At 66.2% G+C, this 113,835-nt stretch carries 107 protein-coding genes and 2 tRNA genes (1 of these 109 only partly in view); 32 read left to right on the top strand and 77 right to left on the bottom strand.

Translation table 11 applies throughout. From position 1 onward, the window contains the following. The 24 genes from ABIC51_RS04120 to ABIC51_RS04005 form a co-directional block, all read right to left on the bottom strand. Positions 1-219 carry the beginning of a phage tail sheath subtilisin-like domain-containing protein gene (locus ABIC51_RS04120; protein ID WP_174414478.1) on the bottom strand. It extends 951 nt beyond the left edge of the window, so only the first 219 of its 1,170 coding nucleotides appear in the window; its start codon is at positions 217-219; its stop codon lies beyond the left edge, outside the window. Positions 220-302: 83 nt separating this feature from the next. Then, on the bottom strand, positions 303-1,082 hold the full coding sequence (locus tag ABIC51_RS04115) for a tail fiber assembly protein (protein WP_354006374.1): 780 nt from the start codon (positions 1,080-1,082) through the stop codon (positions 303-305). Positions 1,083-1,097: 15 nt separating this feature from the next. Then, positions 1,098-3,095, bottom strand: coding sequence for a phage tail protein (locus ABIC51_RS04110; protein WP_354006373.1), 1,998 nt, complete (start codon positions 3,093-3,095; stop codon positions 1,098-1,100). Next, the gene (locus ABIC51_RS04105; RefSeq protein ID WP_034195755.1) at positions 3,083-3,661 is read right to left on the bottom strand and encodes a phage tail protein I; all 579 of its coding nucleotides are present in this window, start codon (positions 3,659-3,661) and stop codon (positions 3,083-3,085) included. Before ABIC51_RS04105 ends, ABIC51_RS04110 begins: the two co-directional genes overlap by 13 nt. Beyond that, positions 3,651-4,547 (bottom strand): baseplate assembly protein, encoded by an 897-nt coding sequence (locus ABIC51_RS04100; RefSeq protein ID WP_354006372.1) that lies wholly within the window; start codon positions 4,545-4,547, stop codon positions 3,651-3,653. Before ABIC51_RS04100 ends, ABIC51_RS04105 begins: the two co-directional genes overlap by 11 nt. Then, on the bottom strand, positions 4,544-4,879 hold the full coding sequence (locus ABIC51_RS04095) for a GPW/gp25 family protein (protein WP_354006371.1): 336 nt from the start codon (positions 4,877-4,879) through the stop codon (positions 4,544-4,546). The genes ABIC51_RS04100 and ABIC51_RS04095 overlap by 4 nt, the downstream gene beginning before the upstream one ends. Then, complete coding sequence (locus ABIC51_RS04090) at positions 4,879-5,109, bottom strand: hypothetical protein (protein ID WP_354006370.1); 231 nt, start codon at positions 5,107-5,109, stop codon at positions 4,879-4,881. The genes ABIC51_RS04095 and ABIC51_RS04090 overlap by 1 nt, the downstream gene beginning before the upstream one ends. Before the next feature lie 29 nt (positions 5,110-5,138). After that, complete coding sequence (locus ABIC51_RS04085; RefSeq protein WP_354006369.1) at positions 5,139-5,819, bottom strand: phage baseplate assembly protein V; 681 nt, start codon at positions 5,817-5,819, stop codon at positions 5,139-5,141. A gap of 3 nt (positions 5,820-5,822) precedes the next feature. Then, positions 5,823-6,347, bottom strand: a complete 525-nt coding sequence (locus ABIC51_RS04080; protein WP_354006368.1) for a hypothetical protein — start codon at positions 6,345-6,347, stop codon at positions 5,823-5,825. Continuing rightward, a complete protein-coding gene (locus ABIC51_RS04075; protein ID WP_175855162.1) occupies positions 6,337-6,867 on the bottom strand; it encodes a phage tail protein in 531 nt (176 codons plus the stop codon). Before ABIC51_RS04075 ends, ABIC51_RS04080 begins: the two co-directional genes overlap by 11 nt. Positions 6,868-6,869: 2 nt before the next feature. Then, complete coding sequence (locus tag ABIC51_RS04070) at positions 6,870-7,157, bottom strand: head-tail joining protein (RefSeq protein WP_034188730.1); 288 nt, start codon at positions 7,155-7,157, stop codon at positions 6,870-6,872. A 1-nt stretch (position 7,158) separates the two neighbouring features. Beyond that, entirely contained in the window at positions 7,159-8,154 is a 996-nt protein-coding gene (locus tag ABIC51_RS04065) for a major capsid protein (protein WP_060223079.1), read from the bottom strand. A 73-nt stretch (positions 8,155-8,227) separates the two neighbouring features. After that, positions 8,228-8,572, bottom strand: coding sequence for a head decoration protein (locus tag ABIC51_RS04060; RefSeq protein WP_049098395.1), 345 nt, complete (start codon positions 8,570-8,572; stop codon positions 8,228-8,230). A 30-nt stretch (positions 8,573-8,602) separates the two neighbouring features. Continuing rightward, on the bottom strand, positions 8,603-9,667 hold the full coding sequence (locus ABIC51_RS04055) for a head maturation protease, ClpP-related (protein ID WP_301760330.1): 1,065 nt from the start codon (positions 9,665-9,667) through the stop codon (positions 8,603-8,605). Next, positions 9,664-11,157, bottom strand: a complete 1,494-nt coding sequence (locus ABIC51_RS04050) for a phage portal protein (RefSeq protein WP_301760332.1) — start codon at positions 11,155-11,157, stop codon at positions 9,664-9,666. Before ABIC51_RS04050 ends, ABIC51_RS04055 begins: the two co-directional genes overlap by 4 nt. After that, positions 11,154-11,360 carry a phage head-tail joining protein gene (locus tag ABIC51_RS04045; protein ID WP_006497114.1) on the bottom strand — a complete coding sequence of 69 codons (207 nt, stop codon included), beginning with the start codon at positions 11,358-11,360 and terminating at the stop codon, positions 11,154-11,156. Before ABIC51_RS04045 ends, ABIC51_RS04050 begins: the two co-directional genes overlap by 4 nt. 13 nt (positions 11,361-11,373) lie before the next feature. Further along, on the bottom strand, positions 11,374-13,416 hold the full coding sequence (locus tag ABIC51_RS04040) for a phage terminase large subunit family protein (protein WP_354006367.1): 2,043 nt from the start codon (positions 13,414-13,416) through the stop codon (positions 11,374-11,376). Then, on the bottom strand, positions 13,361-13,891 hold the full coding sequence (locus tag ABIC51_RS04035; RefSeq protein WP_175926061.1) for a MarR family transcriptional regulator: 531 nt from the start codon (positions 13,889-13,891) through the stop codon (positions 13,361-13,363). The genes ABIC51_RS04040 and ABIC51_RS04035 overlap by 56 nt, the downstream gene beginning before the upstream one ends. Positions 13,892-13,981: 90 nt before the next feature. Further along, positions 13,982-14,176: a hypothetical protein gene (locus ABIC51_RS04030; RefSeq protein ID WP_059554247.1), complete on the bottom strand. Its 195-nt coding sequence runs from the start codon at positions 14,174-14,176 to the stop codon at positions 13,982-13,984. Positions 14,177-14,422: 246 nt separating this feature from the next. Then, a complete protein-coding gene (locus ABIC51_RS04025) occupies positions 14,423-15,196 on the bottom strand; it encodes a hypothetical protein (protein WP_301760337.1) in 774 nt (257 codons plus the stop codon). Between the two features lie 220 nt (positions 15,197-15,416). Beyond that, positions 15,417-17,924, bottom strand: a complete 2,508-nt coding sequence (locus ABIC51_RS04020) for a virulence-associated E family protein (protein WP_301760338.1) — start codon at positions 17,922-17,924, stop codon at positions 15,417-15,419. 269 nt (positions 17,925-18,193) lie between these two features. Continuing rightward, positions 18,194-18,577: a hypothetical protein gene (locus ABIC51_RS04015; RefSeq protein ID WP_301760339.1), complete on the bottom strand. Its 384-nt coding sequence runs from the start codon at positions 18,575-18,577 to the stop codon at positions 18,194-18,196. Further along, entirely contained in the window at positions 18,564-19,106 is a 543-nt protein-coding gene (locus tag ABIC51_RS04010) for a phage regulatory CII family protein (RefSeq protein ID WP_155633990.1), read from the bottom strand. The genes ABIC51_RS04015 and ABIC51_RS04010 overlap by 14 nt, the downstream gene beginning before the upstream one ends. Positions 19,107-19,214: 108 nt before the next feature. Further along, positions 19,215-19,424, bottom strand: a complete 210-nt coding sequence (locus tag ABIC51_RS04005) for a hypothetical protein (RefSeq protein WP_059815662.1) — start codon at positions 19,422-19,424, stop codon at positions 19,215-19,217. Between the two features lie 70 nt (positions 19,425-19,494). Here ABIC51_RS04005 and ABIC51_RS04000 point away from each other — a divergent pair, with 70 nt between their 5' ends. The 6 genes from ABIC51_RS04000 (at position 19,495) to ABIC51_RS03975 (ending at position 23,310) form a co-directional block, all read left to right on the top strand. Further along, entirely contained in the window at positions 19,495-19,923 is a 429-nt protein-coding gene (locus ABIC51_RS04000; RefSeq protein ID WP_301760341.1) for a transcriptional regulator, read from the top strand. 456 nt (positions 19,924-20,379) lie between these two features. Next, a complete protein-coding gene (locus ABIC51_RS03995) occupies positions 20,380-20,598 on the top strand; it encodes a hypothetical protein (RefSeq protein ID WP_059815655.1) in 219 nt (72 codons plus the stop codon). Positions 20,599-20,646: 48 nt separating this feature from the next. After that, the gene (locus tag ABIC51_RS03990) at positions 20,647-21,009 is read left to right on the top strand and encodes a beta-hexosaminidase (protein WP_354006366.1); all 363 of its coding nucleotides are present in this window, start codon (positions 20,647-20,649) and stop codon (positions 21,007-21,009) included. Then, entirely contained in the window at positions 21,009-22,586 is a 1,578-nt protein-coding gene (locus tag ABIC51_RS03985) for a ParB/RepB/Spo0J family partition protein (protein WP_354006365.1), read from the top strand. Before ABIC51_RS03990 ends, ABIC51_RS03985 begins: the two co-directional genes overlap by 1 nt. Further along, a complete protein-coding gene (locus ABIC51_RS03980; RefSeq protein ID WP_301760345.1) occupies positions 22,583-23,059 on the top strand; it encodes a hypothetical protein in 477 nt (158 codons plus the stop codon). Before ABIC51_RS03985 ends, ABIC51_RS03980 begins: the two co-directional genes overlap by 4 nt. Next, positions 23,056-23,310: a helix-turn-helix transcriptional regulator gene (locus ABIC51_RS03975; protein WP_226129555.1), complete on the top strand. Its 255-nt coding sequence runs from the start codon at positions 23,056-23,058 to the stop codon at positions 23,308-23,310. Before ABIC51_RS03980 ends, ABIC51_RS03975 begins: the two co-directional genes overlap by 4 nt. Here ABIC51_RS03975 and ABIC51_RS03970 read toward each other — a convergent pair. Continuing rightward, positions 23,288-24,562, bottom strand: coding sequence for a tyrosine-type recombinase/integrase (locus ABIC51_RS03970; RefSeq protein WP_059233744.1), 1,275 nt, complete (start codon positions 24,560-24,562; stop codon positions 23,288-23,290). The two genes, ABIC51_RS03975 and ABIC51_RS03970, sit on opposite strands and share 23 nt — an antisense overlap. A 159-nt stretch (positions 24,563-24,721) precedes the next feature. Here ABIC51_RS03970 and mutS point away from each other — a divergent pair, with 159 nt between their 5' ends. Both mutS and ABIC51_RS03960 read left to right on the top strand, forming a co-directional pair. Then, positions 24,722-27,412, top strand: coding sequence for a DNA mismatch repair protein MutS (gene mutS, locus ABIC51_RS03965; protein WP_481192999.1), 2,691 nt, complete (start codon positions 24,722-24,724; stop codon positions 27,410-27,412). Next, positions 27,393-28,664: a hypothetical protein gene (locus ABIC51_RS03960; protein ID WP_146252881.1), complete on the top strand. Its 1,272-nt coding sequence runs from the start codon at positions 27,393-27,395 to the stop codon at positions 28,662-28,664. Before mutS ends, ABIC51_RS03960 begins: the two co-directional genes overlap by 20 nt. Here ABIC51_RS03960 and ABIC51_RS03955 read toward each other — a convergent pair. Then, on the bottom strand, positions 28,644-29,186 hold the full coding sequence (locus ABIC51_RS03955; RefSeq protein ID WP_027786990.1) for an FKBP-type peptidyl-prolyl cis-trans isomerase: 543 nt from the start codon (positions 29,184-29,186) through the stop codon (positions 28,644-28,646). The genes ABIC51_RS03960 and ABIC51_RS03955 overlap by 21 nt on opposite strands. Before the next feature lie 32 nt (positions 29,187-29,218). On the opposite strand from ABIC51_RS03955, the gene ABIC51_RS03950 reads away from it, so the two are divergent. From ABIC51_RS03950 to ABIC51_RS03940, 3 genes are read left to right on the top strand one after another with little or no spacing between them, the layout of a single operon-like run. Continuing rightward, positions 29,219-30,439 carry a cupin domain-containing protein gene (locus ABIC51_RS03950; protein WP_175861540.1) on the top strand — a complete coding sequence of 407 codons (1,221 nt, stop codon included), beginning with the start codon at positions 29,219-29,221 and terminating at the stop codon, positions 30,437-30,439. 56 nt (positions 30,440-30,495) lie between these two features. Beyond that, complete coding sequence (locus ABIC51_RS03945; protein WP_075122947.1) at positions 30,496-30,741, top strand: hypothetical protein; 246 nt, start codon at positions 30,496-30,498, stop codon at positions 30,739-30,741. Continuing rightward, a complete protein-coding gene (locus ABIC51_RS03940; protein WP_354006384.1) occupies positions 30,671-30,934 on the top strand; it encodes a hypothetical protein in 264 nt (87 codons plus the stop codon). Before ABIC51_RS03945 ends, ABIC51_RS03940 begins: the two co-directional genes overlap by 71 nt. 113 nt (positions 30,935-31,047) lie before the next feature. On the opposite strand, the gene ABIC51_RS03935 is transcribed toward ABIC51_RS03940, so the two are convergent. The 10 genes from ABIC51_RS03935 to ABIC51_RS03890 form a co-directional block, all read right to left on the bottom strand. Beyond that, positions 31,048-31,824, bottom strand: coding sequence for an MBL fold metallo-hydrolase (locus tag ABIC51_RS03935; protein WP_027786988.1), 777 nt, complete (start codon positions 31,822-31,824; stop codon positions 31,048-31,050). 4 nt (positions 31,825-31,828) lie between these two features. Then, the gene (gene bamC, locus ABIC51_RS03930) at positions 31,829-32,974 is read right to left on the bottom strand and encodes an NlpB/DapX family lipoprotein (protein ID WP_027786987.1); all 1,146 of its coding nucleotides are present in this window, start codon (positions 32,972-32,974) and stop codon (positions 31,829-31,831) included. A 111-nt stretch (positions 32,975-33,085) separates the two neighbouring features. After that, complete coding sequence (dapA, locus tag ABIC51_RS03925; RefSeq protein ID WP_021162674.1) at positions 33,086-33,991, bottom strand: 4-hydroxy-tetrahydrodipicolinate synthase; 906 nt, start codon at positions 33,989-33,991, stop codon at positions 33,086-33,088. A gap of 48 nt (positions 33,992-34,039) precedes the next feature. Next, positions 34,040-34,642, bottom strand: coding sequence for a class I SAM-dependent methyltransferase (locus tag ABIC51_RS03920; protein ID WP_059554211.1), 603 nt, complete (start codon positions 34,640-34,642; stop codon positions 34,040-34,042). 8 nt (positions 34,643-34,650) lie between these two features. After that, complete coding sequence (locus ABIC51_RS03915) at positions 34,651-35,853, bottom strand: tryptophan--tRNA ligase (protein WP_011352534.1); 1,203 nt, start codon at positions 35,851-35,853, stop codon at positions 34,651-34,653. A gap of 8 nt (positions 35,854-35,861) precedes the next feature. After that, on the bottom strand, positions 35,862-36,524 hold the full coding sequence (locus ABIC51_RS03910) for a site-2 protease family protein (protein ID WP_027786984.1): 663 nt from the start codon (positions 36,522-36,524) through the stop codon (positions 35,862-35,864). Between the two features lie 49 nt (positions 36,525-36,573). Then, positions 36,574-37,206, bottom strand: a complete 633-nt coding sequence (locus ABIC51_RS03905; protein WP_021157697.1) for an L-threonylcarbamoyladenylate synthase — start codon at positions 37,204-37,206, stop codon at positions 36,574-36,576. An 82-nt stretch (positions 37,207-37,288) separates the two neighbouring features. After that, positions 37,289-38,119: a 3',5'-nucleoside bisphosphate phosphatase gene (locus tag ABIC51_RS03900; protein ID WP_059688910.1), complete on the bottom strand. Its 831-nt coding sequence runs from the start codon at positions 38,117-38,119 to the stop codon at positions 37,289-37,291. An 82-nt stretch (positions 38,120-38,201) separates the two neighbouring features. Beyond that, a complete protein-coding gene (locus ABIC51_RS03895; RefSeq protein ID WP_027786982.1) occupies positions 38,202-39,092 on the bottom strand; it encodes an alpha/beta fold hydrolase in 891 nt (296 codons plus the stop codon). A gap of 176 nt (positions 39,093-39,268) precedes the next feature. Further along, on the bottom strand, positions 39,269-40,126 hold the full coding sequence (locus ABIC51_RS03890) for a ferritin-like domain-containing protein (protein WP_354006364.1): 858 nt from the start codon (positions 40,124-40,126) through the stop codon (positions 39,269-39,271). A 149-nt stretch (positions 40,127-40,275) separates the two neighbouring features. On the opposite strand from ABIC51_RS03890, the gene ABIC51_RS03885 reads away from it, so the two are divergent. The 3 genes from ABIC51_RS03885 to ABIC51_RS03875 all read left to right on the top strand — a co-directional run bounded on the left by ABIC51_RS03885 (position 40,276) and on the right by ABIC51_RS03875 (position 42,273). After that, on the top strand, positions 40,276-40,800 hold the full coding sequence (locus ABIC51_RS03885; RefSeq protein WP_021157692.1) for a gamma carbonic anhydrase family protein: 525 nt from the start codon (positions 40,276-40,278) through the stop codon (positions 40,798-40,800). 25 nt (positions 40,801-40,825) lie between these two features. Further along, on the top strand, positions 40,826-41,776 hold the full coding sequence (gene hslO, locus ABIC51_RS03880; RefSeq protein WP_027786980.1) for an Hsp33 family molecular chaperone HslO: 951 nt from the start codon (positions 40,826-40,828) through the stop codon (positions 41,774-41,776). Positions 41,777-41,910: 134 nt separating this feature from the next. Further along, positions 41,911-42,273 carry a hypothetical protein gene (locus ABIC51_RS03875; RefSeq protein WP_027786979.1) on the top strand — a complete coding sequence of 121 codons (363 nt, stop codon included), beginning with the start codon at positions 41,911-41,913 and terminating at the stop codon, positions 42,271-42,273. An 89-nt stretch (positions 42,274-42,362) separates the two neighbouring features. Here ABIC51_RS03875 and ftsB read toward each other — a convergent pair whose 3' ends face one another. The 9 genes from ftsB to ABIC51_RS03830 all read right to left on the bottom strand — a co-directional run bounded on the left by ftsB (position 42,363) and on the right by ABIC51_RS03830 (position 53,253). Next, a complete protein-coding gene (gene ftsB, locus ABIC51_RS03870; protein ID WP_027786978.1) occupies positions 42,363-42,788 on the bottom strand; it encodes a cell division protein FtsB in 426 nt (141 codons plus the stop codon). An 81-nt stretch (positions 42,789-42,869) separates the two neighbouring features. Continuing rightward, the gene (gene eno / locus ABIC51_RS03865) at positions 42,870-44,153 is read right to left on the bottom strand and encodes a phosphopyruvate hydratase (RefSeq protein WP_011352544.1); all 1,284 of its coding nucleotides are present in this window, start codon (positions 44,151-44,153) and stop codon (positions 42,870-42,872) included. Between the two features lie 106 nt (positions 44,154-44,259). Continuing rightward, positions 44,260-45,114: a 3-deoxy-8-phosphooctulonate synthase gene (kdsA, locus tag ABIC51_RS03860; protein ID WP_060084351.1), complete on the bottom strand. Its 855-nt coding sequence runs from the start codon at positions 45,112-45,114 to the stop codon at positions 44,260-44,262. Next, on the bottom strand, positions 45,111-46,769 hold the full coding sequence (gene pyrG / locus ABIC51_RS03855) for a CTP synthase (RefSeq protein ID WP_021157687.1): 1,659 nt from the start codon (positions 46,767-46,769) through the stop codon (positions 45,111-45,113). The genes kdsA and pyrG overlap by 4 nt, the downstream gene beginning before the upstream one ends. Positions 46,770-46,950: 181 nt before the next feature. Continuing rightward, positions 46,951-47,796 (bottom strand): alpha/beta fold hydrolase, encoded by an 846-nt coding sequence (locus ABIC51_RS03850; protein WP_124673582.1) that lies wholly within the window; start codon positions 47,794-47,796, stop codon positions 46,951-46,953. A gap of 49 nt (positions 47,797-47,845) precedes the next feature. Then, complete coding sequence (locus ABIC51_RS03845; RefSeq protein WP_354006363.1) at positions 47,846-50,338, bottom strand: DNA internalization-related competence protein ComEC/Rec2; 2,493 nt, start codon at positions 50,336-50,338, stop codon at positions 47,846-47,848. Between the two features lie 57 nt (positions 50,339-50,395). Next, positions 50,396-51,184, bottom strand: coding sequence for a TatD family hydrolase (locus ABIC51_RS03840; RefSeq protein ID WP_124919479.1), 789 nt, complete (start codon positions 51,182-51,184; stop codon positions 50,396-50,398). A gap of 64 nt (positions 51,185-51,248) precedes the next feature. Then, complete coding sequence (gene lolD, locus ABIC51_RS03835) at positions 51,249-52,007, bottom strand: lipoprotein-releasing ABC transporter ATP-binding protein LolD (RefSeq protein ID WP_027786974.1); 759 nt, start codon at positions 52,005-52,007, stop codon at positions 51,249-51,251. Beyond that, entirely contained in the window at positions 52,000-53,253 is a 1,254-nt protein-coding gene (locus ABIC51_RS03830; RefSeq protein ID WP_021157682.1) for a lipoprotein-releasing ABC transporter permease subunit, read from the bottom strand. Before ABIC51_RS03830 ends, lolD begins: the two co-directional genes overlap by 8 nt. A gap of 162 nt (positions 53,254-53,415) precedes the next feature. Here ABIC51_RS03830 and ABIC51_RS03825 point away from each other — a divergent pair, with 162 nt between their 5' ends. The 5 genes from ABIC51_RS03825 to ABIC51_RS03805 all read left to right on the top strand — a co-directional run bounded on the left by ABIC51_RS03825 (position 53,416) and on the right by ABIC51_RS03805 (position 60,128). Further along, positions 53,416-54,480 (top strand): hypothetical protein, encoded by a 1,065-nt coding sequence (locus ABIC51_RS03825; protein WP_027786973.1) that lies wholly within the window; start codon positions 53,416-53,418, stop codon positions 54,478-54,480. A gap of 14 nt (positions 54,481-54,494) precedes the next feature. After that, positions 54,495-56,192, top strand: a complete 1,698-nt coding sequence (recJ, locus tag ABIC51_RS03820) for a single-stranded-DNA-specific exonuclease RecJ (protein WP_021157680.1) — start codon at positions 54,495-54,497, stop codon at positions 56,190-56,192. Positions 56,193-56,323: 131 nt separating this feature from the next. Continuing rightward, a protein-coding gene (prfB, locus tag ABIC51_RS03815; RefSeq protein WP_099318679.1) for a peptide chain release factor 2 occupies positions 56,324-57,428 on the top strand; the annotation gives its coding sequence in 2 pieces (ribosomal slippage) (positions 56,324-56,404 and positions 56,406-57,428; 1,104 coding nt in all). Positions 57,429-57,510: 82 nt separating this feature from the next. Further along, positions 57,511-59,037: a lysine--tRNA ligase gene (lysS, locus tag ABIC51_RS03810; RefSeq protein ID WP_021157678.1), complete on the top strand. Its 1,527-nt coding sequence runs from the start codon at positions 57,511-57,513 to the stop codon at positions 59,035-59,037. A gap of 347 nt (positions 59,038-59,384) precedes the next feature. After that, complete coding sequence (locus ABIC51_RS03805) at positions 59,385-60,128, top strand: glycine zipper 2TM domain-containing protein (protein ID WP_021157677.1); 744 nt, start codon at positions 59,385-59,387, stop codon at positions 60,126-60,128. 139 nt (positions 60,129-60,267) lie between these two features. Here the strand turns inward: ABIC51_RS03805 and iscX are convergent, their stop codons facing one another. The 12 genes from iscX to ABIC51_RS03745 all read right to left on the bottom strand — a co-directional run bounded on the left by iscX (position 60,268) and on the right by ABIC51_RS03745 (position 69,387). Continuing rightward, complete coding sequence (gene iscX / locus ABIC51_RS03800) at positions 60,268-60,477, bottom strand: Fe-S cluster assembly protein IscX (RefSeq protein ID WP_021157676.1); 210 nt, start codon at positions 60,475-60,477, stop codon at positions 60,268-60,270. 19 nt (positions 60,478-60,496) lie between these two features. Beyond that, a complete protein-coding gene (fdx, locus tag ABIC51_RS03795; RefSeq protein WP_011352558.1) occupies positions 60,497-60,838 on the bottom strand; it encodes an ISC system 2Fe-2S type ferredoxin in 342 nt (113 codons plus the stop codon). Positions 60,839-60,926: 88 nt separating this feature from the next. Then, the gene (gene hscA, locus ABIC51_RS03790; RefSeq protein ID WP_059699114.1) at positions 60,927-62,795 is read right to left on the bottom strand and encodes a Fe-S protein assembly chaperone HscA; all 1,869 of its coding nucleotides are present in this window, start codon (positions 62,793-62,795) and stop codon (positions 60,927-60,929) included. A gap of 54 nt (positions 62,796-62,849) precedes the next feature. Beyond that, positions 62,850-63,377: a Fe-S protein assembly co-chaperone HscB gene (hscB, locus tag ABIC51_RS03785; RefSeq protein ID WP_027786969.1), complete on the bottom strand. Its 528-nt coding sequence runs from the start codon at positions 63,375-63,377 to the stop codon at positions 62,850-62,852. A 94-nt stretch (positions 63,378-63,471) separates the two neighbouring features. After that, entirely contained in the window at positions 63,472-63,795 is a 324-nt protein-coding gene (iscA, locus tag ABIC51_RS03780) for an iron-sulfur cluster assembly protein IscA (RefSeq protein ID WP_012492710.1), read from the bottom strand. A 65-nt stretch (positions 63,796-63,860) separates the two neighbouring features. Then, positions 63,861-64,268, bottom strand: a complete 408-nt coding sequence (gene iscU / locus ABIC51_RS03775) for a Fe-S cluster assembly scaffold IscU (protein ID WP_006481982.1) — start codon at positions 64,266-64,268, stop codon at positions 63,861-63,863. A gap of 68 nt (positions 64,269-64,336) precedes the next feature. Then, entirely contained in the window at positions 64,337-65,560 is a 1,224-nt protein-coding gene (locus tag ABIC51_RS03770) for an IscS subfamily cysteine desulfurase (protein ID WP_021157672.1), read from the bottom strand. Between the two features lie 65 nt (positions 65,561-65,625). Next, positions 65,626-66,165, bottom strand: a complete 540-nt coding sequence (iscR, locus tag ABIC51_RS03765) for a Fe-S cluster assembly transcriptional regulator IscR (RefSeq protein ID WP_009691731.1) — start codon at positions 66,163-66,165, stop codon at positions 65,626-65,628. Positions 66,166-66,279: 114 nt separating this feature from the next. Then, positions 66,280-66,762, bottom strand: a complete 483-nt coding sequence (locus tag ABIC51_RS03760) for a low molecular weight protein-tyrosine-phosphatase (protein ID WP_175898729.1) — start codon at positions 66,760-66,762, stop codon at positions 66,280-66,282. Positions 66,763-66,863: 101 nt separating this feature from the next. Then, positions 66,864-67,091 carry a hypothetical protein gene (locus ABIC51_RS03755; RefSeq protein ID WP_060169975.1) on the bottom strand — a complete coding sequence of 76 codons (228 nt, stop codon included), beginning with the start codon at positions 67,089-67,091 and terminating at the stop codon, positions 66,864-66,866. Positions 67,092-67,220: 129 nt separating this feature from the next. Beyond that, positions 67,221-68,630, bottom strand: coding sequence for a lactate utilization protein B (locus ABIC51_RS03750; RefSeq protein WP_060197099.1), 1,410 nt, complete (start codon positions 68,628-68,630; stop codon positions 67,221-67,223). Positions 68,631-68,664: 34 nt separating this feature from the next. Continuing rightward, the gene (locus ABIC51_RS03745; RefSeq protein WP_021157667.1) at positions 68,665-69,387 is read right to left on the bottom strand and encodes a (Fe-S)-binding protein; all 723 of its coding nucleotides are present in this window, start codon (positions 69,385-69,387) and stop codon (positions 68,665-68,667) included. Positions 69,388-69,570: 183 nt separating this feature from the next. On the opposite strand from ABIC51_RS03745, the gene ABIC51_RS03740 reads away from it, so the two are divergent. Then, positions 69,571-70,380, top strand: coding sequence for an IclR family transcriptional regulator (locus tag ABIC51_RS03740; protein ID WP_027786965.1), 810 nt, complete (start codon positions 69,571-69,573; stop codon positions 70,378-70,380). Positions 70,381-70,474: 94 nt separating this feature from the next. On the opposite strand, the gene pbpG is transcribed toward ABIC51_RS03740, so the two are convergent. Further along, entirely contained in the window at positions 70,475-71,644 is a 1,170-nt protein-coding gene (gene pbpG, locus ABIC51_RS03735) for a D-alanyl-D-alanine endopeptidase (protein WP_059688894.1), read from the bottom strand. A gap of 652 nt (positions 71,645-72,296) precedes the next feature. Between pbpG and ABIC51_RS03730 the strand changes: the two genes are divergently transcribed. Then, positions 72,297-72,863 carry a phasin family protein gene (locus ABIC51_RS03730; protein WP_006481973.1) on the top strand — a complete coding sequence of 189 codons (567 nt, stop codon included), beginning with the start codon at positions 72,297-72,299 and terminating at the stop codon, positions 72,861-72,863. A 198-nt stretch (positions 72,864-73,061) separates the two neighbouring features. Here ABIC51_RS03730 and lpdA read toward each other — a convergent pair whose 3' ends face one another. The 3 genes from lpdA to aceE form a co-directional block, all read right to left on the bottom strand. Next, positions 73,062-74,822: a dihydrolipoyl dehydrogenase gene (gene lpdA / locus ABIC51_RS03725; protein ID WP_146252888.1), complete on the bottom strand. Its 1,761-nt coding sequence runs from the start codon at positions 74,820-74,822 to the stop codon at positions 73,062-73,064. A 286-nt stretch (positions 74,823-75,108) separates the two neighbouring features. After that, positions 75,109-76,752 carry a dihydrolipoyllysine-residue acetyltransferase gene (gene aceF, locus ABIC51_RS03720; protein WP_060311935.1) on the bottom strand — a complete coding sequence of 548 codons (1,644 nt, stop codon included), beginning with the start codon at positions 76,750-76,752 and terminating at the stop codon, positions 75,109-75,111. Between the two features lie 68 nt (positions 76,753-76,820). Beyond that, positions 76,821-79,517, bottom strand: coding sequence for a pyruvate dehydrogenase (acetyl-transferring), homodimeric type (aceE, locus tag ABIC51_RS03715; protein WP_059688897.1), 2,697 nt, complete (start codon positions 79,515-79,517; stop codon positions 76,821-76,823). Positions 79,518-79,790: 273 nt separating this feature from the next. On the opposite strand from aceE, the gene fixL reads away from it, so the two are divergent. Both fixL and fixJ read left to right on the top strand, forming a co-directional pair. Continuing rightward, positions 79,791-82,307 (top strand): oxygen sensor histidine kinase FixL, encoded by a 2,517-nt coding sequence (gene fixL, locus ABIC51_RS03710; protein WP_027786960.1) that lies wholly within the window; start codon positions 79,791-79,793, stop codon positions 82,305-82,307. Further along, positions 82,304-82,942 carry an oxygen response regulator transcription factor FixJ gene (fixJ, locus tag ABIC51_RS03705; RefSeq protein WP_006493245.1) on the top strand — a complete coding sequence of 213 codons (639 nt, stop codon included), beginning with the start codon at positions 82,304-82,306 and terminating at the stop codon, positions 82,940-82,942. The genes fixL and fixJ overlap by 4 nt, the downstream gene beginning before the upstream one ends. Before the next feature lie 52 nt (positions 82,943-82,994). Here fixJ and ABIC51_RS03700 read toward each other — a convergent pair whose 3' ends face one another. Continuing rightward, the gene (locus ABIC51_RS03700) at positions 82,995-83,189 is read right to left on the bottom strand and encodes a hypothetical protein (protein WP_059699120.1); all 195 of its coding nucleotides are present in this window, start codon (positions 83,187-83,189) and stop codon (positions 82,995-82,997) included. Between ABIC51_RS03700 and folD the strand changes: the two genes are divergently transcribed. Together folD and ABIC51_RS03690 are read left to right on the top strand one after the other, a co-directional pair. Next, positions 83,188-84,048 carry a bifunctional methylenetetrahydrofolate dehydrogenase/methenyltetrahydrofolate cyclohydrolase FolD gene (folD, locus tag ABIC51_RS03695; protein WP_048024084.1) on the top strand — a complete coding sequence of 287 codons (861 nt, stop codon included), beginning with the start codon at positions 83,188-83,190 and terminating at the stop codon, positions 84,046-84,048. The two genes, ABIC51_RS03700 and folD, sit on opposite strands and share 2 nt — an antisense overlap. A 237-nt stretch (positions 84,049-84,285) precedes the next feature. Then, complete coding sequence (locus ABIC51_RS03690; protein WP_060373147.1) at positions 84,286-86,373, top strand: M3 family metallopeptidase; 2,088 nt, start codon at positions 84,286-84,288, stop codon at positions 86,371-86,373. Between the two features lie 61 nt (positions 86,374-86,434). On the opposite strand, the gene dinB is transcribed toward ABIC51_RS03690, so the two are convergent. Continuing rightward, on the bottom strand, positions 86,435-87,628 hold the full coding sequence (dinB, locus tag ABIC51_RS03685; protein ID WP_059699122.1) for a DNA polymerase IV: 1,194 nt from the start codon (positions 87,626-87,628) through the stop codon (positions 86,435-86,437). Between the two features lie 136 nt (positions 87,629-87,764). On the opposite strand from dinB, the gene ABIC51_RS03680 reads away from it, so the two are divergent. Beyond that, entirely contained in the window at positions 87,765-88,457 is a 693-nt protein-coding gene (locus ABIC51_RS03680) for an aspartate/glutamate racemase family protein (RefSeq protein WP_146252890.1), read from the top strand. A gap of 99 nt (positions 88,458-88,556) precedes the next feature. Here the strand turns inward: ABIC51_RS03680 and ABIC51_RS03675 are convergent. Next, a tRNA-Met gene (locus ABIC51_RS03675) sits at positions 88,557-88,633 on the bottom strand. A 184-nt stretch (positions 88,634-88,817) separates the two neighbouring features. On the opposite strand from ABIC51_RS03675, the gene xth reads away from it, so the two are divergent. After that, positions 88,818-89,594 (top strand): exodeoxyribonuclease III, encoded by a 777-nt coding sequence (xth, locus tag ABIC51_RS03670; protein ID WP_048024087.1) that lies wholly within the window; start codon positions 88,818-88,820, stop codon positions 89,592-89,594. 19 nt (positions 89,595-89,613) lie between these two features. On the opposite strand, the gene ABIC51_RS03665 is transcribed toward xth, so the two are convergent. The 4 genes from ABIC51_RS03665 to glnA form a co-directional block, all read right to left on the bottom strand. Further along, positions 89,614-91,722, bottom strand: coding sequence for a prolyl oligopeptidase family serine peptidase (locus ABIC51_RS03665; RefSeq protein ID WP_175898724.1), 2,109 nt, complete (start codon positions 91,720-91,722; stop codon positions 89,614-89,616). Between the two features lie 89 nt (positions 91,723-91,811). Next, positions 91,812-93,329: a nitrogen regulation protein NR(I) gene (gene ntrC, locus ABIC51_RS03660; protein ID WP_021157654.1), complete on the bottom strand. Its 1,518-nt coding sequence runs from the start codon at positions 93,327-93,329 to the stop codon at positions 91,812-91,814. Positions 93,330-93,375: 46 nt separating this feature from the next. After that, a complete protein-coding gene (glnL, locus tag ABIC51_RS03655) occupies positions 93,376-94,518 on the bottom strand; it encodes a nitrogen regulation protein NR(II) (protein ID WP_021157653.1) in 1,143 nt (380 codons plus the stop codon). 160 nt (positions 94,519-94,678) lie between these two features. After that, a complete protein-coding gene (gene glnA, locus ABIC51_RS03650) occupies positions 94,679-96,094 on the bottom strand; it encodes a type I glutamate--ammonia ligase (protein ID WP_017331833.1) in 1,416 nt (471 codons plus the stop codon). 407 nt (positions 96,095-96,501) lie between these two features. Between glnA and ABIC51_RS03645 the strand changes: the two genes are divergently transcribed. Continuing rightward, on the top strand, positions 96,502-96,966 hold the full coding sequence (locus ABIC51_RS03645; protein ID WP_027786952.1) for a rhodanese-like domain-containing protein: 465 nt from the start codon (positions 96,502-96,504) through the stop codon (positions 96,964-96,966). A gap of 115 nt (positions 96,967-97,081) precedes the next feature. Here the strand turns inward: ABIC51_RS03645 and ABIC51_RS03640 are convergent, their stop codons facing one another. The 5 genes from ABIC51_RS03640 to hrpA form a co-directional block, all read right to left on the bottom strand. Continuing rightward, entirely contained in the window at positions 97,082-97,897 is an 816-nt protein-coding gene (locus ABIC51_RS03640; RefSeq protein ID WP_027786951.1) for a competence/damage-inducible protein A, read from the bottom strand. After that, positions 97,894-98,721, bottom strand: a complete 828-nt coding sequence (locus ABIC51_RS03635; RefSeq protein ID WP_059699126.1) for an EI24 domain-containing protein — start codon at positions 98,719-98,721, stop codon at positions 97,894-97,896. The genes ABIC51_RS03640 and ABIC51_RS03635 overlap by 4 nt, the downstream gene beginning before the upstream one ends. Before the next feature lie 111 nt (positions 98,722-98,832). Then, entirely contained in the window at positions 98,833-99,807 is a 975-nt protein-coding gene (locus ABIC51_RS03630) for a sterol desaturase family protein (protein WP_021157648.1), read from the bottom strand. 16 nt (positions 99,808-99,823) lie between these two features. Continuing rightward, a complete protein-coding gene (locus tag ABIC51_RS03625; RefSeq protein WP_027786950.1) occupies positions 99,824-100,813 on the bottom strand; it encodes a YVTN family beta-propeller repeat protein in 990 nt (329 codons plus the stop codon). Between the two features lie 182 nt (positions 100,814-100,995). Continuing rightward, a complete protein-coding gene (gene hrpA / locus ABIC51_RS03620; RefSeq protein WP_175898721.1) occupies positions 100,996-105,204 on the bottom strand; it encodes an ATP-dependent RNA helicase HrpA in 4,209 nt (1,402 codons plus the stop codon). Positions 105,205-105,227: 23 nt separating this feature from the next. Between hrpA and argA the strand changes: the two genes are divergently transcribed. After that, positions 105,228-106,607 (top strand): amino-acid N-acetyltransferase, encoded by a 1,380-nt coding sequence (gene argA, locus ABIC51_RS03615; RefSeq protein WP_027786948.1) that lies wholly within the window; start codon positions 105,228-105,230, stop codon positions 106,605-106,607. A 50-nt stretch (positions 106,608-106,657) separates the two neighbouring features. Further along, entirely contained in the window at positions 106,658-106,933 is a 276-nt protein-coding gene (locus ABIC51_RS03610) for an oxidative damage protection protein (RefSeq protein ID WP_006478357.1), read from the top strand. A 139-nt stretch (positions 106,934-107,072) separates the two neighbouring features. Here the strand turns inward: ABIC51_RS03610 and ABIC51_RS03605 are convergent, their stop codons facing one another. The 3 genes from ABIC51_RS03605 to ABIC51_RS03595 all read right to left on the bottom strand — a co-directional run bounded on the left by ABIC51_RS03605 (position 107,073) and on the right by ABIC51_RS03595 (position 111,522). Beyond that, positions 107,073-108,488, bottom strand: a complete 1,416-nt coding sequence (locus tag ABIC51_RS03605; RefSeq protein ID WP_175898719.1) for an MFS transporter — start codon at positions 108,486-108,488, stop codon at positions 107,073-107,075. A gap of 89 nt (positions 108,489-108,577) precedes the next feature. After that, complete coding sequence (locus tag ABIC51_RS03600) at positions 108,578-109,774, bottom strand: CaiB/BaiF CoA transferase family protein (RefSeq protein ID WP_175861528.1); 1,197 nt, start codon at positions 109,772-109,774, stop codon at positions 108,578-108,580. Beyond that, a complete protein-coding gene (locus ABIC51_RS03595; RefSeq protein ID WP_175898717.1) occupies positions 109,771-111,522 on the bottom strand; it encodes an acyl-CoA dehydrogenase family protein in 1,752 nt (583 codons plus the stop codon). Before ABIC51_RS03595 ends, ABIC51_RS03600 begins: the two co-directional genes overlap by 4 nt. A 175-nt stretch (positions 111,523-111,697) precedes the next feature. On the opposite strand from ABIC51_RS03595, the gene ABIC51_RS03590 reads away from it, so the two are divergent. Further along, entirely contained in the window at positions 111,698-112,600 is a 903-nt protein-coding gene (locus ABIC51_RS03590; RefSeq protein WP_175898715.1) for a LysR family transcriptional regulator, read from the top strand. Between the two features lie 98 nt (positions 112,601-112,698). Beyond that, positions 112,699-112,773 (top strand) — tRNA-Val (locus ABIC51_RS03585). Positions 112,774-112,892: 119 nt separating this feature from the next. On the opposite strand, the gene ABIC51_RS03580 is transcribed toward ABIC51_RS03585, so the two are convergent. After that, positions 112,893-113,835: aminotransferase (locus ABIC51_RS03580; RefSeq protein ID WP_354006362.1), on the bottom strand; the 943-nt coding region annotated here is incomplete at its 5' end.

Raw genomic sequence — 113,835 nt, 5'->3', positions numbered from 1 at the left:
CGCGCGAGCTGCCCGCGCGATCGCGCTGTTCTCGCCGAACGCACGCACCGCCTCGCCGTAGCTCGTCAGTTGCACCGGGACGTTCGGCTGCGCCAGATCGGGGCCGGGCGTGTACGTGTCGGTCATACCGACCACCGACGACGACGGCACCGCAATCGTGCGCGGACCGCTATCGACGATCGTCGTCGTGATGCCGTGAAAAAAGGAAGTCGCTGCCATGCGGATCTCCGGAAATAAAAAAGCCGCTCATCGGAGCGGCTTGAAACGAAACGACGCCGGCAACACATGCGGCGTCGGAAAAGTTACTTTTTGACGGACGTATCGGATGCCTTCGGTTGCTCCGACTCGGGCGCGATGTCGGTCGTTGCCGCCTCCTCCGCTCGACGCTGCATTTCCGCCTCGGCCGCAGCGCGATCCTCTTCGGCCTGCTTCTCCGCAGCCGCACGCTGCGCGGCCTCCTCCGCTTCGCGTTTCGCTTTCGCTGCACGCTCGGCCTCAACCTTCGCGAGAATCGCGGCCGGATCAGGTTCGGCAGGCCACGCAATCCGCGCCGGGAACGTCGGCGACTCGACAACATTCACCAGCGCGACCTGATAATCGGCCCATGCATCGAACGTCGCCTCTTCGAGATCCGACAGTCGCCCCGTCATCCGAGCGTCCGCCTTGCCGCGATTCTGCTGACGGGCCTTTTCCAGCCGCGAGAAGAAGTCATTCATCGCTGACTCGCGCGCCCGGTCCGCGACGATCTTCTCGTCGACAACCCACGCCCCGTCCCGCCACACGTGCGTGTCGGATGGACGCGGCTCTTCAGTCAGGCCAGCGTCGTCCGGCGTCACACCTGCCACGGTAATTTCCGCCGCGAGACCGGACTCGGTTCGATAGAGACGCACGCCGCGATAGTCGGGCAGCATCTCCCATTTGTCTGCTCGCCAGAACGGCCAGGTACGTGGTCCACGCTCGGGCAGCGGCTCGAGCGTGCAGAATGCGGGAACCAGATAGCGGCTGGAATTCATCGGATCGACATCGGCAAGAAAGCTCACGATGTACTGCCCGGTCAAACTGTCGTATTGATTGCAAAGCATGTTCTACCTCACGAATTAATATGCGCGGATCATGGCAAGCACTGCGATGTTGCGCATGCGTGCTTCGGTGCCCCCGTCAGCGGCAACGCTGATTGCATGCGAGTGACCACCAACACCGCCGATACCGACTGCGTGCGTATGCTGTCCATTTCCGTCGATGCCGATAGGGATCGTTGCACCATCCGTTCCCAAGTTGTTCGCACGGCCGTTGTCCATGCCGTACCCGCGCCCGGTGCTCGTCGAATACGCACCGTTCGACCCCAGACCAAACCCGTGCGAGTGAGGCTGCTGCGTAATGTTGTGTCCGTGCCAGCCGGCCGCATCAGTCCAAGCGGTATGTGTGTGATCTCCAGCGGCACCTGACGAGGCGCCGTGCGAGTGGGAACGGTTTTGGCTGTCCTGCCACGAGCCGACACCGCGACCAGAATCCACGCCACGTCCGCCATCAGCACACCGGACGCCTTCGCCGCGAAACTCGGGGATGCGGAACGTCGTCTCCCCGTCGCCGATCGAGAAGCACCCCCACCAACCAGCGGCCCAGTCCTTCTCCGTTGCGAGCGCACCGCTTGACTGAGCGTACGCCCAGAGCTGCGGATAATCGGCTCGCTTGAGTAGCGCTCCGTCCAGCTTCAGGCAGCCTGCCCGCACACTGTTTCGCACCTCGAAAATGATCTGGCCGATCGACGCCGACGCGATCGCATCGACGACAAACGCCGTCGACGCGACGCTTCCCGACTTATCTCCAGCGGCGGGCGTAGGCACCTGCACAGGTCGATCAAAGATCGTGCCCTTGTCGGCAGTGAATCGCGCTGTGACGATCCCGTTACACGTGACGCCGAAAGCTCCGTCACCGATGTGATACAGACCAGTATCCGGAGTACCGTCCTTGTCGAAAGTCAACGACGGATTCTGCGGCGTGCCTTCCGAGAGGAAAATCCGAGCGCCGGCGGCAAGCCAGAGCGCACCTTTGAGCGTCCCTCCGTTGTTCAGGTCGAGCGGCGTCAGATTGCCCGTGTGAAAGACCGGTGCTCCGTCAATTCGAAATGTTCGATTGCCATAGAAATACTGAAACGATCCTTTCGTCGCCGAATACCAGCCTACATTGTCTGCGTTCGCGTAGAAGTAGCCATCAGTAGCCCCGAAGCGTAGTCGGCCTTCGCCCCACGAAGGCTTCAACGTAAGGTCTCCACGCATTTCGACCGACCCGCCGATTGACGTTCCGCGCCCCGTGTCGTCGAGCCGCAAAAAGCCGCTTTCGAGATTCCACAAGATCGGCCGGTAATCGTTCCACGGTCCGAGCGGATCGCCTTTCTTGGTCTGAAGCAAGTAGCAGTCTCGGTCGTCGTTGCGCAGCATGACACCGTAGTTCGCCGACGTCGCTCGGTACTGCCCCCCGAGTGTGTCGTCAAGGTCCATCCCGCTAGAACGGACGCCATTCGCAAACGACGTCCGATACGCGACTTGAAAGCCTTCACGCCCGTTGTCAGCCGTCGTCCCCAAAAGCACGCGCCCCTCGCGAGTGATACGCATCCGCTCGGCACCGCCCGCGATCAGCGCAAGCCAACCATTCGCAGCGGCCGGCCCAACAAAGCAGTTATTGCCCTGAATCTCCAGGTGCGAAACACCTTGTGCGCCGATCTGCAGGTATCCGTCGCTCGGCGAAAACATGCCCGTGTCAGGATCGTTCTCAAACCCGAAACCAGCGTTGTTTGCGTTGTTCGGCGTGATTGCGCCGACCTTCCCCCGAAGCACACCCTTCAACGTGCCGCCCGTGTACGGCAGCTTGTCGTTACCGAGTGCGTCGGTTCGCTTGCCGAGCGCTTCGACCTGCGCACTGACTTCGCCGACACGCTTGTCGTTGCCGTCCGCCCGGTCTTTGAGGTGCCGCGTCCGATTCGCAAGTTGCTTTGTCGGCACGTTGTCGATCCCATCAGGACCACCTTGTACGGGGTCCGACGTTTCGAACTGGTAGACCCCTTCCTCCCACTTACTTTCTTCTTTCAGATTGGCCATGTACCGATCACCCCTCGCGTAAATTGACCATTGCGCGTCGCGACACCGTTGTGTCGGATTGCAACCTCAGAAAAATCGAGCCACGCAAGCCGGCTACGAGCCGGCGCATAACGCTCGATCGCCCGCTTCAGGTTCTCGCCCTGATCTCGCGTCACCGGCCGCCGCAGCTTCACGATGTACTCGGCCCATGCAGTCGACCCGCCGTGCAGATATCGACCGTCGCGCTTCGCCGAACCGTCTCGCCGCTTGATCTGCCGCCCCTCCTGAATGTCGATCTCGCCGAACCCGAGACGACGAACGATCTCGCGGATCGCCCACGGCGTGCCCTTCTTTTGATAGATCGCCAGAGACGACTTGATCAGCGCGCGTCGCGCCTCTTCGGACTCCGCCAGCTCCCATCCGTCGACTGCGAGCGACCACGCGAGCCACGGCAGGAAAGCGGCCGGGCAGCGATCCGCATCCCAGAGCGTGCGGATCACGTTCGGATCGACAGACGGCCGCATCACCTGCGCGAGCGCGGCCTCTAGACTCGTCTGGTTCGTCGGCAGTAGTGCTTCAGTCGTCATCGTTCACCTTCGGATTCAGCACGATCGATGTACACCGGGCGAACTGATCGATCGCACACACCACGTCAGCCATAGGGGCCTTCAGATCGACACGCACGACACCCGACGCTTTGGGATGCAGCGCCCCGGTTACGGCCGAGCGAGGCATGCCAACCCGTAGCGCTTCGCCCGCAGCGACTGCGATATCGAGATCCTGCCGTCGCGCAGCAAGCACGACGCCCGGATCTGGCCCGCGCCCGATGTACACGTCGGCGACGATCAAGTATTCGACCGGCCGGGCCGGCACAACGAGCAGCGTGTCATTGAGCGGCCGACGATCTTCGGGAGAGAGCGCTCGGCGGACCGTGTCGAGCAGCGCAGCACCGGCAACGCCACCGTTCGAGTACGACTTCACCACGACGCGAACGACACCGCCCTCCGGTCGATCGACGCGCACATCGGCGACATCCGGCGATGCATCCATCGCCATCGACCGATATGCACCGAATGGCCCCGCCGTTGACGAACGCTCGATACCCATCTGCGTACGCAACCGCAGCCGCTCGTCGCGCTCGACTGTCGCGGGGACAGGCGGATGCGCTTCCGGATCACCGGGATCGACTGTCTCCCGCTGCAAATTCCAGAGCACCGCGAGGTGTTCAAGATCCGCGCCCGTCGAGTACGCCAGCAACACGGCTCGGGCTGCATCGTTGACACGCGCCCGAAACCGTATGTCGTCGTACGCTGCCAGCTCGATCAACTTGACGACCGGATCGGATTCGAGCGCAGCCGTCCAATCCGGATAGATGCTCTTGAAGTGTTCGAGCTTGCGCTGGTACACCTCCTCGAAGTCGAGCGTTTCGACGAGATCCGGTGGATCAAGCGCCGACAGATCGATCACTGTCATATCGTCACCTCGAATACAACATCGTCGCCGTTGTATTGGCCGGCGATCCTAAAAGTTACTTTGCCGTCCACGACAGAGAGCGCCTTCACGCTATCCAGCGCAATGCGCGGCTCCCATCGACCGATCGCGCGCGCGGCTTCCGCCTGCGCGGCCGAGATCCATCCGCGCGTGACGGGCAGGTCAACCATCGCAGGGAGATCCGAGCCGTAATCGGGCCGCTCGCGGCGGGTTCCCTTGCGCGTGCTCAGAATGTCCGCGATGCTCTGCACAAGATGATCCAGACTGCCGATCAGTCGGCCCGTACGGCGACACATACCGACCAGCGCGACCATCACTGCGCCTTCGTCGGGATGCGCTTGAAGCACTCGCGCGATTCGAGATAGGCGATGTGGTCAGGCTCCGTTACAGTCGTTTTGCCCGCCAGCACGGCAACGTGCGAGCCATCCGGAAACACGATCACGCGGCTGCGGAACTCGGTATCGATGAATGTCACGGGTGCCACCGCCCCGCCTTGCTGTGCGTCTTTCGCCATCACCACCCCCACAAACGAAAAACCCCGCATGGGCGGGGTCAAAAGTTACTTTGCTGTGCTCACACTGGCGGACCGACCAGCTCGCCGTCGCCCTGCTCACGGTGCCTGTGCTTCGCGAGCGACTTACCGCCCGCCGTAACGTCACCTGTATAGTCCGCACTGCCCGCGATCTTCATCGCGACACCCCCGCCCTCGCCCGGCTTGCCCTGCATGCCACCGTTGAACGTGAGCATTTTCTCGGTCGTCGTGTTACCCGTGAACCTCGAATCCGGAACGTCCGCCAGCAGCTTCGCACTGCGCAGCCTCGCGCCGTCCGCCTTCAGCTCGAACTCAGTCCCGCCAATGCGGAACACGATCCGACCACCGGCAGGCACTGACAGCACGTATTCATGGCTCGCATGGTTGTACTGCTCGTACGCACCGTCCGGGAAGTCGGTGGCGGTCTCGTCGGGACTCGATCGTCCAGACCCGCCGTGCTGCTCTGTGTAGTAGCCGGGCGCGACGAACGCACCCGCGAGATCGCCGGACGGTGCCCACAGGGCAACCTCCTCGTCAACGGACGGCGGACGCCAATGCCGAACCTTGCCGGCGGCACCGGCCTGCCATTTGAGCCAGTCGCTCACCCAATCACCGACCCGCACCTTCACACGCGGCGGGTCGTACGTGATCGCCTCGACAATGGCCGACTGCGTCAGACATGCCATGCGGCGATCCATCTCGCCAAGCTCGAAGTCGCTCACACGTCACCCCGCTCCCTGTTCCGCCGGATTCCAGTAACGGTCTTCGTGCCCCGGCCCCGTCTCCGGATCGACGCCCCACAACACCGCACGCCCCTTCGTCGGCGGCTCGTATGCATCGCCCAGGTCGAATTCGTGCACCCACTCGACGAGCCAAACGAGATACGTATCCAGCTCGGGCCGGAACGGATCTTCGCCCGCCGACCCGACCTGTTTGCCGGGCGTCATCGGCAGCCCCCACGTCGCCCCGTGCACCGTTTGCAGCACGCGCGCGGACAACTCGCGCACCTGGACCTCGGCATCCTCCACCAGCGGGTCGACGATCACGCGGGCCTGCATGCGCGCGATCAGCGGCACCCGGCCCGTTCCGTCGTCGTGCCCCGGCTCCAGCTCCGCCAGCTCGACCGCGACGAACGGCGTTTCGATTGACTTGCCGATCTTCGGGTACGCGTGGATACGTTCGAGATCGGGCAAGCGCGCACGAAGGCCGGCCTCGATGCCGTCGTGAAGTTGTTTCAGGTTATCGAGCACGATTCGCCGCCTTCTGGATTTCGTAGTTGACCTCTTGCCGCAGCACCGTCATCAGCCGCGCCTCGCACACACGCGCAGCGCGTCGAAATGCCGGATCGCCCGTCTGCGACCATTCGACCGTCACCACTTCGAACGGCGTTCGCGCCTTTCCGGTGCGACGGTAGATCGCGCCGTCCGGCTGCGCCTTGGTCTTGCGCCACGCGCCCTCGAACAGCGATTTGCCGGCGCGCATCCCCTTCTTCGTGCGCCGAACCGCACCAAGCCGATGCGCCTCGAGCGGGTTCAACCCGAGCCACACCTTGCCCGTGTCGAGCGAGCGCATGAAGAAGTACATCCGCTGCCGCAGCAGCTTCTGCTGAATGCCCGTCGCGCCGCTGACCTCTTTCGCCGTCTGACTCCGAATCCACGCGCCTGTCTTGCGCAGCGTCCGACGCCATGCCGCCTGCATTGCTGCAGGCGGCAGGCCCGCGAGCGCTTCGAGCGCCCCCCGTACGTCGATCTCGATCTTCAGCAGATCCATCATCACCTCAGAATCAGGATTGTCCAGCCCGTGCCGGTCGGGTGAATCTCGAAGACACGGAACCGCTCGCCACCCGCTTCGACGATGCTGCCCTCACGCACGCGTGCCGCGTCGTCGTCCGTGATGTCGAGGATCGGCGCAACGAGCTGCGTGCGTTGCGTTCCGAGATCAGGGCCGAGCCACGGCGCCTTGAACATGCCTTGCAGCGGCTTGCCATCGATCTTGACCTCGTCCGACAGGTCTCGCTTCACGGCCGTATCGACATCGACCATCAGATCCCGGAACGCCATGTCACGCCTTGAGCTTGACCAGCGCCTTCGGGCGCGTGCACAGGTGGATCGGGTTCGACTGCGCCTCGATCTCGACGCCCTTGCCGAAGTCCATCAGCTCTTGCTTCGCGTAGTACGGAATGCCCGTCGTGTTGACTGCCTCGACGTAGTCGGCCGGCGCGAAGCGCGTGATGAACAGGTCCGGCACACCTTCGGGAATCGCGTGCGCTTCGTCGTCCGCGACGTAGCCAACATCGCCGACGCGGCCCCGATAGCGCTCGAACGTGCAACCGCCGAAGTCGAACGCATCGCGCGCGTCGCCACGCAGCGACGCCGCCATCGCGGTCGCAAGGTACGTCTCCTTCACGGTCTTCGCGACGATCAGTTTGTTCCAGAACGAACGGCCGCAGAGTACGCGCACGCCCGTGTACGTCGTCGCGCCGAGCGCATCTTCGATCGCGTCCTGCACCTCGACGCACTTCACGCGGATCTCGGTGTCGGCCTTGCCCAGCTCGAACGGGATCACCGTCTGCTCGATGCCGAAATACTGGAGCAGGTCGATCAGCACCGTCTTGCCGTCCGCATCCAGAACAGCGCCCTTGATCGCGCCGATACGATGGAATTCGTGCGTCGCGTCGAGCTGGCGGCGCATCTTCGCGAGCCGGCGATTCACGACGGTCTGCAGCGCCTCCAGCTCGGTCTCGGAACCGAATGCGCGCAAATTCTGGATCTCGTCCGCCTTGATCACTGCGCGCTGCGGCAGATGCACCGTATTGAACGGGATCATCTTGCGCTTGCTGCCAACGACAACGCCTGCCGGCGAACCGCGCTCGCCAGCCGCGACGAGTGCGAGCGTGTCGCCGTCGCGCTCGATTTGGATCGTCGTCGTCGTGATGCCGTCCTCTTCGAACAGGCCGAGTGTGCCGATCCGGCCAGGAACATACGGCTGATCGTTAATCGCAGCACTCAGGGACGACAGCGAGAACGCATCGTCTTGAAACAGGGCGATATCCGCCATACAACCTCCGACATGAAAATGGATACAAAAAAGGCCACGCGGTCGGCGTGGCCTTGAATGGGGTATGTCGCAATCAGCGGACGATCACGTGTCGCTCGGCGAGATCGCCACGACCGGCGGCATCGAGACCCGTGAGCAGCCCGCCCGCGACTTCGGCGAGCCGGACGATCCCCGTCGCCCGACGCGACGCGTCGGACGCCGCCAGCGGCGCATAGAGCACGGCTGCTGCGACTTCGGAACCGTCGTTCGCGGCGTTGTCGTACGGCGCGTATTCGCCGGTACTGGTTACGCCGAGCACCTGCCCGGCCGGCAGTGCAGCGCCTGCCTTCACGACGATCCGCTCGCGCGAGATCTGGCCGTTGCCCTCCGACACGAGAAATTCCGCCGTCAGAGCGGCCTGTACTTTCCAGTTCGACATGAGTTTTCCCCTCCTCGGGTTACGTCAAAGTTACTTGCCGCTCTTGCGAGCCGCGTAGATGGACGCCGCACGCGGCGCATTCGCGACCACGGGCGCGTCTTGCGACGCAACCGGGGCAGCACGATGGTTGATCGGCTTCTGCGAAGCCGTGACACGCTCGAACAGCCGCGCACGCACCTGATCAGCCGTCAGCCCGTCCGTAACGAAGCCGGCCGTCAGCTCGGTCAGGCTCGCGGCCAGACAGATACCGGCGATGTCCTGCGCACTGCGGATCGCCGCGTCGACGGTCGCCCGATCGCGCAGGCCGGTCGCCAGCACGATGCCCTCGGCGCAGTGCTCGATGCGAGCGTCGCGACACGTCGCGTACACATGCGCCGCCAGCGCCGTGACGTCCGGTGCTGCCGGCGGCTGCGACGAAGGATCGGCCGGCGGATTGACCGGCGGCACCTCGCCGTCGCCCTCCAGCACCGCCACGATTTCGGCCGGCACCGCCGCGTAGCGCGCAGCGAGCCGCGCAGCGCCCGCGTACGCGGCGATGCGGATCGGGTCTACGATCGCATCGCAGAAGCCTTGCTCCTTCGCTTGCGCGGCCGTGAGCCAAGTCTCGGCGTCCATGATCGCGCGGACCTCCTCTTCGGTCCGGCCGCTGCGCTCGACGTAGGCCGCCAACATGCTGTCCGACATGCTTTCCAGCAGATCAGCGAGCTTGCGCAGATCGCCCGCCTCGCCGGCCGCGACCGTGTGCGGGTTGTGAATCATCAGCCGCGCGTTCGACGGCATCTCGATCGTGTCGCAAGCCATCAGGATCAACGACGCTGCCGACGCGGCGACGCCGTCGACGCGCCCCTTCACCTTGCCGGCATACCGACGCACCGCGTTATAGATAGCGAACGCGTCGAACACGTCGCCACCCATCGAGTTGATCGCGACGACGATCGATGTCGCGGTTGCCGCCACCTCGTCGAGCTTCGCGGCAAACAGATCGGCATCGGTGCCCCAGAATCCGATGTCGCCGTAAATCCGGATCTCGACCTCGCTCCCGCCCGCCGCGTTCGCTTGCGCGCGGATGTCCCACCACCGCTTCTTCCCTTTCATTCGCCATCCCCATTAGAAAGATCGCCCGCTCCGTCAACCGGATCGAGCGTGTCATATCGAATCCCGAGCCGACGCTCGCGTGCGAGATCGTCCGCGTTCTCCCGGTCGACCTGCTCCGGATCATCACCACGCGACAACACCGCCCCCGTCCGACTCGCCAGACCGGAGCGGATCTCCATTCGCTTCGCCGTGACGTCCTGCACCGGATGGATATACGGCCAGCCCTGTGGCACCCACCGCACCCGCAGATAGTCGCGACGGCGTCGGTAGTAGTCCGGCATCGTCATCGCGCCCGACAGCGCGCAAGCGTCGACCCACCAACGCCAGACCTTCCGGCAAAACTGGTGGATGAACACGTTCCACTGGATCTGCTCGATCGAACGACGGAACTCGTTCAAGATCACCCGCAGTACGCGATCGCTCACGTCGCGCAGATCGCCCGTCATGACTTCGTACGGCATGCCGACCGAAGCCGCAGCCGCCATCAGTTGCTGACGCATGAACGGCCCGTAGTCGGTCCCTGCGCCCGGCGGCTCTGCAAACGTGACGCTTTCACCCGGAGCCAGCTCCTGCATGCTCCCCGGTTCGAGCGACACGACCGGCGAGAAGCCGTCGACGTCGTATTGCATTTCACCGCCCGTCACCGGATCTCCCGGAAAACCCGGCTCGGCCGGCGGCTTCGTGATGAACCCGGCGAAGAGGTTGCTGACCTCCTGCCGGAACAGCACCGCATCGTCGAAGTTGTCCAGCGACTTGAGCCGCAGCAGCACCGTCGACAGCTCCGGAACCCCGCGCACCTGGCCGGGCCGCAGCGCGAGAAAAACGTGCGCGATCTCGTCGGCCGGCACACGTACGGTCTGCATGTTGGCAGTCGATGCACGCCCGTACTCGCCGGGATGACGCTGCAGCAGGTGATACGCAACGCGTCGACCGTCCGTGTTGAACTCGACGCCGTTCACGATCTCGCCCCCGCCCGGCACAATCTCGTTCTTCTCCATCGGAAGCAGATCGCCTTCGAGAAGCCGGATCTGCATCGGGACCGCCAAGCCTTCGCGAGGACTGCGCAATTGACGACGCACCAGCACCTCGCCGTCGCCGAAGAACGCACGCGCTGCGAGCGTCTGTACACCTGCCATATCGAACAGATCGTCCGCGTCGATCTCCTCGCAGCTATCCTCCCAAAGTTGCTTTTGCATCTTGCGCACCGCATCGTTCGGATGCTGCGGGTGCGCTTGGATGCCGTTCCCGATCGTGTTCGATACGAGTCGCGCGATCGCCGTTTTTGCCCAGGGATCGTTGCGGATCGCGTCGCGAGCACGCGAGCGCAACAGCGGCAGGTTTTGCACCGCCGCCGCATTCGGTCCCGCGCTCGGCGTCCGCCACGACTTCGCCCGTGCGCCCGTCGTGCTCGCCGACTCGTAGGCCGCCGCATTGAGCCGCGTCGGCACCACGAATCCGCGCCGCGCGAGTGACGGAAAGCCCCCCTTCATCGCACCCCCTTGCCGGCGTGGCGAATCCGGACAATCGACGAACGCCCGGCCGCGCCATTCAGATCGCGAATGATCTCGGTGCGCGCCTCGCGCAGCTCGCCGATCGAGCGATATTTCACGCGCCGGTCGGCATACTGGACTTCCAGCTCGCCCTTCGCGATTGCAGACTGGATGTTCTGCAGATCCTGTTTTGTGTATGCCATGCCATTCCCTCGTTTAGCGCCGCTTCAGGTACGTCGAGCGACCAACACGACGCCCCTGAATGCGCGAAACCCCGCTCGGGGGCGGGGTTTCGGTGGGTTTTGCTACCTGCGGCGACGGCCGCGGAGTCTCTGTAACGGCCTCTTCGATCGGCGGATCGGGAAGCACCTCGGCAGGCAGCGCCGACGGCAACGCCTCCAGTACCGGGACCGCGTCGAACAGCGAGACCTGCGATGCGCGATGCTGCTCGACCTGCCAGTGCGCCTCGGTCATCAAGTGCACTTTCACGCTGCGGGCCGCGTGCAGCGCGTAGCCTTCGCAGTCCAGCGCCTCGTTGCGCGGGCTGATCTTCTTCCACACGCGCTTACCGCCGCGCGGCCCCGGCACCTTCACCTCTGCCGTGAGCTGCGATAGGTAGTCGCTGCGCACGCCGCTATACCAGTGCATGCGGCCCGGCCCGTCGCCTTCGAGCTTCAGCCGGTTTTCGAGGATCAGATCCTTCGCGCGGCTCACGCCAACCATGTACGGGCGCAGCCCGTACTTCGCTGCCTTGCTGTTGTTGCGCGTTGAGTCGATCGACGCCTTCGGCACGCTGAAGATCTCCGCGTCGACGTTGCTGCTGCCCTTGACGGCCATGACGTTGTAACCGGCGTGCTGCGCAGCACGCACATACTTGTATACCGCGTCCGACGTAGCGCCGTCTGACGAGTCGATCGACGTTGCACGTACACGCAGCAGCCAGCCGTTCTCATGCCGGTATGCGTGCGACAGCAGCATCGTCAACGCGCCCCATACGCCGCCCGTCATTGGGTCTTGCTGTTGCTCCGTCACATTGCCGTAGATCTCGCCCCATGCGACGAGCCAGCTTTCCTCGCCGCGCCCCCATGCACGCAGGACGATTGCGAGCCGATCGTGCTGCACGTCGACGCCAAGCGTCAACACCAGACCTCCGAGCGGCACCGTCAGCTCCGCGTATGGCAGCGCACGTTGCGCGAGCACGTCCAGCTCGGGCAGATCGGTCTTGTACTTGTACGCCCGGCCCTGCGAGTTGTTCACGAACGACCGCATCTTCGTATCGTCACCCTCGCGCAGCGCCTTGTCGGCCGTCAGCCACTTCTTCACCAGCTCTGCCATGTTCGAGCCGGGGAACGGCGACACCAGCTCGTTGATGCGGAAGCCGGCAACGCCGTGAAACGGTGCCGTCGCGACCCATCGCCCACGACGAACAGCGCGGATGCGCGTCGCGTCGTCCCACAGCGAGCCGCAATGCGGACAGGTGTACCGGGCTGTCTCCGGTTGTGCGCGGCCGTAGACCTCATGCTCGACTTCGGCGCCTTCGCTCCAGGTGACGTTTTCCCACGCCAGCTCGTGCTCTTCGTCGCAATCGGAGCACGGCACCAGATACACGCGCTGATCCGACGCAGCATAGCCCTGCTGGATACGTGACAGGCCGTCGACGGTCGGCGTGCCGCCCAAGATCATCTTGCGCCGCCGGTCGGAATAGCTTTTGTTCCGCTCCTCCAGCAGCGTGATCGAGTCGCCCTGCTCTCGCACGTTCGTGTTCGCATCGTCCGGCTCCTCGACCGCAACGACCGGGGCCGGCGTCGACTTCACATCGTCCGGCGCGTTCGACGTGATGAACTTCAGGAAGCCGCGCGCGAACGTCTTGTGATCCCACAAGTTGTTTTTGTCGCGGGCAGCGTGCACCGGCAATTTCGCCGACAGGCGAGGCGTCACCTCGACCATCGGCTCAAACTTCTCCAGGTTGAACTTCTTCGCCGTCTTCTCTTTCGGGAACATGACGATCATCGGACACGGATCGACGTCGATCCGCTTGCCGATGTAGTTCAGCAGCACGCCGTCCGTCCACGCGACCTGCGCCGACTTCATGCACACGACCTTCTGCACGGTCGGATCGTCCAGCGCTTCGTGCATGCCGAACACCCACGGCGTGATGTTGGGGTTGTACCGGCCGGGGCTGGCCGATCCCTTCGCGCTCAACCTACGATGTCTGCGCGCCCACTCCGTCGTCCCAATCCGCTCCGGCGGACGCAGCATCTTCGCGATCCGGCGAATCACTGCGTTGACTGTCTGGGTCGTATTCAGAAAGCTGCTCAAGGCATCCATATATATGCTCGTTCAACCATTCGACGTCTACCCCGACGCCGTAGAGCGTGTGCAGCTCCTGCACCAGCTTGTCAGACAGCGACAGCAGCTCCGTTTGAAATGCGCCGACCATCAGGCCGTACGCCTGTTCGAGCTGCGCCGCGTTGACGAGCTGCCCCTTCTTCTCGGCCAGCGTCAGTAGCTTGATCTCGCGATCGACGATCTCGGTCTTCGCGCGTTCGGCGACAAGATCGATGCCGGTCCCGCTTGCGCGGCCCGCAGCAATCTCGCGCAGGTGCCTGATATACGCGACGCGGATCTCGTCGATCGATGCCACGCGATAATCGAGCTGGACCTTGTCGACGAACCGAGAAACGGCCGACTGGTCAAGGTCGAGATGGTCAGCAATCTGCTGCTGAGTCGGCATGAATATGACCCCCTATGGAGACTCGCCAGTAGAGAAAAAACGCGGGTGCGAGCCCCCGCGTGTGGCGATGCCCAGAGGGTCCCCGCCTGCTCAAAAAATAGGCAGACCCGCACCGATCGCGACATCGGCGGTCACGCCGTCGCCTGCTCGGTCCATCGCCCAGACGACGCGGTCCATCGCATCGTCAAACACGAAGCACCGCGCGGTAACGCGCCCCATGCTTCGATCTTCATCCCACGTCGACCAGACCTCGCTCGGCCCGGCGCTCGTCGACTCGATTCGCATTTCAGCGCCCCAATGCAAAAAGCCCCGAGGGCTTTCGCACTCAGGGCTTCGATATTCAATTCGTAAGGGCGAACGCCCTCCCAACAGATCCCGACAGACAGTTATCGTTGTTGGTCGCGGCGCTCCCGCGATTCAGTACGCCTGTCGGGCGAAGGTGCGACACGAGTATGCGGTCGCTCATTTATCCAGTGACGCGGTAAAGGATGTGCAGAGTTTAAGCGATCCTCTCTTGAAATGGAATACGTTTCATCCTCGCAATTGCCGACGCAATGTGTCGTACACCGATCCATCGACCGCATCCAGCAGCGCGAGCATGTCGTGGAAGCGCCACGACCAGTTCTTCCGATACTCGTCGAGCGATACGCCGAGCGCGTGCGCCCGGCCAGCGTCGTCGACCTGCCGCTTTCCGGAACCGGAACAGCAGGGGCAAATATGCCGGCCCTTCGAATCCGAAGCCGGCGACGCAGCGATCCGCCCCATCCCGCCGCAGTCGTCGCAAGGTTCGTATTCCCGAAAGACCAGCGGCCCGTTACGTCCCTCGAAGAACGGGATACGCTCCTCTGATACACACAGCTTCCCGCTGCCTCCACACACATCACACGCGTGCGTTGATGTCGTGACGGCCCGCGCGCGACGCACGACGCCACGCCCTTCGCACTCGACACACTGATCGTTCACCCACTCGTCCAGCAACCGCAGCGCGAAGCGCTCGACGATGTCGACCTTCGAACGCTCGACAGCGTGCCCCGCACGTTGATCGCGACGCTCGTCGCGCGACAGGCCCGTGAACCGCGTACGCTTGAATCGGCCCGACGTCCGGATCATCTGCGCCAACAGCAACGTTGCACGTCGAACCATTGTCTGCGTCGGCATCGGCCCGGCTTTGATTCGGGCCAGCAAGCTCCCGAGATCGTTCGCAAAGGCGAGTGCGCCCAAAGTAACTTTAGGATCGGCAATCGGATCGGTGAACTGACCACGAACGCTCATCGCAACGCCCACCCGCTCTTTCAAATCGATCATGACTCTCTCCTAGTCGTCCTAATGTCTCAATGTCCCAAGGGAAAAGGCTTGCAGGGGTGCGCGCCCGCGACATGCGACATGCGCCGCTCACGTCGCGCATGTCGCGCCCCTGCACCCGCGCCCGAGACCGCGCCTTGGGACGTTGGGACATGGGACGTCCACAGCGCGCCAAGACGGGGCTAGTGGCGCGCTTACCGTGCAGGCACAGCGCGCCACGCGATTACAACGGACTGTCGTCATCACCTGCTGCGACCAGTTCGCGCTCCGCTTCCGGCTCTTGCTCTTCCTTCACGTAGTACCAACCGCGCGATCCAGTCGACTCGCGCTTGCGCACCCAGCCGAGCGACTTCAACGCCTTGCCGATGCGGCGCTGCTCGGCCAGCGTCCACTTCGACGTATCGAGCTTCAGGATGTCCGCGAGGATCTCTTCCATCGTCGTGCGTGACACGAACTCCAGGGCCTTGGCAATCTTGTCCTCGTACACATCGCCCTCGTAGCGCTCCGCTTGCTCGATCTCGAACAGCGGGCGCTCATGCTCTTCTACGTGCCACACGACGCCCGAGCGATACAGGTGCACGGCTTCCGCCCAGAGCTGCTCGCGAACGGCCACAATGCCATCGATGTCGACCAGCCCGCCGACACGCAGCGGCCAGTAACGCCGGTTGCCCGATTCGTCTTTCAGGTACGTGTCGAAGTTGACCGAGCCGGCGAACACGCACTGACGCGGGACGTCGGTCGCACGCTTACCGTAGAAGTTGCGGAACCGGTCGACAGCCGTCGCGAAGAAGCTCTTTACGGCCGACGAGTCGGCCTTGTTCAACGAGTCCAGCTCGGCCAGCTCGATCACCCACTTCCCGGCCAGCACCGCGTACGTGTCCTTGTTGCCGATCTGGATCGGCGTATCGGTGAACCACGGAGCGCCGGCCAGCACCTTCAGCGCCGTCGATTTGCGATGCCCCTGCTTGCCTTCGAGGATCAGGACGTTGTCGACCTTGCAGCCCGGCTCCATCACGCGCGCGACGGCGGCGATCATCCATTTCATGAACGCGAGCTGCACATACTCGCTGTCGGCGACACGCAGGTAGGTCGACGGCATCGATCGCACGCGCGACACGCCGTCCCATTTGAGCCCTTCGAGGTATTCGCGCACGTCATGGAAGTGCTTCTCGTCCGCCACCAACAGAACCGCGTTCATCACGATATCGGTGCGCACCGAGAGGCCATAGCGCTGCGACAACCAAAGCGCGCAGCGCTGATCGTCCATGTCAGTCCACTCGCCCTTCACGCCTTGCCGGAACGGCGGTGCCTTGCGCTTCATCACGCGGCCACCGAAGTCGTCCTGTTCGATGACGCCCTGCCAAGCTTTGTGATTCGCCAGGATCATGTGGACGTTGCCGAGCGTCGGCAGCAGCGTGCCCTTGTCCGAACGCGCGAGATCCTGCTCCCATGTGTGCGCGCCGTTCTCTGCCTCGCGGCCATCCCATTCCGGCTGTTTCGCGGCAGCGGACGTCGCGGCGGATTTCGTCGGCGTGTCGTCCGCGGTCGACACCGCAACCGTCGCCGGCCGGATCTCTTCGTTCGCTGGCGCGATGACGCGCAGGATTGCCGCCTGCACTTGCGCTTCGACTGCCTCGACGCCCTCTTCGACGTGCAGGTCGTTGAAATCGGTCAGCTTGCGCTCGCCGCGCTTGGCGAATGCGGGATAGACCACGCTAACGTCGGCGACGGCCGCTGCCGCCTCGTAGGCGCGCTTCAGGCCCGTGTTCTCGAAGCGCTTACGGCGCAACGGCATCACGTCGTTTCCGTAGCTCACCTCGACATACGACACGCCGTTGTCGTCACGACGCCGTGACACGGCGACCATGTACCACGTGTTCTTCGCCTCGATCCGCACCGGGTCGGCACCGAACACCAGTTCACCCCGGAAAGCGAGCTCGTCGGCGAGCCAGTCGCGCAGGCGCTGCTCGATCTTCCAGTCGTCGTCGGCGCAGACCAGCACGTGCACATCCGGATACGTCGCACGCAGGTAGCGCACGGCCGAGAGGATGCCGCCCGCGTCGAAGCAGACATTGACTGCGAACGCCTCGTCGATCGCCATGCGAATCGAACGCGCGGTCGCGTAGCCTTCGGCAACCAGCACGATCTGGTCGTCTGCGCCGACCTCGCCGAGCAGATACGACGCGCCCTTCTTTTCCATGCCTTTGTTGAAGCGCTTCGCGCCGTCCGGGGTGATCTTCTGCAGGCCGACGAGGCGAGCGTCGTCGCCGTACTGATACATCGGCACGAATATCGTGCCATCCGCGTCGAAACGTACGCCTTCGGCCGTGATGCGCTTGCGTTCAAGATAGGTGGACTCGCCATGCTCTGCCGCGCGGTTCCACTGATCTCGCGCGCGGTTCGCGGCGAGCTTCGCCTGACGCGCATCGCGCTCGGCCTGCTCGCGGTCGGCTGCTTCCTGCCGGCGACGCGTCTCCGCGAGCACTTCCTCGCTCATCGGTGCGCCGCTCCATTCGAATCGCTCGGTGCCCGGATCGTCGCCCGAGAAGTGGCCGAACGTGCCGCCATAGCCGATTACCGCGCCCTTGCTGATGATCTCTCGAAGCTGATACCAGTATTTCTTGCGCGGCCCGTACCGATGATGTTTGCCGTCCGCGATCGGATGGCCTGCAGGCAGGTCGGGATGCCCCGCAGCACGCAATTGCTGAATGATCTGGTCCAGTGTCGCCATATGAAAATTTCCTCTGTCAAAGTCACTTTGGCCGCCCGAGTTGCCCTTGGCGGCCAGATCACAATTCGTTGAGTTGCGCGCTGTTAGCTCGCACGACGAGCCGCCTCCAGCTCGACGAGACGACGGTCGCGCTCGACCTTGTGAGAAAAGCTTCGCCACGCTGCGCGTCCTGCGGCATAGCACTGGCGTCCGCTCGGCGAGCGGCTGTACTGCGATGCGCTGCGTCGCAACGCGCTACTGATTCCGTTCACGTTCACGTGTGTCTCCAGTTATTTGCCGCGCAGTCGATGCCATTCCGCCGACATGAGATCGTCGAACGCGGTAAGGTCCAGCGCGCAGAGACGACGGGTGAGCTGGTCGCGGAACGCGTGACGTTCCGCCTTGGTTGCGAGCGCGGCACATGCGCGCGCGGCTCGCTCGATGAACAAACGCACACGGCCGGCTGCGCTTGCTTCCTCAAGAATCGGAGCGAGACGATCGGGGAAGGTAGCGATCAGTTCGGATAGCAAGCGCCCGGCTTCGGCGGGGGCATACTCGAATCGGGATGCGAGCGTCGTGACAGCGCACGCCGATTGCTGCTCAGGCGCGCAGCAGAGGCCGATGTGTTCGCGGTCGGGCCGGCAACAACCCATGCCGGGCTTAAACCGTTCCATGACGACGACGGCGACGTGCAGCGAGGTTGCGAGCAGCGTGGATCAAGCGCTGGAACAGACGCTGGCCCTTGCGGCCAGTCGCGATGATCTTCTCGGCGTGTTGGTCGTCGATGCGCTGATCAGCCAGGGCACGCGTCACATCGTCAGCGACGAGACCAACATGCGCCTGCAGGTGCAGCGCCGTCGAAACAAGACGCAGCGTGCCGGGTTCGCTAATGTCGTCAGCGACTTGGTCATCGACATGTTCGGCAACCAGCCCGAAGCGCGCGTTCAACGCATGCAGCGCGTCGAGCGCATACACCTCGCCCTCCGCCTTTTCCTGCATCCACTCGATCAGCAGCTCGAACATTTCCATCGACAAGCGACTGTCGCCAACGCCGCGCAGGCGGAGGCGAAGCGATTCCGGCGTGATGTTCTTACCGCGCCGGATCGTGAGGTGGTTCGCCGCGTCGGCGACACCGCCGGGCGTGTTGCGAACGGACGTATAGAGGACGTCCAGCCATTCGGTACTGTCGTATCGGCAGGTCATAGCGGGAGATTGGTAGATCGCGACTTTCATCCTGTCGCGCGCACGGTGGCGCAACTAAGATTCAGATCACGAGATGCGTAACTGCGGCTGTCACGCCTCGATGGGGTGTCACAAGGGTTTGTCGTGTACGTCCAGAGAAACAAACAGGTCGGGGCGCGCGAGCTTCAAGAACAGCAGACGCGCTCGCGGAATGCCGTTTCGACGCCATTCAGATACGGACGGCATCCGGACTTCGCACAGTTGGGCAGTCGCGGCCGTTCCGCCAAAGGCATCGATCACGGCGCACGCGTACGGGTCTCGATTCAGGAACGTATTCATGCCGCCATGTTAGGCGTTCCTTACACGAAAAGCAAGGCATTCCTTATGCCCATTCAGTTAGGCTTTCCTAATGACGACACTAGCCGAACGCCTGGAACAGGCAATGAAGTTGCCGCCTGAGAAAAAGGCTGCAGATCTGGCGCGAGCGTGCCGAGTGCGAGCGCCCTCGGTCAGCGACTGGTTAAGCGGGAAAACTAAAAAGATGGAGGGCGCGAACTTGCTGCTCGCGGCCGAATTCCTGAACGTTGACCCGTGGTGGCTCGCCACCGGGGAAGGCCAGATGGTGCGTCGCGCCAATGCGCCCGCACCACAGAGGCAGGAGACCCTAGGCGCGCATGCTCAAGCGCTAGTTGACGCGCTGGCCAAAGCAGACAAGATTGGGCTGCCGTCGACGGCATTTGCCGCGCTGCTGGAAACCCTCAAGGTGTTTGAAGATCTACGCGGACAGCAGCCCGGCGACCTTCTTGATCTGAATGCGCCAGACCCGCAAGAGGGGTAAGGTTCCAGTCGAATACAGCGGCCCTACGGTGCGTTCCGACACTCCCAGAACGTATCCCGCGCCCTCTGATCGGTCCGCCAAGAATCTCAACATCCCAATCGAAGTCGTCACTGCCGTGCGGGCCGATAACCCGCACCAGCACACCGATACGCGACCGGTTTCGGCATCGACTGACGATCGCCACATCGCCCGGTTTGCACCGCAATTCCCCTGTTGACATAGCCCCGCGACAACCTCCCCTCGGCAGTATTTTCACTTAACCACTGTATAAACATACAGTATTAAGTCGGAAGAATACAACACCTTTCAGAAGCGTTCATTCCACGTGCCTCGGCCCGATGGTCAACAAAGAGCGACGTCATCGAAAAATAGTTAGGCATTCCTATTGCACGAAGACGAAGGAATGCCTAACATTCATCTCCATCGCTGCCGCTCGTGCAGCCTTCGGAGAAGCTCATGAAAATGCTCGACCATCAGTCCACTGATCGCCACGAATGGCTTCGTGACGAAAGCACGCCCCGCATCAAGCCGTCCGAACCGGCCCGCCAAAGCAACTTTGAAAAATCGAAGATCTTCCGCTGGACGGTCGTCGCCGCTCTGCTGTTTGTCGTCGTGAACGTGTTCCAAGACGATCCTGTCGTCGCACCGACGACCGCCTACCACGTCACCGTCTAAATCGCCCCGACATTGCCGGGGCGAGTCCCCGGCGTCATGGAGACCACCATGCCGCGCATCAAAGTCAAAGCAGAACCCCTTTTCGACGCCGAACGTCGCGACACCCTCTCACTTCGCACCATCACGCGATACGACCGGAACGCACGCCGTCCGTCGACACCAATCCTCATCGGCAAGTACGTTGTCGGACGCCGCCCGTTGGCGGACAGCGTGCACACGGAATATTTGATCCTCGACGGCACGGAGATCGCCCACAAGCAGATCTCGATCCCGAGCGAAGGTGACTGCGCCAGCGCGATCAAGCGCCTGCGAGACGCAAAACGCGCGGCAGGCATGGCGGCATCGAACGTGATCGCTAAAGCGAAGAAAGCCGGCAAGGCACGCACCGCAGCTGCACAGGAGGTTGCGTAATGGACGACCGCGCGCAACAGCTCGACCTGACCGCGCCGATTCCCACCGGGAACATCAAGGCCGCAGCCGCAGCGGCTGGCGCAACGTCGGCGGACTTGTGGATGGTCCCCTACGATCAGCTTCACTACGACCCGGCCGACAACATCCGAGCGGTTGATACCGAATGGGTGGCACACCTCGCCGCGCTAATGCGGGAGAACGGATACGACAAGGGTTCCCCCCTCCATTGCTACGCCCGGAAGGTTGACGGCAAGGATCTGCTCTACGTTTACAAGGGGCAGCACCGCTATCTCGCAGCCGGACACGTGATCGCCACCGGGAAAGATCTGGGCAAGATCCCGGTAGTCGTCCGCGACGCGAAGAATGTCAACCGCGCCGAAATGGTGATCGACGGCTATCTCAGCAACAACGGCAAACCGTCGTCGCCGCTTGATCTGGCCGCTGCCGTCGCAGAGTTGCGCGACATTCACGGGATGACGCTCGCGGCCATCTGCAAGCGCCTGAATGTCACCGATCAAACAGTGCGCGACGTCGGCCTGCTTGAACGAGCACCGGCTGAACTGCATCAGCTCGTACGGAAAGGCCAATGTACCGGCACGCTGGCCATCGAGCAGATTCGCCTGCATGGCGGCGACAAAGCGCTCGAACGTATCGTCGTCGGGATCGCCAAAGCCGCTGAAGCCGGCAAGACGAAGGTCACGAAGAAGTACCTCGAAACAGCGCCCCTCCTCGATACGCAGCCGGACCCGGAACCTTCGCCCGAGCATGCAACCGCAGCAGTCGACACCGCACCGCTCGCAGCGTCGACGGCTGCGGAAGCCAGGATCGAGATGCAGGCAGCGTCTCGCGAACGCGCCCCCGCCAAGATCAGCGAGAAGCAGTCAAAGCAACTTTTGCAGGCCCTGCAGGCTGTACTCCATGACAAGAATTTTGGCCGACTTGCAAAGCCGACGATTGAAGCAGTTCATGCAGCGCTGCTGCCGCTCACTGAGCTACTCGGCGACCCCACATCGCAAAAGGTCTGGCCGATCACGGAGCCCGACGAGAACGGCGGGTGCAAGCCCGTCGAGTGTGTGCGCGGACCTGAACGATCGGGTCGGATCAAGGGACCGCTCGCTCATATTCGCATCGCGCAACCGAGTCCGGGAGCATGGATTTACGCGATCGAATACAACACCGGGACCAGCTTTGCGAGCGAACCTCTGAAGGTATCTCCGCAAACGCGCGCAGTATGGACGCGCGTCCAGGCCATTCGTTCTGGCGCTGCCCGGCTGATCGACACCATTAAGTCACCCGTCCACGGGCAGACCAAGGCAGAGCAAGCCTCGTTTAAGCAGATCCTCGCGTGGGCGCACGAGATCATCGCCATGCCCGATCCCGACATGACCGCCGAATTCTCCGCTGCCACCGCCAAAGGGGAACGCCCAGACCTCAGTGACGTACTGACGGCCATCGAACATAAGCGTCGGATCAAGTCGAACGCGGAGCTGCTGACCGCTGCATTCCCGGCGCGAAAAGGGAAGTCCGGCCTCGATCCGGCGTCCGCATGGCCGTTCCCGAAAGGAGCCACAAATTGACCCCGCGCCCGGCCCTTTCTACCCCACGTCCGCTGCCGCGAAAGCGGGAACACGCGAAGAAGCGCCCGGCGCTCGCACTCGCGAGCGTCGACGGTGCTTCGATGCAGTCGAACAGCAGCGGGCTGGCGCCCGCAACATCGATCCAGAACAACGATGCGCCGCTCGCGCGGCGAAAGGCAATCCAGACGAACGAAGCCTTGGCGGATACCCGCCAAGGCAGGCTCGCGCGCCTCGACGCCCTTCGCACCGAGGTCCGCTCGCTGGTCATCGAGATCTCGCACGCGGCCGACGTCGAGCTGCTGGACCTGATGGCCAACGAGGTCGGATCGTTTGCACGCCACAAAGCCGCGCAGGATGCGCGCACCTGGGCCGCGACCGCCGGCATCACGCTGGAAACCGGCCTGATGCAACTGGCTCGCGCACTACCAGGCACAAAAGATGAAGCAACGAAGAATCAAGGAGCATCCGCATGACCGTGGCAATGAAACCGATCTACCTCGATATCGAATCGGTCTCCGCTGCAATCTCCCTGTCGCCGGCAGTCATCCACAAGCTCGTCCGGCAAGAAGAGTTTCCGAAGCCGCGTGCATTGTCAGGCCGACGCGTTGGATGGCTCACGCGGGAAATTGAGGAGTGGGCAGAGGCACGAACACCGTCCGAGTTTCTGCCCCCGCCAAATTGTGGAACCGGCCGCAAGAAGGCTATCGCACATGTGCCCGACTAACTGCCTCCAGCTTCGCATCCAATTTCGACAACCACTGCCGGCGCTCGGCGTCATAGTCGTGGCGATTGTAGACACCACCGACTCCCGGCAGCATATGCCCGATGATCGCCTCACCGACCTCATATGGACACCCGAGCGCAGCCAGCATGGTTCGAGCCGTTCGGCGCAGGTCGTGAGGTGCCCAATGGGTAACTGCGAGGCGCGGCCGGACCTGCTTCGGTCGCGTTTCACTGTAAGGCATGTGGAAGTGAACCGACTGCCCGAACACTTTCTGTTGCATCGGACCGCCCTTCTCAGCCGGGAATAACCACCCCTTCCCGTATCGGTCCAGACGCCGACGAACAATCGCTTCTGCGCGACCAATCAACGGCACGCGCAAGTCGGTAGCGTTTTCGTGGCGAGCGTTTTTCGTCTTGGCCTTCGGCACCGTCCACCAAAGGCCGTCCGGCTCTTCAGCAATCTCCCGCCCTTCCATCGCGCCAATCTCTGCGCCACGCGTTGCCGTCCATAGATACAGCGTCAGAGCGTCCTCCACATTACGACTGAAGTTCGGCAACCAGTTGATCACCGCGCCTGTCTCTGCGTCGCTTAGGAACCGCTTCACGGTTCCTGTCGGCTGCCCCTGTATGCGTTTCCCATTGCTGCGCAAGCGACCGCGCATGATCTGACGCCACCAGTTTGGCGCGGAGTCGGGCAGTTTGCCTGCGTCGAGCGCGTAGTCCCACGCGGCTCCCAACTCCAGCCGAAGCTTCGACGCCTGCACTGGGATGTGACGAAATGAATCGATTTTCGTAAATGCTCGTTCGCGCGTCAGCTCGGCGGCCGGCGAATCAGCGAGATCGCCAATCATGGTCCGGAACATCCGGGCGACTTCAGCCGCTCCTTTCGGTTTGCGATTGTGCTCGACGTGTCCTTTCAGGTATGCCGCGCACACTTCACCCACTGTTAGCAATTCCCCTTGCTGTACCATTACGGCAACAGTGCCGAGTGCTTGCCGCTTCGAAAGCGCCGGGTCGTTGCCTGCGTTGCGCTGGTCCCTCAAGCGCTCCCATTCAACGGCCGCAGCCGCGATCGAGAGCACGGGCCATTCGCCGATTTTGATTTGCCGCATGCGCCCGTCGACGGGCGACTTGTACCTGTAAATCCAGCTACGACGCGACGTTGTTGCCTCAAGCCGGAGACCAGGACAACCGTCGATGTTCAAGTGTGCACCGGGCAAAAGTTGCTTTGCCGTGCGCGCGTCAAACCGCATTCAAACCTCGGCGTAGGTTTCCGCCATACACTGGACAGTACCGGCGTAGGCGTAGGTTTCATGAAAGGCGAAAAGCTACGCTGACGATGGAAATTTAGCAAGATGTCGCGACACGGGGAAATTCGATAGCGAAGCCCCCGAAACTGACGGAAAGCCTTGATGGATAAGGACGTGCAGGAAATTACGGAACGAAAACAGCAGCTTACAGAAGCTGCTTTTAACAACCATACCCCGATGATGCAGCAGTACCTGCGCATCAAGGCCGACCATCCCGACACGCTTGTCTTCTACCGGATGGGCGACTTCTACGAGCTGTTCTTCGAAGACGCGGAAAAGGCCGCACGCCTGCTCGACCTGACCCTCACGCAACGCGGCGCATCCGCCGGCACGCCGATCAAGATGGCGGGCGTACCGCACCACGCGGTCGAACAGTATCTCGCCAAGCTCGTGAAGATGGGCGAATCGGTCGCGATCTGCGAACAGATCGGCGATCCCGCCACGTCGAAGGGCCCCGTCGAGCGCAAGGTCGTGCGCGTCGTCACGCCCGGCACGCTGACCGATGCAGCACTGCTGTCCGACAAGAACGATGTTTACCTGCTCGCGATGTGCACGGGCCACAACAAGCGTGGCGTCGCGGTCAATGTCGGCCTCGCGTGGCTGAATCTGGCAAGCGGCGCGCTGCGGCTCGCAGAAATCGAACCCGAGCAGCTCGCTGCCGCGCTCGAGCGCATCCGGCCGGCCGAGATCCTGACGCCGGATGGCGCAACCGACGCCGTGCAGGCAGGCGCAGGCGCAAGCAAGCGCGTGCCGGCGTGGCATTTCGACATCGCGTCGGGCACGCAGCGCCTGTGCGACCAGCTCGATGTCGCGAGCCTCGACGGCTTCGGCGCACATTCGCTGACGAGCGCGTGCGGCGCGGCCGGCGCGCTGCTGCTCTACGCAGCGGCCACGCAAGGCCAGCAGTTGCGGCACGTGCGCAGCCTGAAGGTCGAAAACGAAACCGAGTACATCGGGCTCGATCCGGCCACGCGCCGCAACCTCGAACTGACCGAGACGCTGCGCGGCACCGAGTCGCCGACCCTGTATTCGCTGCTCGACACCTGCTGCACGACGATGGGCAGCCGCCTGCTGCGTCACTGGCTGCATCACCCGCCGCGCGCGTCGGTCGCCGCACAGTCGCGCCAGCAGGCGATCGGCGCGCTGCTCGATGCACCGGCAAACGCAAGCCTCGATGCGCTGCGCAGTGCGCTGCGCCAGATCGCGGACGTCGAACGGATCACCGGGCGCCTCGCACTGCTGTCCGCGCGCCCGCGTGACTTGTCGAGCCTGCGCGACACGTTCGCCGCCCTCCCCGCGCTGCGTGAGCGCATCAGCGCGATCGTCCCGAACGCGGACGCCCTCACCCGCGTCGACGCGGCACTCGCACCGCCCGCCGAATGCCTCGACCTGCTGACGAGCGCGATCGCGCCCGAACCGGCCGCGATGGTGCGAGACGGCGGCGTGATCGCGCGCGGCTACGACGCCGAGCTCGACGAGCTGCGCGACATCTCGGAGAACTGCGGACAGTTCCTGATCGATCTCGAAGCGCGCGAGCGCACGCGCACCGGCATCGCGAACCTGCGCGTCGAATACAACAAGGTGCACGGCTTCTACATCGAGGTCACGCGCGGCCAGACCGACAAGGTGCCCGACGACTATCGCCGGCGCCAGACGTTGAAGAATGCCGAGCGCTACATCACGCCCGAACTGAAGACTTTCGAGGACAAGGCGCTGTCCGCGCAGGAACGCGCCCTGGCGCGCGAACGCGCGCTGTACGACGCAGTGCTGCAGGCACTGCTGCCGTTCATCCCCGAGTGCCAGCGCGTCGCATCGGCGCTCGCCGAACTCGACCTGCTCGCCGCATTCGCGGAACGCGCCCGCGCGCTCGACTGGGTCGCGCCGACCTTCACCGACGAGATCGGCATCGAAATCGAACAGGGCCGCCACCCGGTCGTCGAGGCGCAGGTCGAACAGTTCATCGCGAACGACTGCCGGTTCGGCACCGAGCGCAAGCTGCTGCTGATCACCGGCCCGAACATGGGCGGTAAGTCGACGTTCATGCGGCAGACCGCGTTGATCGCACTGATGGCTTACGTCGGCAGCTACGTGCCGGCCAGGTCGGCATGCTTCGGCCCGATCGACCGGATCTTCACGCGCATCGGCGCGGCGGACGATCTCGCGGGCGGCCGCTCGACGTTCATGGTCGAGATGACCGAAGCCGCGGCGATCCTCAACGACGCGACACCGCAAAGCCTCGTGCTGATGGACGAGATCGGCCGCGGCACGTCGACGTTCGACGGCCTCGCGCTCGCGTGGGCCATCGCGCGCCACCTGCTGGCACACAACGCGTGCTACACGCTGTTCGCGACGCACTACTTCGAGCTGACGCAACTGCCGGCGGAATTTCCGCAAGCGGCCAACGTCCACCTGTCGGCCGTCGAGCACGGCCACGGCATCGTGTTCCTGCACGCGGTCAACGAAGGCCCGGCCAACCAGAGCTACGGCCTGCAGGTCGCACAGCTCGCAGGCGTTCCGGCGCCCGTGATCCGTGCCGCGCGCAAGCACCTCGCGTACCTCGAACAGCAGTCGGCGTCGCAGCACACGCCGCAGCTCGACCTGTTCAGCGCGCCGCCGGTGGCCGCCGACGATCTCGAATGCGCGGACGCACCGGCGCTGCCCGACACACCGCATCCGGCGCTCGAAAAACTGCGCGACATCGATCCCGACGATCTCAAGCCGCGCGAGGCGCTCGACCTGCTGTACGAACTGCGCACGCTGGTCCGGTCGCACGATGCCGACAGGCACGCGTAAGCGCATTCCGCGCGGCCTGCCGGCCCGCACCGCCGCCGCGCTCGTCGCGGCGGTGCTCGCGCTCGCGCAGGCCGCCGCGCTGGCTGCGCCGCCGAAGCGCAGCACCGCGCCCTACTCGTTCGCGGTCGTATCGGGCGTGATCAACACCCCTGCGGACGAACCGGCCGCCCAGCGGCTGCTCGATGCGATCGCGCGCGAGCGCAATCTCGCGTTCGTGGTCTACGCGGGCGATCTCAAGGGTTCGAAGGAAGCGTGCCGCGATGCACTGTACTCGCAGCGCGGCGCGATCCTGGATGCGGCACGCGTGCCGCTCGTATTCATTCCCGGTCACGACGACTGGGCAACGTGCAACACCGTGGCCGGAGGTAGCTACGATCCGGTCGAGCGGCTCGACTTCCTGCGGCAGACGCTGCTCGCCGATTCGGCACTGCCCGACCCCGGCGCGCTGCCGATCACGCGGGAAAGCGAAGTCGCACGGTTCCGGCCGTATCGGGAGAATGCACGCTGGATGCGCGACGACATCGTCTACGTCGCACTCAACGCGCCGGCGCCGAACAACCATTACCTGACGGCCGGCGGCCGCAACGGCGAATTCGAGGACCGCATCATCGCGAACGGTTTCTGGATCGACCACGCGGCCGAATACGCGAAGCGGCGCGAGGCGCGTGCGATGGTGGTGATATTCGAAGGCGATCCGCAGTTCGAGCGCTATGAACGCGCGGAACGCTTCGCATGGCTGCGTTTCAACCGGCCGCGCGTGCGGGACGGCTTCCGCGAGTTGAAACGAACGCTGGTGAAGGCGGCGGCGACGTTCCGCGGCCCGATACTCGTGATGCACGCGAGCAGCGAAGCGCTGGCGAACGGCTTTCTGATCGACCGCCCGCTGCGTGCGGACGACGGTGAACTGGTCGGTAACGTGACGCGCGTCGCGATCGGACCGCGCCATCCGGCGAATCAGTGGGTCAAGGTGAGCGTGTCGCCGGCACGGCAGACGATCTTCAACGTGAGCCTGCAGGAAGTACCGAAGAACCTGCCGGTGCCGCCCGCGCTGCCGCTCGTACCCCGTGACGACGTCCCGCTGCCGCAGATGCCGGAAATCCCTGCATTGCCGGCGCTACCTGACTCATCGTCGGTCGCGCCGCCGCTGCAGGGCGACGGCACCGCCCCGGGCGGCGCGTCGTGGCCTGTGCCAACCCCAGCGTCGGGGCCGGCGCCCGGCCTGCCTGCAAGCTCAGTGCAGGGTGCGCCCTGACGGCGCTTCGCCGTCTTCGTCTTCGTCCTCGTCAACGATCTCGAGCCCTTCCGCGCCATGTGCGTGCTCATGCTCGATTTCGTCTTCGGTGGCTTCGCGAACGTCCTTCACGGTCAGCGCGAAACGCAGCGCCATGCCTGCCAGCGGGTGGTTGCCGTCGAGCACGACCTTGTCTTCGGCGATGTCGGTGACCGTATAGATCAGCGAATCGACTTCCTCGTCGCCGTCTTCCGGCGTGCCTTCGAACTGCATGCCCACTTCGAGCGGCTCGGGAAAACGATCGCGCGGCTCGATCTTCACGAGTTCGGGATCGTAGTCGCCGAACGCGTCCTGCGGCTCGAGCTGGACCTGTGCCTCGTAGCCCGGCTCGTGGCCGTCGAGCTGTTCCTCGATCTTGGGGAACGTGCCATCATAGCCGCCGTGCAGATAAACCATCGGCTCGTCGCTTTCCTCGATCAGATTGCCCTGTGCATCCGACAGCTTGTAAGTGACCGACACGACGGTGTTTTTTGCGATTTTCATCCAATTCTCCCAAATACAAGTCTCATTATACGATGCGCAACCGGTCTCAAGCCGAACCGCGGGATGCCGCTGCCGCCCCGCTCGGCGCGCCGCCCTCCGATCTTCCCACACCGCTGCTCGGCGGTCTTACGCCGACGCAATTCATGCGCGGCTACTGGCAGAAGAAGCCGCTCCTGATCCGCCAGGCGATCCCCGGCGTCGCGTCGCCGGTCTCGCGCGACGCGCTGTTCGAGCTCGCCACGGACTATGACGCGGAATCGCGACTGATCACCCATTTTCGTAACAAGTGGCAACTGGCTCACGGCCCGTTCGAACCGGGCTCGCTGCCGGCCGTCACGCGCAAGGCCTGGACCCTGCTCGTACAAGGGCTCGACCTGCACGTCGACGCGGCGCGCGCGCTGCTCGACCGCTTCCGCTTCATCCCCGACGCGCGGCTGGACGACCTGATGATCTCGTACGCGACGGATGGCGGCGGCGTCGGCCCGCATTTCGATTCATACGACGTCTTCCTGCTGCAGGTCGAGGGCCGGCGCCGCTGGCGCGTCGGCGCGCAGAAGGACCTGTCGCTGCAGCCGGACGTGCCGCTGAAGATCCTCGAAAACTTCGAGCCGAGCGACGAATGGGTGCTGGAACCCGGCGACATGCTGTACCTGCCGCCGCACATCGCGCACGACGGCGTGGCCGAAGGCGAATGCATGACCTGTTCGATCGGCTTCCGGGCGCCGTCCGCAGGCGAACTGGGCGCCCAGTTCCTGTACTATCTCGCGGAGCGTGGCGGCCTGCGGGACGGGTGCGGCGACGACCTCTACCGCGACCCGAAGCAGCCGGCCGTCGACACGCCCGCGCAACTGCCTCCGGCGATGGTCAAGCGCGTTGCCGAGATCGTCGACGCGATTCGCTGGCGCAAGCGCGACGTCGCAGAGTTTCTCGGCTGCTACCTGAGCGAGCCCAAACCGAACGTCGTTTTCGACCCGCCCGCGCGCCCGCTGTCCGAGGCCGCGTTCGTCACGCAAGCGTCACGTCGTGGCGTGTGTCTCGACAGAAGGGCCGCATTGATGTATAACGCGCGCTCGTACTTCATTAATGGCGAGGAAGGACCGCTCGAGCAAGCCAGCGAATGGCTGCCCGAACTGGCCAATCAACGCCAGATGGAGGCGAAACGGTTTGTAACACTATCCCGGGCTCCCTCAATGACAGCTTTATTGCACGAGTGGTATCGTGCGGGCTGGATACGGGTCGGAAACCGGAATTAGTGTGAGTCGCCCCGTATGCCCGTACAGATCAAATTCTGTATGGGAAAGACAACGTATTGACCCCGCATTTGTCGACGGTCGATAGGAAAGTGCATATAATTTCCGCCCAAGCCGTAGGGAAGATTCACGCTCTAGAAGTGCATCTCCACCAGCGGCCCAGGTCGGTGTTGGAGCACATTACCGGTATTGTTTCGCGCTGTTGCTTACCTTTAACCATAAAAGGACGTGATCATGAAGAAATCCCTCCTCGTAGCTTCCCTGTTGGCTGCTGTTGCACTGGCTGCTTGCAACAAGAACGCTGATCAAGCTGCTTCGTCGGCTGCAAGCGACGCGGCTGCTGCTGCTTCGACGGCTGCTTCGGCAGTTGCTGGTGCAGCGAGCGACGCTGCTGCCGCTGCTTCGTCGGCAACGGCTGCTGCGAGCGACGCTGCTGCTGCAGTGGCGTCGGCTGCTTCGGCAGCGACGGCTGCTCCGGCTTCGGGCGCAAGCCAGTAAGCCTCAGCGTCAGCTGAAAAAAAACCGGCCCGAGGGCCGGTTTTTTTACGTCTGCCGTTTTCGCGTCTGTCGCCCGGCAGTCGTACCGGGCCGCCGCAACGGCCCTGCCCCGCTCATCCGAGCGCCAGCCAGTCGAAGCCCGCGTCCTGCGTGGCCACGATCACGTCCTCCCCGTTCGTCCCCAGTACGCCGCCAAACGCCTGGCGGACCAGTTCCGGCAGGTTGTTCTGCTGGCTCAGGTGCGCCCCGACCAGGTGCCGAAGGCGGCTGCGCTCAAGCGATGCGAGGATGGCCGCCGCCGCGTCGTTGCTCAGGTGGCCGTGGTTGCCGCCGATGCGCGCCTTCAGCGACTGCGGATAGCGGCTCGCGGCCAGCATTGCGGTGTCGTGGTTGGATTCGAGCACCAGCGCGTCACAACCGCTCAGTACCGTCGTGATGTGCGGCGTGGCCATGCCGACGTCCGTCAGCACGCCGAGCCGGCTGCAGCCGTCCATAAAGACGAACTGGAGCGGCTCGCGCGCGTCGTGAGGGACCGTATAGGGCATCACGGCCAGATCGCGAATCGCGGCCGTCTCGTCGCCCCACAGCACGTGGAGGTCGACATCGGCCTCGTCCGCGCCGACCGCGCGCGCGGTGCCCCAGCTCATGTAGAGCGGCAGCGACGCCCGGCGGGCGAGCGTCAGCGCACTGCCGACGTGGTCGCTGTGTTCGTGGGTAATCAGGATCGCATCGAGATCGCCGATGCAGAGATTCAGACGGCCGAGCCGACGCTCGACCTCCTTGGCGGAAAAGCCGCAGTCGAGCAGCACGCGGGTGGTCGTCGTGCCGCTCGAGGCCTCGACGACCAGCGCGTTGCCTTCGCTGCCGCTTCCGAGGCTGGCGAATCGCACGCGCTCAGTTCAGCTGCGCGTGGAGCAGCGAAATGATCCGCTGCGCGTCCGACGAGTTGTCGACCTGGCCGTTTGCGCCGATCACCGCGACCTGCGTGCCGCCGTTGCCTTGCGCACGCACGTTGACCAGGAATTCCTTGCCCGGCTTCGCGGCCGCCGGGCCGCCGTAGAACAGCTTGCCGAACAGGCCGTCACGCTTCAGCTCTTCCATCGAATTCGCATAGCGCACGGTGTACACGCCCTTCTCGCGGTCGCGATTGTCGACCGTGAAGTTGGTCCGGTCGAGCGCCAGGCCCACTCGCAGCCACGCACGGTCGAACGACTCGGCCAGCTGCAGCGTTGCCGCGCCGTTGCTCGCGTCGCTGACCTGCGCCGGCGCCGTCGCGGGGCGTGCATCGGTCAGCAGCTGCTTCGCCTGCGCATCGGTCAGGCCGAACTTCTGCATCAACTTCGACAGGAACACCGCTTCCAGCACCGGGTTGCGCGGACGCTCCTCCCAGCGCGACGACGTGCCGCCCTGCGGGCCGACCATCATTTCTTCCATCGCGCTGTGCGTGATCGAGATGTCGGTGTTGCCGTCCGACGTGCGGTTCACGAGCGTACGGAAGCGGTCGCGCGTACCGGACGAGTATGCGAAATCGATGACCTTGCCGATCGTGCGACGGAACCAGTCGTCAGGAATGTTCGCGCGGTTTTCGGCCCAGTCGGTGGCCATGATGCCCGTCGACGGCGCGTCGGTCTTCAGCGAGAAACCGTTCTCCTGCCAGAACTCCTTCAGGATCGGCCACAGCTGCTCGGGCGTCCGGCCATCGACGACGAGCCAGCGGCGGTCGCCGTCGCGCTCGATGTGCATGCCGAACGGATCCTGCGCGCTCGGAATGCCGTCGGTCGCGTTGCCGGCCTGGGTCGTGGCCCGCGGCGGCAGCGTGCCGAGGCCGGCATTGCTCGGCGGCGCGACGAACTGCTGCGTCGTCGGCACCGGCTTCAGGTCGCTCGGCACCGCGAGCGGCGGCGCCGAACCGGTGTTCTTGTAGTTGACCCGGTCGGGGGCCAGATAGTCGTTCAGCGTATCGCAGCCGGCGAGCGCGCCCAGCGCCAGCGCCACCACCGACATCTGGATGGCGCGAGAGGAAAAGGCGAAACGTTTCATGAAATCCTTCGTCTTGCTAGAACGCTCGTCAGGAGCGGCGCCGGACGGAGCCGGCCGGTGCGGGTTGATCAGGGTACGAGCCGGCGGCCGCAGGACGCGGCCGCCCCGGCATCAGGCGAGGACGCCGGCCTCGACGAGGGCCGAACGCACGGCATCGTGGCAGCGCTCGTCGAGCGCCGTGAGCGGCAGCCGGATGCCGCCCTGCATCTTGCCCATCGCCTGCAGCGCCCACTTCACCGGAATCGGGTTCGCCTCGATGAACAGGTTCTTGTGCAGCGACAGCAGCTTCATGTGCAGTTCGCGGGCCGTCTGGACGTCGCCGGCCAGCGCCGCGCGGCACAGCTCGCTCATCGCACGCGGTGCGACGTTCGCCGTGACCGAGATGTTGCCGTGGCCGCCGAGCAGCATCAGCGCGATTGCCGTCGGATCGTCGCCGCTATAGATCGCGAAATGCTTCGGTGCAGCCTTGATCAGGTGCGCGGCGCGATCGATGTTGCCGGTCGCTTCCTTCACGCCGATGATGCCCGGGACTTCCGCGAGGCGAAGCATCGTCTCGTTCGCCATGTCCGCGACCGTGCGGCCCGGCACGTTGTACAGGATCACCGGCAGGTCGACCGCTTCGGCGATCGTCTTGAAGTGACGGTACATGCCTTCCTGCGTCGGCTTGTTGTAGTACGGCACGACCTGCAGCGTCGCGTCCGCGCCGACGGCTTTCGCGTGCTTCGTCAGCTCGATCGCCTCGGCGGTCGAGTTGCCGCCCGCGCCCGCGATGATCGGGATGCGTTTCGCCGCATGCTCGACCGCCGTGCGGATCATCAGGATGTGCTCTTCGACGTTGAGCGTTGCCGACTCGCCGCTCGTACCGACCACGACGAGCGCATCGGTGCCTTCCGCGATATGCCAGTCGATCAGTTTGCGAAACGCCGGCAGGTCGAGACTGCCGTCTTCGAGCATCGGGGTGACGATCGCGGGGATGCTGCCGCGGATTTGAATGCCGTCTTGGGTGCCGTTAGCCATGAAACGCGATTGAGGTTATGTACCGGTAAACGTTGAGATTGTAGCGGATTAGCCGGGCAGTTCGTAACGTGGAATTCCCGCCCCCGCCTTCGGGGTCGCGCCCTCGCGCACTGCGCAGAGACGCTGGACGAACGCCTCGCGCGGCGCGGCAACGAACCCGTCCTCGTACGCCACCACCCGCAGGCGGCCGTGCACGGCATCCAGCAGCTCGCCCGGGGCGAGCAGGAACGCGGGGTTGGACGGTTTACCGACCGATTCGTTTCCTTGCGCGAAGGTTTCGTAGATGAGCACGCCGCCCGGCGCCACCGCATCGAGCAGATGGGGCCAGAGCGGACGATGCAGATAATGGGTGACGATCACCGCCGAAAACTGCTCGCCGGCCGGCAATGGCCACGGCGCGCCTTCGAGATCGGCGTCACGGGCGTCGACGCCCGGAATCGCACGCAACGCGGCCAGCGCGACCGGGTCGCGGTCGAGTGCGACGACCGGATGCCCGCGCGACGCGAACCAGCGCGCATGGCGCCCGCCGCCCGCGGCGACATCCAGCACCGCGCCGCCTGCCGGCACGAGCCGCGACCATTGCGCGACCCAACGCGACGGCTCGGCCTGGGCGACGTGGCCGCCCGCGGCGGCGATGACGGATGCGCTCATGCGGTCGATCAGTTGTACGACAGGCCCATCGCGTCGCGCACGTCGCGCATCGTTTCCGTCGCGTACTTGCGCGCCTTGTCGCAACCGTCCGCGACGATCGCGCGCAGCAGCGACGGATCGTCCATGTACTTCTGCGCACGCTCGAGCATCGGCTGCTGCTCGCGCAGGATGCCTTCGACGACCGGCTGCTTGCAATCGAGGCAGCCGATGCCCGCCGAACGACAGCCCTTCTGCACCCAGTCATGCGTCGCTTCGTCCGTATAGACCTGGTGCAGCTGCCACACCGGGCACTTGTCGGGATCGCCCGGATCGGTGCGGCGCACGCGCGCGGGATCGGTCGGCATCGTGCGGACCTTCTTCGTGATCGTCTCGGCGTCTTCACGCAGGCCGATCGTGTTGCCGTACGACTTGGACATCTTCTGCCCGTCGAGACCCGGCATCCGCGATGCTTCGGTGAGGAGCGCCTGCGGCTCGACGAGGATGATCTTGCGCGCGCCTTCGAGATAGCCGAACAGGCGCTCGCGGTCGCTCATCGACAGACTCTGCGATTCCTGCAGCATCGCGCGCGCCTGTTCGAGCGCCTCGTCGTCGCCCTCCTGCTGGTATGCATTGCGCAGCTCGTGATAGAGCTTCGCGCGCTTGCCGCCGAGTTTCTTCGCGGCATCGAGCGCCTTCTCCTCGAAGCCCGGCTCGCGGCCGTACAGGTAGTTGAAGCGGCGCGCGATCTCGCGCGTCATCTCGACGTGCGGCACCTGGTCTTCACCGACCGGCACGAGCGAGCCGCGATACAGCAGGATGTCGGCCGCCATCAGCACCGGGTAGCCGAGGAAGCCGTAGGTCGACAGGTCCTTGTCCTTCAGCTTCTCCATCTGCTCCTTGTAGGTCGGCACGCGTTCGAGCCAGCCGAGCGGCGTGCTCATGCCGAGCAGCAGCGCGAGTTCGGCATGTTCGGGCACCTTGCTCTGGATGAACAGTGTCGCCTGGGCCGGATCGATGCCGGACGCAAGCCAGTCGATCAGCACGTCCCACACGTTCTTCTCGATGACCTCGGGAGTCTCGTAGTGCGTCGTCAGCGCATGCCAGTCGACGACGCAGAAGAAGCACGGGTACTCGGACTGCAGCTTCACCCAGTTTTTCAGCACGCCGTGGTAATGACCGAGGTGCAGCGACCCGGTGGGTCGCATGCCGGAGAAAATACGTTCAGGGAACATGATTGTCGTTAGAAAAGCGAGGCGAATGGGGACAGGATGGCGCTCAGGACGGCGTAGCCGACGTTGACGAGCGGGCGCAGCCAGAAATTCGTCAGCACGCCCGTCGCGACCAGCGCGAGGACGATGATGAAACCGTACGGCTCGATGCGCGACAGCGCGATCGATTGCTTCGTCGGCAGCAGCGCCGCCAGGATGCGGCCGCCGTCGAGCGGCGGCAGCGGAAACAGGTTCAGCACGCCCAGCACGAGGTTCGCGCTGACGCCGGCAAACGCCATCCGCGTGAAGAACGGCTCGTCGATACCGACGGCGGGCAGCACGAGCGTCAGCACGCCCCAGATCAGCGCCTGCACGAAGTTGCACGCCGGCCCCGCGAGCGATACCCACAGGCTGCCCCAGCGTGGATCGCGCAGGTTGCCGAACGACACCGGCACCGGCTTCGCATAGCCGAACAGGAACGCGCCGCCCGTCAGGAAATACATCGCGAGCGGAATCGCGATCGTGCCGAGCGGATCGATGTGGCGCATCGGGTTGAACGACACGCGCCCCATCATGTAGGCGGTGTTGTCGCCGAGCAGGCGGGCGGCGTAGCCGTGCGCGGCCTCGTGCAGCGTGATCGCGAAGATCACGGGCAGCGCGTAGACGGCGATGGTCTGTATCAGGGAAGCATCCATATCGCGTTATTGTAACAAGCGCACTCGCGCAAAAAATGGAACGGCGCGCTTACGGCGCCGAGAGGCCGAACGGCTCGAGCGCGCCGCGCCCCGCGCGCACGAGCTCAGGCTCGTCGCCGGTGAGGTCGATCACCGTCGACGGCTCGCGCGGGCACGCGCCACCGTCGATCACGAGATCGACCTGTTTCTCGAGCCGCGCGCGAATGTCTTCGGGATCGTTGAGCGGCTCGTCGTCCGGCGGCAGGATCAGCGTCGTGCCGAGCAGCGGCTGGCCGAGCGACTCCAGCAACGCGAGCGTGATCGCGTGATCGGGCACGCGCAACCCGATCGTCTTGCGCGACGGATGCGACAGCCGGCGCGGCACTTCCTTGGTCGCCTGCAGGATGAACACGTACGGGCCGGGCGTCACCGACTTGATCTGGCGGTACTGGCGGTTGTCGACCATCGCGAAGTTGGCGAGCTCCGACAGGTCGCGCACGAGCAGCGACAGGTGCTGCTTCTCGTCGAGGCCGCGAATCCGGCGCACTCGCTCGACCGCGTCCTTGTCGTCGAGATGGCACGCGAGCGCATAGCTCGAATCGGTCGGCATCGCGATCACGCCGCCCTTGCTGACGATCTCCACGGCCTGCTTGATCAGGCGCGGTTGCGGATTATCCGGATGAATCCTGAAGAACTGGGACATGGGGGTACGTGGGGGTACGTAAAGGAAGAGAAGTCGGATGCGCGCGCCGGCGGCAACGCGGGCGGCAGGCCGCCGCCCGGTGTCAGAGCCAGCGCTCCCAGACCGGTGTCAGGTCGGGCGGCAGCGGCGGCAGGCCGCCGAGCTCGACACGGCCCTCGCCTGGCGCATGGAAATCCGAGCCGCGCGATGCCTCGAAGCCGAAGCGGCGTGCGACGTCCGCGTATTCGCGGTACTGGTCGGGCGTGTGGCTGCCCGTCACGACCTCGATCGCGCGGCCGCCCAGATCGATGAACTCGCCGAAAAACGCGTCGAATTCGACGGGCGTATAGCGATAACGGCCCGGATGCGCGACCACGGCTTCGCCGCCGGCCGCCCGAATCCAGGCGACGGCGTCGGGCAGCGTCGCCCAACGGTGCGGGACGAACCCGGGCTTGCCGTCGCCGAGCAGGCGATCGAACACGTCGGACGTCGATTCGGCATGGCCGTTCTCGACGAGAAACCGCGCGAAATGCGTGCGGGAGATCAGGTCGGGATTCGATACGTACTTCAGCGCGCCTTCGTACGCGCCGGGAATGCCGAGCGTGGCGAGCTGCTCGCCGATCGCCAGCGCGCGCGCCGCGCGGCCGTGGCGCGTGCGATACAGGCCGTCGACGAGCACCGGATTCGCGGGATCGACGTTCAGGCCGACGATGTGCACGGTGCGCGACGCCCACGTGACCGAAATCTCGACGCCGCTCAGGTAGCGCATGCCGAGCGCTTCCGCCTCGCCGCGCGCCGCCGCCTGACCGCCGATTTCGTCGTGGTCGGTCAACGCCCACAGGGTCACGCCGCCGGCATGGGCGCGGCGCGCGACGTCGGCAGGCGACAGCAACCCGTCGGAAACATTCGAATGGCAGTGGAGATCGGCGTTCATTGTCGGCATGGCAGGTAAGGCTTCATTCTACTGCAACGCGGCAATGCGCCGCCCGCCTGCCCCGCCGCTGACGCCGCGCGGCTTACGCGCAGAACGCCTCGATCAGCGCCGCGATCTGCTCGGGCTGGTCGTGATGCACCATGTGGCCGGCATCCTCGACGAGCTTCTCGCGCCAGTCGGAAAACGCGTTGAAACGCGCCTTGAATTCCGGCAGCGGGATATCGCCGGCGATGTGTGCGAGCGTCGGCGAGTTGACGGCCTCGACGTGCAGCACCTTCGCACGCACCTGCGCCCAGGTAGCCATCACTTCGTCGAGCCGGTACAGCAGCGGGCCCGGCATCTTGTGAGCGGGGTCGGCCAGCAGGTGGTAGAGGCCGTCGTCGCCGCGCTTCGACCAGTGCGCGGCGAGGAACGCGGCGCGACGCGGGTCCAGCCGGGGATTGGTTTTGGTCAGGCGCGCCGCCACGTCGTCGAGTGACGCATAAGGGCGCAGCGCGGGCGGTTCGCGCAACTCGTCGAGCCAGCCGCGCAGCCGGCGCGGCGCCTGCTCGGCCCGCGCGGGCGCGAGCCCGAAACCCTCGAGATCGACCACGCGCCGCACGCGCTCCGGCCGTGCGCCGGCATACAGGCACACGACGTTCGCGCCCATGCTGTGCCCGACCAGGTTGACTTCGCCGGCCGGCGCATAGTGGTCGACGAGCGCATCGAGATCACCCAGATATTCGTGGAACCAGTAGTGGCCGCCACCCTGCCGCGCGACCGGCCAGTCGGACAGCCCGAAGCCGCGCGCATCGGGCGCGATCACCTGCCAGTCGCCCGCGAGCGCATCGACGACGAACTGGAACGACGCCGCGACGTCCATCCAGCCATGCAGCATGAACAGCGTCGGCGCATCGGGCCGGCCCCAGCGCCGGACATGCAGCTGGACGCCGCGCACCATGACGAAATCGGAAACAGAACTCGAGGCACTCATCGCAGCCGCTCAAAAAAGAATGGTCGTTCGATTATAGCGGTGGCGCTTTCTTTCCGGCGGCCGGCAGTCGAGGCGCCGCTCTAGCGGCGCCGGCGCGCACGGGCCGCCGGGACGCGCCATCTGCCGGGTGCCCTGGACAGCCGGCGGCGGTCGAAACGCAGCCGAACCCGAGCGGGTCAGCGCGGCGCGCTTCCGTCCGCCCCGTCCTGCGCGGCCAGTTCGTCGAGTTCGGCCTTCTCGAATCCGGCATCGCGGCGTGCGTCGAAATTGAACGGGCCGCGCAGCCGCGGTGCATGGTATTGCTCGGCGAGTTGCCGGTAGGTCGGCACGGGATCGCGGCCGGCTTCGTCGCACAGATGCCGGAACCAGCAGTTGCCAATCGCGACATGGCCGATTTCGTCGCGCAGGATCACGTCGAGGATCGCGGCCGACGCCTCGTCGCCCGCCTGTACGAGCCGCGCGCGAATCGGCGGCGACGCGTCGAGCCCGCGGGCCTCGAGCGTACGCGGCACGAGCGCCATGCGCGCAAGCACGTCGCCCTTGGTTCGCTCGCACATCTCCCACAGGCCGTTGTGCGCGGGAAAATCGCCGTACGCATGCCCGAATGCCGCCAGGCGGTCGGACAGCAGCGTGAAGTGGTACGCCTCCTCGGCCGCCACCTTCAGCCAGTCCGAGTAGAACGCGTTCGGCAGGCCCGCGAAGCGCCAGACGGCGTCGAGCGCGAGGTTGATCGCGTTGAACTCGATATGGGCAAGCGCGTGCAGCAGCACGGCGCGCCCTTCGGGCGAACGCATGCTGCGTCGCTCGAGCTGGCGCGGCTCGACCAGCGGCGGGCGCGCCGGGCGCCCGGGCAAGTCGGCCGGCTCGGGCAATTCGAGCGACGGGGCGATCGTCGCCCGCCCGGCCAGCAGCGCATCGTGGAGCGAGCGCACCTGTGCGGCCTTGGCCGCGGGTTCTGCGTCACGCAGTGCGACAAGCGCGGCGCGGCGCACGCAGGCACGCGCATCGCCGAAAGAAGAAGACTCCATGCTCATAAACGGGGACACCCTGCGCGCGCATCGCGGGAGCGCACGCACGCGACGGTTTACAATAGGCGATTGTTCCGCGGCGCAATGCGAACGCGCCGGGCAAACCGGACGCGCCATTCTACCGGCGCCCATCATCGAAGAGACAAGGAGACTCCGTGACGATCTACAAGCTGGGCGATACGGCCCCGACGATCCACGAAAGCGTATTCGTCGCCGACACGGCGGCCATCATCGGCAAGGTCGTGCTCGAGGAGAACGCGAGCGTCTGGTTCGGTGCGACGATTCGCGGCGACAACGAGACGATTACCGTCGGCGCGGGCAGCAACGTCCAGGAAGGCGCGGTACTGCATACGGACCCGGGCTTTCCGCTGACGATTGCCGAAAACGTGACGATCGGCCACCAGGCCATGCTGCACGGCTGCACGATCGGCGAAGGGTCGCTGGTCGGGATTCAGGCGGTGGTCTTGAATGGAGCGGTGATCGGCCGCAACTGTCTGGTTGGTGCCGGCGCGGTCGTGACGGAAGGCAAGACGTTCCCGGACAATTCGCTGATTCTCGGCGCACCGGCGAAAGTCGTGCGCGAGCTGACGGCGGAAGACATCGCGCGGCTGCGCACGAACGCGAAGACGTACGTCGAGCGGCGTGCGCATTTCAAGGAGCAACTCGTGCGAATCGGGTGATTCGCACGGATTTCAAGGAAGAAGAGTGAGCGACCAGTTACAGAAATTCATGTTCAATGCGGCGCCCGTGCGCGGCGAGATCGTTTCGCTGCGCAATACGTGGCAGGAAGTGCTCTCCCGCCGCGACTACCCGGCCCCCGTGCGCACGGTGCTCGGCGAGATGATGGCCGCATGCGCGCTGCTGTCCGCGAACCTGAAATTCAACGGCACCCTGATCATGCAGATCTTCGGCGACGGGCCGGTCCAGATGCTGGTCGTCCAGTGCGGCTCGGATCTGTCGATGCGGGCCACCGCGAAGTTCGCCGGCGACGCCGCCCAGACGATCGGCGACGACACCAGCTTCGCATCGCTCGTCAATGCGAGCGGTCACGGCCGTTGCGTGATCACGCTCGACCCGGCCGACAAGCTGCCGGGCCAGCAGCCGTACCAGGGCATCGTGCCGCTGAACGGCGTCGACGGCCCGCTCGAATCCGTCTCGCAGGTGCTCGAGCATTACATGCATCACTCGGAGCAGCTCGACACGCGGATGTGGCTCGCGGCCGATCGCGACCGTGCGGTCGGCATGCTGCTGCAGAAGCTGCCGGGCGACGGCGGCATCGTGCCGCGCAACGCCGAAACCGATACCGATACGTGGGAACGCGTCTGCACGCTCGGCGGCACGCTGTCCGCCAAGGAACTGCTCGAGGTCGAACCGGAAGTCGTGTTCCGCCGGCTGTTCTGGCAGGAAAACGTGCAGCACTTCGAGCCGGCCGGCACGCGCTTCCAGTGCTCGTGCTCGCGCGAGAAGGTCGGTGCGATGCTGCGCATGCTCGGCCGCGAAGAGGTCGACAGCGTGATCGTCGAGCGTGGCCACGTCGAGATCCATTGCGAGTTCTGCAATCAGCGCTATGAATTCGATCCGGTCGACGTCGCGCAGCTGTTCGCGGCACCCGGCGTCGAGACGGGCATCGCGCCCGCGACCGAACAGCGTCACTGAGCGGCGACCCGATGCCCGCCGTCCGGGCACGGGCGCATAATGACGCACGAGCGTCGCACGCAAGGCTCGCGCGCCGAAGTCCCGCACTTCGGCGCAAGCCGCTTCCCGTCGTCGGCGCGCTGCAGGAGAAACACATGAATCGCCCGCTTCGTCTCCCGTTTCGAACCGTCGTCCTGACGAGCGTTGCCGCCTGCACGCTCGCGCTTGCCGGCTGCGCGATGCCGCCGCCGACTTCCACGATCCTGAGCCGCCTGCCCGAACCCGGCGCATCGGGCGGCCAGCCGCCCGCGCTGTCGAGCGCCGAACGCAAGCGCTATGACGAGATCGACCAGCAGGTGCTGCGCGAACAGAACAGCGCGATGGCAGCCGAGGCAGCCGCGCGCGCGTGGGCTTATTACTCGCCGCCGCCCGTGACCGTCTACGGCGGGTATTACGGCGGATGGGGCAATCGCTGGGGCACGGGTATCAGCTACGGCTACCCGGGATGGTGGTGGTGAGCATCCATCGCTCAGCCGATTGACTACCGGCAGGAAATAAAAAAGCGCGGCATTTCCCGCGCTTTTTCAATGGGTTCGAACGATCGAGATCAGTGATGCGCGGCCTTGCCCTTGTCGCCGCCATGATGCCGCGACGGCTTCGCGATCGACTGCGGATTCGGCACGACGCGCACCGGCGCCGCGGACACGGCGCCGCGCGTCGACGTATTCGACGGCATGTTGTTCAACGGCGCGGCCGGCGCATTCGGCGACACGAACTGCACGAATACCTCGCCGTCCTTCACCATGCCCATCTCGTAGCGCGCGCGCTCCTCGATGGCCGCGGTGCCGCTCTGCAGATCCTGCACTTCGCCGGCAGTGCGCTCGTTGCGCAGTTTCTCGTCCGCATTCTTCTGGAGCTGGTCGTCGAGCTGCTGACGCAATTCATGCACCCGCAGCCAGCCGCCGTGTCCCCACCATAGGGGGTACTGAATGAGCGCCAGCAAGGCAATCAGGACGACAGTGACAAGCCGCATGTAAGAAACGCAGATATAAGAAGCGCCGCTCCGCGCACATGCACAGAGCGGCGTCGATATGACGAACCCGATAGTAGCGCGTTAGCGCAGGTTATAGAAAGCCGATTTACCCGGGTAGCTCGCGATGTCGCCGAGATCTTCCTCGATGCGCAGCAGCTGGTTGTACTTCGAGATACGGTCGCTGCGCGACAGCGAACCCGTCTTGATCTGACCGGCGTTCAGGCCGACCGCGATATCCGCGATCGTCGAATCTTCCGTTTCGCCCGAGCGGTGCGAGATCACGGCCGTGTAGCCTGCGCGCTTCGCCATTTCGATGGCCGCGAACGTTTCGGTCAGCGTACCGATCTGGTTGATCTTGATGAGGATCGAGTTCGCGATGCCCTTCTCGATGCCTTCCTTCAGGATGCGCGTGTTCGTGACGAACAGGTCGTCGCCGACCAGCTGCACCTTCTTGCCGAGGCGGTCGGTCAGCAGCTTCCAGCCTTCCCAGTCGCTTTCGTGCATGCCGTCCTCGATCGACACGATCGGGAACTTGTCGGCGAGCGTCGCGAGGTAGTCGGTGAATTCGGCCGACGACAGTTGCAGGCCTTCGCCCGCGAGCTGGTACTTGCCGTCGTGATAGAACTCGGATGCCGCGCAGTCGAGCGCGAGCAGCACGTCTTCGCCCGCACGGTAGCCGGCCTTCTCGATCGCCTGCAGGATCGTCGACAGGCACTCGTCGTTGCTGCCGAAGTTCGGCGCGAAGCCGCCTTCGTCGCCGACTGCCGTGCTCATGCCGCGGTCGCTCAGGATCTTCTTCAGTGCGTGGAACACTTCCGCGCCGCAACGCAGGGCTTCACGGAACGTCGGCTGGCTCACCGGGACGATCATGAATTCCTGGATGTCGAGGCTGTTGTTCGCATGCGCGCCGCCGTTGACGATGTTCATCATCGGCACCGGCAGTTGCATCGCGCCCGAACCGCCGAAGTAGCGGTACAGCGGCAGGCCGGCCTCTTCGGCCGCTGCCTTCGCGACGGCCATCGACACGGCCAGCATCGCGTTCGCGCCGAGGCGCGACTTGTTGTCGGTGCCGTCCAGCTCGAGCAGCGTCTTGTCGAGGAACGCCTGTTCCGACGCGTCGAGGCCCATGATGGCTTCGGAGATTTCGGTGTTGATGTGCTCGACCGCCTTCAGCACGCCCTTGCCGTTGTAGCGGCCGGCTTCGCCGTCGCGCAGTTCGATCGCTTCACGCGAGCCGGTGGACGCGCCCGACGGCACCGCCGCGCGGCCCATCGTGCCCGATTCGAGCAGCACGTCGCATTCGACGGTGGGGTTGCCGCGCGAATCCAGAATCTCGCGGCCGATGATATCTACGATTGCACTCATGGGTTTCCTCTGAGAATGACGATGGATTCTTCAAACTGCGACGGCGCGCGCGCCCGAACCGCTTTCGCTACTGACGCGCGAAACCGTCGCAAGGTTCATTCGATCTTTAATTGAAATCGTTTTCCAGGAACGGGTGGCGCTTCACCGCCTGGTCGAGCGTGACGAGGGTCTCCAGCAGCGCGCCCATCCGGTTCAGCGGCACCGCGTTCGGGCCGTCCGATTTTGCCTCGGCCGGATTCGGGTGCGTTTCCATGAAGAGGCCCGCGACGCCCGTCGCGACCGCCGCACGGGCAAGCACCGGCACGAATTCGCGCTGGCCGCCCGAGCTTGTGCCCTGCCCGCCCGGCAACTGCACCGAGTGGGTCGCGTCGAACACGACCGGGGCGCTCGTCTCGCGCATGATCGCGAGCGAACGCATGTCCGACACGAGATTGTTGTAGCCGAACGAGACACCGCGCTCGCACGCCATGAAGCGGTCTTCCGACAGCCCCGCTTCACGTGCGGCGTCGCGCGCCTTGTCGATCACGTTCTTCATGTCGTGCGGCGCGAGGAACTGGCCCTTCTTGATGTTGACGGGCTTGCCCGAGCGCGCGCACGCCTGGATGAAATCGGTCTGGCGGCACAGGAACGCGGGCGTCTGCAGCACGTCGACGACCGACGCGACCTGCTCGATCTCGTCGATCGAATGCACGTCGGTCAGCACCGGCAGGCCGAGCTGGCGCTTCACCTCGGACAGGATCCGCAGGCCCTCGTCCATTCCGAGGCCACGAAACGACTTGCCCGAGCTGCGGTTCGCCTTGTCGTAGGACGACTTGTAGATGAACGGAACGTTCAGCTTCGCGCAGATTTCCTTCAGGCGGCCTGCCGTGTCGATCGTCATTTGCTCCGACTCGACGACGCAGGTACCCGCGATCAGGAAGAAAGGCTTGTCGAGACCGACCTCGAAATCGCACAGCTTCATGCTTGCACTCCGCGCGCTTGCTTGTTGGCGAGCGCGGCTTCGACGAACGACTTGAAGAGGGGATGACCGTCACGCGGCGTGGACGTGAATTCCGGGTGGAACTGGACGCCGACGAACCACGGGTGCATCGAACGCGGCAGCTCCATCATTTCCGGCAGATCCTCGCTCGGGGTACGGGCGCTGATGATAAGGCCGCCGGCTTCGAGCTGGGGCACGAAGCGGTTATTGACTTCATAACGGTGGCGATGACGTTCGTTCACGTCCTTGCCATAGATTTCCTCGGCCATCGTGCCGGGCTTGATCGGGCAGCGCTGCGAACCGAGGCGCATCGTGCCGCCGAGGTCGGATTCCTCGGTGCGCGTCTCGACCTTGCCGTCGCGGTCGTACCACTCGGTGATCAGCGCGACCACGCGTTCCGGCGTGTCCGGCTCGAATTCCGTGCTGTTCGCCTGCTTCAGGCCGACGACGTCGCGTGCGAATTCGATCACCGCGAGCTGCATGCCGAGGCAGATGCCGAGATACGGCACCTTGGCTTCACGCGCATAGCGGATCGCCGCGATCTTGCCTTCCGTGCCGCGACGGCCGAAACCGCCCGGCACCAGCACGGCGTCGAGGTGCTTCAGGCTGTCGACACCGTTCGACTCGATCTCTTCCGAGTCGATGTATTCGATGTTGACCTTGGTCGACGTATGCAGCGATGCGTGGCGCAGCGCCTCGATCAGCGACTTGTACGACTCGGTCAGGTCGACGTACTTGCCGACCATGCCGATCGTCACTTCGTGCTTCGGGTTCTCGAGCTTCTCGACGAGTTCCGACCACATGCTCAGGTCGGCGTCCTTCGGCGACAGCTTCAGTTCCTCGCAGATGATCCGGTCGAGGCCCTGGTCGTGCAGCATCTGCGGAATCTTGTAGATGCTGTCGGCGTCCCACACCGAGATCACGGCGTCTTCCGGCACGTTCGAGAACATCGAGATCTTCTTCGATTCGTCGTCCGGAATGCGGCGGTCCGCACGGCACAGCAGCACGTGCGGCAGGATGCCGATCTCGCGCAGCTTCTGCACGCTGTGCTGGGTCGGCTTCGTCTTCAGCTCGCCGGCCGTCGCGACGTACGGCACCAGCGTCAGGTGCACGAAGCACGCGCTGTTGCGGCCGAGGCGCAGGCTCATCTGGCGCGCGGCTTCAAGGAACGGCAGCGATTCGATGTCGCCGACCGTGCCGCCGATCTCGACGATCGCGACATCCGGCTCGCCGCAGGTGGCCGATGCCGCCCCGCGCTCGATGAACGCCTGGATTTCGTTCGTGATGTGCGGAATCACCTGCACGGTCTTGCCGAGATAGTCGCCGCGGCGCTCCTTGCGGATCACCGATTCGTAGATCTGGCCGGTCGTGAAGTTGTTGGCCTTGCGCATCTTCGTGCTGATGAAGCGCTCATAGTGGCCGAGGTCGAGGTCGGTCTCCGCTCCGTCTTCCGTCACGAACACTTCGCCGTGCTGGAACGGGCTCATCGTGCCGGGGTCGACGTTGATGTAGGGATCGAGTTTGAGGAGGGTGACTTTCAGACCGCGCGATTCGAGGATCGCGGCGAGGGAGGCGGCGGCAATACCCTTGCCGAGGGAAGAAACTACGCCGCCGGTGACGAAAACATATTTGGTCATCGCTGAATGCTCGCGGGAAAAACGGATTATACCGTAAAGCCCGCCCTTCTCTCAGCAATTGACTCGATGATCGCGCCCTTTCGCGCCGCCCCGCACCAGCCGTGGGCGCCGGGGCGAAGCCCCCCCGCCGGCCGGCGCAGCCGCACGCACTGGCGGCGCGGCCCGGTCACCCGGCCCGGCGTCAGGCGCGCTTCGCGAGCGGGGCGCCGCCCTGCGACACGTCGCCCTCGGCCGCCTTCAGCGAATTCAGCATCCGCTGCAATGCGCGGGCGGTCTCGAGCGGCCGCTCCATCGGGAACAGGTGGCTGCCTTCCAGCCATTCGACGCGGCCGCGCGCCGCGCGGCGCGTCGCATCGAGCCCGACCTGGCGCACCTCGCGCGAACGCGTGCCGGCGAGAAAACCGAGCGGCACCGGCGCGCCGTGCGCGAGCCTCGGGCCGAGCGTGTGCGGCAGCGTCCGGTAGATCAGGTATTCGACCTGCCGGTCGAACGCGAGCACCCGCTCGCCGTCGGCCCCGGCCTGCGGAATCCCGTAGTCGATGTAGTCGGCCAGCATCCGTTCGTCCCAGCGGGCGAACGCCGGTTTCTCACGAAAGTGCCGCCAGACTTCGTCACGGCTCACCCAGCGCGTGCGCCGGTTGCGCGTCGCGGCCGCCGGCGACAGCCGCTCGTCGAGCCCCGCCCACTGGCTCGCACGCAATGCGCCGGCGCGCCAGCCCGCGATGATCGGCGAATCGATCATCACGACGCCGCGCACCCATTGAGGCTTCTTCAGCGCAGCCATCAGCGACAGGTAGCCGCCGAGCGAATGGCCGACGAGCCAGACGGGACGCTCGTAGCGGCTGCCGATATCGTCGAGCAGTTGCTCGACGAGATGCGGCCAGTCGCGCGTCACCGGGTAGCGGCGGTCGTGGCCGATCCGTTCGATGTAGCGCAGCTCGTAGTCGTCGGCCAGTTCGGCGAAGATCGTGCGGTACGTCGACGCCGGAAAGCCGTTCGCATGCGAGAAATGGAGGATGTCCTTCAAACGCCGATGTCTCCCTTGTCGACCGGAATTGATGCGGCCCTTGCCGCGCTCACCGATCCATCCAGTATCGCCGCCGAACGTCGCGATGAAGCTCGAAGGCAAACCCGCCGTCGGCCGGCGCGACGTCGAACCGCACGGCGCCGTCGCGATCGGTGCGCGGCAGCGGAATCCCGCGCCCCTCGTAACGTGCGAGAACCGCCCGGTGCGGATGTCCGAAACGATTGCGATAGCCTACAGGAAATACCGCGACGCGCGGCCCGACCGAATCGAGGAAAGGCTCGACCGACGACGTGCGGCTGCCGTGATGCGGAACGACCAGGATCTGCGCGGCAAGCGTGTCGCGCGCCGTGCCCACGAGCTGGCGTTCGACGGGCGCTTCGATGTCGCCCGTCAGCAGCGCGGACGTCCCGCCCGCGTCGATGCGCAGCACGCACGACTGCCCGTTCGACGAACCCGCGCCCGGACCGCCCGATGGCCAGAGCATCGTGAACACCACGCCGTCCCAGGTCCAGCGCTGCCCGGCCGCGCATGGCAGCCGGTCGGCAACGCCGGCGGCCATCGCATCGCGCCACAGCCCGCTCGTCGGCGGAATGCCCGCCAGCAGCTGGCGCACGTCGGCAGCCGCATAGACGGCCGGTGCGCCGCCCGCGTGATCGGCGTGCGCGTGACTGAGCACGAGCGAATCGACCACCGCGATGCCTCGTGAGCGCAATGCCGGCGCGACGATCCGCGCACCGGCATGCGTCCACTCCGCGCCCGGTCCCGCGTCGAACAGCAAGGTCCGTCGGGCGGTCTCCACCAGCACCGACGCACCCTGCCCGACGTCGAGCACGGTCAGCCGGAAACCGCCCGGCGGCGGCGCATCGGCTGCCGGCGCGACGAGCGGCAGCCACGTGAGCGGCGCAGCCCAGCGCAGCGGCCAGCCGCGCGGCATCAGCGCCCATGCGACGCCCGCGCAGGCCAGCGCCAGCACCGGCCAGTCGGGCATGCGCAACCAGAAGACGCCGGCCGGCCAGTCGGCGAGGTATCCCAGCAACGTCATCATCGGTTCGAGTGCCGCGTGCGCAAGCCGGAACGCATAGGCGTCGAACGGCGCCGGCAGCGCGATGCCGGCCAGCACGACCGGCGTCACGACCGAGCTGACCCAGGGAATCGCGAACGCATTGCCGAACGGGCCCGACAGCGATATCTGCGCAAACCAGGCGGCCGTCAGCGGCGCGAGGCCGATCGTCACCGCGTACTGCACGCGCGTGGCCTCGGCGATGCGGCGCCCGGCGCGTGCACCCCACGCGCGCGCCCGGTTCGACAAGCCAGCGGTGCCGCCACCCTCCTCACCCCCATCGCCTTGCGCATCGGCCTCGCGCACGGCGCGCCAGCCGGAAACCGCCAGCAGGATCACGGCGACCGCCCCGAACGACAGCCAGAACCCGGCCGACAGCACGGCCCACGGATCGGCAAGCAGTACGCCGCCGAGCGACGCGCACAGCACCGCGGAAGCCGGCACGCTGCGCCCGGCCAGATACGCAATGCCGCCGGCCGCGATCATCCACCATGCGCGCTGCGCCGGCACGTTGAAGCCGGCGAGCGCCGCATAACCGGCCGCGGCCGTCAGCGCGGCGAGCGCGGCCGCGTACGGCGCCGGCAATACGAGCGTCGCGGCCCGGGCGCGCCAGCGCAGGCGACGCCAGACCATCGACACGAGCCCGCCCGCGATCGCGCCGACGAGCCCGACATGCAGGCCGGAGATCGCGACGAGGTGGCTCGTGCCCGTGTTGCGCAGCACGCGCCAGTCGTCGTCGCCGATGCCCGACTGGTCGCCGATCGCGAGCGCGGCGACGATGCCGCGATGGCCGGCGTCGCCGCCAAGCGTCTCGCCGATACGCAAGCGCAGCACGTCGCGCAGCCGATCGATCGATGCACGCCATCCCGACGCGCGCGCATCGAGCAATACCGCCCGCCGGGGCGCGCTGACATAACCGACGGCGCGAATGCCCGCGGCAAGCCAGGCCGCCTCGCTGTCGCGCACGCCGGGATTGGCCTCCGCATGCGGGCGCTTCAGGCGCACGACGAAACGCCAGCGCTGCGCGGCGCGCAGATCGGGCAGCGCGTCGCGCGTCGCGGCCGCGTCATACGCGCGCCACGACAGACGGATCAACGGCGGGAAACGGGCCAGCCCCGCATCGTTCGACTCGACCGCGAACAGCAGCCGCGCACCTGTGTCGTCGACCACGGGCAGCCCCCGGATCACACCGGTGACGACGATGTCGCGCCCTTCCCACTCGACGGGCAGGCTGTCGCCCAGCCGCCATTCGGCCCGCGCGGCCGCGTAGCCGAATCCGGCGACGCTGGCCGCGAGCGCGCAAAGCATCCATCCGAACGCGACGGTCATACGCATACGCCGGCGGCGCATGCACCACGCGCCCAGGACCACGCAGCCCGCGAGCCCGGTCGCACCGATCGTCCATGCGAACGCACCCGGCAGCGTCGCCTGCCGCTGCAGTACGACCACGCCGAGCGCGAACGCGATCCACCACACGCGCATCGTCCCTCCTCGTCGATCCGGCGCCGCCATTGCGAATACGGCGCCTTCCGGCAACGATTATGCGGACGAAAGAGCGAGTCGCGGCAGCGCGGCGAGCGCGTTAGCCGAAGTGCATAGGGAGAGCGCGCCGGTGTCGATCCCGCGCAGTTCGGCGAGCACGTCGCCGATGCGCGGCACCTGGTCGGGCGTGTTGCGGGATTTGTATGCCCATTCGGGCGCGATGTCGGGCGCATCCGTCTCGACGACGATCGCCTCGAGCGGCAACTGTGCCGCGAGCCGGCGGATCTGCAGCGCCCGCGTGAACGTCACGTTGCCGCCGAAGCCGAGATGCAGCCCGTGCGCGAGATACGCTTCGGCCTGCTGAAAACTGCCGTTGAACGCATGCGCGATGCCGCGCCGCACGCCGAAGCGGCGCAGCCCGGCCAGTACGCGGTCCTGCGACTTGCGCACGTGACACAGCACGGGCAGGTCGAATTCGCGCGCAAGCTTCAGCTGCCCCTGGTAGAAGAACTGCTGCCGCGCGTCGTCGAGCCCCGGCACGAAATAGTCGAGTCCGATCTCGCCGATCGCGACGAAGCGCGGATCGTCGAGGCTCGCCTCGATTTCCATGCGCAACAGGTCGAGATCCTCGTCGCGTGCGCGCGGCGTATACATCGGATGGATGCCGAGCGCATAGACCGCGCCCGGCGTGCGGTGCGCAAGCTCGCGCACCGTCGTGAAGTTGTCGCGCCCGACGCTCGGGATCACGATGCGCGACACGCCGGCCGCGTGCGCCGCCTGTACGACCGCGTCGCGGTCGGCGTCGAACTCGGCGGCATCGAGATGGCAGTGCGTATCGATCCACATGGCGATGTTCCAGCACGCTGGCGCCGCGCCGGGACGAACCCGGCAGCCGGCCAGCGGCGTTCACTTACACCGGCAACGCCGGCTCCTCGTGCAGCACGCCGTCGCGCAGCCGCATGATGCGGTCACAGCGCGCGGCGAGATCGGGATCGTGCGTGACGATCACGAAGCTCGTTTCGAGCGTTTCCGACAATTCGAGCATCAGGTTGAACACCGTATCTGCCGTCGTGCCGTCGAGGTTGCCGGTCGGCTCGTCGGCGAGCACGCACGCGGGCTTCGTGACCAGCGCGCGCGCGATCGCGACGCGCTGCCGCTCGCCACCCGACAACTCGCCCGGCCGATGCTTCGCCCGCGGCCCGAGACCGACGCGTTCGAGCATCGCCTGGGCCTCGGCACGCGCGGCCTCGGTCGTCATCCGGCGGATGCGCAGCGGCATCGCGACGTTGTCGAGCGCGGTGAACTCGGGCAGCAGGTGATGGAACTGGTAGACGAAACCGAGCGCACGGTTGCGCAATTCGTTGCGCTCGCGCTCGGCGAGTTGCGTGAACGGCTTGCCGAGCAGCGACACCTCGCCCGCGCTCGGCTCGTCGAGCCCGCCCAGCACGTGCAGCAGCGTGCTCTTGCCGGAGCCCGACGCGCCGACGACCGCAAGCTTCTCGCCGCGCCGCACCGTCAGCTCGGTATTGTCGAGCACCTGCACGTTGAAGCCGCCCTGTACGAACGCCTTCGTGATCCCGCGCGCCTGAAGCACGTATTCCTGCATACCTGCCGAATCCTGTGTGTTGTGTTGTCGTGAATCCGCGAATGCGGTCGCGCGATCATTCATAGCGAAGGGCCTCCGCCGGCTTCACCTTCGCCCCGCGCCAGCTCGGATAGAGCGTCGCGACAGCCGACAGCGCGAACGCGATCAGCCCGATCCGGATCACGTCGCTCGCGACGAGTTCCGACGGCAGCTCGCTGATGAAGTACACCGACGGCGGCAGGAACTGCACACCGAACAGGTGCTCGATCATCGGAATCAGCCACGGGATGCTCCATGCGATCAGGCAGCCGAGCGCGACGCCCGACGCCGTGCCGACGAAGCCGATCGTCACGCCCTGCACGACGAAGATCTTCATGATCGACCCCGGCTGCGCGCCGAGCGTGCGCAGGATCGCGATGTCGGCCTGCTTGTTGGTCACCGTCATCACGAGCGACGACACGAGGTTGAACGCGGCCACCGCGATGATCAGCGTGAGGATGATGAACATCATCCGCTTCTCGATCTGCACGGCCGAGAACCACGTCTTGTTCTGCTGGGTCCAGTCGCGGATGTACAGGCTGCCCGACAGCGTATGCGACAGCTCGACCGCCACGTCCGGCGCCTTCTGCATGTCCTTCAGCCGCAGCCGCACACCGGTCGGCGCGGCCATCCGGAACAGCGCCTCGGCATCGCGGATGTTGATCATCGCGAGCGTGCTGTCGTATTCGTAGTGCCCGGACTCGAACACGCCGACGACCGTGAACTGCTTCAGCCGCGGCATCATGCCGGCCGGCGTGATCGAACCCTCCGGCGCGACGAGCGTCACCTTGTCGCCGACCGTCACGCCGAGGTTGCCGGCAAGCGCGTCGCCGAGCACGATGCCGAACTGGCCCGGCACGAGCGCGGCGAGCTGGCCGGCCTTCATGTCCTTGCCGATATCCGACACCTGCGGCTCGAGCGTCGGCTCGACACCGCGCAGCATCACGCCGCTCACCGCGTCCTGGCGAGTGAGCAGCGCCTGCGCGTCGACATATGGCGCCGCGCCGATCACCGACGGATTGCGGCGCGCTTCCTGCGCGGTCAGCTGCCAGTCGGGCATCGAACCCGTCGGCGAGAACACCTCGACGTGCGCGAGCACCGACAGCATGCGGTCGCGCACTTCCTTCTGGAAGCCGTTCATCACCGACAGCACGACGATCAGTGCCGCGACACCGAGCGCGATCCCGAGCATCGACACGAGCGCGATGAAGGAAATGAAGCCGTTACCGGTCGTGCGTTTGCCGGCGCGCGTGTAGCGCCAGCCGATCTGCCATTCGTACGGAAGTTTCAAGCGAATCCTTTCTGCTGGTTACGGCGGGGAGGCGCCCCGCGGCCGGACCGCCGCCCGGTGGCGGCCACCGGCCCGGGCACGGTCGAAAAACGGCCGCCGGACGCGAACGGGCCGTCAGCCGGCCCGATCACGCGCGCAGTTTGCCATACAATGCGCACCATCATGCACGACCGACGCCTCCATTTTCTCGTTCCGTTCGCGCTGCCGTCGGCGGCCGATGCGGCCTCGTCCCTGCACACGCTGGACAGCCCCGCGCTCGAAAAGTTGCTCGCACGCGCGAGCCTCGTCGAGCGCGTGGCCGGCGAGGACTTCCAGCGCACGCTGCCGCACGAGCGCTGGCTGGCCCGCCAGTTCGGCGCGACCCAGGGCAACGCCGCCGACGAGGCGCCGCTCGCGCCCTACATGCTGCTGGCGGACGGCGGCGATCCGGGCGCCCGGGCCTGGGCCTGCGTCGAGCCCGTCCACGTCGAAATCGCGCACGATCACCTGGTGCTCGTCGATCCGGCGGCCCTTGCGCTCGACGACGGCGACGCGGCCGCGCTGCTCGCGGTCGCCCGGCCGCTGATCGAGGAGCTCGGCGTACGGCTCGAAGCGCCGAACCCGTCACGCTGGTACCTGTCGAGCGAGCAGCTCGCCCGGCTCGCCGGCGCCGCGCCGCTGCGCGCGAGCGGCCGCAACATCGAAATCTGGCTGCCGCACGAGGCGCATACGGGCGAACGCTCGCGGATGTGGATGAAGCTGCAGAACGAAGTGCAGATGGCCTGGTTCCAGCACCCGGTCAACGAAGCGCGCGAAGCGCGCGGGCTGCCGGCCGTCAACTCGATCTGGTTCCATGCGCAGGGCACGCTGAAACCGGTCGGCCAGCCGTTCGCGCGCGTGCTGTCCGCATCGCCCGCGGCGCTCGGCCTTGCGCGCGCCGCGCGGATCGACGCCTCGGGCGTGCCCGCCGCATTCGGCGCACTGCCCGCTGCCGGCGGCGCGACGCTCGTCGAACTGCCGGCGCTGACCACCCCGTTCATCGAGCAGGACTGGGCACGCTGGCACGACGGACTCGCCGCGCTCGAGCGCGACTGGTTCGCGCCGGCCCTCGCCGCGCTGCGGAACGGCGAGCTGGCGGGCGTCGATTTCACGCTGTGCGGCGACACGAGTTCCGTGACGCTGCGTGCGACGCGCTCAGACCTGCGCAAGTTCTGGCGCCGCCGCGCGCTGGCCTCCCTGTTTGAATAACAAGCACACCCCGTATGACCCGGATCGTTACCCGCCCCGTCGCGCCCGCCGACGCCGAAGCGCTCGCGCGCCACGGCCTGCATCCCGTGCTCGCGCGCCTGTACGCGTCGCGCGGCGTGCAGTCCCCCGCCGACATCGAGACCGCGCTCGCGCGGCTCGTCCCGCCCACCGAGCTGAAAGGCTGCGCCGATGCGGCGTCGCTGCTCGCCGACGCGATCGCCGACAAGCGGCGCCTGCTCGTCGTCGCCGACTACGACTGCGACGGCGCGACCGCTTGCGCGGTCGCGGTGCGCGGCCTGCGGATGTTCGGCGCGCAGATCGACTACCTGGTGCCGAACCGCTTCGAATACGGCTACGGCCTCACGCCCGAGATCGTCGAACTCGCCGCCGCGCGCAAGCCCGACCTGCTGATCACCGTCGACAACGGGATCGCGAGCGTCGCGGGCGTCGAAGCGGCGAACGCGCGCGGCATCGACGTGCTCGTGACCGATCACCACCTGCCCGGCGACGCACTGCCCGCCGCACGCGCGATCGTCAACCCGAACCAGCCGGGCTGCGCGTTCCCGAGCAAGCACCTCGCCGGCGTCGGCGTGATGTTCTACGTGCTGCTCGCGCTGCGCGCCGAGCTGCGCCGCCGCGGCGCCTTTGCGAGCAAGGAAGCCGAGCCGCGCCTCGACGGCCTGCTCGACCTCGTCGCGCTCGGCACCGTCGCCGACGTCGTGCGGCTCGACGGCAACAACCGCGTGCTCGTCGCGCAAGGGCTGCAGCGCATCCGCAACGGCCGCATGCAACCGGGCGTCGCCGCGCTGTTCCGCGCCGCCGCGCGCGAAGCGCGCACGGCATCGGGCTTCGACCTCGGTTTCGGCCTCGGCCCGCGCCTGAACGCCGCCGGGCGGCTCTCCGACATGTCGCTCGGCATCGAGTGCCTGATCACCGACGACATCGGCCGCGCATGGGATCTGGCGCAGCAGCTCGACGTGATGAACCGCGAGCGCCGCGAGATCGAGGCCGGCATGCAGCAGCAGGCGCTCGCCGATCTCGCCGACGTCGACCCGGCCGACGCGTGCACGATCACCCTCTTCAACCCCGAGTGGCACCAGGGCGTGATCGGCATCGTCGCCGGCCGGCTCAAGGAAAAATTCCACCGCCCGTCGTTCACGTTCGCGCACGCGGACGACGAAGGCAAGCGGGTCAAGGGTTCGGGCCGGTCGATCCCGGGCTTCCACCTGCGCGACGCGCTCGACCTCGTGTCGAAACGCGAACCGGACCTGATCGTCGCGTTCGGCGGCCACGCGATGGCGGCCGGCCTCACGCTCGACACCGAGAACGTGCCGCGCTTCGCCGCCGCGTTCGAGGCGGTCGCGCGCGAATGGCTGTCCGACGACGCGCTCGCCCGCGTGATCGAGACCGACGGCGAACTCGAGGACGCCTACTTCACGCCGCAGTTCGTCGGGCTGCTCGACGAGGCCGTCTGGGGGCAAGGTTTTCCGGCCCCGCTTTTCTCGGGCGAATTCGACGTCGTGTCCCAGTCGCTCGTGAAGGAAAAGCACCTGAAACTGCAGCTTGCACGCGGCCGCCAGCGCTTCAACGCGATCTGGTTCAACCACACGGAACCCCTGCCGGAAAGCGCGCTGGTCGCGTACCGGCTCGTCGCCGACACGTGGAACGGCGTCACGCGCGTCCAGCTGATCGTCGAACACGCGGCCGGCTGAGCGCCCGCCGATGCATGCGCGCCGCGCCGGACGGGGCCGCGGTGCACGCGCGAGCACCGTTTGCGTCACCGGGCAACCCTGCCGATCGGCTATAATTCCGCTTTTTTACGAAGCAAGAATAGCGAGCGATCATGGAAGCGGAACGTCTCAACGCGATCGAAAGCTCCCTGCTCGACCTGCGCAATCGCGCGGGCGAGCTCCGGGGGTATCTTTGACTACGACGCAAAAGCTGCGCGTCTGACCGAAGTCAACAAGGAACTCGAAGACCCGAACGTCTGGAACGATTCGAAGAACGCCCAGGCGCTCGGTCGCGAGAAGAAGCTGCTCGAGGGCGTCGTCACGACGCTCACCGCGCTTGACGGCGACCTGCGCGACGCGCTCGACCTGTTCGAGCTGGCCCGCGAGGAAGGCGACGAAGACACCCTCATCGCGTCGGAAGAAGACGCCGCGAAGCTCGAGGCGCGCGTCGGCGACATCGAGTTCCGCCGGATGTTCTCGAACCCGGCCGACCCGAACAACTGCTTCATCGACATCCAGGCCGGCGCCGGCGGCACCGAGGCGTGCGACTGGGCATCGATGCTGCTGCGCCAGTACCTGCGCTACTGCGAACGCAAGGGCTTCAAGGCCGAAGTGCTCGAAGAGTCCGACGGCGACGTCGCCGGCATCAAGAACGCGACGGTCAAGGTCTCGGGCGAATACGCATACGGTTTCCTGCGCACCGAAACGGGCATCCACCGCCTCGTGCGCAAGTCGCCGTTCGACTCGTCGGGCGGCCGCCACACGTCGTTCTCGTCGGTGTTCGTCTATCCGGAAATCGACGACTCGATCGAAGTCGAGATCAACCCGGCCGACCTGCGCATCGACACGTACCGCGCATCGGGCGCCGGCGGCCAGCACATCAACAAGACCGACTCCGCGGTGCGGATCACGCACATGCCGACCGGTATCGTCGTGCAGTGCCAGAACGACCGCTCGCAGCACCGCAACCGCGCCGAAGCGATGGCAATGCTGAAGTCGCGCCTGTACGAAGTCGAGATGCGCAAGCGTCAGGCCGAACAGGACAAGCTCGAATCGAGCAAGACCGATGTGGGCTGGGGCCATCAGATCCGCTCGTACGTGCTCGACCAGAGCCGCGTGAAGGACCTGCGCACGAACGTCGAAATGAGCAACACGAGAGCCGTCCTCGACGGCGACCTCGACGACTTCATCAGCGCGAGCCTCAAACAGGGCGTGTAAGCGCCGCGGCGCGGCCTGGCCAGGCCGCGCCCCCTTGCCCTTCCCGTTTGCGTTGCCGCACCCACTCCGAATTCCGACCATCATGACCGAACCGACCCAAACGCAGCCCGCCGTCACCGCGGACGAAAACCAGATCATCGCCGAGCGCCGCGAGAAGCTGCGCGCCCTGCGCGAGCAAGGCGTCGCCTACCCGAACGATTTCCGGCCCGAGCACCACGCTGCCGACCTGCAGGCGAAATTCGCCGACTCGGACAAGGCCGCGCTCGAAGCGAACCCGGTCGAGGTGTCGGTGGCCGGCCGCATGATGCTCAAGCGCGTGATGGGCAAGGCGAGCTTCGCGACGGTGCAGGACGGGTCGGGCCAGATCCAGTTCTTCGTGACGCCGAACGACGTCGGCGCGGAAACCTACGACGCATTCAAGAAGTGGGACCTGGGCGACATCGTCGCCGCGCGTGGCGTGCTGTTCCGCACCAACAAGGGCGAACTGTCGGTCCAGTGCAAGGAACTGCGCCTGCTGTCGAAGGCACTGCGCCCGCTGCCGGACAAGTTCCACGGCCTGTCCGACCAGGAAATGCGCTACCGCCAGCGCTACGTCGACCTGATCGTCACGCCGGAAACGCGCGACACGTTCCGCGCCCGCACGAAGACGATCGCATCGATCCGCAAGTTCATGGACAACGCCGAGTTCATGGAAGTCGAAACGCCGATGCTGCACCCGATCCCGGGCGGCGCAGCGGCGAAGCCGTTCGTCACGCATCACAATGCGCTCGACATGCAGATGTTCCTGCGCATTGCGCCGGAGCTGTACCTGAAGCGCCTGATCGTCGGCGGCTTCGAGCGCGTGTTCGAGATCAACCGTAACTTCCGGAACGAAGGCGTGTCGCCGCGTCACAACCCGGAATTCACGATGATGGAATTCTACGCCGCGTACACCGACTACCGCTGGCTGATGGACTTCACCGAGCAACTGATCCGCCAGGCGGCGATCGATGCGCTCGGCACCGCGACGATCCAGTACCAGGGCCGCGAACTCGACCTCGCGAAGCCGTTCCATCGCCTGACGATCACGCAGGCGATCCAGAAGTACGCACCGGACTACACCGACGGCCAGCTGTCGGACGACGCGTTCCTGCGCACCGAACTGAAGCGCTTCGGCGTCGACGTGTCGCAGCCGGCGTTCCTGAACGCGGGTACCGGCGCACTGCAGCTCGCGCTGTTCGAGGAAACGGCCGAAGCGCAGCTGTGGGAGCCGACCTTCATCATCGATTACCCGGTCGAAGTGTCGCCGCTCGCACGCGCATCGGATACGGTGCCGGGCATCACCGAGCGTTTCGAGCTGTTCATGACCGGCCGCGAAATCGCGAACGGCTTCTCGGAGCTGAACGATCCGGAAGACCAGGCCGCACGCTTCAAGAAGCAGGTCGAGCAGAAGGATGCGGGCGACGAGGAAGCGATGTTCTTCGACGCCGACTACATCCGTGCGCTCGAATACGGGATGCCTCCGACCGGCGGCTGCGGGATCGGCATCGACCGTCTCGTGATGCTGCTGACCGACAGCCCGACGATCCGCGACGTGCTGCTGTTCCCGCATCTGCGCCGCGAAGACTGATCGCCCCGCCCGCGTGTGCGCCGCGCCCCGCGGCGCGCACGCGTCAGCTTTGTAACGACGCGTAAATCCCTTCGGCCGGCGTCCGCCGGCTCTCGATCCTCCCCCGTTTTATTCCCCCGTCGCGACGGCCTTCTCCGGGTTTTCCCTGTCATAGTCGCCAGCGCCCCGCTGCAATTCGTTACACCTTGATACGGCGCGCCACTTGCCGGTGGACGACACTCCTTTTGCGTCACCACGCATGACACGGGACCAGAACGAGGCGCAGGAACGCCAAGTCTGCTCGAGCCCGAAGCGTGGGATCCGGCCCGACGCCGCAGTGCCGATCCGGATCGACATCGGAGAAAAAAATGGACAACCAGAATCAGACCACGCCGCAAAAGCAACGCCTCCACCCGCTTATCGCCACCGCCGCCGGCGCCGTCATCGTCGCCAGCCTCGCGGCGACGGCTGCGATCACGGGCATCTTCCCGAAGGCCAGCAGCAGCAACGCACAGAACGGCCAGACCCAGGCCGCGCTGATCGCGTCGCAGCCGGCCGTCGATACGGCCGCGGCGGCCAGCGCCGCGCTGGCCGCGCAAGCCCAGCAGCAGGCGGCCGAACAAGCCGCCGCGCAGCAGAAGGCGGCCGAACAGAAGGCTGCCATCGCGCAGGCCGAGCCGAAGCCCGCGCCGCGCCCGGCTGCACCGCACCGCCGCCATACGACGGCACCGCAGCCGCCGCAATACGCGCAGCAGCCGTCGGCGCCGGCCCAGACCTACTGCCAGAGCTGCGGCACGGTCGTCGCGATCACGCAGACGCGCACGCCGGGCCAGAGCTCGGGGATCGGCGCCGTGGGCGGCGCTGCAGCCGGCGGCCTGCTCGGCAACCAGTTCGGCCACGGTAACGGCCGCACCGCGATGACGATCATCGGCGCGCTGGGCGGCGGTCTCGCCGGCAACCAGGTTGAAAAGCAGGTGCGTGCGGAAACCGACTATCAGGTGCAAGTGCAGATGGAGAGCGGCGCGACGCGCACGTTCACGTACCACAACCCGCCGCCTTTCGGCCAGGGCCAGCGCGTGCGGATCGAGAACGGCACGCTGGTCGGCGCGTAATCGCCTGATCGCATCGGTGCCCCCTGCCCGCGTGTCATACGCGGGCAAGCGGCCTGAAAAAGAAAACGGCTCGTGAGCGATTGCTCACGAGCCGTTTTTTCATGACCGGCCGTCTGCGCCGTTACGGCGCACGCGGTGTTCAGTCTTCGTCGTCGAAATCCGATTCGTCGATCCAGTGGGCCTGGATCGCTTCGAGGATCTTCTCGCCCGAGTGCTTGGGATCGTCGTCGAAACCGTCGAGTTCGAGCACCCACTGACGCAGGTCGACGAAGTTGATCCGCTGCGGGTCGATGTCGGGGTGCTTGTCCGCCAGCGCAATGGCTATTTCACGCGAATCGGTCCATTTCATCGCCTGCCTCCGGTTTCTGTCAGTGATTTTCCTTCGCGTGGTTGATCGAGTACTTCGGAATCTCGACCACCAGGTCCGAATCTTCCTTCACGATCGCCTGGCACGACAGGCGCGACGTCGGCTCGAGGCCCCACGCCTTGTCCAGCAGATCGTCCTCGTCCTCCTCGGACGGTGTCAGATCGTTGAAGCCTTCGCGGATCACCACGTGGCACGTCGTGCACGCGCACGACTTCTCGCATGCATGCTCGATCTCGATCCCGTGTTCGAGCAGGTTGTCGCAGATACTCTTGCCGGGCGTCGCGTCGATCACCGCGCCGTCCGGGCACAGTTCGACGTGAGGCAGCACCACCAGTTGAGGCATGTCCGTTCCGTCAGTCAGGGTGCGGCGCCAGACGCCGCACGGTTCAATATCGCGCGGGCCGTTACCGGCCGATGCGCAGTTCGTGAGTTCAGATCTCGTCGAGCCGGCGGCCCGACAACGCGCGCTTGATGCTCTTGTCCATCCGGCGCGCCGCGAATTCGTCGGTGCCGTCGGCCAGCGCCTTGGTCGCGATTTCGATCGCGTCCGTGTCGTCGCCCTGCGCGATCGTGCGCAGCGCCGCGGCCAACGCATCGACCTGCGTGCGCTCGTCCGTGTCGAGCAGTTCACCGTCGGCCGCCAGCGCGGCCTGCGTCGCCTCGAGCATCCGCTCGGCCTCGACCTGCGCTTCGCGCAGCGCGCGGGCGCGCATGTCGATTTCGGCAGTCTTGAAACTGTCCTCGAGCATCTTCGCGATGTCGTCGTCGGCAAGACCGTACGACGGCTTCACGACGACCGACGCCTCGACGCCCGAATGCTGCTCACGCGCGAACACCGACAGCAGCCCATCCGCATCGACCTGGTAGGTCACGCGAATGCGCGCCGCACCGGCCGTCATCGGCGGGATGCCGCGCAGCTCGAAGCGCGCGAGCGAGCGGCAGTCGGCGACGAGCTCGCGCTCGCCCTGCACGACATGGATCGCCATCGCGGTCTGGCCGTCCTTGAAGGTCGTGAATTCCTGTGCGCGCGCGATCGGAATCGTCGAGTTGCGCGGGATGATCTTCTCGACGAGGCCGCCCATCGTCTCGACACCGAGCGACAGCGGAATCACGTCGAGCAGCAGCCAGTCGTCGCCGGTGCCGCGATTGCCTGCGAGCAGGTCGGCCTGGATCGCCGCGCCGAGCGCGACGACCTGGTCCGGATCGAGGTTCACGAGCGGCGGCTGGCCGAAATACTTCGCGACCGCGTCGCGAATCACCGGCATGCGCGTCGCGCCGCCGACGAGCACGACACCCTTGATGTCGGCCGGCGTGACCTGCGCGTCGCGCAGCGCCTTGCGGGTCGGCGTGAGCGTACGCTGCACGAGCGGCTCGACGAGCGACGCGAACGTATCGTGCGAGATCGTCTGAACGAGATGCGCACCGCCCGACAGCGTGACGTCGAGCGACGCCTGCGGCGCGGACGACAGCGCTTCCTTCAGCACGCGCACGCGGTCGAGCAGCAGGCGCACGTCCTCGGGCGCGAGCGTCTTCGCATCGATGCCGGCCTGCGCGAGCACGTGACCGAACAGCGCATGGTCGAAATCGTCGCCGCCGAGCGCGGAATCGCCGCCCGCGGCCAGCACTTCGAACACGCCTTTCGTCAGCTTCAGGATCGACAGGTCGAACGTGCCGCCGCCGAGGTCGTACACCGCGTAGAGGCCTTCGGCCCCGTTGTCGAGGCCATAGGCAATCGCCGCGGCGGTCGGTTCGTTCAGCAGGCGCAGCACGTTGAGGCCCGCGAGGCGCGCGGCGTCCTTGGTCGCCTGACGTTGCGCTTCGTCGAAATACGCGGGCACCGTGATCACCGCGCCGACGAGGTCGTCGCCAAGCGAATCTTCCGCGCGATAGCGCAGCGTCGCGAGAATCTCGGCCGACACTTCGACGGGGCTCTTCACGCCGTCGACGGTGCGGATCTGCACCATGCCCGGCGCATCGACGAATTCGTACGGCGCGTTCGCCGCACCTTCGACCTCGGCCTTGCCGCGGCCCATGAAGCGCTTGACCGACACGATCGTGTTGCGCGGATCGGTCGCGGCCTGCTCCTTCGCTTCGTGGCCGATACGCCGGCCGCCCTTCTCGAGATAGCGGACCACCGACGGCAGCAGCACACGGCCCGCTTCGTCCGGCAGCACCTCCGGCACGCTGTTACGCACGGCCGCGACGAGCGAGTTCGTCGTGCCGAGATCGATCCCGACGGCGAGTCGCCGCTGATGCGGCGCCGGCGCCATGCCCGGTTCGGAAATTTGCAGTAAAGCCATCTTGGTTCGTTCGGGCGCTCGGCCCGTTTGCTGCGCGTGCCGCGAGGCACGCGGTTAAGTTTCGAGGCGCTCGATCTGCGCGCCCACTTCCGACGCGACCCGTTCGATGAACATCAGTTGGCGCACGGCCTCGGCGGCCGCCTGATCGGCGCCGCTGTCGAGCAGCGTGCCGAGACGCTCCACACGAATGCGCCGCTCTTCGCGCAACTCGGCCAGCAGCACGTCGAGCGCGTCGACATTGCGGGCGGCCGCGGCATCCTCGATGCCCTCGCGCCACTCCATCTGCTGCATCAGGAACGCGGGCTCCATCGCGGTGTTGTTTTCCGCACCGATGTCGACACCACGCAGGGACAGCAGATACGACGCGCGCTTCAGCGGATCGCGCAGCGTGCGGTACGCCTCGTTCGCACGGGTTGCCCATTGCATCGCGATGCGTTTCTGCGCATCGCCGGCCGCCGCGAAGCGGTCCGGATGCACCTGCGTCTGCACCGTCCGATAGGCGGCGTCGAGCGCCGTCTCATCGAGCGCGAATTGCGCCGGCAGGTGAAACAGGTCGAAGTGGCTGTCTTTCAGCGAAACCATCGTCGCGTTCAATTCCGGTTCGTCGCACGGCAAACGCCGCACATTAAAAAGGCGGCCCGTGCCGCCTCTTGCCCGCATCGCGCGGAGATCCGCGTCACACGCGGAACGATTCGCCGCAACCGCACTCGTCCTTCACGTTCGGGTTGTTGAACTTGAACCCTTCGTTCAGGCCTTCGCGGGCGAAGTCGAGCTCGGTGCCGTCGATGTACGCAAGACTCTTCGGATCGACGATCACCTTCACGCCATGGCTCTCGAACACCTGATCCTCGGGAGCCAGCTCGTCGACATACTCGAGCTTGTACGCGAGCCCCGAGCACCCGGTCGTGCGAACGCCAAGCCGCAGGCCCATACCCTTGCCGCGACGGACGAGGTATTTCTGGACGTGCTGTGCTGCTTTTTCGGTCAGTGTAATTGCCATGATGTCCTTGCCGCGGCACGCCACCGGGGCCTGCCGCGTTTCCTTCTCTAGCCGCTCGATGCCGCTCAGGCTGCTGCCTGATCGCCTTCCTTGGTGTCGTGGCGCTTCTTGTAGTCGGCCACAGCTGCCTTGATCGCGTCTTCCGCGAGGATCGAGCAGTGAATCTTCACCGGCGGCAGCGCGAGTTCTTCGGCGATCTGCGTGTTCTTGATCGACAGTGCTTCGTCGAGCGTCTTGCCCTTCACCCACTCGGTGACGAGCGAACTCGACGCGATCGCCGAACCGCAACCGTACGTCTTGAACTTCGCGTCTTCGATCACGCCGTCCGCGCCGACGCGGATCTGCAGCTTCATCACGTCGCCGCAGGCCGGCGCGCCGACCATGCCCGTACCGACCGTGTCGTCGTCCTTCGCGAACGAACCGACGTTGCGCGGGTTTTCGTAGTGATCCAGAACCTTGTTGCTGTAAGACATGACTCAGACTCCTTGACTCGTTACGTCTGCGTGCGCGAATCCGCCCGCGGGTATGTTCAATCCGGCGCTCAGTGTGCGGCCCATTCGATCGTCGACAGATCGATGCCTTCCTGGTGCATTTCCCAGAGCGGCGACAGTTCGCGCAGCTTCGCGATCTTGCTGTTCAGCAGGTTGATCACGAAGTCGACTTCCTGCTCCGTCGTGAAGCGGCCGACCGTGAAGCGGATCGAGCTATGCGCCAGCTCGTCGTTGCGGCCGAGCGCACGCAGCACGTACGACGGCTCCAGCGACGCCGACGTGCACGCGGAGCCCGACGACACCGCGACGTCCTTGATCGCCATGATCAGCGACTCGCCTTCGACGAAGTTGAAACTGATGTTGAGGTTGTGCGGGACACGGCGTTCCATGTCGCCGTTTACGTACGTTTCCTCGATCTGCGACAGGCCGCGCAGCAGCTTGTCCCGCAGCATGCGGACGCGCTCGTTTTCCGTCGCCATTTCTTCACGTGCGATGCGGAACGCTTCGCCCATGCCGACGATCTGGTGCGTCGGCAGCGTGCCCGAACGCATCCCGCGCTCGTGGCCGCCGCCGTGCATCTGCGCTTCGATGCGCACACGCGGCTTGCGGCGCACGTACAGCGCGCCGATGCCCTTCGGGCCGTACGTCTTGTGTGCCGAGAACGACATCAGGTCTACCTTCAGCTTCGCGAGATCGATCCCGACCTTGCCCGTCGACTGTGCGGCGTCGACGTGGAACACGATGCCCTTCTCGCGGCAGATTTCACCGATCGTCTCGATGTCCTGGATTACGCCGATCTCGTTGTTCACGTGCATCACCGACACGAGGATCGTGTCCGGACGCAGCGCGGCCTTGAACACGTCGAGGTCGATCAGGCCGTCATCCTTGACGTCGAGGTAGGTGACTTCGAAGCCGTCGCGCTCGAGCTCGCGGCACGTGTCGAGCACGGCCTTGTGCTCGGTCTTCACCGTGACGATGTGCTTGCCCTTGCCCTTGTAGAAGTTCGCGGCACCCTTGATCGCGAGGTTGTCCGACTCCGTTGCGCCGGACGTCCAGATGATCTCGCGCGGATCCGCGTTCACGAGCGCGGCCACCTGTTCGCGCGCTTCCTCGACCGCACGCTCGGCATCCCAGCCGTACGCGTGGCTGCGCGATGCCGGGTTGCCGAACTGCTCGCGCAGGTACGGCACCATCTTGTCGACCACACGCGGGTCGACCGGTGTCGTCGCGCTGTAATCCATGTAGATGGGCAGGTGGAGAGTCTCTTGGGTCATCTGTCGCTCCGGGAATTCTGTGCAGGGACTATGTGCGTTATGGGGTATGGCGGGCGCCTTCGCGCTCACGAACTCGCGATGTTGAACACCGAATTGGGACCGAGCGGCATCGTGCGCACCGGCTCGGCCGGTGCGGCGACGGGCTCCGGCGTGCGGCGATCGCGCAACACCGCAGGGGCGCCTTCGCGTGCGCGCTGCTGATCGACGAGATCCTGCAGCGACACGGAGTCGAGGTATTCGACCATCTTCTGGTTCAGCGTCGACCACAGCTCGTGCGTCATGCAATGGCCGTCGGGCTGCTTCGAGCCGTCGCACGTGCCTTTGCCGCCGCACTGCGTGGCGTCGAGCGGTTCATCGACCGCGATGATGATGTCGGCAACGGTGACGTCCTGCGCGCGACGCGCGAGGTTGTAGCCGCCGCCCGGGCCGCGCACGGATTCGACGATTTCATGCCTGCGCAGCTTCCCGAACAGCTGTTCGAGATACGAGAGCGAAATCCGCTGGCGCTGGCTGATGCCTGCAAGCGTCACCGGGCCCTGCTCCTGGCGCAGTGCCAAGTCAATCATCGCCGTGACGGCGAAACGGCCTTTGGTGGTGAGTCTCATGGTGTCTAGGGGACTGCAATCTTGACGATTTTGGTCAAGTATAAATATTTGACGTTTTTAGTCAAGTATCCATGTCTTTGAAAGGGTATTCGTAGACCGCTGAATACCGTGCGATCAGCGCTCCGTGCGGGCCCGAAGCGTCTCGAGCAGGCCCGCGCACGCGCGCTCGACCTGGTCGAGCACCTGCTCGAAGCCCTGCGCGCCGCCAAAATACGGATCGGCCACTTCGGTTTCAGTCGAATCCGGCGCAAATTCCATCAGCAGGCGCACCTTGTCGAGATGCTGCGGCGGACAGCGGCGGCGCAGCTCCGCGAGATTCGCCTCATCCATCGCGAGCAGCAGGTCGAAGCGCTCGAAATCCGCCGCGCTCACCTGTCGTGCGCGCAGCGCCGACAGGTCGTAGCCGCGGCCGCGAGCGGCCGCCTGCGCACGCGTATCGGGCGGCTCGCCGACATGCCAGTCGCCGGTGCCGGCCGAATCGATCGCGATCCGGTCCGCCAGCGCGGCCGCATCGACCTGGTGACGCATCACGCCTTCCGCGGTGGGCGAACGGCAGATGTTGCCGAGACAGACGAAACAGATCGAAACGCGGGTCATCGCACTATCGGAAAGCCGCGGCGAACCGCGCGGGAGAAGAACACGCCATTATACAAAGGCGACCGGAATCGCGCCGCCGGGCAAAGCGACGGCGCCGTGCATTACAGCGCCTTCGGCACGACGAGTGCGACGTCGCCGGATGCCGCCGGCAACGGCTTCGCCGCGTCGTCGACCAGCCCGAACGACACCGCACGCGCCAATTCTGCGGATGCCTGGTGAACTGCGAGCGGGCCACGCGACGGCGCATCGGCCATCGCATGCAGATAGGCAGCCGCGGCCAGCGGAACGACGATTGCCAGCGGCCAGTACATCGATATTGTCTTTTTCATGATGCGGACCTCCTTGACCTCGTACCCCGAAACCCAATTCCGGGGACTACAGACGAGATTCTATAGATCGCATCTATCGAGATAAATATCCAAATAGCGAACGCTCTGTTGTCGCCGGATGAACAGTCGTCAGCCGAGGTGGCTTTGCGACGCCGCGTACAGTTCGCGGAACGTGCGCCCGGTCGGGGTCGGCATGTCGCGCGTGTCCATCCAGCCGCCCATCATCGGCAGGCGCCGCAGCGTGCCGCCGGCGCCCAGCCGCTCGAGGATGCGCACCGCGAGCTTTGTCGTCAGCGCGTACAGCATCGGCCGCCGCGCGACGAAACCCCATGCGGTGAGCGCCGCCCGCTCGCGCCACGGCCGCAGGTGCCGCTCGACCTGTTTTTCGCGCAGCGTGCGCAACAGATGCGACAGCGGAATCCCGGCCGGGCAGACGCTGTCGCATTCTCCGCAAAGCGTCGCGGCCTGCGGCAGATCCAGCGCGCGATCGAGCCCGACGTAACTCGGCGTCAGCACGGAACCCATCGGCCCCGGGTAGACCCAGCCGTACGCATGGCCGCCGACCTTCTGGTAAACCGGGCAATGGTTCATGCATGCGCCGCAGCGGATGCAACGCAGCATCTCCTGGAACTCGCCGCCGATCAGCCCCGTGCGGCCGCCGTCGACGAGCACCACGTAGTTGTGCTCGGGGCCGTCCTCGTCACCCGGCCCGCGCGGCCCGGTCAGCAGCGAGAAATAGTTCGACGTCTTCTGCCCCGTCGCGGAACGCGGCAGCAGGCGCATCGCGGTCGCAAGATCCTCGAGGGTCGGCAGCACCTTCTCGATGCCCGTCACGGCCACATGCACCCGCGGCATCACCGTGCACATCCCCTCGTTCCCTTCGTTCGTCACGATCGCGACCGAACCGGTCTCGGCGATCACGAAGTTGCCGCCGGTCACGCCCATGTCGGCCGACATGAAATGCGGGCGCAGCACCTCGCGCGCCTCGCGCGTCATGTCCGGAATCTCGGTGAGCCGCTCGCGGTGGTGCGTGCGCGCGAACAGGTCGGCGATCTCGTCCTTGTCCTTGTGAACGACGGGCGCGATGATGTGGCTCGGCGGCTCGTTGTCGTTGATCTGCAGGATGTATTCGCCGAGGTCCGTCTCGATCGATTGCACGCCCATTTCCGCGAGCACCGCGTTCAGGCGCATTTCCTCCGACACCATCGACTTGGTCTTGATGACCTTCTTCACGTCGTGACGGCGCGCAATGTCGGCCACGAGCCGCGCGGCGTCCGCCGTCGTCTCAGCGAACAGCACGGTCGTGCCGCGCCGCGTCGCCTCCTGCTCGAAGGCCTCGAGCCACACGTCGAGGTTCTCCAGCGCGCGGTTGCGGCGCGCCTTCAGCGCCGCCCGCGTGGCCGGGAAGTCGATCGCGGTCATCGCGTCGGCACGCGCGGACACGAACTTCGTCGACAGCTTCTTCAGGTTCTGCTGCAAGCGCTGGTCGGCCAGCTTCTGGCCGGCGCGCGCCTTGAAATGCATCGATTGGACTTGCATCGCGGTATCGGGGAAAAGTGAGCGGAACCGGGCGTCAGACGTCGCCCGCCAGCACCTGCGCGACGTGCAGCACGCGCGTGTCGCGGTCGCCGGTGCGGCGCAACCGCCCTTCGATGTTCAGCATGCAGCCGAGATCGCCGAGCACGACGGCGCCCGCGCCCGACGCGCGCACGTTCGCGCACTTCTCGTCCGCGATGGCCGCCGAGATGTCGCCGTACTTCACCGCAAACGTGCCGCCGAAGCCGCAGCAGTGCTCGCAGTCCTTCATCTCGGTGACCGCAATGCCGCGCTGCGCGAGCAGCGCACGCGGCTGTGCCTTCACGCCGAGCTCGCGCAGGCCCGAGCACGAATCGTGATAGGTGACGGGTCCCGTGAATTCACCCGGCGCGAGCGAGACCTTCGCGACATTCGCCAGGAAATCGGTCAGTTCGTAGACCTTCTGCTGGAACCGCGTGTAGCGCCCCATCAGCTCGGGGTCGTCGCGGAACAGGTCGCCGTAGTGCGCGCGGATCATCCCGCCGCATGAACCCGACGGCGCGACGACGTAATCGAACTGCTCGAACTCGCGCAGCGTCTTTTCCGCGAGATCGCGGGCGAGCGCGCGGTCGCCCGAGTTGTAGGCCGGCTGGCCGCAGCAAGTCTGCGCGGGCGGCACGATCACCTCGTAGCCGGCGTCGCGAATCAGCTTGAGCGCCGAAAAACCGATTTCCGGACGCATCAGATCGACCAGGCAGGTCACGAACAAACCGACTCGCATACGCGCTCCTTCGAGAAAACGGCTCTCATTATCCGCCGTTTGGCCGGCGAGACCAACGCCGGCTCGCGCGCAAGCCCGCACTGCGCGAAACGAGGACTTCCTCGAACGGCGTTCGCTTTTTTCACGATACGAGATACAATCGTTGCAACACCGCTTGCCGCGTCAACCGATTTCTCCCCCGACATGAGCCAACCCACCCCGGATTCCAAAACGTCGATCCAGGTGATCGAACGCATGATGCGGTTGCTGGACGCGCTCGCCGCGCACAGTGACCCCGTGAGCCTGAAGGAACTTGCGCAGCGCACGGAGCTGCACCCGTCTACGGCGCACCGCATCCTCAACGACATGGTGACCTGCCGCCTCGTCGACCGCTCCGATCCCGGCACGTATCGCCTCGGCATGCGGCTGCTGGAGCTCGGCAACCTCGTGAAGGCACGCCTGTCGGTGCGCGACGCGGCGCTGATGCCGATGCGCGAGCTGCACCGCCTCACCGGGCAGACCGTGAACCTGTCGGTGCGCCAGGGCGACGAGATCGTCTACATCGAGCGCGCGTATTCGGAGCGCTCGGGGATGCAGGTCGTCCGTGCGATCGGTGGCCGCGCGCCGCTGCACCTTACGTCGGTCGGCAAGCTGTTCCTTGCAGCCGACGAAACGTCGCGCGTGCGTGCCTATGCAACGCGCACGGGGCTGTCCGGCCATACGCAGAACAGCATCACCGACATCGCGAAGCTCGAGCGCGAGCTGACGATCGTCCGCCAGCAATCGTGCGCACGCGACAACGAGGAACTGGAGCTCGGCGTGCGCTGTATCGCGGCCGGCATCTACGACGATTCGGGCAAGCTCGTCGCGGGCCTGTCGCTGTCGGCACCGGCCGATCGTCTCCAGGATGCCTGGCTCGGCCAGTTGAGCCGTACTGCCCTCACCATTTCGGAATCGCTCGGCTACCGGCCGGCGCCCACGAAGGATGCGGACGGGCTGCAGCGGCAGGCGTAAGCCGCTCCCGCGCTCCCGCAGTAAAAAAGCCCCGCGATTGCGGGGCTTTTTTTCGACCATCGGCGCGGCGGCGAACCGCCACGCCGCCGTGCGATCAGGTCCCGCCGTTCGGCGTGTTGGCCGCCGTCAGGCGCTCGCCGCCGCCGGCGTCGAGCCAGTTGCGCAGGCGCGCCGCGTCGGCGAAGCGCGAATACTTGCCGAACGAATCGAGCAGCACCATCACCATCGGCCGGCCGTGGATCGTCGCCTGCATCACGAGACATTCGCCCGCTTCGTTGATGAAGCCCGTCTTCTGCAGACCGATGTCCCACGAGCCGTTGCCGCGGATCAGCGCGTTTGTGCTGTTGTAGGCGAGATTGCGCTTGCCCGTGTACACCTCGTAGCTGCGATCGGTCGAGAACTGACGGATCATCGGGTACTGGTACGCCGCATTGACCATCTTCACCAGATCGCGCGCGCTCGACACGTTCGAGCTCGACAGGCCGGTCGAATTCTCGAAATGGGTATCGGCCATGCCGAGCGACTTCGCCTTCGCGTTCATCGCGGCGATGAACGCCGGACGACCGCCCGGGTAATAACGCGACAGCGCGGCGGCCGCGCGGTTTTCCGACGCCATCAGCGCGATGTGCAGCATGTCTTCACGCGACAGCACCGAGCCGACCGACAGGCGCGAACCCGTGCCCTTCTCGTAGTCGCGATCTTCGTCGGTGACTTCGATCTGGTCGGCCATCGGCGCCTTCGAGTCGAGCACGACCATCGCCGTCATCAGCTTCGAGATCGACGCGATCGGCACGACGGCGTGCGAATTCTTGTCGAACAGCGGCTCGCCGGAATTCTGGTCGACGACGTACGCGACGCTCGAACGCAGCGCGAGCGCGTCCGGCGTGTCGTGCAGGCCGAACGCCTGGCCGACGCTCTGCCGACGCGGCTGGAACGCGACCTTGCGAACCGCGCCGTGATGGCCGGCACGCACGCTGTTCGCCGCGAGCGTCACGCGCTTGCGCGACGCCTTTGCGCGCGGCGCATCGGCCGCGGCGACCTTGGCGGATTTGTCGGAGGTAGCCTTGGCCGACTTCTTCTTCGCGGACGAAGCAGGAGCGACAGCCTTTTTCTTGGCGGCTTGTTGGGTCTTCGCAGTGGCGGCAAAGGCGTCAGCGGGCGTGACGGACGCGGTGGTCGCCAGCAAGGCGACAGCGACCGACACAGCCGTGCCGAGCGTCATGCTCTGCAACAATCTGCGCGGTGAAAACGATTCGGCTTTCATTGGGGTCTGGACAAAGCGGGCGGGAGGTTTCCGCAAGTGTAGTTAAAGCTGAAAAAAAGAGCAATATTAGGCACTTACCGATCGTCGTTAAACCGGAATGTAAGGGTTGGCCAACCTCTGACCAATGAACCCTCCCGCTCCCATCGAAAAAATTCATGGGATGCGCTGCCCGACAGTACCCGTCTCCCGATTACACACGGTTAATTGAGATAACGTCACTTCGGAGGCGATTTAAAGCGGGGAAACTACGTATCCGGCGCTCGGGGTGCCTGGGAGCCGGTCTCGGCCGTGGCGGCGGCACGTCGCCACGGTACGCGCATCGAAACGGCGCGTTTTCGACAGGAACAGAAGGATAACGTTCCATGACCCTGTCAGGTTTACCTGTGCATGATCATGGTGCGCCGCGTGCGCCCCGCGTCCGTGCGCACCATCTGGGAGACGCGCGTGAAACCGATTCCGAACGGGCACGATAACTTGTTGTTTTATCGATAATTTGTCGCGATTGTGCAACGCACAAAAAACACTTGACATCCGTTTTCTCTGCCCTAAAATAGGCCTCATTGCTGCGTTGCACAAAGCACGCGCATCCGAGGTTCCCCGTCGTAGTGCCCTTTACCCTGCGATCGACGCGATCGCTTTTCAGGAGCTGGACATGTCCTTGCTGACCCCCGAGCAAATCGCCGCTGCACAGAAAGCCAACCTCGAAAGCCTGTTCGGTCTGACGACCAAGGCGTTCGAAGGCGTCGAGAAGCTGATCGAACTCAACCTGCAGGTCGTGAAGTCGACGCTGGCCGAAGGCCAGGAAAACGCACAGCGCCTGCTGTCGGTGAAGGACGCACAGGAACTGATCGCCCTGCAAGCCAGCCTGTCGCAGCCGGTCGCGGAAAAGGTGCTGTCGTACGGCCGTCACCTGTACGAAATCGCATCGTCGACGCAAGCCGAGTTCGCGAAGGTTGCAGAAGCGCAATTCGAAGAGCAGAACAAGAAGGTCCAGGCACTCGTCGACAACGTCGCGAAGAACGCCCCGGCCGGTTCGGAAACGGCTGTCGCCGCACTGAAGTCGGCACTGAACGCTGCGAACACCACGTACGAAACGGTTCAGAAGGCCACGAAGCAAGCCGTCGAAATCGCTGAAACGAACTTCAACGCTGCTGCTGCCGTCGCAACGAAGGCTGCTACCGCCGCTGCCGCACGTCGTTCGAGCAAGCCGGCCGCGTAAGCGTCCCCTGCTCCTGAAAGAGCCGCGCACAGCGCGGCTTTTTCGTTTCTGGCGCCGCACCACGCCGGAATCGCCAAGCCGCCGGCCGTGCTCGAACGGTCGTTTGAGCATCGGCCGCCCGCAAAAGAAAACGCCGCCGCCCGGATCGCCCGGGAGGCGGCGTTTTTTGTGGCCGGCAACATGCCGGCCCCGGTCGCGTTACTTCTTGCGCTGCGGCGGCAGGTCCGTACAGACGCCTTCGTACAGTTCGGCGGCCATGCCGACCGATTCGCCGAGCGTCGGGTGCGGATGGATCGTCTTGCCGATGTCTTCCGCGTCCGCGCCCATCTCGACGGCGAGGCACACTTCGCTGATCAGGTCGCCTGCGTTCAGGCCGACGATCGCGCCGCCGATCACCCGGTGGGTTTCCTCGTCGAAGATCAGCTTCGTGAAGCCTTCGTCGCGGCCGTTCGCGATCGCGCGGCCCGATGCGGCCCACGGGAACACGGCCTTGCCGTACTTGATGCCTTCGGCCTTGCACTGGTCTTCCGTCTTGCCGGCCCACGCCACTTCCGGATCGGTGTACGCCACCGACGGGATCTGCAGTGCGTCGAAGTACGCCTTCTCGCCGTGCGCGGCTTCCGCTGCGACGTGGCCTTCGTGCACTGCCTTGTGCGCGAGCATCGGCTGGCCGACGATGTCGCCGATCGCGAAGATGTGCGGGACGTTCGTGCGCATCTGCTTGTCGACGTCGATGAAGCCGCGGTCCGTGACGGCGACGCCTGCCTTGTCGGCGCCGATCTTCTTGCCGTTCGGGCTGCGGCCCACCGCGACGAGTACGAGGTCGTAGCGCTGCGCTTCCGCCGGCGCCTTCTCGCCCTCGAACTTCACGTAGATGCCGTCTTCCTTCGCTTCCGCGCCGACCGTCTTGGTCTTCAGCATCACGTTGCCGAAGCGCTTCGCGTTGTACTTTTCCCAGACCTTCACGAGATCGCGGTCCGCGCCCATCATCAGGCCGTCCATCATTTCGACGACGTCGATCTCGGCGCCGAGCGTCGAGTACACCGTCGCCATTTCGAGGCCGATGATGCCGCCGCCGATCACGAGCATGCGCTTCGGCAGCTGACGCAGTTCGAGCGCGCCGGTCGAATCGACGACGCGCGGGTCTTCCGGCATGAACGGCAGCTTCACGGCCTGCGAGCCCGCCGCGATGATCGCCTGCTTGAACCTGACGACCTTCTTGCCGTTTTCGCCCTGCACTTCCATGTGGAACGGATCGACGAATGCGCCGACGCCCGTGACCACTTCGACCTTGCGCGCCTTGGCCATGCCGGCGAGGCCCGTCGTCAGTTTCTTGACGACGCCGCCCTTGAAGTCGCGCAGCTTGTCGAGATCGACTTCCGGCTTGCCGAACGTGATGCCGTGCGACGCGAGCGCCGCGGCTTCCTCGACGACGAGCGACGTATGCAGCAGCGCCTTCGACGGGATGCAGCCGACGTTCAGGCACACGCCGCCGAGCGTCGAGTAGCGTTCGACGAGCACGGTCTTCATGCCGAGGTCGGCTGCGCGGAACGCGGCCGAGTAGCCGCCGGGGCCGGCGCCGAGCACGAGCATGTCGCACTCGATGTCGACGGCGCCTGCGTAGCTGCCGGCTTGCGGCGCGGATGCCGGGGCGGCCGGTGCCGGAGCAGCCGCTGCGGGCTTGGCCGTTTCGGGTGCTTTCGCGGGAGCGGCGGCGCCTGCCGATGCTTCGACGATGGCGATGACGGTGCCTTGCGAGACTTTCTCGCCGGCCTTGACCTTGACTTCCTTGACGGTGCCGGCGACGTCGCTGGGCACTTCCATGGAGGCTTTGTCCGATTCGAGCGTGATGAGCGTTTGCTCTTTTTCGATCACGTCGCCCGGCTTCACGTTGACTTCGATGACATCGACGCCGCTGAAATCGCCGATATCCGGAACCTTGACTTCGATGAGACTCATTACTGTCCCCTTCTTGATTAGCTGCAGACAGAGAGGGAGAAACCCGCGGAAGAACCCACTACTGCGACTACGGCCTGACAAGAGAACGTGACGCTGGGCAGGACCACCTTTGCCGTCCGCCCAAGGACGCGCCTTTCTTTTGGTTACTTTTCTTTGGAAGACAAAGAAAAGTGACCGCCGCCCCGCGCAGGGGCGACGCTAATAGACCGTTAGCAAGACAGGTTCAACGACGAAACGTGGATGACCGACATAAAACCCACGCCCCCGCGAGCACACTCCCCGCTCATCAAAGAATGATGCGACGGAAATCCGCGAGCAACGCGCCGAGATACGCATTGAACCGCGCGGCTTCCGCGCCATCGATCACGCGATGGTCATACGACAGCGACAGCGGCAGCGTCAGACGCGGCACGAACTGCTTGCCGTCCCACACCGGCTTCATCTGGCCGCGCGACAACCCGAGGATCGCGACTTCCGGCGCATTGATGATCGGCGTGAAGTTGGTGCCACCGATCCCGCCGAGCGACGAGATCGAGAAGCAACCGCCCTGCATCTGGTCCGGCTTCAGCTTGCCGTCGCGTGCGGCCTTCGACAGCTCGGCCATTTCCTTCGCGATATCGACGAGCCCCTTCTTGTCCGCATCGCGGATCACCGGCACGACGAGGCCGTTCGGCGTGTCCGCGGCAAAACCGATGTGGTAGTACTGCTTGAACACCAGGTTGTCGCCGTCGAGGCTCGCGTTGAAGGTCGGGAATTTCTTCAGCGCGGCGACGACCGCCTTGATCACGAACGCGAGCATCGTGAACTTCACGCCCGCCTTTTCGTGCTCCTTGTTCAGCTGCACGCGCAGCGCTTCGAGCTCGGTGATGTCCGCTTCGTCGTTGTTCGTGACGTGCGGGATCATCACCCAGTTGCGATGCAGGTTCGCGCCCGAGATCTTCTTGATGCGCGACAGCGGCTTCGCCTCGAACGGGCCGAACTTCGAGAAGTCGACCTTCGGCCACGGCAGCAGGTTCAGCTCGCCGCCGCCTGCCGGCGCGGCTGCCGCGCCCGGTGCCGCGCGCTGGCCGGTCATCACGCCCTTCACGAAGCCCGTGACGTCTTCCTTCGTGATGCGGCCCTTCGGACCCGAGCCCTGCACGCGCGCGACTTCGACGCCGAGTTCGCGTGCGAACTTGCGCACCGACGGCGATGCGTGGCTGGCGCGGTATTCGCCCGACGGTGCCGCGGCCGGAGCCGGTGCGGCAGCGGCCGGTGCGGCCTTCACGGGTGCGGCGGCGGGTGCCGGCGCCGGCGCTGCAGCGGCGGGCGCCGGTGCGCTCGCCTGCGGTGCGGCAGCCGCTGCACCTGCGGCTTCGAGCAGCACGATCAGCGTGCCTTCCGACACCGAATCGCCCACCTTGACCTTGATTTCCTTCACGACGCCCGCTGCCGGGCTCGGCACGTCCATCGTCGCCTTGTCCGACTCGAGCGTGACGAGCGACTGTTCCTTCTCGACCGTGTCGCCGACCTTCACGCCGATCTCGATCACCGGCACGTCCTTGTAGTCGCCGATGTCGGGTACCTTCACTTCGAGCGTGCCGCCGGCGGCTGCCGGTGCGGCAGCCGGTGCCGCTGCGGCCGGCGCAGGCGCTGCCGCCGGAGCCGGTGCTGCGGCCGGCGCGGCCGCGCCGTTGGCCTGCGCCGCGGCGCCGCCTTCGAGCAGGATGATCAGCGAGCCTTCCGACACGGAATCGCCCACCTTGACCTTGATTTCTTTCACGACGCCGCCTACCGGGCTCGGCACGTCCATCGTCGCCTTGTCCGACTCGAGCGTGACGAGCGACTGCTCCGGCTCGACCGTGTCGCCGACCTTCACGCCGATCTCGATCACCGGCACGTCCTTGTAATCGCCGATATCCGGCACCTTCACTTCGATCGCTTGACTCATCTGTTTCTGTCTCCATGGCCGCGCGCGCTTCTCGCGGAAGCGGCGCGCGGCATCACACGGCGTGTGCGTTAAACGGTCATCGGGTTGGGCTTCGACGGATCGAGGTTGTACTTGGCGATCGCGTCCGCGACCACCTTGCGCTCGATCGTGCCCTCGTCGGCCAGCGCGTTGAGCGCGGCGACGGTGACCCAGTGACGGTCGACTTCGAAGAAGTGACGCAGCTTCTCGCGGGTATCCGAGCGGCCGAAACCGTCGGTGCCCAGCACGACGAAGCGGCGATCGATCTGGCCGCGGATCTGGTCGACCAGCGCGCGGACGTAGTCGGTCGACGCGATGACCGGGCCCTGCGTGTCCTTCAGGCACTTCTGCACGTGCGACAGGCGACGCTCCTCGGTCGGATGGAGCAGGTTCCAGCGCTCGACCTGGTGGCCTTCACGCGCCAGCTCGGTGAAGCTCGGCACGCTCCACAGGTCGGCGGCGACGCCCCAGTCGTTCTTCAGCAGGTCGGCGGCAGCGATCACTTCGTTGAAGATCGTGCCCGCGCCGAGCAGTTGAACGCGCGGCGCCTTCTTGTCGGCGTCGGCCTTCTTGAACGCGTACATGCCCTTGATGATGTCGGCCGCCACGTGCTCGCCCTGCGGAATCGCCGGGTGCTCGTAGTTCTCGTTCATCACCGTGATGTAGTAGTACACGTCCTCCTGGTCCTGCACCATGCGGCGCAGGCCGTCCTGGACGATCACCGCGAGTTCGTAGCCGAAGGTCGGGTCGTAGCTCACGCAGTTCGGCACCGATGCCGCCCACAGCAGCGAGTGGCCGTCTTCGTGCTGCAGGCCTTCGCCGTTCAGCGTCGTGCGGCCCGCGGTACCGCCGAGCAGGAAGCCGCGCGAACGCATGTCGCCCGCGGCCCATGCCAGGTCGCCGATCCGCTGGAAGCCGAACATCGAGTAGAAGATGTAGAACGGCACCATGATCTCGCCGTGCGTCGAATACGACGTCGCCGCCGCGATCCAGTCGCACATGCCGCCCGCTTCGTTGATGCCTTCCTGCAGGATCTGGCCGGTCTCCGATTCCTTGTAGAACATCAGCTGGTCGGAATCTTCCGGCACGTACTTCTGGCCCTGCTGGTTCCAGATACCGATCTGGCGGAACAGGCCTTCCATGCCGAACGTACGCGATTCGTCCGGGACGATCGGCACGACGCGCTTGCCGAGCGCCTTGTCCTTCAGCAGGATGTTCAGGATCCGCACGAACGCCATCGTCGTCGAGATCTCGCGGCCCTCGCCCGTGCCCTTCAGCAGCGGTTCGAACGCGTCGAGCGCCGGCACCGGCAGCGACGTCGCCTTCTCGCGGCGATGCGGCAGGTAGCCGCCGAGATCCATGCGCTGCTTGCGCATGTATTCGAGTTCCTTCGAGCCTTCCTCGAACTTCAGGTACGGCACGTCGGCGATCTGCTCGTCGGTGATCGGCAGGCGGAACTGGTCACGGAACTTCTTCAGTTGCTCGACCGGCAGCTTCTTCTGCTGGTGCGTGATGTTCATCGCCTGGCCCGATTCGCCCATCCCGTAGCCCTTGATGGTCTTCGCGAGAATGACGGTCGGCGCACCCTTCGTGTTCGTGGCTTCGTGGAAAGCCGCGTAGATCTTGTGCGGATCGTGGCCGCCGCGGTTCAGCGCCCAGATGTCGTCATCGGACCAGTCGGCGACGAGCGCCTTCAGTTCAGGCGTGTTGAAGAAGTGCTCGCGCACGAACGCGCCCGACTCCGACTTGTACGTCTGGTACTCGCCGTCGACGACTTCCATCATGCGGCGCATCAGCGCGCCCGTCTTGTCGCGTGCGAACAGCGCATCCCAGCGGCTGCCCCAGATGACCTTGATCACGTTCCAGCCGGCACCGCGGAATTCCGATTCCAGTTCCTGGATGATCTTGCCGTTGCCGCGCACCGGGCCGTCGAGACGCTGCAGGTTGCAGTTGATCACGAACACGAGGTTGTCGAGCTTTTCGCGGCTCGCCATCCCGATCGCGCCGAGCGATTCCGGCTCGTCCGTCTCGCCGTCGCCGAGGAATGCCCATACCTTGCGGCCTTCCGTCTTCGCGATGCCGCGCGCTTCCAGGTACTTCATGAAACGTGCCTGGTAGATCGCCATGATCGGGCCGAGGCCCATCGACACGGTCGGGAACTGCCAGAAGTCCGGCATCAGCCACGGGTGCGGGTACGACGAAATGCCGTTGCCGTCGACTTCCTGGCGGAAGTTGTCGAGCTGCTCTTCCTTCAGGCGGCCGAGCAGGAATGCGCGCGAGTAGACGCCCGGCGACGAGTGGCCCTGCACGAACACGAGATCGCCGCCGTGCTGCTCGGACGCTGCGTGCCAGAAGTGGTTGTAGCCGACGTCATAGAGCGTCGCGGCCGACGCGAACGACGCGATGTGGCCGCCGACGTTCGTGTCCTTGCCTGCACGCAGCACCATCGCCAGCGCGTTCCAGCGCGTGTACGAACGGATGCGGTGCTCGATGTCCTGGTCGCCAGGGATCTTCGCCTGGGCTTCGACCGGGATCGTGTTGATGTACGGGGTATTGGCGGAGAACGGCAGGTGTTCGCCGTGCATGCGGGCGAACTCGATCTGCTTTTCGATCAGGTAATGCGCGCGGCCGGTGCCCACGGAGGAGATCACGCCATCGAGCGACTCCAGCCACTCGACGGTTTCTTGCGGGTCGTCGTCACGTTCGGCGGCGACATATTTCATCACTTCGTTCGGTACAGCGGACATTCTCGTCTCCTGGGTCCTGGAATGTGAGGATCGCTCTCGTGCAGACGACGCGACGCGACCGGCTGCGGGCAAGCTCCAGCGGATTGTAATGAGCGTGCGCGGGCCTGCGCAACAAAATTTTCGAATAGTGAGATCTTTTCTCGCAATACGAAATATTGCTGCGCTGCACCCATATTTCGGGGCTCTCCGGCGCGTCCCGGCGAAACAAATCCGTTTCCGTTCAACATATCCGGTATAGGTTTTCCATGTATTGCGCTGCGCTACAATCCTGCCATGTTGACCGATCGGCTTTTCGCACGCTCGGCGCGACCGTCGGGCCCGCCGGCGGAGTCGCAGCCGTCCCGTTGGCACCACGGACCGTGGTGGTCCAATTCCTATTTGCTGACGCCACTGCTGTCGATCCTCGTGTTCCTGGTGGTGATGAGCCTCATCCTGTGGAGCCTCAACCGCCGCGAACAGCAGCAGCAGGAAGACACCCTCTTCCGGAACGTCGCGTGGGCGCAGCAGCAGATCCGCCTGTCGATGACGGGCGCGCAGGAACAGCTCCAGGCACTGTCGCGCGATCTCGCATCCGGCCGCCTCGACCAGAACGCGTTCCAGATGGCCGTCGCGGACGTGATGCAGACGCACCCGGAAATCCTCTACCTGAACTGGTACACGTCGCCCGGCGTACAGCGCTGGCCGACCGTGCATCCGCCGCTGCTCGGCCAGCGGCTCGCGAAGCCCGGCGAAGCGCAGATGCAGGACGCCGTGCGCGGCGCATACGACGAGGCGCGCAGCACGCGCCGCCAGGCCTATTCGCCGCTGATCTACGACGACTTCGGCAACGGCTTCATCACGCTGCAGACGCCCGTCATGCGCGGCGACCGCGAGTACCTCGGCTCGATCGCCGCGGTGTTCTCGGTCGAAGGCATCCTGAAGCACGACATCCCGCAGGAACTGTCGTCGAAGTACAAGATCTCGATCACCGACGCGAACAACCGCGAGCTGTCGTCCACGTCGACGCGCCCGCGCCTGCCGCGCGACTCGCACTACGACCTGCCGCTCGATCCGCCCGGCCAGGGGCTGACCGTGCGCGTGTACGCATTCCCGCAGCTCACGAACCTCACCAACAACACGCTCGTGTGGCTCGTGGCGGGCCTGTCGTGCTTCGTGCTGTGGAGCCTCTGGAGCCTGTGGAAGCACACGCGCCAGCGCTTCGAGGCGCAGCAGGCGCTGTACGCGGAAGCGTTCTTCCGCCGCGCGATGGAGAATTCGGTGCTGATCGGCATGCGCGTGCTCGACATGCACGGCCGCATCACGCACGTGAACCCCGCGTTCTGCCGGATGACGGGCTGGGACGAAACCGACCTCGTCGGCAAGGTCGCGCCGTTCCCGTACTGGCCGCGCGACGCTTACCCGGAAATGCAGCGCCAGCTCGACATGACGCTGCGCGGCAAGGCGCCGAGCTCGGGCTTCGAGCTGCGCGTGCGGCGCAAGAACGGCACGCTGTTCCATGCGCGCCTGTACGTGTCGCCGCTGATCGACAGTTCGGGCCGCCAGACCGGCTGGATGTCGTCGATGACCGACATCACCGAGCCGAAGCGTGCACGCGAGGAACTCGCGGCTGCGCACGAGCGCTTCACGACGGTGCTCGAAAGCCTCGACGCCGCGGTGTCGGTGCTGGCCGCCGACGAAGCCGAGCTGCTGTTCGCGAACCGCTACTACCGCCACCTGTTCGGCATTCGCCCGGACGGCCATCTCGAGCTGTCGGGCGGCGGCTTCGACCGCGCGCAGGCATCGTCCGACTCGATCGACATGGTCGACGCGTTCGCGGGCCTGCCGGCCGCCGCGCTGACGAGCAGCACGGCCGATGCGCAGGAGGTGTACGTCGAGAGCATCCAGAAGTGGTTCGAGGTGCGCCGCCAGTACATACAGTGGGTCGACGGCCACCTCGCGCAGATGCAGATCGCGACCGACATCACGACCCGCAAGAAGGCGCAGGAGCTCGCGCACCAGCAGGAAGAGAAGCTGCAGTTCACGAGCCGATTGATGACGATGGGTGAAATGGCGTCGTCGATTGCTCACGAATTGAACCAGCCGCTCGCCGCGATCAACAACTACTGCTCGGGCACGCTCGCGCTCGTGAAGAGCGGCCGCGGCACGCCCGAGACGCTGCAGCCCGCGCTGGAAAAGACCGCGCAGCAGGCGCTGCGCGCCGGGATGATCGTCAAGCGGATCCGCGAATTCGTGAAGCGCAGCGAACCGAAGCGCCAGCCGGCCCGGGTCGCGGACATCGTCGCCGACGCGGTCGGGCTCGCTGAAATCGAGGCCAGGAAGCGCAGGATCCGGATCGTCACGGAAATCCTCGCAAGAATGCCTATTATTTATGTCGACCCCGTGCTGATCGAGCAGGTGCTCGTGAACCTGATGAAGAACGCGGCCGAGGCGATGGCCGACGTGAAGCCAGCGTCGGCGGACGGCGTGATCCGCGTCATCGCCGACATCGAGGCGGGATTCGTCGACATCCGCGTGATCGACCAGGGCCCGGGCGTCGACGAAGCGACCGCCGAGCGCCTGTTCGAACCGTTTTACAGCACCAAGTCCGATGGCATGGGCATGGGGCTGAACATCTGCCGTTCGATCATCGAATCGCATCGGGGGCGTCTGTGGGTGGTCAACAACGTCGAGCCGGATGGCCGCATTTCCGGCGCGACGTTCCACTGCAGCCTGCCCATTGGGGAACCCGCTGATCTCGGCCAAGGGGGGCGCGAGGCATCGGCATCACATACCGTTACGGGAGAACTATGAATAGCCCTGTCACCACCACTCAGGAAACCGTCTTCGTCGTCGACGACGACGAGGCCGTACGGGACTCGCTGCGCTGGCTGCTGGAGGCGAACGGCTATCGCGTGCAATGCTTCTCAAGCGCCGAGCAGTTCCTCGATGCGTACCAGCCGGCGCAGCAGGCCGGCCAGATCGCGTGCCTGATCCTCGACGTGCGGATGTCGGGCATGAGCGGTCTCGAGCTGCAGGAGCGCCTGATCGCCGACAATGCCGCGCTGCCGATCATCTTCGTCACGGGTCACGGCGACGTGCCGATGGCCGTGTCGACGATGAAAAAGGGTGCGATGGACTTTATCGAGAAACCGTTCGACGAAGCCGAGCTGCGCAAGCTCGTCGAGCGGATGCTCGACAAGGCCCGAAGCGAAAGCAAGAGCGTCCAGGAGCAGCGTGCCGCGAGCGAACGCCTGTCGAAGCTGACCGCGCGCGAGCAGCAGGTGCTCGAACGGATCATCGCGGGCCGCCTGAACAAGCAGATCGCCGACGATCTCGGCATCAGCATCAAGACGGTCGAAGCGCACCGCGCGAACATCATGGAAAAGCTCAACGTCAACACGGTCGCCGATCTGCTGCGCCTCGCGCTGTCGAAGAAGCAGGCCTGAGCGTCGCACGCGGCTCCGGGCAGCCCTGCCCGGCCGGCCGCACCATCGGACACTACCGCGCCGCGCGATGCGGCCCACTCGCGCGGCATCCCGGCGCTTCCTCCCGGAGCGCCGGCACCGGCGCCATGACGCTTTCCTTGTATTCGCTGTCGGACGACAGCAGGCGACCGGTATAATTGCGTGCTTTGCTGCGGCGCTTCGCGTGCCGCACGCCCGCATTCCAACTTCCCGGCAGGACCACCACCATGACAGCCCTCCTCATCGACGGCAACGCCCTCTCGAAGACCTTGCGCGCGCAGGCCGCCGAACGCGCCGCCGCCCTGACCGCACGCGGCCACCAGCCCGGTCTCGCGGTGATCCTCGTCGGCGCCAACCCGGCGAGCGAAGTCTACGTGCGCAACAAGATCAAGGCGTGCGAGGACAACGGCTTCTTCTCGCTGAAGGATGCGTACCCGGCCACGCTGTCGGAAGCCGACCTGCTCGCGCGCATCGACGAGCTGAACCGCGACCCGAAGATCCACGGCATCCTCGTCCAGCTGCCGCTGCCCGCGCACATCGACAGCCACAAGGTGATCGAGGCGATCGCGCCGGAGAAGGACGTCGACGGCTTCCACATCGCGAACGCCGGCGCGCTGATGACCGGCAAGCCGCTGTTCCGGCCGTGCACGCCGTACGGCGTGATGAAGATGTTCGAGGCGCACGGCATCCCGCTGCAGGGTGCGAACGCGGTCGTGATCGGCCGCTCGAACATCGTCGGCAAGCCGATGGCGATGATGCTGCTCGACGCCGGCGCGACCGTGACGATCTGCCACAGCAAGACGCGTGACCTCGCCGCGCATACGCGGCAGGCGGATGTCGTGGTCGCCGCGGTCGGCAAGCGCAACATCCTGACCGCCGACATGGTGAAGCCCGGCGCGACGGTGATCGACGTCGGCATGAACCGCGACGATGCGGGCAAGCTGTGCGGCGACGTCGACTTCGCGGGCGTGAAGGAAGTGGCCGGCCACATCACGCCGGTGCCGGGCGGCGTCGGCCCGATGACCATCACGATGCTGCTGATCAACACGATCGAAGCCGCCGAGCGCGCGGCCGACGCAGCCGCCTGACCCTGCCCGTTCAGCCGGCGTGCGGTTCCGCGCGCCGGCGCCTCGCCGGCCGCACCTGGCCGGCCGCACCTTGCCGGCCGCCCCGTCCCGCATTCGACCCCGCGCCAATCGCGTCGTTAGAAACTAACGATTGGAAAGCGCGCGATGCGCCCCAATAATGTCGATATCGGGCGCCGCGCTGCCGTGCGCGCCTTACCCTTTTCACTCCGGTTCATCCGGCAACAGACAGGGAGTCTTATGTCCGCCAGCGCCAACACCAACCCGCTCCTCGACTTCTCGGGCCTGCCCCGCTTCGGCGAGATCCGCCCGGAACACGTGACGCCCGCGCTCGACACGCTGCTCGATGCCGCCAACCGCGCGGTCGAGACGGCAAGCGCCGCCGCGACGCCGGCAACCTGGGCGGATGTCGTCGAGACGGTCGAGCACGCGACGGAGCCGCTCGGTCGCGCGTGGGGCATCGTCGGCCACCTGAACGCGGTCGCCGATACGCCCGAACTGCGGGCCGCCTACGGCGAAAACCTGCCGCGCGTGACCGAATTCTGGTCGAGCGTCGGCCAGAACCTCGCGCTGTACGAGAAGTACAAGGCGATCGCCGCGAGTGCCGAATACGCAACGCTGTCCACCGAACGCAAAAAGATCCTCGACAACGCGCTGCGCGATTTCCGCCTGTCGGGCGCCGAGCTGCCCGAGGACCAGAAGCCGCGCTTCGCGGAACTTCAGGAACAGCAGGCCGCGCTGTCGAAGGCCTTCTCCGATCACGTGCTCGACGCGACCAACGCGTACGCGTACATCGTGCAGGACGACGCCGAACTGGCCGGCCTGCCCGGCGACGCGATCGAGGCCGCCCGCGAAGCCGCGCAGAAGGACGGCAAGGAAGGCTGGAAATTCACGCTGCACTTCCCGTCGTACTTCCCGGTGCTGCAATACGCCGACAACCGCGCGCTGCGCGAGACGCTCTACCGCGCCTATGCGACGCGCGCGTCGGAACTCGGGCCGCAGTACGGCGACGGCAAGGCAGAATGGGACAACACGGCGATCGTCGCCGATGCGCTGAAGCTGCGCCGCGAAGAGGCGCAGATGCTCGGCTACCGCAACTTCGCCGAAGTGTCGCTCGCGCCGAAGATGGCCGAATCGCCGCAGCAGGTGATCGCGTTCCTCGAGGATCTCGCGACGCGCGCGCGCCCGCACGCGGACAAGGACTGGGACGAGCTGCGCGCGTTCGCCGCGAAGGAACTCGGCCTCGCCGAACTCGCGCCGTGGGACGTCGCATACGCGGCCGAGAAGCTGCGCCAGCAGCGCTACGCGTTCTCGGAAAACGAGGTCAAGCAGTACTTCCCGGAGCCGGCCGCGCTGAAGGGCCTGTTCACCGTCACCGAGACGCTGTTCGGCGTCCAGATCAAGCCGGACGATGCGCCGGTGTGGCACAAGGACGTGCGCTTCTTCCGCGTCGAAAACCGCGACGGCTCGCTCGTCGCGCAGTTCTATCTCGACCTGTACGCGCGCGAAGGCAAGCGCGGCGGGGCGTGGATGGACGACGCGCGTTCGCGCGCGAAGCGCGGCAGCACCGTGCAGACGCCGGTCGCGTACCTGACCTGCAACTTCTCGGCACCGGTCGGCGGCAAGCCCGCATGCTTCACGCACGACGAAGTCATCACGCTGTTCCATGAATTCGGCCACGGGCTGCACCACATGCTCACGCGCGTCGACGAGCTCGGCGTGTCGGGCATCAACGGCGTCGAATGGGATGCCGTCGAGCTGCCGTCGCAGTTCATGGAAAACTTCTGCTGGGAATGGGACGTGCTGTCGTCGATGTCGTCGCACGTCGATACGGGCGCCGCGCTGCCGCGCGAGCTGTTCGACAAGATGATCGCCGCGAAGAACTTCCAGAGCGGGCTCGGCACGCTGCGCCAGATCGTGTTCTCGATGTTCGACATGCTGCTGCACGTCGACTTCGACCCGGCAGGCGCCACCGGCGTGACCGCATTCGCGCGCGAGATCAACGAACGCTATCACGTGATCCCGCAAGCCGCGTTCTCGCGCTGGCCGAACACGTTCAGCCACATCTTCGCGGGCGGCTACGCGGCCGGCTACTACAGCTACAAGTGGGCCGAGGTGCTGTCGGCCGATGCGTACGCGGCGTTCGAGGAAGCGGCCGCCGCGAGCGGCAGCGTGCTCGACGCGGCGACCGGCACGCGCTATCGCCGCGAAATCCTCGAGGTCGGCGGCAGCCGCCCGGCGATGGATTCGTTCAAGGCGTTCCGCGGCCGCGAGCCGCAGATCGATGCGCTGCTGCGCCACAACGGGATGGCCGCACCCGCGCACTGAGCGCCCGCTGTCCGGCTCGTCCGGCTGCATCGAAAGGCACCGCCGCGGCGGTGCCTTTTTTTCATGGCGCCGGGAGTTCGCCGGCTGCGTCGTCGGCGTTACCGGCTTCGTCGTCGAACAGCGAGAACTGCCCGTGGCGCTCGGCGGTATCCTCGTCGATGCGCACGCCGACGCCGAGCAGCCGCACCGCCTGCGCACGCCGTTGCAGCCCCTTCGCGAGCAGCGTGACGGCCGTATCCGCATGCGTCGCGTCGGCCACGCACTCGACCGTCGTCCGCTGGAAATCGGCGAAGCGGATCTTCACGTACAGCTTGCGGATCGACCGCGCAGCGCCCGCCCGTGCGATACGCGCGTCGAGCTGCACGACGAGGCGGCGGATTTCTGCCGCGCACTGCTCGAGCGTCGTCAGATCGGTAACGTAGGTCGTCTCGACGCTGACCGACTTGCGCTCCTGGTCGGCCTGCACCGGCCGCTCGTCGATCCCGCGCGACAATTCGTACAGCCGCCGCCCGAACGCGCCGAATTCGCGGTGCAGGTCGATCAGCGGCCAGTCGCGCAATTGCGCGCAGGTCTGGATGCCGAGCCGGTCGAGCCGCGAGGCCGTCACCTTGCCGACGCCGTGCAGCTTGCGCACCGGCAGCGCCGCGACGAACGCGTCGATCTCGTGCGGCCGCACGACGAACAGCCCGTCGGGCTTGTTCCAGTCGGACGCGATCTTCGCGATGAACTTGTTCGGCGCGACGCCGGCCGACACGGTCACGCCGACCGTATCGTGCACGCGCTGACGGATCTCCCTCGCAATCAGCGTCGCACTGCCCTGGCACCGCTCCGACCCGCTGACGTCGAGGTACGCCTCGTCGAGCGACAGCGGCTCGACGTCGGGCGTGTAGTCGCGATAGATCGCCATGATCTGCCGCGATGCCGCGCGGTACTTGTCCATCGCTGACGGCAGGATCAGCAGGTCCGGACACTTGCGCATCGCCAGCGCCGACGACATCGCCGAATGCACGCCGTAGCGCCGCGCCTCGTAGTTGCAGGTCGCGATCACGCCGCGCTGGTCGGGCCGGCCGCCGACCGCGAGCGGCCGGTTGCGCAGCGACGGGTCGTCGCGCATCTCGACCGACGCGTAGAAGCAGTCGCAATCGCAATGAATGATCTTGCGCATGCGCGGCAGCACGTCGCCCGGCGGCGGCGCGTGCGGATCGGCAGGCGGAATGATGGTCGGGTTCACGGTGCCGATACTGTACAAAAACACAGTGCCGGTTTCAACTGTCGCGTGCGGTCGCGCCCGGCGGTGCCGTACCGGCCCGCTTTGCACGGATCGTACCGGCCGGCGCGGGCAGCGGCGCCTATACTCGTCTGCCGCAATACACGAAACGCAAAGGTGACGGATGAAGACGATCGGACTGATCGGCGGGATGAGCTGGGAATCGTCGGCCGAGTACTACCGGATGATCAATCGCCATTCGAAGGCGCTGCACGGCGGGCATCACAACGCGAAAAGCGTGCTGGTCACGGTCGATTTCGCGGAGATCGAAGCGCTGCAGCGCACGCACGACTGGGCCGCGCTCGGCGAGCGGATGGCGAGTGCCGCGCGGCAGCTCGAAGCGGCCGGCGCCGATCTTGTCGTGTTGACGACCAATACGATGCATCGCGTCCACGCCGCGATCGAAGCCGCGGTGACGCTGCCGTTCCTGCACATCGCCGATCCGACCGGCGCCGCGCTTCGCGATGCGGGCATCGAGCGCGTCGCGCTGCTGGGCACGCGCTACACGATGGAGTTGCCGTTCTACGCGGAGCGGTTGCGCGACAGGTTCGGCATGGAGGTGCTCGTGCCGGACGAACGCGGGCGCGACGACGTGCACCGGATCATCTACGACGAGCTGTGCCACGGCGTCATCGCGCCGGAATCGCGCGCGACGTACGGGACGATCATCGAGGAACTGGCGACGCGCGGCGCCCAGGCGGTGATCCTCGGCTGCACGGAAATCACGCTGCTGATCGGCGCGGACGACTCGCCGCTGCCGGTGTTCGATACGACCGCGCTGCATGCGAAGGCGGCGGTCGAGTGGGCGGCGCGATAGCGGCGCCGCGCGCAGAAAACAAAAAACCCGGCATGGAGCCGGGTTCTTGTCGACGAAGCGTCGCATCGGTCATATGCGCTGCACATCGTCTGGTGTGCTTGGTTGCGGGGGTAGGATTTGAACCTACGACCTTCGGGTTATGAGCCCGACGAGCTGCCAGACTGCTCCACCCCGCGTCAGAGAAATAAATTATAGGGTGAGGAAGTACTCACGTCAATACTTTTGTCACAATTTCTTCCCGATTCCCCGAGACGGCGGTGCGAGGCACCGCCCCCGCCCCGCACGACGGGCGCGTTCGCACCGCGTGCTCGCGGTAAGATGGCGGCCTTCGCATTTACCCCGCACGCACACTCCCCGTTCATGAAAATCGCCACCTGGAACGTCAACTCGCTCAACGTCCGCAAGCAGCACGTACTCGACTGGCTCGCGCAAAGCGGCACCGACGTGCTGTGCCTGCAGGAACTGAAGCTGCCGGACGAGAAATTCCCGCGCGCCGATCTTGAAGCCGCCGGCTACCGCAGCTGGTTCACGGGCCAGAAGACCTACAACGGCGTCGCGATCCTCGCGCGCGACACGCTGTCCGTCGACGAATCGGACGTCGTACGCAACATTCCGGGCTTCGACGATCCCCAGCAGCGCGTGATCGCCGCGACGGTCGACGGCGTGCGCATCGTGTCCGCGTATTTCCCGAACGGCCAGGCGCCCGACTCGGACAAGTTCGTCTACAAGATGCAATGGCTCGACGCGCTGCAGGCGTGGCTGCGCACCGAGCTGCAGCGCTACCCGAAGCTCGCGCTGCTCGGCGACTACAACATCGCGCCGGAAGACCGCGACGTGCACGACCCCGCGAAATGGGAAGGCCAGAACCTCGTGTCGCCGCAGGAGCGCGCCCACTTCGCGCAACTGATCGAACTCGGCTTCGTCGATGCGTTCCGCCGCTTCGAACAGCCGGAGAAGACCTTCACATGGTGGGACTACCGGATGATGGCGTTCCGCCGCAACGCGGGGCTGCGCATCGACCACGTGCTGCTGTCGCCGGCGCTCGCGCAAACCTGCACGTCGTGCGAGGTCGATCGCACGCCGCGCACGTGGGAACAGCCGTCCGACCACACGCCCGTGGTCGCGGTCGTCGGCTGACCGGGCAGCCCGCGCGCGTTCAGCGCCGCGCGGGCGCCGGCCCGAGATGGGCCCACAGGAACCCGAATTCCGCCGCGTCGGCTTCCGCGCGTTCCAGATCGTCGGCACTGCCGTGGCCGCCGTCGGTGTTCTCCCAATACCACACCCGTTCATGACCGAGCGCACGCATGCGCGCGGCCATCTTGCGCGCATGCGCGGGATGCACGCGGTCGTCGCGCGTCGACGTCGTCAGCAGTAACGGCGGATACGCGACGCCTTCACGCACGCGGTGATACGGCGAATACGCGGCCAGCGCCGCACCTTCGTGCGGATCGTCCGGGTCGCCGTATTCGTCGAGCCACGCGGCGCCCGCGTGCAGCTTCGGATAGCGCCGCATGTCGAGCAGCGGCACGCGGCAGAGCACCGCGCCGAACAGCTCCGGCCGCTGCACCATGCACGCGGCAACCAGCAGCCCGCCGTTGCTGCCGCCCTCGATGCCGAGCTGCGCGGCGCTCGTCACGCCGGTCGCGGCCAGATCCTCGGCCACCGCGATGAAATCGTCGAACGAGCGCTGGCGGTGTTCGCGCTGCGCGTCGACATGCCAGCGCGGCCCGAACTCGCCGCCGCCGCGGATGTGCGCTAACGCCATCACGCCGCCGCGCTCGAGCCACCCGATGCCGAACGCGTCGCTGTAGCCCGGCAGGTTCGGGATCGCAAAACCGCCGTAGCCCGACAACAAACACGGCCGCGCGACGCGCGTGGCGCCTTCGGCCGGATCGAGTGCATCGCGCGGCCCGATCAGCGTGTACGGCACCATCGTGCCGTCTTGCGAGCGCGCGCTCGCGCGGCGCACGACGAGCCCCGTCGCGTCGAACTGCACCGGCGGCCGGTCGAGCAGCACGCGGCGCGACGACGCATCGTCCGCGCGGTCGGCCAGATCCGCCAGCCAGCATTCGGGCGGATCGAGATAGGTGTCGACGTCGACGTACACCTCGTCGTTCAGCGTCGACTCGACGGGCTCGACATCGATCTGCGCGTCGCCCGCCCACTCGAACGGCCGCGCATCCCATGTCCACGTACCGTCGTCGACCTGTCGCGGTTGCCACAGCATCGTGCGGTTGTGCACGTCGTCGAGCCAGCTCGCGATCAGCGTCGTGCGCGTGTGCGTCCACGTGCACGCGGACGTCGTCGGCTGCGGCGCGAACAGCGTCGTGAGTTCGCGCGACCCGGCCAGGAACGCCTGCTCGCGGATCGCCAGCAGCGAGCCGCCCGCATGGCGCACGCCGCCGCAATCCCAGTCGAGGCGCGGCTCCAGCATGAGCCAGCCTTCCCAGAACCCGACCTCGACATGGGGCGGCACGTCGTAGCGCGCCCACTCGCCCGCGTCGGTCAGCCGGTACGCATGCGCGTCGAAGAAGTCGACGCTGCGCCACGCGACGTGGCGGTTGTCGATCGGATCGAACCCCGCGCCCGCGCTGATGTCGTCGGGTTCGCCGCTGAAGACGACCGGCGCATCGGCAAGCGCGGTGCCGCGCACCCAGCGCCGCGCTTCATACGGATAGCCGGCCGCGGTGGCATGCGCGTCGCCGCGATCCCAGCTCACGTAGACGGTATCGCGATCGATCCAGCCGACCGTGTGATGCCCCGGCTCGTCGATCGTGAAGCCGCCGTCGACGAAACGACGTTCGACGAGATCGAATTCGCGCACGACGACCGCGTCGGCACCGCCCGGCGACAGCGACAGCAGCGCGCGATCGCCGTCCGGATACAGGATCGCGTCCTGCTCGAACACCCACGATTCGCCCTCCTCCGCGCCGAGCGCGTCGACGTCGAGCAGCGTTTCCCACGCCGGCCGGCCTGCACGCCAGTCGTCCCAGCGCGTGCGGCGCCACAGCCCCTTCGGATGGAGATCGTCCTGCCACAGGTCGTAGGCCCAGTCGCGCCAGCGGGTTGGAATCACCGGGCGTTCGCGCGGCAGGTACGCTTTCGCGAGGCGCGCCGTGAGCGCGCGATAGGCATCGTCGTCACGCAGCGCGGCGCGCGTGCGCGCGTTCTGCTCGTCGACCCACGTGCGGGCGCGCTTGCTGTCGAGCGCTTCGAGGAAACGGAACGGGTCGGCCCCGGCGGGCCAGCGGAAGGAATCGGACATTGCGGATGGGCGGAATGGCAAACGGCGTGCAAACCGCGATTATGTCCGATCGCGGCATGCGCGATGCCCGCGCATGCCGCAAATCGTGCTCAGGGCTCCAGATGGAGTTCCTGGATCTTGCGCGTGATCGTGTTGCGGCCGATGCCGAGGCGCTCCGCGGCCTCGACCTTGCGACCGCGCGTGAAGTCGAGCGCCTCGCGGATCACGGCCGCCTCGAAGCGGCGTGCGAGTTCGTCCATCACGTCGGCCGAATTCTCGCGCAACAGCCGCGCCACCTCGGTGCGCAAACCATGCTCCCACACCGGATAGCCGGCCGGCGCGCTGCCGTTCGGCGCGGCCGCGACAGGCGCGGACGCCACCGGCGCCGTGCCCGTCACCGGTGCAGAGAGTGCCGTATCGCCACCACCGACGTGCGTGCCCGCACCTTCGCCCGCAGCGACGACCGGCGCGCCGGCCGGCACGAGGTCGGGCGGCAGGTCCTTGATCTCGACCGTCTGCGCGGGCGCCATCACGGTCAGCCAGTTCGCGAGGTTCTCGAGCTGGCGCACGTTGCCGGGAAACGCGAGCGACGTCAGGTAGGCCAGCGCCTCGTCGGACACGCGTTTCGGCTCGACGCCGAGATCGCGCGCGCTCTTCTGCAGGAAGTGGCGCGTGAGCAGCGCGATGTCCTCGCTGCGCTCGCGCAGCGGCGGCAGCCGCAGCCGGATCACGTTGAGCCGGTGGTAAAGGTCTTCGCGGAACAGGCCCTGCCGCACGCGCGATTCGAGATTCTGGTGCGTCGCGGCGATCACGCGCACGTTCGCGCGCAGCGGGTTGTGCCCGCCGACCCGATAGAACTGCCCGTCCGACAGCACGCGCAACAGGCGCGTCTGCAGGTCGAACGGCATGTCGCCGATTTCGTCGAGGAACAGCGTGCCGTTCTCGGCCTGCTCGAAGCGGCCCTGCCGCGTCGACTGCGCGCCGGTGAACGCGCCGCGCTCATGGCCGAACAGCTCGGATTCGAGCAGGTCCTTCGGGATCGCCGCGGTGTTCAGCGCGATGAACGGCCCGTTCGCGCGCGGGCTGTGACGGTGCAGCGCACGCGCGACGAGCTCCTTGCCGGTGCCCGATTCGCCGGTGATCAGCACGGTCGCAGCCGAGTGAGACAGGCGACCGATCGCGCGGAACATGTCCTGCATCGCGGGCGCCTGGCCGAGCATCTCGGGCGCCTCGGCCACGCGCTCGTCCTGCGGCACGCCGCCGCGCAGGCTTTCCTCGACGGCGCGGCGGATCAGCTCGACCGCCTTGTCGACGTCGAACGGCTTCGCGAGATATTCGAACGCGCCTCCCTGGAACGCCGCCACAGCGCTGTCGAGATCGGAGAACGCCGTCATGATGATGACGGGCAGGCCCGGCAGGCGCTCGTGCATCGCCTGCAGCAACTCGAGGCCCGAGCCGCCCGGCATCCGGATGTCGGATACGAGCACCTGCGGCGTCTCGTGGTCGAGCGCGGCCAGCGCGTCGCGCACGTTCGCGAAGCTCTTCGTCGCGAAGCTGTCCCGGGCGAGCGCCTTTTCAAGCACCCAGCGGATCGATTGGTCGTCGTCTACTATCCAGATCGGCTTCATAGGTCGGTCAGATATTGGTGAATCCGGTGAATCGCCATGCCGTCGCTCAATGATCGAGCGGCAGCAGGATCTGAAATTCGGTACGTCCGGGCCGGCTTTCGACCTCGATCGTCCCGTCGTGCTGCTGCACGAACGTCTGCGCGAGCGTCAGGCCGAGGCCGCTGCCGTCGTCGCGCCCGGACACGAGCGGGTAGAAGATCCGGTCGCGGATGTCTTCCGGGATGCCGGGTCCGTTGTCGATCACGTGCAAGTCCAGTGCCAGCCGGTACAGGCGCTTCGCGATCGTCACCTTGCGCGCGATGCGCGTGCGCAACTCGATCTTCGCGTCGCCCTGCGCGATCCGTTCGCGCAGCGCCTGCGCCGCGTTGCGCACGATGTTGAGCAGCGCCTGGATCAGTTGCTCCTTGTCGCCGCGCAGGTCCGGCACGCTCACGTCGTAGTCGCGCTCGATCGTGAGCCCGCGCGGGAATTCCGCGAGCATCACCGCGCGCACGCGTTCGCATACTTCATGAATGTTCACGTCGCCGACGATGTGCGGATGCCGGTGCGGCTCCAGCAACCGGTCGACGAGCGTCTGCAGGCGGTCGGACTCCTTGATGATCACCTGCGTGTATTCGCGCAACTCGCCGCGCTCGCGCTCGCCGAGTTCGAATTCGAGCAGCTGGGCCGCGCCGCGAATGCCGCCGAGCGGATTCTTGATCTCGTGCGCGAGGTTGCGGATCAGCTGCTTGTTGACCGCGGTCAGGTCGTGGATGCGCTCCTCGCGATCGGTGCGCGACTGCCGTTCGTTCTCGAACAGCTCGACGAGCACGAAATCGGGCGCGGTCTCGAGGAAGCCGACGATCGCGTGCACGTGCAGCGGTTCGCGGCCGGGCCGGTCGAGCACGGTATCGAGGTGCGTCGCGTGAAAGCGCTCCTCGCCGATCGCGGTGATCGTCGACGCCAGTTCGTTCGCGTTCGGAAAAATCTCGCCCCACGGCCGCTGCGCGAGCTGCCGGCGCGAGATGTCGAGCATCGCCTCCGCGGAGGGGTTCGCGAACGCGATCCGCAGCGTCTTGCGGTCGAGCACGAGCACGACCGTCGGCAGCGCTTCCAGCCCTGCCAGCAGGCCCGAGCGTGCGAGCCGCTCGTCGTCCGTCAGTCGCTCGGGCTGCCCCGTTTTCGCCTTGATCAGATTCTTCAGAACCATCTGCGTGCTTGTCGCGCCTCAACGGGCCAGAAAAGGAAAATCACCGGAACAAAAAAGGGACGGCTGAACGCCGCCCCTTTCAGACTCCGCCGCCCCCGCCGCCAACCGCGCGGCGGGAACGAACCGGCAAAACGGCGCTGAATCGAAGCGCCATCGCCGATTACAGCGAGTAGTACATCTCGAACTCGATCGGGTGCGTCGTCATGCGGAACTTCGCCAGCTCCTGCTCCTTCAGCGCGAGGTACGCGTCGATCATGCCGTCCGTGAACACGCCGCCGCGCGTCAGGAACTCGCGATCCTTGTCGAGCGCTTCGAGTGCCTGGTCGAGGCCCGCGCAGACGGTCGGGATCTTTGCATCCTCTTCCGGCGGCAGGTCGTACAGGTTCTTGTCCGCTGCTTCGCCCGGATGGATCTTGTTCTGGATCCCGTCGAGGCCGGCCATCATCAGCGCCGTGAAGCACAGGTACGGGTTCGCCATCGGATCCGGGAAGCGCGTTTCGATACGGCGGCCCTTCGGGTTCGACACGTGCGGAATGCGGATCGATGCCGAACGGTTACGCGCGGAGTACGCGAGCTTGACCGGTGCTTCGAAGTGCGGGACCAGACGCTTGTACGAGTTCGTCGTCGGGTTCGTGATCGCGTTCAGTGCACGGGCGTGCTTGATGATGCCGCCGATGTAGAACAGCGCCAGTTCCGACAGGCCGGCGTAGCCGTTGCCCGCGAACAGGTTCTGGCCGTCCTTCCAGATCGACTGGTGAACGTGCATGCCCGAACCGTTGTCGCCGACGACCGGCTTCGGCATGAACGTCGCCGTCTTGCCGTACGAGTGCGCGACGTTGTGGATGATGTACTTCGACCATTGCGTCCAGTCGGCGCGCTGAACCAGCGTCGAGAACTTCGTGCCGATTTCGTTCTGGCCCTGGCCCGCCACTTCGTGGTGGTGCACTTCGACCGGAATGCCGAGCTGTTCGAGCAGCAGGCACATTTCCGAACGCATGTCCTGGAACGTGTCGACCGGTGCGACCGGGAAGTAGCCGCCCTTCGTGCCCGGACGGTGGCCCGTGTTGCCGCCTTCGAATTCCTTGCCTGCCGACCACGGCGCTTCTTCCGAGTTGATCTTCACGAAGCAGCCCGACATGTCCGTGTTCCACTGGACCGAGTCGAAAATGAAGAATTCCGGTTCCGGACCGAAGTAGGCCGTGTCGCCGATGCCCGTGCTCTTCAGGTACGCTTCGCCGCGCTTCGCGAGCGAACGCGGATCGCGCTCGTAGCCCTTGCCGTCGGCCGGCTCGACCACGTCGCAGGTCAGCACGAGGGTCGACTCTTCATAGAACGGGTCGACGAAAGCGGCGCTCGGGTCCGGCATGAGCAGCATGTCCGACGCCTCGATGCCCTTCCAGCCGGCGATCGACGAGCCGTCGAATGCATGGCCGCTTTCGAACTTGTCTTCGTCAAACGCCGAAACCGGCACCGACACGTGCTGCTCCTTGCCGCGCGTATCCGTGAAGCGGAAATCGACAAACTTGACGTCCTCGTCCTTCACGAGCTGCATGACGTCGGCGACGGTTTTACTCATAACCTCTTCTCCTGATTAGAACAATTCCGGCGGACTGGGAACCGCCTCGTTTATCGAGCTGACCGGGGTCTTGCTTTGGCGCAGCGCGCCCCGATTCGACCGAATTCTATATAGCAGCTTCCGTGCCACCTTTGCGAACGACGGGCGCAAATCGCGCCGGAGCTCGCCACGACAGGGCCAGGCTGCGCGATTCCGGGGCCTTGCGCCGCACCGGTCGCTCGCCGAAAGCACTGTGATGGTGCAATTCCGGCAGCCCGCCGCAACCAAGGAATCATTCTGGTGCATGCGTGCCATTCTGCACTTTTTTGGTGAACACGTGGGCCACGCGTGCACCGCACCGCACGCGGCCATTCGTGCCGCGACGCCGCGCTAGAATGCTCGTTTGACCGATACGGAGACTCCCTGCCATGAGTACGCTCGACCAGCTTTACGCGAAGGCCGACGAACGCCGCGCCCAAGGCGCGCTCAACTACGCCGGGGCGCTGCTGCCGGCCGAGGCCTTCGAACTGCTGCAGCTCGATCCGTCGGCGCGCCTCGTCGACGTGCGCACCCGCGCCGAACTCGACTGGATCGGCCGCCCGCTCGTCGGCGACGGCCAGTACCTGCACCTCGAATGGACGCGCTACCCGGGCGGCGTGCCGAACGCCGAATTCGTCAACGAACTGAAAGCGGCCCTCCCGGCCGATACCCCCATCCTGTTCCTGTGCCGCAGCGCCGCGCGCTCGAAGCTCGCCGCGGTCGCCTCCACGCAGGCCGGCTTCACGAAGGCGTTCGACCTGCTCGAAGGCTTCGAGGGCGCGAAGGACGCCGAAGGCCACCGCAAGACGGTCGACGGCTGGTGCTTCCGGAAACTGCCGTGGATCGGCGCCTGACGGCGCGCTGCGCCCGCCGGTGACGACAGCCTCATCGTCGAGCCGGGCGATGACATGCCGATGACGGGCCGCGTTGCGCGGCCCGTGGTTTTTGTGCGGCCGGCTGGCGCGCCGCTCAGGCGCGCGACGTCTCGGCTTCGACGACGTCGCCGCCGAGCAGGTGCACGCCCTCGCGCAGCTTCACGTACGCGGCCGCGACCGCTTCCGGCTCGCCCTTCACGCCGAGGTCGATGTGACGGCGCGCGAAGATCCCGCCACGCTCCGCATCGCCCACGCTCGGCAGGCTGAACACGCGCACGCCCGGGAAATCGCGCTCGATGCGCTCCATCAACGGCGTGAGCGTCGATTCCGGCAGCTCGAACACGTACAGCGAACGCTCCGCGTGCGGCGTCGCGTGATGCAGGTGCGCGTACTTCGTATCGAGCACCCATTCGATCATCGGCCACGCCATCACCGGGAAACCCGGCACGAAGTGCAGGTCGCCGACCGAGAAACCGGGAATCCGGTTGTAGCCGTTCGGGATGATCGTCGCGCCCACCGGAAACACGCCCATGTTGAAGCGATGCTGGTTCTCCGGAGAATCGAAATCGACCGGCGTGGCCGGGTCGGTGTGGGTTTCGCGGATCCGCTCCGAAATCAGCACCTTCGCTTCCGGGTGCAGCTCGAGCGTCACGCCGAGCGCGGCGGCCGCGCACTGGCGCGTGTGGTCGTCCGGCGTCGCGCCGATCCCGCCCGTCGAGAACACGATGTCGCCCGACGCGATCGCGCGTGCGAGGGTCGCCGTGATGCGCGCCGGATCGTCGCCGACGTATTCGGCCCAGTCGAGCGCGAGGCCGCGTGCGCCGAGCAACTCGATGACCTTCGCCAGATGCTTGTCCTGCCGGCGGCCCGAAAGGATTTCGTCGCCGATGATGATGATGCCGATGCTCATGCCTGCCCCATGTCGATTGCGGTGGCGCGCGAACTCGCACGCAGGTCCTCCAGCGCGCGCAGGCAATAATGCCCAAACCACAGCGCCGAGAAGACGAGGATGAAAGCGTAAACCCAGATCATGGCCGCCGCGACGAACGGGAACAGCACCATCATCCAGACCGACGATACCCACACGAAGGTCGGCACGGTGCCGAGCAGCCCGGTCGCGACGCCGATGCCGATCAGCGGCCAGCGGTGCCGGCGCACGAGCGCCCGGCGCTCGTCGCGGCTCGCGTGCAGCGCGAGCGCGTCGTAGGTCATCACGCGATACGTGAGCCAGCCCCAGATCACGGGCGGCAGCAGCGCGAAGAACGGTGGAATCAGCCACAGCGGAATCGTGACGACCAGCACGACGACGCCGGCCAGCGCCGCCCACAGCGAATTGAACACGCTGCCGAAGAACGTGCCGCCCCGCTTCGGCTCGAGCGCCGCGAACTGCCGGTTCGACAGGTGCTTGATCACGACCGGCATCGAAATCGTCGCGATCAGCAACAGCACGGTCAGCACGATCAGCGGAATCGCGAGCGACACGACCACGAACGGCGCGACGACCGCATGCAGCTGCGACATGCCGATCGCGTCGAACGCGCGGTACAGCAGGGCCGTCAGCACGAAGCCGTCGAGCGCGCCGCGTGCGAGGTCCAGCAGCGTCTGCCACGAGAACCACAGCACGACGCCCCACAGGACGGCCGAGACGAGAAACGGCATCAGGGTGAGCCAGAGCATGCGCGGATGCAGTGCGCTCGCGAATGCCCGGACGAAGGAACGCAGCAAGTCGTTCATGCGAGCCTGTATCGACGGAGAAAAACGGGGAAAGGATAAACCACGCGGCCCGCATGCGCCAAAGCACATGCGGGCCGCGTGGGAGAGCCGCTCAACGTGGGAATGGCCGGATCAGGCCGACGCCGCGCCGCGCTTGGCGGGGAACAGGCGCCGGAAGATCCGCACGAACGCGAGGCCGTGCTGCGCCCAGAAGCCTTCGCCGTAGGACACGCCCTCGACCTGGTCGCGGATGCCGGTCGGCTCGACCGTGCGGTTCCACGACGCGGTGCCGAACATCATGTCCCACCACGGGAACAGCACGCCGAAGTTGCAGCCGTACTTCGTGCCTTCGTGGCCGTAGCCGACCGCGTGGTGGCGCCGGTGGAAGATCGGGCTCACGAACAGGCGCTCGCCGAGCCAGCCGAACGACAGGCGCGCATTCGTGTGCTGAATGCTCTGCATGAAGTTGGTGAACGCGGTCAGCACGACGAACTGCGACGGCGTCACGCCGATCACGAGCGCGATCGCCGCGAAGAAGCACGATTGGATCACGTCGTCGAGCACGTGGTTGCGGTCGTCGCACCACAGCGACATCTGGCGCTGGCTGTGATGCACGGCGTGCAGCTCCCACCAGACGCCGAACTTGTGCTGCCAGCGGTGATACCAGTAGCCGGCGAAATCGAGCACGACGAGATAGATCGCGAACGCGACGATCGGCTTCGAGGTCACGCCCGGCCACAGGTAGTCGAGGTTGACGTTCGCGACCCCGTGCAGGCGCAGCCACGCCTGGAAGTTGTCGAACAGCGGCTGCAGCGCGAAGAAGAAGAACAGCGAATAGATGCCGAGCTTCGCGATCGCGGTGTAGATCACGTCGACCCGCACGGCACGGCGGTTCGTCCAGCGCTCGACGGGCCGCAGCGCCTCGAGCGGGCGCAGCAGCACGAACATCAGCACCATCTGCAGCGCGCCGACGATCACCCAGTACAGCGCGTCGTAGGTGTCCTCGTCGTAGTCCATCAGGTTGAACTTGAAGAGGAGCGGCTGCACGACGTCGACGTACAGCCAGGTCTGGATGTCCGATACGAACGCATCGATCAGGTGCAGCATCGTTCTCCCCCGCCCGTCACGCGCCGTTCGCGGCGCGCCACGGCGCGCGGTCGTAGAAGTAGATCCCGTGCGGCGAACGGCCGACGGCGATCGTCTGCACCAGCTTGCGCGACGCCAGGTCGATGATCCCGACCTTCTTCGCGAAGCGGAACGTCACCCACAGCGTCTTCTTGTCGGCGGACAGCTCCATGTCGTCCGGGCCCGGCAGCAGGCCGGTGATGTCGCCGACGTTGGTGAGCGTGTTCTCGTCGATGATGCTGATCGTGTTCGCGACCCGGTTCGTCACCGCGACGTGGGTGCCGTCGGCGAGCGAACGGAAGTTGTGCGCGCCCTTGCCGGTGTAGATCTGCTTGACGACCTTCTGGTTGCGCCAGTCGACCACCGCGACGTAATCCGCGCCCGTCATCCCGACGAGCAGGTACTTGTCGTCCGGCGTGAGCCACAGGCCGGCCGGCACCTTGCCGACCTTCATCTTCCACTTGACCGTCTGCGTCGGCAGGTCGATCGCCGCGATCTCGCCGGACACCTGCAGCGACACGAGCAGCGTCTTGCTGTCCTTCGTGAACGCGAGGTGGCTCGGCATGACTTCGAGCGGCACGCGCTTCACGAGCTTCAGGTCGCGGCCGTCGTAGCCGTAGATGTCGACGCGGTCGAGGCGCAGGCCGGCGGCCGCGAACCACTTGCGGTCGGGCGAGAAACCGAGCTGGTAAGGATCGTCGATCCCTTCGACGGTGCGCTGCAGCTTGCCCGTCTTCGGATCGAGGAACATCAGGCTGTTCGAGACCGAATTTGCAACGATCAGCGACGAATTGTCGGGCGTTGCCATCAGATGGTGCGGTTCCTTGCCGGTCGGCATCGTGCCGACGACCTGACGGGTCTGCTGGTCGATCAGGGAAAGCGTCGCTTCGGCCGAATTGAGGATGATCACGTTATTCGCGTGGGCGGCGGGCGCCAGCACGGCGGCGGCCAGCGCGAGCGTGCGGCCGAGGGAAAGGAAAGTGCGCATGAAGACTCACGTCGTGGAACAACCGTCATTGTAAAACGTTCAACCGGCCCGGCCGGTTGACCTGGGCCGGCATTGCGCCACTTCGACGCACGCGGCGGCGTGCCCGGCCGGGCGGCCCGGCAAGCGCCGCGCGGCCGGCCGGGGCCCGCCGCCGGCGCGGAGCCCGGGAAGCCGATGTTGCGCTAGCGCTGCATCGACTCCCAGACCTTGTGCAGACGCTTGACAGAGACAGGCATCGGCGTGCGCAGTTCCTGCGCGAACAGCGAAATCCGCAATTCCTCGAGCAGCCAGCGGAATTCCGCGAGCCGCGGATCGGCGACGCCGCCGCGCTGCGACACCGCGCGCTGGTACTGCTGGGCGAGCGGCAGCAGGTCGGCCGACTGCTTCGCGTCGCGCGCCGGATCGGCCTTCAGCTTGTCGATCCGCAGCGCGATGCCCTTCAGGTAGCGCGGGAAGTGCGCGAGTTGCGCGTAGGGCGTATCGATCACGAAGCGCTTGCCGACCAGCGCGGCGAGCTGCTGCTGCAGGTCCGCATGCGCCTGCGCGAACGGTTTCGCCTGCGCGAGCTTCTTCACGAGCCCCGCGTATTCGGCCAGGACCTGCCCGACCAGCCGCGCGATTTCCTGCGCGAGCAGGTTCAGGCGGCTTCGGCCCTCGTCACGGCGCGCGTGGAAGCTCGCGTCGTCGTCGGGCAGCGGGTCCTGCAGGCACGCGCGGTCGAGCGCCGTGTCGATCAGCTGGTCGCGCAATTCGTCCTGCGTGCCGAGCGACATGTACTGCATCGCCATCTCGCGCAGGCCCGGCAGGTTCTTCTCGAGGAACTTGATCGGCTCCTTCAGCTGCAGCGCGAACAGCCGCCGCAGGCCGGCCCGGTGGATGCGCGCGGCCTCCTCCGGCGAATCGAACACCTCGACGTCGCAATGCGTGCCGCGATCGACGAGCGCCGGGTAGCCGTACAGCGTCTGGCCGCGCCGGCGGATTTCCAGCAGCTCGGGGAGCTTGCCGAAATTCCACGTCGTCAGGTTCTCGTACAGCGCCGTCGCGCCGGCTTCCGCCGGAGCGGACGTCTGCGGCGCCGCGCCCTTCGCGGGCTTCGGGCCGCGGCCGGGTGCGCCGGCCGGACCAGCCGCCGCCGGCGCCTGGCCGACCGGCTGACCCGCATCGCCCTCCCCGCCAGCCGCGATCGTCGACGCCGCCGCGATCTTCTGGAACTGCTGCTGCGCCTGCGCGCCCAGCTCCTGGCGAAGCTGCGCGAGATTGCGCCCCATCGCGAGCTGGCGGCCGTGCTCGTCGATCACCTTGAAGTTCATGAACAGGTGCGCGGGCAGCGTCTCGAGCTTGAAGTCGGCCGTTTTCATCGCGACCTGCGTCTCGCCGCGCACGTCGGCGATCAGCGCCTCGACGAGGCCGCCCGCGCCGAAGCGCTCGCGGCCCATCCGCTCGACGAAGCCGGCCGCGTACTCGGGCAGCGGCACGCAGTGCCGGCGCAGTTTCTGCGGCAGCGACTTCAGCAGCAACTGCACCTTTTCCTTCAGCATCCCCGGCACGAGCCACTCGCAGCGGCGCGCGTCGACCTGGTTCAGCGCATACAGCGGCACCGCGAGCGTCACGCCGTCGCGCGGCGTGCCCGGCTCGAAGTGATACGTGAGCGCCATCTCGACGCCGGCCATCGTCGCCCGCTTCGGGAACAGCTCGGTCGTCACGCCGGCCGCCTCGTGGCGCATCAGGTCGTCGCGCGACAGGTACAGCAGCCGCTGCTTGTCCTCGGGCCGGCCGCCCTTCTTCACCTCGTCGCGATACCAGCGCTCGAATGCGGCGCCCGTGTGGATGCCCGCCGGAATCGCCTGGTCGTAGTACGCGTAGATCAGCTCGTCGTCGACCAGCACGTCCTGCCGGCGCGACTTGTGCTCGAGCTGCTCGATGTCGGCGAGCAGCTTGCGGTTGTGCGCGAAGAACGGCAGCTTCGTGTCGAATTCGCCTTCGACCAGCGCGCCGCGGATGAACAGCTCGCGCGCCCGCGCCGGATCCTGCTTGCCGAACGCGACGCGCCGGCGGTGGTAGATCGGCAGCCCGTACAGCGTCGCGCGCTCGAACGCGCTGACCTGCGCCGGGCGCTTCTCCCAGTGCGGCTCCGACAGCGATTTCTTCAGCAGGTGCGCGCCGATCTTCTCGACCCACTCCGGCTCGATCTTCGCGAGGCAGCGCGCATACAGCCGGCTCGTCTCGACGAGCTCGGCCGCCATCACCCAGCGGCCGGCCTTCTTCGCGAGTACGGAGCCCGGCCACAGGTAGAACTTGATCCCGCGCGCGCCGAGATAGTGCGGATCGTCATCGGCCTTCAGGCCGAGGTTGCCGAGCAGGCCCGTCAGCAGGGCCAGATGGACCTGTTCGTAAGTCGCCTCGGCTTCGTTGAGCCGCCAGCCGTGCTCGCGCACGACGGTCAGCAGCTGCGAATGGACGTCGCGCCACTCGCGCAGCCGCAGGTGCGACAGGAAGTTCTGCCGGCATGCGTCGACGAGCTGGCGGTTCGACTTCTTGTGCGCGACCGCCTCCTCGAACCACGCCCAGATCTTCAGCCACTGCAGGAACTCGGAACGCTCGTCGGCGAACCGGCGGTGCGCCTGGTCGGCCTGCTCCTGCGCCTCGATCGGGCGGTCGCGCGGGTCCTGCACGGACAGCGCGCTCGCGATGATCAGCACCTCGCGCAGCGACTGCTGGTCGCGCGCGGCGAGAATCATCCGGCCGACGCGCGGGTCGAGCGGCAGCCGCGCGAGTTCGCGGCCGAGCGGCGTCAGCGCGTTGTCGTCGTCGACCGCGCCGAGCTCGTTGAGCAGCTGGTAGCCGTCCGCGATCGCGCGGCCGGGCGGCGGCTCGAGGAACGGGAACGATTCGATCGCCGTCAGGTGCAGCGACTTCATCCGCAGGATCACCGACGCGAGCGACGAGCGCAGGATTTCCGGATCGGTGAAGCGCGCCCGCGCCTGGTAGTCGCTTTCCTCGTACAAGCGGATGCAGACGCCGTCGGCCACGCGGCCGCAGCGGCCCGCGCGCTGGTTCGCGGCGGCCTGCGAGATCGACTCGACCTGCAGCTGCTCGACCTTGTTCCGGTACGAATAGCGCTTCACGCGCGCGAGGCCGGTATCGACGACGTAGCGGATGCCCGGCACCGTCAGCGAGGTTTCGGCCACGTTGGTCGCGAGCACGATGCGGCGCGCGTTCGATGCCTTGAACACCTTGTCCTGGTCCGCTGCCGAGAGCCGCGCGAACAGCGGCAGGATCTCGGTGTGCGGCGGATGGTGCTTGCGCAGCGCCTCGGCCGCCTCGCGGATCTCGCGCTCGCCGGGCAGGAACACCAGCACGTCGCCGGGGCCTTCGCGGCACAGTTCGTCGACCGCGTCGACGATCGCATCCATCAGGTCGCGCTCGGCCTCGCGCGCGGTCTTCACGCGATCGCGGCCGCCCGTGCCTTCGGCATTTTTCACGGCCGGGCGATCCTCGGCCACCGGCCGGTAGCGCATCTCGACCGGATACAGCCGCCCGCTCACCTCGATCACGGGCGCGGGACGCTCGTCGGTGCCGAAATGGCGCGCGAAGCGGTCGGCGTCGATCGTCGCGGACGTGACGATCAGCTTCAGGTCCGGCCGCCTCGGCAGGATTTCCTTCAGGTAGCCGAGCAGGAAGTCGATGTTCAGGCTGCGCTCGTGCGCCTCGTCGATGATCAGCGTGTCGTACGCCTTCAGCAGCGGATCGGTCTGCGTCTCGGCGAGCAGGATCCCGTCCGTCATCAGCTTGACGGACGCGCCCGGCGCGAGATTGTCGGTGAAGCGCACCTTGTAGCCGACCACCTCGCCGAACGGCGTGCCGAGTTCCTCGGCGATCCGCCGGCCGGTCGACGACGCGGCGAGCCGCCGCGGCTGCGTATGGCCGATCAGGCCCGTGCCGCCGGCGCCGAGGCCGCGGCCGAGATCGAGACAGATCTTCGGCAGCTGCGTGGTCTTGCCCGAGCCGGTTTCGCCGCAGACGATGACAACCTGATGACCGGCGATCGCGCGTGCGATTTCGTCGCGCTTGCCCGACACGGGCAGGCTTTCGGGGTACGTGATCGGCGGGACGGGATTCGGCGCGACGACGGCGCGCGGCGGCCGCTCGCGGCGCGGGGAACGCTCGCCCGTTGCCTGGGGTGCGCCCTTCGCGGCGGACTGGCGCGCATCGCCGCGCCGTTCGTCACCGCGCGGCCCGCGCGGCGCGTCTGCCGGTTTGCCCGCCTGCTTTTCCTGCTGCTGGCGCGCTGGCTGGCCCTGCTGCTCGCGTGCGTCGGCCGCACCATCCGGGTGCCGGGCCGACGGCGTATTGGCCCGCGTCGGCGCGGGACTTTTAGAAACATTCGACATGGGGGCGCATTATAATCCCGCCCATGAATTCCCAAACCGACCTCCCCCCCGCCCAGACCGGCGCCGCGACGCCGCCGGCCGCCGACGATTCGGCCGCCAGTCACGCGCAGTTCGTCGACTGGATGCGCTCCGTCGCGCCCTATATCCACAAGTTCCGCAACAGCACGTTCGTCGTGGGGTTCGGCGGCGAGGTGGTGCAGCAGGGGCTCCTGAACGCGCTCGTGTCCGACATCGCGCTGCTGCAGGCGATGGGTATCCAGATCGTGCTGGTGCACGGTTCGCGCCCGCAGGTCGAGGAGCAGCTGAGCCTGCACGGTGTCGAATCCGAGTTTTCGCACGGCCTGCGCATCACCGATGCGCGCGCGCTCGAATCCGCGAAGGAAGCGGCCGGCGAAGTGCGTCTCGACATCGAGGCCGCGATCAGCCAGGGTCTGCCGAACTCGCCGATGGCGCACGCGCACATCAGCGTCGTGTCGGGCAACTTCGTGACCGCGCGGCCGGTGGGGATTCTCGACGGGGTCGATTTCGCGCATACGGGCATCGTGCGCAAGATCGACGCCGAGTCGATCCGTCATTCTCTCGCGAGCCGCAAGCTCGTGCTGCTGTCGCCGCTCGGCTTCTCGCCGACCGGCGAAGCGTTCAACCTGTCGATGGAAGACGTCGCGTCGGCCGCCGCGATCGCACTGCGCGCCGACAAGATCATCTTCCTGACCGAAGCGCCCGGCATCGTCGACGACGAAGGCGGGCTGGTGCGCGAAATGTCGCTCGACGCGGCCGCCGAGCTGCTCGATTCCGGCAACGTCCAGGGCGACGACGCGTTCTTCCTGAAGCACTCGATCCGCGCATGCCGCGGCGGCGTGACCCGGGCCCACCTGATCCCGCAGTCGCTCGACGGCAGCATGCTGCTCGAACTGTTCCTGCACGACGGCGTCGGCACGATGATCTCGTACGAGAACCTCGAGAGCCTGCGCGAAGCGACGCCGGACGACGTCGGCGGCATCCTGTCGCTGATCGAGCCGCTCGAGTCGGACGGCACGCTGGTGCGCCGCGGCCGCCACCAGATCGAACGCGACATCGACCACTTCTCGGTGATCGAGCACGATGGCGTGCTGTTCGGCTGCGCGGCGCTGTATCCGTACCAGCAGGAGAAGATCGGCGAGATGGCGTGCCTGACGGTCGCGCCGGAAGCGCAGGGCTCGGGCGACGGCGAACGCCTGCTCAAGCGCATCGAGCAGCGTGCCCGCGCGCGCGGCCTCACGCACATCTTCGTGCTCACGACGCGCACCGAGCACTGGTTCCTCAAGCGCGGCTTCGTCAAGGTCAGCGTCGACGACCTCCCCGAAGACCGCCGCAAACTCTATAACTGGCAGCGCAAGTCGCTCGTGCTGATGAAGCAGCTCTGAGCGCAGGCACGACTGCCCTCCCCCCAGTTCGATTACAGGAGAAGTACACGATGGCTCGAATGATTCAATGCGCGAAGCTCGGCAAGGAAGCCGAAGGCCTCGATTTCCCGCCGCTGCCGGGCGAACTCGGCAAGCGCATTTACGAGAGCGTCTCGAAGGAAGCGTGGCAGGGCTGGCTCAAGCAGCAGACGATGCTGATCAACGAGAACCGCCTGAACATGGCCGACCCGCGCGCGCGCCAGTACCTGATGAAGCAGACCGAGAAGTACTTCTTCGGCGACGGCGCGGACCAGGCGTCCGGCTACGTGCCGCCGACGGAAGGCTGATGATGCGATGCGCGCGGCCGGCAGCCTGCCGGCCGCGTGCTCCGGGAAAAACGGCACCGTGTTTCGCACGGTGCCGTTTTCTTTTGGCGACATCCGCTCGGGGCGTTCCCGCCTCCCGCGCGGCGGCATGGCGTGCCGCTCAGCCGGCCGGCTTCAAAGCACCGCCGTCGCCCGGCTGCGCGCTCCCGTCGGCCGCGGGTGCCGTGCTGCCGCCTTCGGTGCCCCATTCGGCCGCATCGCTGCGCTCGGCCGTCGATAGTTCGTCCGCGCGATACCCGGTGCGATTCAGCAGCGCGAGCATGCAGACGAGCGACACGAGCGCGTAAAGCCCCGACGCGACCGCGACGCCGACGATGCTGCCGGTCGTGTTGAGGATCGCCTGCGCGAGCACGGGCGTGCCGCCGCCGACGACGAGCGCGCTCAGCTGATACGCGAGCGACAGGCCCGTGTAGCGGATGTTCGCCGGGAACACCCGCGCCAGCACGCCGCCGACCGCGCCGTAGAACATCGCCGACGGAATCGTCGAGATGCACATGCCCGCGACGGCGACCCAATACGAACGCGTCGCGAGCGCATGGAACATCACCGGCATCAGCGCGATTTCCGGAATCAGGATCCAGCACATCGCGCGGCGCATGTCGACCTTCGACACGAACCACGCGCCGACCGGCTGCATCAGGAACTGCACGACGAGCGAGATCGACAGGATGCCGAGAAACGTGCCCTGTGCGTAGCCGAGTTCCTTCGTCGCCCACGACAGCGCGAACGTGCTGCGGAAGTACGTGACGTTGATCACCGGCAGCGTGCCGGCCGCGAGCAGCACGACGACCCAGTGATCGCGCACGACGTCGCGCAGCGGCAGCTTCACGGTGCGCTTGCGCGCGAGCACGCGCTGCATGTCGGCCGACTCCTCGAGCCTCAGCCGGATCACCATGCCGATGATCACCAGCACGGCCGACAGCAGGAACGGAATGCGCCAGCCCCACATCAGGAACGACGGTGTCGGCAACGTGCTCAGCGCGAAGAAGGCGGCGGTGGCGAGCAGGTTGCCGGTGGGCGAACCCTGCTGCGCGAACGCCGCGTACAGGATGCTGCGATGCTTCGGCGCGTTCTCGCTCGCGATCAGCACCGCGCCGCCCCACTCGCCGCCGACCGCGATGCCCTGCAGCACGCGCAGCGCGACGAGGCCGGCCGGCGCCCATACACCGATCCGCGCATAACCGGGCAGCAGGCCGATGCCGGTCGTCGCGAGCCCCATCATCACCAGCGTGATCACGAGCGCGGTCTTGCGGCCGACACGATCGCCGAGATGCCCGAACACGATGCCGCCGAGCGGCCGCGCGGCGAAGCCGGCCCAGAACGTGACGAACGCAAGCAGCGTCGCGACGCCGGGATCCATCCTGCTCGAAAAGAACACCTTGCCGAACACGAGCGCCGCGGCGGTGCCGTAAATGTAGAAGTCGTACCACTCGATCGTGGTGCCGACGAACGCCGCGAAGGCGGCGCGGCCGGGCCGCGGCTGCGGCGCGGCGGACGGGGATGGCTGACGGCTCATCGATGTCTCCATGTTTGTGTTTCCGGGGCGCGACTGCCGCGCGCCTTTCCCGGGTGGCCGGCATGGCGCCGCCGGCCGGCGGCGTCGTGTCAGCCGGGGGCTTCCCTCAGCACGCCGGCGTCGAGCAATTGCTGCTGGAGCGCGGGATCGACGCCGAGGCGATCGAGCACCGCGCGCGTGTCGCCGCCCAGCGCGGGCGGCGGCGAACGATAGGTAGCCGGCGTGCGCGACAGCTTCACCGGCGACGCGGTGCCGCGATACGCGCCGATCTCGACGAACAGGTTCCGGTGCAGCGCATGCGGATCGTGCGCGACGTCGGCCACCGTTCGCACCGGCCCGCACGGCACGCCGGCCGCCATCAGGTCGCGCGCGAGCGGCTCGCATGCGTGCGCGGCGAGCCGCGCTTCCAGTTCGGCCTTCAGCTCGGGACGGTGCGCGCAGCGGTTGCGGTTGTCGACGAAACGTGGATCGCCCGCGAGCGCCGGCACGCCGAGATGCGCGACGAGCCGCGCGAACTGCCGGTCGTTGCCGATCGCGAGGAAGATCGGCACGGTCGCCGTGCGGTAGCTGTCGTATGGCGCGATGTTCGGATGCGCGTTGCCGCTGCGCGCCGGCACGCGCCCCGAACCGAAGAAGTTCGGCAGATGCGGATGCAGCAGCGACACGCCGCAGTCGTACAGCGCGATGTCGATCGACTGTCCGCGCCCGCTCTTCTCGCGCTCCGCGAGCGCCAGCAGGATGCCCGCGAGCGCATTGAGGCCCGTGACCATGTCGACGATCGGCAGACCGATGCGCGTCGCGTCGCCGTCGCGCTCGCCGTTGACGCTCATCAGCCCCGCCATCGCCTGGATCACCGCGTCGTAGCCGGGCAGCCCGCCGAGCGGGCCCGCTTCGCCGAAACCCGTCACCGCGCAGTGGATCAGGCGCGGGAAGCGCGGCTGCAGGTCGCGCGCGTAATCCATCCCCCAGCGCGCGAGCGTGCCGGGCTTGAAGTTCTCGACGAGCACATCGGCCTCTTCGAGCAGGCGCCACAGGATCGCGCGCCCCTCGTCGCGCGACAGGTCGAGCGCGAGCCCTTCCTTGTTGCGGTTCACGCCCATGAAGTACCACGCGGTGTCGCCGAGGAACGGCGGCCCCCAGCCGCGCGTCTCGTCGCCGTCCGGCGGCTCGATCTTGACCACCGTCGCCCCGTGGTCGGCGAGTGCCTGCGTGCAGTACGGGCCGCCGAGCACGCGGCTCAGGTCGACGACCTTCAGGCCGTCCAGTGCGCCACGCGAGGCGGTCATCGTTCGACCTCCGGCAGCAGGTCGAGCGCGGTATCGAGCGCGATGGGCGTGCCGCGCAGCAGCGCAGTGCAGGCGGCGGATTCGTCGTCGCGCGATGCCGGCGCAAGCGGGTCGACCGGCAGCAGCTTGTGGCGCACGACCAGGTGCGCGAGCGCGAGACGCCGGAAATCCGGCGCGAGCCGCGCGCCCTCGCACGCCATCAGCACGGCCGCGCTTGCGTAGTACAGCGCGGACGCGGCCTGCCGCACGCGTGCGTCGTCGCCTTCCGCCGCGACCCGCGCAAGCGCGTCGCAGGCGCGCGCGAGGATGCGCTGCAGCGCCGCGCGGCTCGCGTCGGGCAGCGGCGCCGCGCCGAGGCGGTCGCCGAGAAAGGTACGCAGCGCGTCGAGCGCCTGCTCGCGCTGCGCGGCCCGCGCGACGTCGAGCGCGACGATGTTGCTCGTGCCTTCCCAGATCGAGCCGAGATGCGCATCGCGCACGAGGCGCGCATCGCTCCATTCCTCGATGTAGCCGGTGCCGCCGCGCACTTCCATCGCATCGCCCGTCACGCGCCGCGCATCGCGGCACGCGCGGAACTTGATCAGCGGCGTCAGGATCCGCACGCAGCGCGCGGCCTGCTCGTCGCCGGCATCGGCCTGCGGCAGCAGCAGCGCGATCTGCATGAACATCGCGCGCGCGGCCTCGGCCGGCAGCAGCATCTTCAGCAACTGGCGCTGCATCAGCGGCATCTCGATCAGCTTGCGGCCGAACGCCTCGCGGTGCGCGGCGACGTGCAGCGCCTCGTTCAGCGCGCGCCGCATCAGCCCCGCCGCGCGCACGCCGTTCGACAGCCGCGACATGTTGATCATGTCGGCCATCTGGTGGAAACCGCGGCCGATCTCGCCGATCAGGAACGCCTGCGCGCCTTCGAGCGCGATCTCGCCGCTCGCCATCGACCGGCTGCCGAGCTTGTCCTTCAGGCGCACGATCCGGTAGCGATTGCGCGTGCCGTCCGGCAGCGTCTTCGGCAGCAGGAACAGCGCGAGGCCCTTGATGCCGTCCGGCGCGCCGTCGGGCCGCGCGAGCACCATCGCGAGATCGGCATCCGCGTTCGAGCAGAACCACTTGTCGCCGGTCAGGCGCCAGACGGTCTCGCCATGCGCGTCCGTCTCGCGCGTCGCCCGCGTGGCGATCCGGCCGACGTCGGAACCCGCCGCCTGCTCGGTCATGAACATCGCGCCCTGGTACAGCGTGTCGAAGTCGCGCGACGCGAGCCTCGGCAGGTAGCGCGCGACGAGCGCCGGATCGCCGAAGCGGCGCAGCGTACGCGTCAGCGAATCGGTCATGCTGACCGGGCAGCACAGCCCGAATTCGGCCTGCACGAACAGGAACGTCAGCGCGTACTTGACGAGCGGCGCAACGGATTCCGCCCCGTGGCTCAGCGACGCGAGGCCGAGCTCGGCATACGCAACACGTTCGAGCGCGACATACGCGGGATCCTTGTCGATCCGCTGCACGGCCTCGCCGCGCCGGTTGCGGTGTTCGAGCACGGGCGGGTGCTTGTCCGCGCGCGACGCCCATTCGTCGAGTTCGCCCGACACGCGTGCGCCGAGCGCGCGCAGCCGAGGCTCCAGTTCGGCATAGTGCGCGTCGCCGAGATGCAGCTTCAGCAACGCGCCGAGATCGGGATCGGCCGTGAAGAAATCGAGGCCCCGGCTGTCGGGGATGTTGGATGCGCCGGCGTCCGGCGTGCGAGCGGTGTCGTTCATGCGTGCGTCTCCTGGGTTGCCTGCACATCGGCCGGCGGGGGGGCGCCGCGGCGCCCGGCCAGTCCCGTGCGAAGCCTTCCGCAGAGCGTAGGCGCGCGATCGATAAGCGTCCAATACAGGATTTGTCCGGTACGATAGATGTCGCTTATCGATGCCGACGCCGCGAGGAGACACCATGGAACTGAGGCAGTTGCGCTACTTCGTGGCGGTCGCCGAGGAACTGCATTTCGGGCGCGCGGCAAAGCGCCTGTTCATCTCGCAGCCGGCGCTGAGTTTCGATATCCGCAAGTTCGAGGACGCGCTCGGCGTCCAGCTGTTCTCGCGCACCAACAAGACCGTCGCGCTGACCAACGCGGGCGAGGTGCTGCTCGGCGAAGCGCGCCGGCTGCTGCTGCAGGCGGCCGAGGCCGAACGCCTGACGGTGCGCTCCGCGTCGGGCCTCGCGGGCCGGCTGCGGATCGGCTTCGTTCATTCGATGCTGTATCGCGGGCTGCCCGATGCGGTGCGGCGTTTCGAGGCCGACTACCCGGGCGTCGAGGTCGTGCTGAGCGAGATGAACACGCAGGCGCAGGTGCAGGCGATCCAGCGCGGCCAGATCGATCTCGGCTACGCGCACTGGGGCCACTTCCCGCCCGAGGTCGAATCGGTACCGGTCTATGCGGAACCGTTCGTGTGCTGCCTGCCGGCCGCACATCCGCTCGCGCGGCGCAGGCAGGTCGCGCTTGCCGCGCTGGCCGCGGAACCGTTCATCCTGTTCCCGCGCGAAGCGGCGCCGCACTATCACGACCTGATCATCGCGCAATGCGTGAACGCCGGCTTCAGCCCGCTGATCCGCCACGAAGCGCGGCTGTGGCAGACGATCCTGTCGATGATCGAGTTCGAGATGGGCGTCGCGCTGGTGCCGCGCGTGCTGCAGCAGGCGAAGAGCGACCGGCTCGCGTTCCGGCCGCTGAAGGATGCGTCGCTCGAATCGCGCACGCTCGCGCTGAAGCGCAGCGGCACCGCCGAGCCGGTTGCGCTGCGCTTCGCCGACTACGTGCGCGCGTCGATCGACGCACTGCCCGCGCTCGCGGGCTGAGTGCACGGCTCGCGAACCGGTGCTTGCGGCTATTTAAAAAAAATTGCAGAAAGGGCTTTACGAACCCCAAAAGCTCTGACATAATTTGATTCTTCTTTGGGCGGTTAGCTCAGCGGTAGAGCACTGCCTTCACACGGCAGGGGTCACTGGTTCGATCCCAGTACCGCCCACCAAAGAATTCAAGGGCCTGCGTCTCACGACGCAGGCCCTTTTCGTTTTGGCGTCGCGCGCATCGTCGAATTCGACCTGCAGCGCTACGCGTACGCGTCATCACGGCGAGCACGACGACGGCTCACGCGGAACGCCCCACCCGCTGCGCCGTCGCATCGAACGCCCGTTTCGCCTTGTCGACGATCTCGTCGACCTCCGCCTCGCGAATCACGAGCGGCGGCGACAGCAGCATCCGGTCGCCGGTCGCGCGCATGATCAGGTTGCCGTTGAAGCAGAAGTCGCGGCAGATCGTCCCGATATCGACGTTCGCACCGAACCGCTCGCGCCGGTTCCGGTCGCGCGCAAGCTGCACGCCTGCCACGAGCCCCGCTCCCGAAATCTCCCCGACGATCGGATGGTCGCCCAGCGCATCGCGCAGCCGGCGCTGGAAGTATGGCCCGATGTCGTTCTTCACGCGCTCGACGATCCCTTCGTCGCGCAGCAGCTTCAGGTTCGCGACCGCGACGGCTGCCGCCACCGGGTGGCCCGAGTACGTGAGGCCGTGGTTGAATTCGCCGTTGTCGATGATCGGCCGCGCCACGCGCTCGTGAATGCCGACAGCGCCCATCGGCACGTAGCCCGACGTGAGGCCCTTGGCCATCGTGATCAGGTCCGGCTCGAAGCCGAAGTGCTGGTGCGCGAACCATTCGCCGGTGCGCCCGAAGCCGCCGATCACTTCGTCCGCAACGAGCAGGATGTCGTACTTGCGGCAGATCCGCTGGATTTCCGGCCAGTACGTCGACGGCGGGAAGATCACGCCGCCCGCGCCCTGGAACGGCTCGCCGATGAACGCCGCGACGTTTTCCGCGCCGAGTTCGAGGATCTTCGCCTCGAGCTGCTGCGCGCGGGCCAGGCCGAACGCTTCCGGCGTTTCGCCGGCCGCCGCCTCGCCGAAGAAATACGGCTGGTCGATGTGCACGATGTGCTCGACCTTCGACGGCATCTGCTCGTGCATGTAGCCCATCCCGCCGAGCGTGCCGCCCGCGATCGTCGAGCCGTGGTAGCCGTTCTTGCGCGAGATCACG

Source organism: Burkholderia sp. 572, assembly GCF_040545135.1.
Taxonomy (GTDB): Bacteria; Pseudomonadota; Gammaproteobacteria; order Burkholderiales; family Burkholderiaceae; genus Burkholderia; species Burkholderia cepacia.
Note: the sequence above shows the minus strand (reverse complement) of the source record. Positions and strands in the feature narration are given on the sequence as shown.

Bases quoted from the DNA above. Each gene is read 5' to 3' on its own strand.
- ABIC51_RS04100 (WP_354006372.1), bottom strand. From the start codon at position 4,547: ATGACAGTGATCGATCTGTCGGCGCTTGATCCACCGGATCTCGTCGAA.
- ABIC51_RS03915 (WP_011352534.1), bottom strand. From the start codon at position 35,853: ATGTTCCCTGAACGTATTTTCTCCGGCATGCGACCCACCGGGTCGCTG.
- fdx (WP_011352558.1), bottom strand. From the start codon at position 60,838: ATGCCTCAACTGGTGGTGCTGCCTCACGTCGAACTGTGCCCGGACGGC.
- ABIC51_RS04070 (WP_034188730.1), bottom strand. From the start codon at position 7,157: ATGGCGTTCCGGGATCTGATGGTCGATGTCGATACGGCCGTGAAGCGA.
- ABIC51_RS03610 (WP_006478357.1), top strand. From the start codon at position 106,658: ATGGCTCGAATGATTCAATGCGCGAAGCTCGGCAAGGAAGCCGAAGGC.
- kdsA (WP_060084351.1), bottom strand. From the start codon at position 45,114: ATGAAGCTGTGCGATTTCGAGGTCGGTCTCGACAAGCCTTTCTTCCTG.
- ABIC51_RS03845 (WP_354006363.1), bottom strand. From the start codon at position 50,338: ATGCGCGTGTGGTGGATCGCGTTCGCGCTCGGCGTGGTCGTACTGCAG.
- ABIC51_RS03985 (WP_354006365.1), top strand. From the start codon at position 21,009: ATGGACGACCGCGCGCAACAGCTCGACCTGACCGCGCCGATTCCCACC.
- ABIC51_RS04010 (WP_155633990.1), bottom strand. From the start codon at position 19,106: ATGACCTGCCGATACGACAGTACCGAATGGCTGGACGTCCTCTATACG.
- aceE (WP_059688897.1), bottom strand. From the start codon at position 79,517: ATGTCCGCTGTACCGAACGAAGTGATGAAATATGTCGCCGCCGAACGT.
- ABIC51_RS03825 (WP_027786973.1), top strand. From the start codon at position 53,416: ATGCACGACCGACGCCTCCATTTTCTCGTTCCGTTCGCGCTGCCGTCG.
- ABIC51_RS04050 (WP_301760332.1), bottom strand. From the start codon at position 11,157: ATGAAGGGGGGCTTTCCGTCACTCGCGCGGCGCGGATTCGTGGTGCCG.
- ABIC51_RS04045 (WP_006497114.1), bottom strand. From the start codon at position 11,360: ATGGCATACACAAAACAGGATCTGCAGAACATCCAGTCTGCAATCGCG.
- hrpA (WP_175898721.1), bottom strand. From the start codon at position 105,204: ATGTCGAATGTTTCTAAAAGTCCCGCGCCGACGCGGGCCAATACGCCG.
- dapA (WP_021162674.1), bottom strand. From the start codon at position 33,991: ATGGCTAACGGCACCCAAGACGGCATTCAAATCCGCGGCAGCATCCCC.
- ABIC51_RS03805 (WP_021157677.1), top strand. From the start codon at position 59,385: ATGGACAACCAGAATCAGACCACGCCGCAAAAGCAACGCCTCCACCCG.
- ABIC51_RS04095 (WP_354006371.1), bottom strand. From the start codon at position 4,879: ATGGTCGCGCTGGTCGGTATGTGTCGCCGTACGGGCCGACTGATCGGC.
- hscA (WP_059699114.1), bottom strand. From the start codon at position 62,795: ATGGCTTTACTGCAAATTTCCGAACCGGGCATGGCGCCGGCGCCGCAT.
- ABIC51_RS03970 (WP_059233744.1), bottom strand. From the start codon at position 24,562: ATGCGGTTTGACGCGCGCACGGCAAAGCAACTTTTGCCCGGTGCACAC.
- glnL (WP_021157653.1), bottom strand. From the start codon at position 94,518: ATGGTTCTGAAGAATCTGATCAAGGCGAAAACGGGGCAGCCCGAGCGA.
- ABIC51_RS03940 (WP_354006384.1), top strand. From the start codon at position 30,671: ATGAAGAAATCCCTCCTCGTAGCTTCCCTGTTGGCTGCTGTTGCACTG.
- folD (WP_048024084.1), top strand. From the start codon at position 83,188: ATGACAGCCCTCCTCATCGACGGCAACGCCCTCTCGAAGACCTTGCGC.
- lpdA (WP_146252888.1), bottom strand. From the start codon at position 74,822: ATGAGTCTCATCGAAGTCAAGGTTCCGGATATCGGCGATTTCAGCGGC.
- ABIC51_RS04015 (WP_301760339.1), bottom strand. From the start codon at position 18,577: ATGGAACGGTTTAAGCCCGGCATGGGTTGTTGCCGGCCCGACCGCGAA.
- ABIC51_RS04055 (WP_301760330.1), bottom strand. From the start codon at position 9,667: ATGAAAGGGAAGAAGCGGTGGTGGGACATCCGCGCGCAAGCGAACGCG.
- ABIC51_RS03665 (WP_175898724.1), bottom strand. From the start codon at position 91,722: ATGTCCGATTCCTTCCGCTGGCCCGCCGGGGCCGACCCGTTCCGTTTC.
- xth (WP_048024087.1), top strand. From the start codon at position 88,818: ATGAAAATCGCCACCTGGAACGTCAACTCGCTCAACGTCCGCAAGCAG.
- ABIC51_RS04090 (WP_354006370.1), bottom strand. From the start codon at position 5,109: ATGCGGGGTTTTTCGTTTGTGGGGGTGGTGATGGCGAAAGACGCACAG.
- ABIC51_RS03910 (WP_027786984.1), bottom strand. From the start codon at position 36,524: ATGGATGCTTCCCTGATACAGACCATCGCCGTCTACGCGCTGCCCGTG.
- ABIC51_RS03625 (WP_027786950.1), bottom strand. From the start codon at position 100,813: ATGCGCACTTTCCTTTCCCTCGGCCGCACGCTCGCGCTGGCCGCCGCC.
- iscR (WP_009691731.1), bottom strand. From the start codon at position 66,165: ATGAGACTCACCACCAAAGGCCGTTTCGCCGTCACGGCGATGATTGAC.
- mutS (WP_481192999.1), top strand. From the start codon at position 24,722: ATGGATAAGGACGTGCAGGAAATTACGGAACGAAAACAGCAGCTTACA.
- ABIC51_RS03905 (WP_021157697.1), bottom strand. From the start codon at position 37,206: ATGTCCCAGTTCTTCAGGATTCATCCGGATAATCCGCAACCGCGCCTG.
- recJ (WP_021157680.1), top strand. From the start codon at position 54,495: ATGACCCGGATCGTTACCCGCCCCGTCGCGCCCGCCGACGCCGAAGCG.
- ABIC51_RS03975 (WP_226129555.1), top strand. From the start codon at position 23,056: ATGACCGTGGCAATGAAACCGATCTACCTCGATATCGAATCGGTCTCC.
- ABIC51_RS03960 (WP_146252881.1), top strand. From the start codon at position 27,393: ATGCCGACAGGCACGCGTAAGCGCATTCCGCGCGGCCTGCCGGCCCGC.
- ABIC51_RS04115 (WP_354006374.1), bottom strand. From the start codon at position 1,082: ATGCTTTGCAATCAATACGACAGTTTGACCGGGCAGTACATCGTGAGC.
- ABIC51_RS04030 (WP_059554247.1), bottom strand. From the start codon at position 14,176: ATGCGAATCGAGTCGACGAGCGCCGGGCCGAGCGAGGTCTGGTCGACG.
- ABIC51_RS04020 (WP_301760338.1), bottom strand. From the start codon at position 17,924: ATGGCGACACTGGACCAGATCATTCAGCAATTGCGTGCTGCGGGGCAT.
- ABIC51_RS03605 (WP_175898719.1), bottom strand. From the start codon at position 108,488: ATGAGCCGTCAGCCATCCCCGTCCGCCGCGCCGCAGCCGCGGCCCGGC.
- ABIC51_RS03700 (WP_059699120.1), bottom strand. From the start codon at position 83,189: ATGGTGGTGGTCCTGCCGGGAAGTTGGAATGCGGGCGTGCGGCACGCG.
- fixL (WP_027786960.1), top strand. From the start codon at position 79,791: ATGTTGACCGATCGGCTTTTCGCACGCTCGGCGCGACCGTCGGGCCCG.
- ABIC51_RS03745 (WP_021157667.1), bottom strand. From the start codon at position 69,387: ATGCGAGTCGGTTTGTTCGTGACCTGCCTGGTCGATCTGATGCGTCCG.
- ABIC51_RS03955 (WP_027786990.1), bottom strand. From the start codon at position 29,186: ATGAAAATCGCAAAAAACACCGTCGTGTCGGTCACTTACAAGCTGTCG.
- ABIC51_RS03755 (WP_060169975.1), bottom strand. From the start codon at position 67,091: ATGAAAAAGACAATATCGATGTACTGGCCGCTGGCAATCGTCGTTCCG.
- ABIC51_RS03990 (WP_354006366.1), top strand. From the start codon at position 20,647: ATGCCGCGCATCAAAGTCAAAGCAGAACCCCTTTTCGACGCCGAACGT.
- ABIC51_RS03875 (WP_027786979.1), top strand. From the start codon at position 41,911: ATGAATCGCCCGCTTCGTCTCCCGTTTCGAACCGTCGTCCTGACGAGC.
- bamC (WP_027786987.1), bottom strand. From the start codon at position 32,974: ATGAAACGTTTCGCCTTTTCCTCTCGCGCCATCCAGATGTCGGTGGTG.
- lysS (WP_021157678.1), top strand. From the start codon at position 57,511: ATGACCGAACCGACCCAAACGCAGCCCGCCGTCACCGCGGACGAAAAC.
- ABIC51_RS04075 (WP_175855162.1), bottom strand. From the start codon at position 6,867: ATGGATCTGCTGAAGATCGAGATCGACGTACGGGGGGCGCTCGAAGCG.
- ABIC51_RS03950 (WP_175861540.1), top strand. From the start codon at position 29,219: ATGCGCAACCGGTCTCAAGCCGAACCGCGGGATGCCGCTGCCGCCCCG.
- ABIC51_RS03900 (WP_059688910.1), bottom strand. From the start codon at position 38,119: ATGAACGCCGATCTCCACTGCCATTCGAATGTTTCCGACGGGTTGCTG.
- eno (WP_011352544.1), bottom strand. From the start codon at position 44,153: ATGAGTGCAATCGTAGATATCATCGGCCGCGAGATTCTGGATTCGCGC.
- ABIC51_RS03890 (WP_354006364.1), bottom strand. From the start codon at position 40,126: ATGAGCATGGAGTCTTCTTCTTTCGGCGATGCGCGTGCCTGCGTGCGC.
- hscB (WP_027786969.1), bottom strand. From the start codon at position 63,377: ATGGTTTCGCTGAAAGACAGCCACTTCGACCTGTTTCACCTGCCGGCG.
- ABIC51_RS03770 (WP_021157672.1), bottom strand. From the start codon at position 65,560: ATGACCCAAGAGACTCTCCACCTGCCCATCTACATGGATTACAGCGCG.
- ABIC51_RS03740 (WP_027786965.1), top strand. From the start codon at position 69,571: ATGAGCCAACCCACCCCGGATTCCAAAACGTCGATCCAGGTGATCGAA.
- aceF (WP_060311935.1), bottom strand. From the start codon at position 76,752: ATGAGTCAAGCGATCGAAGTGAAGGTGCCGGATATCGGCGATTACAAG.
- ABIC51_RS03995 (WP_059815655.1), top strand. From the start codon at position 20,380: ATGAAAATGCTCGACCATCAGTCCACTGATCGCCACGAATGGCTTCGT.
- ABIC51_RS04110 (WP_354006373.1), bottom strand. From the start codon at position 3,095: ATGGCCAATCTGAAAGAAGAAAGTAAGTGGGAGGAAGGGGTCTACCAG.
- ABIC51_RS03840 (WP_124919479.1), bottom strand. From the start codon at position 51,184: ATGTGGATCGATACGCACTGCCATCTCGATGCCGCCGAGTTCGACGCC.
- iscA (WP_012492710.1), bottom strand. From the start codon at position 63,795: ATGGCAATTACACTGACCGAAAAAGCAGCACAGCACGTCCAGAAATAC.
- ABIC51_RS03690 (WP_060373147.1), top strand. From the start codon at position 84,286: ATGTCCGCCAGCGCCAACACCAACCCGCTCCTCGACTTCTCGGGCCTG.
- ABIC51_RS04005 (WP_059815662.1), bottom strand. From the start codon at position 19,424: ATGAATACGTTCCTGAATCGAGACCCGTACGCGTGCGCCGTGATCGAT.
- ABIC51_RS04105 (WP_034195755.1), bottom strand. From the start codon at position 3,661: ATGACGACTGAAGCACTACTGCCGACGAACCAGACGAGTCTAGAGGCC.
- ABIC51_RS04000 (WP_301760341.1), top strand. From the start codon at position 19,495: ATGACGACACTAGCCGAACGCCTGGAACAGGCAATGAAGTTGCCGCCT.
- pbpG (WP_059688894.1), bottom strand. From the start codon at position 71,644: ATGAAAGCCGAATCGTTTTCACCGCGCAGATTGTTGCAGAGCATGACG.
- ABIC51_RS03590 (WP_175898715.1), top strand. From the start codon at position 111,698: ATGGAACTGAGGCAGTTGCGCTACTTCGTGGCGGTCGCCGAGGAACTG.
- ABIC51_RS03600 (WP_175861528.1), bottom strand. From the start codon at position 109,774: ATGACCGCCTCGCGTGGCGCACTGGACGGCCTGAAGGTCGTCGACCTG.
- iscU (WP_006481982.1), bottom strand. From the start codon at position 64,268: ATGTCTTACAGCAACAAGGTTCTGGATCACTACGAAAACCCGCGCAAC.
- ABIC51_RS03630 (WP_021157648.1), bottom strand. From the start codon at position 99,807: ATGCTGCACCTGATCGATGCGTTCGTATCGGACATCCAGACCTGGCTG.
- ftsB (WP_027786978.1), bottom strand. From the start codon at position 42,788: ATGCGGCTTGTCACTGTCGTCCTGATTGCCTTGCTGGCGCTCATTCAG.
- ABIC51_RS03895 (WP_027786982.1), bottom strand. From the start codon at position 39,092: ATGAGTGCCTCGAGTTCTGTTTCCGATTTCGTCATGGTGCGCGGCGTC.
- ABIC51_RS04040 (WP_354006367.1), bottom strand. From the start codon at position 13,416: ATGCTGCGTCCGCCGGAGCGGATTGGGACGACGGAGTGGGCGCGCAGA.
- argA (WP_027786948.1), top strand. From the start codon at position 105,228: ATGAATTCCCAAACCGACCTCCCCCCCGCCCAGACCGGCGCCGCGACG.
- ABIC51_RS03635 (WP_059699126.1), bottom strand. From the start codon at position 98,721: ATGAACGACTTGCTGCGTTCCTTCGTCCGGGCATTCGCGAGCGCACTG.
- fixJ (WP_006493245.1), top strand. From the start codon at position 82,304: ATGAATAGCCCTGTCACCACCACTCAGGAAACCGTCTTCGTCGTCGAC.
- ABIC51_RS03920 (WP_059554211.1), bottom strand. From the start codon at position 34,642: ATGAGCGCATCCGTCATCGCCGCCGCGGGCGGCCACGTCGCCCAGGCC.
- ABIC51_RS04035 (WP_175926061.1), bottom strand. From the start codon at position 13,891: ATGCCGACTCAGCAGCAGATTGCTGACCATCTCGACCTTGACCAGTCG.
- ntrC (WP_021157654.1), bottom strand. From the start codon at position 93,329: ATGAAGCCGATCTGGATAGTAGACGACGACCAATCGATCCGCTGGGTG.
- glnA (WP_017331833.1), bottom strand. From the start codon at position 96,094: ATGAGTAAAACCGTCGCCGACGTCATGCAGCTCGTGAAGGACGAGGAC.
- ABIC51_RS03595 (WP_175898717.1), bottom strand. From the start codon at position 111,522: ATGAACGACACCGCTCGCACGCCGGACGCCGGCGCATCCAACATCCCC.
- ABIC51_RS03760 (WP_175898729.1), bottom strand. From the start codon at position 66,762: ATGACCCGCGTTTCGATCTGTTTCGTCTGTCTCGGCAACATCTGCCGT.
- ABIC51_RS03680 (WP_146252890.1), top strand. From the start codon at position 87,765: ATGAAGACGATCGGACTGATCGGCGGGATGAGCTGGGAATCGTCGGCC.
- iscX (WP_021157676.1), bottom strand. From the start codon at position 60,477: ATGAAATGGACCGATTCGCGTGAAATAGCCATTGCGCTGGCGGACAAG.
- ABIC51_RS04025 (WP_301760337.1), bottom strand. From the start codon at position 15,196: ATGATCGATTTGAAAGAGCGGGTGGGCGTTGCGATGAGCGTTCGTGGT.
- ABIC51_RS03750 (WP_060197099.1), bottom strand. From the start codon at position 68,630: ATGCAAGTCCAATCGATGCATTTCAAGGCGCGCGCCGGCCAGAAGCTG.
- ABIC51_RS04065 (WP_060223079.1), bottom strand. From the start codon at position 8,154: ATGGCGGATATCGCCCTGTTTCAAGACGATGCGTTCTCGCTGTCGTCC.
- lolD (WP_027786974.1), bottom strand. From the start codon at position 52,007: ATGAATGATCGCGCGACCGCATTCGCGGATTCACGACAACACAACACA.
- ABIC51_RS03645 (WP_027786952.1), top strand. From the start codon at position 96,502: ATGAGTACGCTCGACCAGCTTTACGCGAAGGCCGACGAACGCCGCGCC.
- ABIC51_RS04060 (WP_049098395.1), bottom strand. From the start codon at position 8,572: ATGTCGAACTGGAAAGTACAGGCCGCTCTGACGGCGGAATTTCTCGTG.
- ABIC51_RS03730 (WP_006481973.1), top strand. From the start codon at position 72,297: ATGTCCTTGCTGACCCCCGAGCAAATCGCCGCTGCACAGAAAGCCAAC.
- ABIC51_RS03640 (WP_027786951.1), bottom strand. From the start codon at position 97,897: ATGAGCATCGGCATCATCATCATCGGCGACGAAATCCTTTCGGGCCGC.
- pyrG (WP_021157687.1), bottom strand. From the start codon at position 46,769: ATGACCAAATATGTTTTCGTCACCGGCGGCGTAGTTTCTTCCCTCGGC.